Here is a 111,881-nt window from a genome sequence, read left to right as displayed (position 1 = left end):
TGGCTGAGGTCAACCGAACGCCCGTCCCGTGAAACGGTCTCAGCGGCTGCCGGCATCGCCATCACAAGCGCGCTGACGCCCGCAAGGGCAAGAACGATTTTTCGCATTACAGGCTCCCTTTGTGCCGCGACTTTCAAAGCCAGGCCTCAAGCTTCACCGAACATATAATGCATCGCAAAACCGGATCACAAGGCGCGCCAGGCTGCCGAGAGCGCTTCGTGCTGCACATCACACGGAATTGAAGGCGAGTTGCCCGGGCGAATGAAACTTCTTCAGATCGGGGAAATTAAAGTAATTGTATAACATATCGCAATACGTTTATGGAGGGAGCGTGACTGACGCCTCAACATATGCGGCAAGCTCTTGTGTCGCAGGGAGGGTGAAATTTTCTAATGGCCCGTTTATTGCCTCGTCTCTGCCCTTTACTGCTGCCCGCGTAACATTTAACGATGTTACGTAAGGTCTATATATGCGGGTGCAATTGGTATTGTACATCGTATCATTGATTCCGCTTGGGAATGTTGTGTGCGGGGGGATGATGATCGTGCGCTGTTTCGCAGTTTTGTTCGCCGCGCTGTTGATGTCGACGCAAATTCGAGCTGATGAGGTTTTGCCGTCACCGACCGGGCCGATCATTCTCGTGGTGACGGGAAAGATCCGGAACGCCAACGCCCCCGGGCAGGCGCGCTTCGACAAGGCCATGCTCGATCAGCTGGGTCATGCAACCATCACGACGCATTCGTCGTGGTGGGATGGCGCAAAGACCGCCGAAGGGATTCCGCTCAGGAAAATTCTCGAGAGGGTTGGAGCATATGGTGAAAACCTGCGAGCGACGGCCTTGAACGACTATCAGGTCATCATTCCTGTCAGCGATCTCAAGTACGAGCCGATTCTTGCCACGGTTCTCGACGGAAAGGCGTTGAACGTGCGGGACCGCGGACCGCTCTGGGTCGTCTACCCCATCGATCAATATCCCAATGAACTGAAGACGGAGCGCGCGGATTCTCACTGGATCTGGCAACTGAGAAGTCTGAATGTCGAGTAGCGTGCGAGCCAAACTGAGAAGCTATAAATCGGCGATCCTCTCGCTCGTAGCGATTGCGACGCTTACGATTTGCTTTGCCCTGACCGTCGCTCGCCTGTTGCATGTCGAGAGTGATCTGCGGAGTGAGGACACGCATACGAACCTGTGGCAGATCACGCAGACACAATTCGAGGCGACCCTGCTCGCGGAGAGCCTTTCGAGGGCCGCTGGCGGCGAAGTCTTCTATGATCCCGAACAGGCGCCGAAGTTCCGGTTAGCCATTCTTATCAGCCGCCTTTCGGTCCTCCTGGAGGGGCCGCAGGCTGAGTTGGTCGCCCGGCTTGGGGAGCTGGGTGATCTCAAGGCCAGCTATCTTCAGCTGACGCTTGCGGAAACACTTTTTGAGGCCGAGACCAATATCGATCGTGAGGCCGCGCTCCATGTGAGGGGGCAGGCGAGGGAAGTGGCGTACTTTCTGCGCGACATCGCCAATAAAGTGATGCTTTACAATCGCCAGCAGGGCTCCGACACGCGGTCGAAGTATCTGCGTGTCGTCTTTGAAAGCATGCTGTTCATCGTCGGCATCTTTCTAAGTGCCTCGTTCCTCATGCTCAGGCTCTACAAGGGGCTTGGAGAAGCGACGCAGGCCAAGCGCCTTCTGCGGCAGGAGCAGGAGTTCTCCGATCTCGTCATCAACAATATCAGCAATCAGGGCATCGTGATCTTCAACGAGGATCTGAATTGTCTGCTCTGGAACCCCGGCATGGAGATCCTGCTCAATCTCGACGCGACCGATGTTGTGGACCGTCCACTGCGGGAGGCTGTGCCGCTGTTTTCGAGGGAGGAAGTCGGCGCGGCCCTGGCGCAGGCGATCATGGGGACGACCTCCGTGATCGAGGACGAGGGCATCTCTCCTGACGGTCGTGAACGCTGCCTCGAAATTCATTGCTTCCCCCTCGATATGGCTGAGCGCAGTCTCGGCATCGCCTTTCTTCGCGACATCACCGAAAGCTGGCAGGCGCGAAAGCAGGCGGAGCAGCAAAATGTCGACCTCGAGATCAAGGTGCAGCAGCGTACAGCTGCCTTGAGGCAGGCGGAGCGCCGCCTGATCGCGGCAATCGACTCGGCACCGGAAGGCTTCGCCGCGTTCGACAATGCGGGTCGGCTGCTTTACGCCAACGAACGGATACGAGCGGCGGAGCCCGTGAATCTGTGGTGCCGTGAGGAAATAACGCTCACGACATTCCTCAAGTGCTTCTCCATGTGCGAAGGGGCGGACCCGCAGCTTCTGACGGCCGGGGAGGCATTCGCGGAATTCTCGGTGGATTTGCGGATCAACAAGAGTGAATGGGCGCAACTCTCGGTGACGCGTGCCGACGGTGGCACGATCTTCGTCCGCTTGACGGACATCTCAGGCTATAAGCACGCCGCAACGGCTCTGCAGTCGGCGCTTGATCGCGAGCGCGAAACCACGAGCGCCTATCGCAGTTTCGTTTCGATGGTGTCGCACCAGTTTCGCACGCCGCTCGCCATTCTGGATTCGAGCGCGCAACGTCTCATCCGGCGCGGCACGAATGTCACGCACGATGAAATCGTCACGCGTGCGCAGCGTATTCGGAACGCGACAGGCCGGTTGACCAGTCTCGTGGAGAGCGTTCTCAACGCGGCGCGTCTCGACGCGGGCCGCATCGAGCTCAACCTTGCCTGGTGCAGCCTTGTCGATCTGGTGTGGGATATCTGTGAACGCCACAAGGAATTGAGCCCTCACGCCGAGATCGATTTCGAGGTCCCGGAGCAACCCATAAAGGTCCACTGCGACAGCATCCTCATCGAACAGGTCGTCATCAATCTGCTTTCGAACGCGATCAAGTATTCCGGCGAGAAGCCACGCATAAAGATCAAGCTCTGGGTTGATGATGGCCAGGCATTCTGTTCCATCGCCGATTCCGGGATCGGTATTCCTCCCGATGAGCTGTCGAAAATCTTCGAAAGGTTCTACCGCGCCAGAACGGCGTCAGGAATTGCAGGAACAGGAATCGGCCTGAACTTTGCTCAAAAGATCATGCATTTACATGGCGGGCAGATTCAGGTTGAAAGTTACGAGGCAGTCGGGTCCGTGTTTACGTTCGATCTGCCTATCTCAAGCGTCGATCAAGCTCCGAAGGCCGCGTGAATGACCACGATGAATATTCAGCCCACGATCCTGTGCATTGAAGACGAAGAGGATCTGCGCAGCGATATCGCGGAAGAGCTCGTCGCCGCGAATTATGAAGTTCTTGAAGCCTCCAACGGTAAGGAGGCGCTGGCCATTCTCGAGCGTCATCGTCCCGATCTGGTTTTGTGTGACATTACAATGCCGGGTCTTGGTGGGTATGATGTGCTGAAGGTCATGCGTGAGAACGGGGCGCTTGCCGATGTGCCGTTCATTTTTCTCACAGCGCTTGCGGATCGCAACGATGTGCTCGTGGGCAAGCAGGCCGGCGCTGACGACTATCTCGTCAAGCCCATCGATTACGAAATCCTTCTTGCGACCGTTGCGACCCGTCTCGAACAGGTTTCGCGCGTACGTCGTGGCGCTGTGCAGAAGGCGGAGGAGGCCTGGCAGGAGGTCTTGAACTCCTCGCGCGGACGAGCAATCGAAGTCCTCTACAAGGCTACTTTCGCGTTCGACCGTTTTCTTGTCGGCGTCGTGATCCTGGATCGCGAAGGCAATGTGCGCCTCACGAACAAGGAGGCGGATCGCATGCTCGCGGAGGATGACGGGTTGAGCCTTCATCAGGGAAAGCTCAAGGGCTCCGTGCCGAAGCAGAGCTCGAAACTGCAGGAAAGCATTGCCCGCGCCTTCGAGGAGGAACTTCTCGACGAGATCATCTCGTTCCCGCGCCTGTCCGGCGGGCGGCCCTATCTTGCGCTCGTTCCGGGGCAACGTTTCTCACCTGATGAGGAGCCTGACGCTGTCGTGGTCCTGCTCATCGACACCGAGCAGCGCACGAAGGTTTCTGGCGAGACGCTCGTTCGTCTCTACAACCTGACACCCTCTGAGACGCGTGTGGCCCTCATGTTGATCGACGGCAAGCGTCTCGACCAGATCGCCGAGGAATTGGAGGTGGCACAGACCACCGTTGTGTTCCACCTCAAGAACCTGTTTCGGAAAACCGAGACGAACCGTCAGGCCGATCTCATCCGCGTGCTTCTGTCAGTTCCGCTGCGCACAGCCGCAGACTAGGTGGACAAGTCACTCGCGGCCTATGGCTTCGCGCTTGCGTCAGGATTGAGCACGCCGTCGGCAATCGCCTTCTGGCGAATGGCCTCTACCTTGGCGAGCTCTCCTTGAGGATCGGGCGCCGGATTGCGGGTCTGCCAGGCCTTCAGGTTAGCATTGACTTCGGCCTGGTAGACATAGCCGGCGGCCATGCCGCTGAGCCCTGTTGGATCGGTACCTGTGGCGGTTGCCACACCCAGGGCTGCCGATGCAGGGCCGGCGGCCAAGGGGGATAAGCCTCATCTTTCAGACATTCATTGAGCCGGACGCCACTGAAGCCCCTTCGTGCTCATGTGCGAGATCATCGGAGGGGGCTTTAAGCATTTCAACGATTGGCGCGAGCGCCATTCGGATAGCTCTTCAGACCCTTCATCCCAATTTCTGCAACTATAACGAGCATCAAAAAAAAGAAAATAGATCGTTAGCCTGATCTATGAACTCATGGATTTGGGAACAAGCGCGATCTGAGCGCTTGAATTAATCAATTGTGCTTTAGGATTCGCGTTCAAAATCAGAAATTTTTTCAATTCACTCCCGCTGATAGCATTAACAAATAAAGGATTATATTCGCAGGCAAAATGAAGAATTACAACTATGGATTTATTATACTATTTAAACAACTAGGTTCTATTACATTTATTGGTGGCGGGTACTTATTGACATTGGACATTCAATTGCCATACGTGTTGCGTATTCTATGTGCAGTGATGTTCAAAATTTGAGGTTGTCCGCAACGTAACTTCATCCCAAGATCACTCGCTGCCTAAGCCGTTATATCCACTAGCCATATTAGAATTTCATATCACACACATGCTCAGATGGAGCGGGACGCTTCATGTCTGAATGGGGGCTCGCGTGACGTCTTCCTTGCTGGAACATGGTCAATCCAACGTTGACGTGGAGGCCGCTAATGCGCTGCCGGCGCAGTTAACGGACACGCTCAAGCACTCCAATAGCCTAACGGTAGCCGAATACTTCGTAAAAACTCTCGAAAGTGAGCATGTCTCAGCTGTCTTTGGGGTGCCTGGCGGAAATATCGCTGCCTTCCAGCAGGCGCTTCGGGCTCATGGATCTATCAAATTTATCATTTCATCACATGAGGCTGGCGCAGCCTTCATGGCCGACGGTTATGCGCGAGCCACCGGTGGGCTCGGCGTTTGTCTTGTCACAGCGGGACCGGGCCTCACCAATGCGCTGACGGGGATTGCATCTGCTCATCTTGACCAGGTTCCTCTCCTGGCCATTAGCGGACAGGTGCCGACGACACGTTTTGGGATGGGAGCAATACAAGAAAGCACCACGCTTAACGGCGTCGACACCGTCGGACTCATGAAGCATGCGAGTGCTGCTTCGATACCAGTCTCGGATGCAGAGAGCTTTCCTGGCGTCGTAGATCAAGCCTTGCGCAAAGCCTTTGGACTACGCGGAGCGGTGCACCTTAGTATTCCTGCGAATGTTGCCAGGCAATCAACAGGCACGGGCGACTATTCAAGATCATCACCTCGGGCGAAAATGCCATCAGCGGGACCTGGGGATGTCGAGGCTGCAATCAAACTTATCAGCCAGGCCAAGCGACCATTGATTTTCATTGGCGCCGGCGCCCGTGATGCTCTCGTGCAGCATGGCGAGGAATTCAATGCGTTCGTCGCGGCAAGCAAAATACCGGTCGCCTCGAGTGTGCGCGGCAAAGGCCTTTTTCCGGAGGATCACCCCCTGGCTCTTGGAGTCATGGGAATGGCCGCGAACCAGCGTGCCGAGGCCTATCTGAGAGATGGTGTCGACGTCATGCTCGTGCTCGGCAGCAAGTTGGGCGATTGGGCGAGCCGCAGTTTTCACCGGGATTTCAATGCCGTGGGAACGGTCATTCAAGTCGATCTTGATCTCAGTGCGATGGGTCGCTTTCTGCCGGTCGATCTTCCCGTCGTTGGAGATATTGGCACATTTGTGTCAGACCTTTGTACGCAGCGGGCAGCATTCGATACTCCCTCAAGAGATGATCTTCAGGATTGGCTGGCACAACATCCGCATCTGGAGCCTGCGCCAAAAAGCGCAAACAATGGCCTGCATCCTCATCAGGTGATGCTGGAGCTGAACGCGTGCCTCCAACCGGATATGGATCTCTACATCGATATGGGCAACGTAACCGGATGGTCTGCTCACAGCCTGACGATCACACCGCCTACCCGCATTTTTTATCCAACCGGCCTGTCGTCCATGGGATGGACATGTGGGGCCGTAATCGGCGGAAAAATCGGTCGCCCTGAGCGGCAAGCCATCGCTGTGACAGGGGATGGTTCCTTCCTGATGAATGGGACAGAGTTGTTGGTCGCCTCCCGCCATAAGGCTGGAACGGTGACGCTGGTTCTGAACGATAATTTCTTAGGCATGGTCAACCACGGAGAACGCTCGCAGGCTGGACAAGGGCACTATCCGCTCGACGATCAGTTTTTCTGCTTAGGGAATCCGGACCTTGTACGCTTCGCTGAAGCGCTGGGAGCTCGAACACACATCGTCAGACTGCCGGGAGATCTCGCACGCGCGCTGCCGATTGCCATTACGCAGGCAGCAAAAGAGCAAAGGCCTCAAGTAGTCATCATCAAAGTCGATCATGAAGTACCGCCGCCTTATGGTGAGAGGTTTACGGCTGTTGCTGGAGATGCGCATTGAGCTCGGCAGGTATTGGGATCTTGGGAGTAGGCTATGCTGTTCCCAACAAGGTCCGACTGAACGACGATCCAATTTTTGAAGCACTCCGGAGTGAAAATGCAGCTCAGGACGAAGCAGCCCTGTTCTACGGCAATCGGGAGCGACGTGTCTTACAAGAAGGGGAATCGTTATCGGCTTTGACAGTTCAAGCCTGCGAAGCGGCACTGCTACACGCAAGACTTCAGAAAACCGAGATTGACCGCTTGTATGGCTATGTTTCGGTTTCCGAATATGTCGCACCAAACGCTCTTTACGAGGTGCATCAACTCCTTGGTTTGCCGACCTCCGCACTGGTGGTTCCCATCCAATCCGAGTTCACGAACTTCCTGCTTGGAACGATCCTTGCTCGGGAAGCTATCATAGCAGGGAGTGCTCAGCGCATTATCGTTGCTGCCGGCGCAGGCTGGACGCGCAACATTGATTATAAGCAAGGTCACTCCGTCGGCATTGGGGATGGTGCGGGAGCAGCCGTGCTAGGTCTCTCCGACAGAATGGTTATTACCGATTGGGCGATAGACACATTCAGTGATGAATACGGTGCCATGGTGATGAAGCGTTGGCCCGATCGTCCACATGATCATCCAACCTATGGCATTGACCCGGCATTCGGCATCAAGGCCTTCATGTCGAGCGGCATGAACGGCCCACCTCGTCTCGTTCTCTCTTTGTTGGCCAAACATGGCATTCGAGCGAGCGACGTTACACTGATCACGCATCAGGCAACCCGCAAGCTCATGGACCATTGGGCTAATGCCATACAGCCAGGCGCTTATCTTGATACCTTCGAAGCATTCGGCAATCTTGTAATTGCTTCGATCCCCATTTCGCTAGCCTGCTTCTTTGATAAGATCGAGACGCCTTGGCTTGTCATGGCTGGGTTGGGCATCGGTGCTCATCAAGGCGCTATTTTAGTGCGGTGTTAGGTTCGTGGACAAAAGCCTTTCTCCAGAGACAGCCAAGCTGGCTTGCGCGATTGGCGACTTTAAATCTGTCTACCAGCTTTGAAGCATGAGGGCCTGTACCCCAAGGCCATTAACGGATTGGTGACCGTGATCGCAACAAAGTCACTTGCCGTCACATTGCCACGGTTCGTTCAGCTTCCAGCCGGGTTCGGAAGATTATATCTCTCTTCGAAGGTTCGTGGCTGTGTCCTGAATCGATTCTGAGGTGACGATCAATGAAGATCTTCCGTTTCTTTACCGGCGCGATGGCGGCTCTTGCCCTGGTGGGCGGTTTGGCGGCTGCTGAGCCGGCTGTCGCGCGTGATCGCCTGTCGCCGGGCGCTGCCGCTGCTCTCGGTGTTTTGGGCGGTCTTGCCGTTGGCGGAGCGATTGCCGCTTCGCAGGCCCCTGTGTATGCAGCTCCCCCGCCGCGCGTTTACGCGCCGCCTCCGCCGCCCCAGCCAGTGTATTACGCCCCCGCGCCGGAGCCGACCTATTATCCGCCGCCGCCCCCTCCGCCGGTCTATGTGGAGCAGAGCTGCTTCTCGGAGCGCTACAGCGAGTGGGTTCCGGGTTGGGGCTGGCAGCCACGTCGGCGCACGGTTTGCCGGTAACTGAATCAAAAAGGCCCGCCTCGGCGGGCCTTTTCTTTTAAGGGCTTTAGGCCTTGTCCGGCTTTTCCATCCAGCGGATCAGCGGCATGATGGGCAGAACCCAGGCCAAGCCCAGGATGATATAGAACAGCGTCTGCACCAGTTTCGGCGCCTCGATGATGCGGCTTTCGGCAAGCGCCATTGCCAGCGGCGCGTAGATGGCGACGAAGGCGAGCATCAGGATTGTTCCGATCAGCTTGCGGTTTCGTTTGCTCATAAAGACTTTTTACCCTGAATTCCCGGCCAATGTGAAAGATGCGTCACCGGCAGTCGTTGCTTCGCCTCGATTGCGCATCTATGGGACAGGCCGTATCTCGGGTTCAAGCCCAAAGTATGAATGAGGGTCAGCATGGCTGTCGCAGCCGCCAATCGGGTAGGGGATCTGCCCGCTATGTCCAGACAGCCGAATTTGGCTCCTGTCCGAACCTGGCTTTACATTCTGGCTGCGCTCGTCGTGGTCATGGTCGCGGTCGGCGGTGCGACGCGGCTCACCGGCTCCGGCCTGTCGATAACCGAGTGGAAGCCGGTCACGGGAGCCATTCCGCCGCTCTCCGAGCAGGCCTGGATGGCGGAATTCGAGAAATACCGGCAGATCCCGCAATATGAACTCGTCAACAAGGGCATGACGCTCTCCGAGTTCAAGTTCATCTACGCCTGGGAATGGGGACACCGGCAGCTCGGGCGGCTGATCGGGTTTGTGTTCTTCCTGCCGCTGATCTGGTTCTGGGCGCGCGGAACCATCAAGGGCAAACTGGCGCTGACGCTGATCGGTATTGGCGCGCTCGGTGGCCTTCAGGGCGCTATCGGCTGGATCATGGTGGCATCGGGGCTCGAGCCCGGAATGACGGCTGTCGCCCCAATCAAGTTGGCGCTTCACCTCACCGTCGCGAGCGTCATCTTCGCGTGCCTGGTCTCCGTTGCCGCGGGCCTCAAGGGCACCGATGCGCAAGAGCGTCCCGGTGTGAAGAATTCCGCCCGCGTTCTCGTCGCCCTCGTCTTTCTTCAGATCGCTCTTGGCGGTCTCGTCGCGGGGGCGAAGGCGGGGCTGACCTACAACACCTGGCCGCTGATGGACGGCAGCCTGATCCCGCCGACCTCGGCCTTGTTCTCCGTTACGCCGTGGATCGAGAACTTTGTCGACAACGTCCTCCTCGTGCAGTTCAACCACCGCCTCGTCGCCTATGCGATTGTCGCCTTCGCGCTCTGGCACGCATGGAATCTGCAGCGGCATACCGGGGGATCGAAAGCCGCCCGCCGCGCCACCGCTCTTGCCGGGATGACGCTTGCGCAAATGGTGCTCGGCATCGTCACCCTGCTTCTGGTCGTGCCGCTCTGGGCGGGATTGCTGCACCAGGTTTTCGCGATGGTCGTGCTCGGCATGGCGGTCGCTCATGCGCGGGTGAGCGCCCCTTAAGTTCCAGCTTTCTAAGTGCGTTTGGGGAGGAAGAGGCCGGGAACCGCGTGGTAGAGCGCGTTCAGGGCAAACCCCATGAACATCAGGCCGGACACGCGGGTGATCGGCACCTCATAGCGGCGATAGGTACGCCGCACCGCGCTCGCGCCGATGATGGCGACGAGAATCGCGTAAGCGAGCACGCCGCCGAGGCAGCTTGCGAGAACAAGGGCGGGGAGCATCCCCCAGGTGAGCGTGGCAGCTTTTGCCGAGAGCAGCGCCGTCAGCGTTGCGACCGCGACAGGATAGGCCTTCGGATTGGTCATGCCGAAAGTCAGTCCGTGCAGGAGGGGCTTGCGAACGGGAATATCGAGCTTGCCGTCCTCCGAGCGCTTCACACGCACGGCGCGCCAGCCCAGCCAGAACAGGTAAAGCCCGCTCACGGTGCCGAGGATGTCGAACACGAGCGAGCCGAAGGTCGTGACGCCGATGATGGCGATCAGGGCCAGGGCGGACCACAGCACATCGCCTGCCAGATGGCCGATCAGGAAGGCCGCACCGGCTCGCCGCCCGCGATCCGCCCCGATGCCGAGAACGGCAAGAACCCCGGGCCCCGGCGTGATGCCATAGACGAAACCGGCGAAGACAGCGGAAAGAACGAGCGAAAGATCCATGGCGCGAATCCGAAAAACAGGCCGTGGTTTTCTTGTAGCCGCGACGTCCGGCTTTTCGAAAGCGCTGCTTTCTGTGGATAGTCTCGCGTTTGAATGGAACCCGCTGCCCACGTTCGCGCTTAGCTTGTCATGAGCAGAGCATTTACAAAAGAAACCGAAGGTGGAGAGGCGTTCGAGGACTTGCCCGACCGTCCTCTTTCTCCGCACCCGAATTTCGTGACCCCTCAGGGCCTCGAGCAGATCGAGGCGGAGTTGGTTCGCCTGCAGGACGCGCGGGCTGCCGCGCAGAGCGCCAATGACAGCGCGGCTCTCGCGAATGCTACGCGGGATTTGCGCTATTGGACGGCACGGCGCGCCTCGGCGCAGGTCATCGAGCCCCCGGAGAACATTGACGAAGTTCACTTCGGCTCGACTGTGGTTCTCCATAGGAACGATGGCAAAACGCTCACATATCGCATCGTCGGCGAGGATGAGGCCGACCCTGTGAAGGGCACGATCTCCTACGTCTCACCGCTTGCGAAGGCTTTGATGCAGAAGCAGGTCGGCGATGTGGCGCAAACAGGCAACGCCGAGGTGGAGATCGTCGCGATCAAGTAGTGCCTCTCAAGTCGGCTTGGCGACCTGTCGGGACGCCATGATGAGCGGGCTTTTCAAGGTGACGATTTCCCGAACGCCGTCTGCCCCGATGATTTCGAAATTCTGGAGCCCGGCGGCGCTTTCGTCGGCATAGAACTCGGATGGGTTCGTGATGGTGTGGTCGAGCCCTTCGAGGGCAATTTCAATCGTGTCCTTGCGCGGATCGTAAACGAGGCCGAGGAACGGCAGCCACCGCGCTTCGGTCTGGTTCCCAAGCTTGGGTGAAACGATCCGCACCTCGGCGACCTTTCCCTCCACGCTTTTCGAAATTCGGTCACAGAAAGCACGCCACTCGTCGCGATTGAGCTTCTGGATGCCCATGACAACCTCCACCGTTGGCATGACAACGCAGGAGCCGCCCGCATGTTCGCGACGGTCTTAAATGACGGAGCGTCCGGGCTCTTTGAGCGTGTCCGCCAGGAAATCGATGAAGACCCTCAGCCTTGCCGCAAGATGGCGACCAGCCGGATAGACGGCCTGGATCGGCGTTGCCGGCGTACGGCAATTCTCCAGGAGCCTCACGAGTCGCCCGGTGGCGATGTCATCTTCGACGTCGCGGATTGACTTCAGAACGACGCCTGCGCCGGCCAATGCCGCCGCATGGGCCGCCTCGCCATCGTTCGTGGTCAGGTTCCCGCTGACATTCACGGCAATCGGATCGGCATTGTCACACTCGAACCGCCAGGTGGAAATCGGCGGGTCTCCGAACACGATGCAATTGTGGTTGGCGAGATCCTGCGGTGCCGTGGGCGTTCCGTGGCGCGCGAGATATGCAGGGGAGGCGCAAACGACGCGGTTATTCGTGGCGAGCACGCGGACCATCAGGTTCGAATCCGGCAGGACGGCTTGGCGAATGGCAAGGTCGATGCCTTGTTGCACGAGATCGACCTGCGTGTCCGAGACCAGCAACTGCACCCGGATATCCGGGTAAAGCTCCTGAAAACGTGGCAGGCAAGGGGCTATCTGCCGACGGGCGAAGGCCGCCGCCGCGCTTACGCGCAACAGGCCGGAGGGCTTTTTCCCGCGATCCCCGATGCTGGCCTGGGCTTCTTCCACATCGGCCAGAATCTGGACGGCGCGCCTGTGAAACTCCAAACCCTCTTCCGTCAGGCTGAGACGCCGTGTCGTGCGGTTGACGAGGCGTGCACCCAACCGCTCTTCAAGGCGGGCAAGGCGCTTGGAGACGACGGCCAGGGACATGCCGAGTTCCCGCGAGGCCGCCGAAAGGCTTCCTGCCGCAACCACCTGGGTGAAGACGCTCATGTCGGTGAGGCTGTCGAGGGGAATCATTATCTACAAATTAGAAAGAGTTCTTTCGCAAACCATAGCATTCTCTCTCAAAATAGAAATGGCTAGCCTCTGTCGCATCATTTCTCACAAAGGAGACAGGGCGTGGCCGGTCTGAACGGTAAGACTATTCTGGTCGTCGGGGGCACATCCGGCATAGGGCTGGCGGCGGCGCAACGCTTCGCCGAGGATGGCGCGAGGGTGGTCGTGGCCTCCCGTTCAGCCACCAATATCGAAGCGGCTGCAAGGGCTCTCGGAAATGGCACGAAAGGACGCGTTCTCGACACGACGGACGACGCCGCTGTCGAGGCCTTTTTCTCCGATGGAACGGTCTATGACCACATTGTCATTTCTGCTGCCAAGACACCGCGCGGCCCGGTCAGGGATCTCGCGCTTGCGGATGCCCAATCGGCGATGAATTCGAAGTTCTGGGGTTCATACCGCACGGTGCGCGCCGCCGTGCGTGCCAATGCGATCTCAAAGCAGGGCTCCGTGACTTTCGTGAGCGGTTTCCTTTCGGTGCGCCCGTCGAAGACGGCGGCCCTGCAAGGGGCGATCAATGCCGCACTGGAAGCGTTGGGCCGTGGGCTTGCTCTCGAACTCGCGCCGATCCGCGTCAACACGGCGTCCCCCGGATTCGTCGACACGCCGTTGTGGGGAGACCAGACCACGCCTGAGCATCAGGCGCTGTTGGCGAAGATGGCCGGGAGCCTGCCTGCGAGCCTTGCCGGCAAGCCCGAGCATGTCGCCATTCAGATCGAGGCCTTCCTGACAAATCCCTACATCACCGGCACGACCGTTCTGGTGGATGGCGGCGGCGCGATCGCGTGATCGCTCCGTTCGAGAGATCGAGGTATCCATGAAACTCAATCCTGCTCTTTTCGCGCTGTCGCTTGGCGCATTCGGCATCGGCGTGACGGAATTCTCGCCGATGGGCCTTCTGCCGATCATCGCCGCCGATCTCGGCGTGTCGATCCCCTCCGCCGGTCTTCTGGTAAGTGCCTACGCCTTTGGCGTGCTGATCGGCGCGCCGTTGCTCACCCTGACCACCGGGCGCGTACCGAGAAAAACCCTGCTGTTCGCCCTGATGGGCCTTTTCACCATCGGGAACTTCTTTTCGGCTATCGCGCCGGGCTACGGCTCGTTGATGGCCGCGCGGATTGTCACGTCCATGTGCCACGGCACGTTCTTCGGCGTGGGCTCCATCGTCGCCGCGAGCGTGGTTTCGCCGGACCGGAAGGCGAGTGCCATCGCGGCCATGTTCATGGGGCTCACCATCGCGAATGTTGGTGGCGTTCCGCTCGCGACATGGGTGGGGCAGCATATCGGATGGCGCGAGGCCTTTATCGGCATTACGGGCCTTGGCATCCTCGCGCTCGTCGCGCTGCATTGGGCGTTGCCCCGGTCCCGCGACGGTGCGGATGTGGACATTGCTCGCGAGGTCGCCGTGCTGCGTCGTCCCGCTGTGGTGATTGCGCTTCTGACGACCGTTCTGAGCTCTGGCGCGATGTTCACGGTCTTCACCTACATTGCGCCGATCCTGCAAGAGGTGACGAAAGAGTCGCCCGGCTTCGTCACGGCGAATCTCGTCATCTACGGACTCGGCCTGACGGTCGGTAATTATCTCGGTGGGCGCTTCGCGGATCGTTCTCTCAATCTCACGCTGGTCGTCGTCCTGACAGCCTTGACCGGCCTGCTTGTGTTGTTCTCGATCACCATGCAATGGCCCATTCCCGCGACGGTCACCATCTTCGCCTGGGGCGTCGCAACCTTCGCCGTCGTGCCGCCCTTGCAGATGCGCGTGATGAGCGTTGCCGCGAGCGCGCCCAACCTCGCGTCCTCCATCAACATTGGGGCGTTCAATTTGGGCAATGCGGTTGGCGCGGCTCTCGGCGGGCAGGTGATCGCGCTGGAACTCGGCTATCCGGCCGTCGCACTGGCAGGAGCCGTCCTCGCGGCGCTCAGCCTCGTCCTCGTTCTTGCCTCGCTCAAGAAGAGTCCCGGACAAAACCTTCGCGCGGCGCGTTCCGTCGGCTAGGCGTGGCTTTGAAGGGCGTTCGTCGTCAGGGTTCCTTGACTTCGCAAATGCCCTTCAGTGCCGTCCATTCCTCGTTCGACAACAGCGGCTCTCCCTCTTTGGTGGGCGTGCGCTTGCTGAACGTCTCAAGCCGCTCTGTGGTGAGAGGGTGGCTTGAGAGCATGGATGGGATGGGGCCATTCTCACCCTTGTCGATCTCGCTGAGCAACAGCCCCATCGGGCGCGGCGAGCGGCCAAGCGCGAGCATGGCCGCGATGGCGTTCTCGTCCGCCTGGCGTTCGGCGTCGCGGGAGTAGGCGCCGTCCATCATCATCCGGGTCGCGAGAATGATCGCGCCGCTGCCGGTGACATCGCCGAAAAGAAGCCCGAGAAGGAACGACGTGCCGCTCGTCTGCATGAGCCGCCGCAATGAATCGCGATGGCGGACATGGCCTATTTCATGGGCAAGCACGCCGGCAATGGCATCGACATTGTCGGCTTTGTCGAGCAGGCCCTTGAAGAGATAGATCCGCCCGCCGGGGAGGGCGATAGCGTTGGGGATCTTCGACGAAATGACCTGGATCTCGGGCGCGATCTTCGAGGGACTGACGCTGGACAACCGCGACGAGAGTTTCGCGAGAGCCGCCGCGCCTGCGGGCGCGTTGCACGTCTTTTCGCCAAGGATGAACTGGATCTGCTTGTCGACTGCGGCGCCGATCTGCTTCTCAACGGAAACCGGCACGAGCGGCGCAGCCTTTTCGGCAAGGATCGGCACCAGAACATATGCGCTGACGATCAGCGATGCGGTTGCCGCAAGAGACCAGAAAACGATCCTGCCGGTGCTTTCCTTCCTCGCCCCGGTGGTGAGGAAGAGACAGTTTCTGAAAACCTCGGCCTGATCGCCGGCATCGGTCACGTCCAGCCGCGCAAGCGAATTCGGGTTTTCCGGCCCCAGACGCAGCACGCCCGGCGCGGCTGGGTGCTGTCGCACCTGATTGCAGGGCCAGGAGGCGATAGTCTCGCCGTCCTCATAGAGATCGAGGCTCGCGGTCGTGACGACGAGCGAGACGACCCTTCGGCGGGCCGTCTTGCCATCATAGAAGACCGCGAGCCCCATTTTCTAAGCCCTAAAGTCCGCCGCCGAAATCGAGCGCATCGGCAAGTCCCTCACCGAGGCTTCCGGAGGGGCCTCCGGCTGCAACGACCTGCTCAAGCGCGTCGAGATTGGCGGCGGCGATGGAGCCCGTGACCAGCGCCCAGAGCCCCCGTGTCAAGAAGTATCGATGAACAATGCCCAAGGTGATGACGAAGGTCAGATAGCCGATAATCGAAATGACAATAGCGACGAAGCTGGCCCAGCCGAAACCCGCCTGAGCGCCGCTCAGCCCCAGCATCTTCGTCATTGCGAAGATGACGGAGGCGGCGAGGAACACCAGCGCGACGGTTAAGAACCAGAACATCGCCTTCACGTAGAGCCAGACCATGTTCCGCTTGCGAAGGTTTGATGAAAGCGCGACATCCGCGAAACGGATGCCCTCGATCAGCCAACGCGAGCGAACGGCGAGAAACGCGGCCGACAGGAAGCTGACGCAGAGAATGGCGAACAACGTAATGAGGAAGATCATGCCGGCCTGATCTTTCGGGTCCAGATGCGTCACGCCCCAAATCGTCAGGCCGAGGACTGCCGCTCCGGTCACGCCGAGAAGCCACAGCCACCACACGCGCTGGAACAGCGCGGAGCCCGTCCCCGCGAAATCGCCCTGGAGGGAGCCGAAATAGGTGTGCCGCATCTTGTACCGCTCGAGAAAAGCGGCGGTCCAGGGATAGGCGAGGCCGAGGGTCAGGAGGACGGGGATGTCGCAAAGGATCGCGCGGAAGGCATAGCCCCAGCCCGAGCCGGTCATCCAGAAACGGATGCCGCGAAAGATCGTGCGCGAGACCTGATAACGCCGGGCGCGATAGGCCCCGAACCGGGCGAGCACGTACAGAATGCCAAAAAGAGGAATGTTCGCGAAAGGCGTTTTCTCTCCCAATACGATCGAGATCGCGAAGTAGACGATGTAAATCGGCACCAGGATCGCGAGTGCAATCAGAAATCCGATCAGGATCTCTTTCGCCGTTCCCGTGTATTCGAGGCTTTCCCCCTCAATCTGTGTGCCGGCCCAAAGGTGCTGGCGGATCTTGGTGATGAGCCAGAAACGGTAGAAGCCGAAGGTCGGGATGAGGAGTAGGCTGCCCTTAAAGAGCATCCGCAGAAAGTCGTCGTCATTGCCCGAGTAGGAAAGCGGAGTCGAAGGGCGCTCCGGTGCGGCGGCGGCGGTCATGGAAGGTCAACCCGATGGAGATAAAATTCCTTAACCAAATATTGTTTCGTTGTCACTGTTCGACTGAGTAACGCTGGGTGTCTTCAGTCTTGCCCTTTCTTCCCCAGCCGGATAACGCGCTTGTCCTGACCATGCGTTCGGAAGGGCGGGGCTTGAGTTTCTTCGATGTCGTTGTGATTGGCGCAGGAGCCGCCGGGATGATGTGCGCGATCGAGGCAGGCAAGCGCGGACGATCCGTGCTGATCCTCGATCATGCCGCCGCGCCCGGCGAGAAGATCCGCATTTCCGGCGGCGGGCGCTGCAATTTCACGAACCTTCACGCATCCCCGGCCAACTACCTCTCGCAAAATCCGGGTTTCTGCATCTCCGCCCTGCGGCGCTACACGCAGCGCGACTTCATCGCCCTCATCGAGAAGCACGGCATCGCCTATCACGAGAAGACGCTGGGTCAGCTCTTCTGCGATAGTTCTGCAAAGCAGATCATCGATCTTCTGGTCGGCGAAATGAAACGCCACGGTGTCGAGTTGCGGCTAGGTACATCCGTCGAGAAGGTGGATCGCTCCGGCGAGAGTTTTGTCCTGCGGCTGGCGAACGATACCGTGCAATGCCGCTCGCTAGTCGTCGCGTCTGGCGGAAAGTCGATCCCGAAAATGGGGGCGACGGGGTTCGGCTATGACATCGCGGAACAATTCGGCCTTCGCCTGACCGAGACACGCCCGGCGCTGGTCCCTCTGACGCTGGAACCGACCATGTTGGATCGATTGACGCCGCTCGCGGGTGTCGCTGTCGATGCGGTCGCAGCGAAGGGCAAAACGCGCTTTGAAGAGGCGATGTTGTTCACCCATCGCGGCTTGAGCGGCCCAGCCATCCTGCAAATCTCGTCTTATTGGCGTGAAGGGGACGAGATCACCATCGATATGGCGCGAGGCGTTGATGTGTTCGAGGCGTTGCGCGCCGCACGGGCTCAAAACGGACGGCAGGCACTTCAGACAGCGCTCGCCGGCATCCTGCCGAAACGCCTCGCGCAACTGATCGCGGAAGAGGAGGGCGGGACACTGAAGAACCTTGCCGATTATTCGGACAAGGCACTCCAACGCATCGCGGCTTCAGTGAAGGATTGGCGCTTCAAGCCCGCAGGTTCGGAGGGGTATCGCACGGCGGAAGTCACCCTCGGCGGCGTCGACACGCGCGATCTCGATTCACGGACGATGGAGGCCAGGAGCGTTCCCGGCCTCTATTTCATTGGCGAGGTAGTGGACGTCACCGGCTGGCTCGGCGGCTATAATTTCCAATGGGCCTGGTCCTCTGGCTGGTGCGCCGGGCAGGCCGCATGAGGAAATCTACCCTTTAGCGCCCGCTGATCTGAAGCTCGCAGCAACCGTTCCAGCCTTGGCGAAGGCGGCCTTCATGTCGGCGGCGCTCAGAGCCAGGGTGGTTTTCAGATCCGTCACACCGCCCCCGGCACCGGCCACGATAGCCGCGACGGCTGCGCCCTCATGGGGGCCTTCGGAAACGACAAGAAAGTCATATTCGCCAAAGGTCATGTAATAGGCGAGGAGCTTGCCGCCGGATTTCGCGAACAGTTGGCTGACTGCTTCTTCACGGTTTTCAGGGTTTGCCAGCATTCCCCGCAGCGCTTCCGATGTGAACCGACCTTGAGTGATGAACAGGGGCACGGCCGCCTCCTTTTTGCGAGGCCGTCTTGATGCCACGAGGCGCGGCATGCCTTGTTGATCGACATCAAGTTTGGCTGCCGAAATGCACCAGAAGCCCTAACGATTCTCCACCTTCTCACGGGCCCGTTCATGCAGCGCGGCGGCTTCGTCGGAGAGGTTCTCCGCGAAGTCGGACATTTCATAGAGCGGGCGGATTTCGATCTCGCTCGGTCCCGGCATCGGGTTTGGACAGCGCTTCACCCATTCCACCGCCTCGGCAAGATCCTTGACTTGCCATAGCCAAAACCCTGCGACGAGTTCGGAGGTCTCGGGGAAGGGGCCCTCGATGATCGTGCGGCCCGAACCCTCGAAGGCGACGCGCTTCCCCTTGGATGACGGCTTGAGTCCTTCGCCTGCCAGAAGGATGCCCGCTTTGGCCAGCTCCTCGTTGAACCTGCCCATTGCTTCCAGCAGTTCCGTCGAAGGCATGATGCCTGTCTCACTGTCCTTCGTCGCCTTCACCAAAACCATGACGCGCATTGCTGGATCTCCCGTGATCGTTGTTCAAAAGGCGAGCTTCTTATTCCTTCTCAAGCGTAAATCCGGCGCGCAGCATGACCTGATAATGGCTCACCTTGCCGCCTTCGACATGGCCGCGTGTTTGCACCACCTCGAACCAGCGCATGTTCCGCACGGTCTTTCCCGCGCGGGAAATGGCTGCTTCGATGGCGCCCTCGATGCTTTGCTTGGAGGAGCCCACGAGTTCCACGATCTTGTAGACATGATCTTCCATGACGACCCTCCTTTGATCTGCGCGGGGAGGGATCTAGCGTCGGTTCGCGTGTCCGCAAGCAAAAGCCCCGGACAACGCCGGGGCTTTGCCGCAATTCCGTTTTGCTGAGGTCAGGTGGAGGCGAGAGCCTGATCGAGATCCGCGATCAGGTCCTCCTTGTCCTCTAGCCCGACGGAGAGGCGCACCACTTCAGGCCCCGCGCCCGCCTGGCGCTTCTGCTCGTCCGTGAGTTGGCGGTGGGTGGTGGAGGCGGGGTGGATTACCAGCGAGCGCGTGTCGCCGATATTGGCGAGGTGCGAGAACAGCTTGAGGTTCGAGACCAGCTTCACGCCCGCCTCGTAGCCACTCTTCAGGCCGAAGGTGAAAACCGCGCCTGCGCCCTTGGGGCAATATTGCTTGGCGAGGTTGTGATAACGGTCGTTCGCAAGGCCGGGATAGCTGACCCAATCGACCTTCGGGTGCTTGGCGAGATGCTCTGCAACGCCGAGCGCGTTGTCGGAATGGCGCTGCATGCGCAGCGGCAGGGTCTCGATGCCGTTGAGGATGAGGAAGGCGTTGAAGGGCGATAGCGCGGGGCCGAGGTCGCGCAGGCCCAGCACCCGGGCGGCGATGGCGAAAGCGAAATTGCCGAAGGTCTCGCCGAGTACGATGCCATTATATTCCGGCCGGGGCTTGGAGAGCATGGGATAGCGCGCGTCGCCCGCGAAGTTGAACGTACCGCCGTCGACGATCAGCCCGCCGATGGAGTTGCCGTGGCCGCCCAGGAATTTCGTGGCCGAGTGCACGATGATGTCCGCGCCGTGTTCGAAGGGGCGGATGAGATAGGGCGAGGCCATCGTGTTATCGACGATGAGCGGGATCTTGTGCTTCCTCGCGATGGCGGCGATGGCCGCGATATCGACGATCACGCCGCCGGGGTTGGCGATGGATTCGATGAAGATCGCCTTCGTCTTGGGCGTGATGGCCGCCTCGAACGTGGAGGGCTCGTCGGAATCCGCCCAGATTACGTTCCAGCCGAAGTTTTTGTAGGAATGGTTGAACTGGTTGATCGAGCCGCCATAGAGCTTCTTGGCCGCCACGAATTCGTCGCCCGGCTGCAAGAGCGTGTGGAACACCAGGAATTCCGCCGCATGGCCCGAGGCCACGGCGAGCGCCGCCGTGCCGCCCTCAAGCGCCGCGACACGCTCCTCCAGAACGGCGTTGGTCGGGTTGCCGATGCGCGAATAGATATTGCCGAAGGCCTGCAAGCCGAAGAGAGAGGCGGCATGGTCCACATCGTCGAACACGAACGAGGTGGTCTGATAGATCGGCGTCGCCCGCGCACCTGTGGTCGGATCGGGCGCTGCGCCCGCGTGGATGGAAAGTGTGCTGAAACCCGGCGCTCGTTCGGACATGTGCCCCTCCCTTGAAAGTATCGTTCTATATAACGAACGAAACTGTTCGCCAGTCAAGGACGAAGGAAGGCTTTCTTTCCGACTGTGCCGCCTACGAGGCTCAAGCGAGCTCGATTTTCGGGCAACGGTCCATCACAACCTTGACGCCCTTGGCCTCGGCCCGCTTCGCGGCCTCGTCATTGCGAACGCCGAGCTGCATCCAGATGGCTTTCGGCGGGGTCTTCAGCGCCAGCGCTTCGTCAACGACATGGCCAGCCGCTTCCGAGTTGCGGAAGATGTCGACCATGTCGATGGGGGTGGGAATGTCCGCCAGCGCGCCATAGACCTGTTGGTCCAGAAGGGTCTGCCCGGCGAGGCCCGGATTGACCGGGATGACATGGTAGCCGCGCTGGAGCAGGAAATTCATGACTTGCCAACTCGCCCGCTCCGCGTTCTGCGATGCGCCGACGAGCGCGATGGTTTTCACACTGGCGAGGATGCCGGGGATATAGTCGTTGGGGTAATTGTCGTGGTTCATGGAACGAACCTATGAAAGAAGGCCGCGCATTTCAACAAAGCGAGCGTAGATGGCCCACGCCCCCGTCATGACCCGCCAGGAAGTCGAGGACTTTCTCGACCGGGAGTTCCCGCAGCTTCACCATGATGGGCGTAGCTTTCATGTGGAAGAGGTGGGGCCGATGTCCGCGCGCATGAGGCTCGATGCCCACGAGCGTCATCTGCGCCCCGGTGAGACGATCTCCGGGCCTGCGATGATGACCCTGGCCGACGTCGCGCTCTATGCGGCGATCCTCGCCCAGATCGGTCCCGTGGGCCTCGCGGTAACGACGAGCCTCAACTTCAACTTCCTGCGAAAGCCGAAACTCGCCCCGTTGATCGCCGATGTCCGCCTGCTCAAACTCGGCAAGCGGCTCGCGGTCGGGGAGGTGTCGCTTTATTCGCAGGGCGAGGCGGAAGTCGTCTGCCACGCCACAGGGACGTATTCGATTCCGGACCGGCGCTAACAGCCAGTTTGAAAGTACAGACCTCATCCTGAGGGCAGGCTTTTAGCCTGCGTCTCGAAGGATGTTCCGGTGTCCGCTGGAGACGCCTCGCCCTTCGAGACGGCCTGACGGCCTCCTCAGGGTGAGGCTTCGGGATTTATCTGAGAGGATCAGGCCCCTTTCGGCGGAACCAGCGCATCGTCGATCTCCCGCGCGCGGATAGCCGCCGGGCGGGAGGCGATGCGTTTCCAGTAGGTCTCGAAGGCTGGGCGCTTTTCGAGCGTGCCGAACATCATGCCCCAACCGATCTGAGAGCCGACATAGACATCCGCCGCCGTGAAGCTGTCGCCCGCGATGTATTCTGACTGGGATACCGCGTATTCCAATGCGTCGACGGTTTGCTCGACGCTGCCGTATCCGATCATTCCACTCCGTTCGGCGGGAACCTCGAAGCCGAACGCCTTGTTGCTCAGGGCTGCCTCGACAGGGCCTGCCGCGAAGAACATCCAGCGATAATAAGGGCCGCGTCTTGCGCTTCCGTGCGCCGGTGCCAGACCGGCATTGGGGAAGGCGTCCGCGAGATAAGCGCAGATTGCTGCCGCCTCCGTCACCACAGTATCGCCATGCCGTATCGCCGGAACCTTGCCCATCGGGTTCACCGCGAGATAGGCCGGGTCCTTCATCGTCGTCCCGAAATCCAGAAGTTCCGTGCGATAAGGGTGCCCAAGCTCCTCGAGCATCCAGCGGGCGATGCGCCCGCGCGACATCGGATGGGTGTAGAAGACGAGTTCGTCGCTCATGTTTGTTTCCTCTCCTGGCAGCAGGAACGTTATGCGGCCCTGAGATGCGCCGCAACGAGAGACAGAAAGATGATGGTATTAAAATACCGCAATCATGGTATCAAGATACCGCATCATTTCTGTCCCTTAATTTATAAGGGTTTCGCGGCCCAATCGGCAGGTGATTTCATGTTGACTTGTGCCCGTAAACTCACTAATCACCGCCCATCTCCGCCGCATTCCGCGGCGGTTCTTCGTTTTCAACCGGGACTTTCGAGCCCCAACGGGATCTTAGAGCGATGCAGACGACTACTTCGCTGAAGCCCGCCGAAGTCGAAAAGAAGTGGGTTGTGATCGATGCGGAAGGCCTCGTTGTTGGCCGTCTCGCTTCGGTGGTCGCCATGCGCTTGCGCGGCAAGCACAAGGCCAATTACACCCCCCACGTCGATTGCGGCGACAACGTCATCGTTATCAATGCTGACAAGGTGGTCTTCACCGGCCGCAAGCGCGACCAGAAGGTGTACTATCACCACACCGGGTATCCGGGCGGCATCAAGGAGCGTACCGCGAAGTTCATTCTCGACGGCCGCTTCCCTGAGCGTGTGGTCGAGAAGGCTGTGGAGCGCATGCTCCCGCGCGGCCCGCTCTTCCGCCAGATCCTGAGCAATCTTCGTGTCTATAAGGGCACCGAGCATCCGCACACCGCGCAGCAGCCGGAAGTGCTGAACGTCGGCGCTCTCAATGCTAAGAACGTGAGGGGCTAATTATGGCGACTCTTCAGTCTCTCGCCGATCTCGGCCAGAACGCCCAGGCCGCTGCTCCGGAAGCTCCGAAGCACGTCCAGAAGCTCGACTCGCTCGGCCGTGCTTATGCCACCGGCAAGCGCAAGGACGCGGTTGCCCGCGTGTGGATCAAGCCCGGCTCGGGCAAGATCGTGATCAACGACCGTCCGGTCGAGGTCTATTTCGCGCGTCCGGTTCTGCGCATGCTGCTCAAGCAGCCGCTGCAGATCGCCAACCGCATGGATCAGTACGACATCGTCGTGAACGTGAATGGCGGCGGCCTTTCCGGTCAGGCCGGCGCGGTGCGCCACGGCCTCGCCAAGGCTCTCACCTACTATGAGCCCGAGCTGCGCTCGCCGCTCAAGAAGGAAGGCTTCCTCACCCGCGACTCGCGTGTGGTCGAGCGTAAGAAGTACGGTAAGGCCAAGGCCCGCCGCAGCTTCCAGTTCTCGAAGCGCTAAGCGCTATCCCTACCGGGAATTCGAGGGGCGGCTTACGGGCCGCCCCTTTTTCTTTGCGCGGGCGTTATGCAAGCAAGGCGAATGCCCATTGCCTTGACGAGGGCTGGACAAGCCGCTGCAAGGTTGAAATATCCACCACACTGGCTCCTCTTTCGGATTCCGCATCATGACCACCTCCCTGCAAGGCGCCGCGCCGCAATCCCAGGCGCTCAAGACGGTCTTCATCGACGGGGAGGCCGGCACCACCGGCTTGGGAATCCGCGAGCGTCTCAAGGAGGTGCCGGGGATTGAAATTCGCAGCATTGCTCATGAGTTGCGCAAGGATCCTCAAGCGAAACGTGAAATCCTCGGCGAAGTCGATCTAGTTGTCCTGTGCCTTCACGACGATGCCGCGCGGGAGACCGTGGCGCTTGTCGATGCACTTCCCGGCCGCAAGCCGCGCATTCTGGATGCCAGCACCGCACACCGGGTCAGCCCCGGCTGGGTCTACGGCTTCGCAGAGCTTTCCCCCGTGCAGCGGCAGGCCATCGTCATGGCCGACCGGGTCTCCAATCCCGGCTGCTATCCGACAGGGGCCATAGCGCTCATCCGCCCGCTCGTGGATGCGGGGCTCATTCCGACCGATTACCCGATCAGCGTGAATGCGGTCAGCGGCTACAGCGGCGGCGGGCGCTCGATGATTGACGCCTATGAGGCCGGTACCGCACCCGCCTTCGAGCTCTATGGCCTCGGCTTCGAGCACAAGCATGTGCCGGAACTGCAGAAGAACACCGGCCTGACTCTGCGCCCGATCTTCATTCCGTCCGTCGGCAATTTCCGCCAGGGCATGCTGGTCAGCGTTCCGCTGCACCTCGACCTGTTGCCCGGCAGACCCACGGCCCGTGATATGGAAGCCACGCTCATCAAGCATTACGGAGAGGGCGGTCTGGTGAGCGTCGTCCCCACCACAGTCGATGACAAGCGCGCCGAGCGTCTCGAGCCAGAAGCCTTGAACGATACGGACCGTCTCGAGCTTCGCGTCTTCAACAACGAGAAGTACCGCCATGTGGTGCTGGTCGCTCGCCTCGACAATCTCGGCAAGGGAGCTTCGGGCGCGGCGGTCCAGAACATCCGGTTGATGCTCGGATTGGGCTAGTTGTACCCTAACGGAACATCTCGCCGCGCGGTTTCACCGTCAGGTTGTTGCGAAACTGTCACTGTGGCTCGCGAAATGTTTCTGCGGGCCATTTTTGTACCCGCGCTCAAGATCTCACATCCTGCACGGAACTACCTTGGTTTAGGTGTGAACTATTTCCGCTTCTGGCGTTTATACCGTTTAGCTTGAGCTCAAATTAAGTAAATCGAAGTTTACGTTGCGGTATTTGTAGGTTGCTGAGGAGGCTGTGAAAAATGCACCGGCCCAATTGCGGCGAAATTGAAGCAACGGCAGACTGCCCTTCAATGCGGATTGTTCCGCGAGAATCATAATCACCCAGAAGGGCAGGAAAATCATCATGAGCCGCTTCAATCGTTCGCTGACTTTGGCCGCTGTTTCTCTGGCGGCCCTTGTTGCAGCACAGGGCAGTGCCCTTGCCGGCGCGTTCGCTCTTCGTGAGCAAAGCGCCGTTGGCGCGGGCGAGGCCTTTGCTGGCGTCGCCGCCGGTGCCGCAGGCGTGTCGTCCATGTACTGGAATCCGGCCACCATCACGATGGCGCCGGGCTGGCAGTTCGAGGCTCATGGAAGCGCCATCATTCCGCGCTCCGACATCACGCCGACCTACACGGTCCCGAACGGACTGGCCCGTCTCGGCGGCTCTGGTGACATCGGACAGGACGCCTTCCTGCCTGCCACCTATGCCAACTTCCAGATCAACGACAGCCTCTGGTTTGGCCTCTATACCGGCGCACCCTTCGGCCTCACCACGAAGCCGAACCCGATCTGGGCGGGCCAGCTCTATGCCCGCACAACGCAGGTGGTGTCGTTCGAGGCGATGCCGACCATCGGCTACAAGGTCAACGACTGGCTGTCGATTGGTGCCGGCGTCCGCGCCCAGTATTTCCATGTGCGCTATTTCTCGGCCACGGGTCCGACACTGACCTCGCCGTCGCCGCTTGCCGCGAGCGCCGGTCTTGACGGCGACAGCTGGGGTTTCGGTTACTCCCTTGGCGCGACGCTGACGCCCTTCGCGGGCACGACCATCGGTATCGGCTTCCGGTCAGGAATCGAGCAGAAGCTCGACGGACAGTTCGAGCATTTCGGTATTCCGATCAAGGCTAATCTCGTTCTGCCCGAGTCCGTCTCGGTCGGCATCTCGCAGAAGGTCACAGACGCTTTCACCCTGAATGCCACCGCTGAGTGGACGAACTGGAGCCGCCTCGGCTTCCCGCGCGTCACTAACGGCCTCACCGGAACGCTTCTCTCCGCCGCTCCGTATCTGCCGCTGGCCTATGACGACGGCTGGTTCTTCTCGGCGGGTGGTGAATATCGCTTCAACCCGTCCTGGGCCGTCCGCGCCGGTGTCGGTTACGAAATCTCCCCCATCGAAACCAACACGCGCAACCCGCGCCTGCCCGACTCCGACCGCATCTGGCTGTCGCTCGGCGGCACCTATAACTGGAGCGATAACCTCTCGTTCGACCTGGGCTACACCCACATCTTCTCGGTGGGCGATACCGACATCAACATCGCGCCCGGAAACCCCATTTTCCCGACCCGTGGCGTAGTGCTGAAGGCTGACGTGGACTCCAGCGTCGACATCATCTCCGCTTCGCTGAAGTACCGCTGGGACAATCCTGCTAAGACCATCCCGGCTCCGGTCGTCCGCAAGTACTGAGTGCGGGACGCAAAGCTTTTGAAAAGGCCGGCATCCGCCGGCCTTTTTCTTTTTTAGGGGGCTTTGACGGACTTAAGCGCCCGCTTGTGATGTGAGGCGGATCAAGAGCGAGCGAGGACGTAGGTTCCCGGCGCTTCATCGAGGGCAGGGAGCTTGCCCGAGCCGGGAATGCGCGCGGCGACCTCACGGGGAGCCTGGTTCCTGATCCACTCGATCCAGTGCGGCCACCAGCTTCCCGGCGTCTCGGTGGCCTGCGAGATCCATGTTTCCAGCGCTCCCGCCGGAGCGCCCCCGGTCCAATACTGATATTTCTGCTTCGAGACGGGGTTGACCACACCGGCGATGTGTCCCGAACCCGCGAGGACGAATTCCACCGGACCGCCGAAGGCTTGCGAACCGACGAAAACGGACTTCGCCGGGGCGATATGGTCCTCTTTCGTGGCCAGATTGAAGATCGGCACCTTGACCTTCTTGAGCTGGAGCTTCACCCCGCCAAGCTCCATTTCGCCCTTCGCCAGTTTGTTCTCGAGGTAGCAGTTGCGAAGATAGAAGGTGTGGTTCGCGGCGGGCATGCGGGTGGAATCGGAATTCCAGTAAAGCAGATCGAAGGGGAAGGGCGCGTTCCCCTTGAGATAGACATTCACCACATAGGGCCAGATCAGATCGTTCGGGCGCAACATGTTGAAGGCGTGCGCCATCCGCGAGCCCTCCAGATAGCCGCGCTGTTTCATGACCGCTTCGACTGACTTGAGCTGCCCTTCGTCCACGAAAACCTTCAGGTCGCCCGCGAAAGTGAAATCCACCTGCGCGGTGAACAGGGTCGCGCTGTCGATCCGTTTGTCCTTCTTCGCCGCCATGCAGGCGAGGGTTGCCGAAAGGAGCGTGCCGCCGACGCAATAGCCGAGGGCGGTCACCTTCTTCTCGCCGGTCGCCTGTTCGATGGCGTCCAGGGCGGCGAAGATGCCCTCGTGCATGTAATGCTCGAAGCTCTTCTCGGCGTGGCGCTCGTCGGGGTTGACCCAGGAGATGCAGAAGACCGTCAGCCCCTGCGAAACCGCCCAGCGAATGAAGCTCTTCTCGGGGTTCAGGTCGAGGATGTAATATTTGTTGATCCAGGGCGGAACGATCAGGAGAGGGCGCTTCAGCACCTTCTCGGTCGTCGGCGCGTATTGGATCAGCTCCATCAGGTCGTTGCGGAAAACGACCTTGCCGGGCGTGGTGGCGATGTTGACACCGATCTTGAAGCCACTCGGGTCCGATTGGCGGATGCGCAATTCGCCGCCTCCGGCCTCGATGTCCTCCGCCAGCATACTCATGCCGCGCACGAGGTTCGCGCCGCCTTCCCGCAGCGTCTCGCGGATGAGCTCGGGATTGGTCGGCACGAAATTGGAGGGAGAGAGCGCCCCGGAGATCTGCTTGACGTAGAACTGGGCCTTCCGCCGGGTCTGCTCGTCGATGCCTTCGGCGTCGTCCACCATGTTTTCCGCCCAGCGGGAGGTAATCAGGTAAGCTTGTTTCAGAAAGTCGAAGACGGGATTGTCCGACCATTCCGGATCGGCGAACCGGGCATCCTTCGGATCAGGCTGCGCGATGTCGTCGGCGTCCTCGCCTTGCGCGCGCCGGAGGGTCGAGGTCCAGAGCTGCATGAATTGCGTGCCGAGGCGGGACTGCGCTTCCACGCTCTTCTGCGGATTGGTCATCCACGATTCGGCGATATGTCCGAGGGTTCTGACGACTTCGGAGGCCTCCTCCGCGAAGCCGGAATGTTTCTGGCCTGCTTCAATTGGCTTCAGATAGGCTGCGGTCGCCTTGCCCGCCTCCTCGATAAAGAGCGCGATATTGCGGGAAAGAGCCTCGAAATCGGGGCTCGCAGAAGCTTGGTCCTTCTCACCGAGCGGCTTAGTCATTAGGACATATCCTTCCAGAAGCCGTTGCCATTGCTCGTGAAACGTGTTTCCCACATTTTAGAGCATGATCAGAACAAGTGGAAACCGGTTGTTCGCCCGTATCATGCGGCAGTAAGGAATCTGGAGACTGATCGTGTTTCAAGGAGACACGATCAGTCTCTAGCGATCGAAGAGCAATGTACGCCAGATCCTCGCCATCATTTTTGGATGTTATGATGACTTGTGTAGTAGCTACCGTGTCCCGGTTGACGATTTTGAGCGGCATCGGCGCGTTTCTCGCCGGGTGCGGCGGCAATACGGCCGGTGAATTCGTGAGATCCAGCGGGTTGGGCCCCAAGACGGCCGAGCCGCAGACCTTCGTGGTTCAGTCGCGCAAGGGCACAGTGGACTATATCCCGGTCGGGACGGTCGCGGCCGGGCCAGCTAACCCGGCGAAGAACGCGGAGCAGGTCAAGGAGGCCGAACAGGAGATGGATAGTCTGCGTGCGAGGAATGCGAACGCCGGAGCCGCCGCTGCGGCTGCCGGTGGAACGCCGCCTCCCGATCCCGCGCTCACCCCGGCCTCGGCCAATGCGAAAAAGAAAGTTCAGACCACGCCGTCAACGAACCCCTAATGTGTTCCCCGGTATTGTCCGGGCCCTGAACCAGGAACCTCCCATGTCCGATTTTCACCGCATCAAGCGTCTTCCTCCTTACGTCTTCGAGCAGGTCAATCGGATCAAGGCAGCAGCCCGGGCCAACGGCGCGGACATCATCGACCTTGGCATGGGCAACCCGGACCAGCAGGCGCCGCAGCACGTCATCGACAAGTTGATCGAGACGGTCGGCAAGCCGCGCACGGACCGCTATTCCGCCTCCAAGGGCATCGCGGGCCTGCGGCGCGCCCAGGCCGGATATTACGAGCGCCGTTTCGGCGTGAAGCTGAACCCGGATACCCAGGTCGTCACCACGCTCGGCTCGAAGGAAGGCTTCGCCAACATGGCGCAGGCGATCACCGCGCCGGGCGATGTCGTTCTGGTGCCAAACCCGAGCTATCCCATCCACGCTTTCGGCTTCCTGATGGCGGGCGGCGTCATCCGCTCCGTCCCGGCCGAGCCGACCCCGGATTTCTTTCCGGCGGCGGAACGCGCCATCGCGCATTCGATCCCGAAGCCCATCGCCCTCGTGGTCTGCTATCCGTCGAACCCGACGGCTTATGTAGCGTCCCTCGATTTTTATCGCGATCTCGTCGCCTTCGCGAAGAAGCATGAGATCTTCATCCTGTCGGACTTAGCCTATTCCGAGGTCTATTTCGACGAGCGCAACCCGCCGCCGTCGATCCTGCAAGTTCCCGGCGCAATGGATGTCGCCGTGGAGTTCACCTCCATGTCGAAGACCTTCTCGATGGCGGGCTGGCGCATCGGTTTCGCTGTCGGCAATGAGCGTCTGCTGGCGGCTCTTGCCCGCGTGAAGTCCTATCTCGATTACGGCGCGTTCACGCCGATTCAGGTCGCCGCGACTGCTGCCCTGAACGGGCCGGACGACTGCATCAAGGAAATGCGCGCTACCTACAAGCGTCGCCGGGATGTGATGATCGAATCCTTCGCGAACGCCGGTTGGGAAATCCCCACTCCGTCGGCCTCGATGTTCGCGTGGGTGCAAATTCCTGAGAAGTTCCGGTCGCTCGGAAGCCTCGAATTCTCCAAATTACTCGTCGAGAAGGCCGACGTGGCCGTCGCGCCGGGTATCGGCTTCGGGGAGTATGGCGATGACTATGTCCGCATCGCCCTCGTGGAGAACGAGCAGCGCATCCGTCAGGCAGCCCGCAACATCCGCAAGTTCTTCGACACCGCCGACCAGACCCTCCACAACGTCGTTCCGCTCTCGCGGGCGGGCTGAGGGCTGTTAATTCAAGGCTTTGGGCTGGCTCTGCATGGACATGAAACCGTGGCAGTCGTAAAGAGCATCGCGACTATCAACGGAGTGTGTTGTCCGTGACACAGCCTTTTCGGATCGGAATTGCCGGCCTCGGTACGGTTGGCGCATCGGTTATTCAGATTCTCGCCCGCAGGGCAGGGGATCTGACTCAACGGTGCGGCCGCCCCTTGCAGGTGACGGCGGTTTCCGCCCGTAACAAGGCCAAGGATCGCGGCTTCGACCTTTCCGCCTACCGCTGGTTCGACGATCCGGTGACTCTCGCCAAGTCCGACGATATCGACTGTTTCGTGGAACTCGTCGGCGGGGCGGAAGGCTCCGCGCGCAATGCTGTCGAAGCGGCCCTTGCCGCCGGCAAGCATGTAGTGACGGCCAACAAGGCTCTTCTTGCCAAGCATGGTCTTGCGATGGCGCAGGCAGCGGAGGCCAAGGGCGTCGCACTCGCTTTCGAGGCATCGGTGGCGGGCGGCGTCCCCGTTATCAAGACGCTGCGGGAGGCGCTGCCGGGCAACGAGATCGCGCGCCTTTACGGAATTCTCAACGGCACCTGTAATTATATTCTTTCGCGCATGGAGCTTGAGGGGCTGACATTCGCGGAGTGTCTCAAGGACGCCCAGCGCCTGGGTTATGCCGAGGCCGACCCGACCTTCGACGTGGAGGGCTTCGACACGGCCCACAAGCTGGCGCTTCTCACCAGCCTCGCCTTCGGCACGCAGGTCGATGCCGAGGCGGTTTATGTCGAGGGCATTTCCTCCATCACGCCGCTCGATCTGAAGATGGCCGATGAGCTCGGTTTCCGGATCAAGCTGCTTGGCGTCGCCGAGCGCACGAAGGCCGGCATCGAGCAGCGCGTGCATCCGACGATGGTACCCAAGACTTCCGCCATCGCGCAGGTGATGGGCGTCACGAACGCCGTTACCATCGACGCCGATGCGGTGAAGGAACTGACGCTGATCGGGCCGGGGGCGGGCGGCGACGCGACGGCTTCGGCTGTCGTGGCCGATCTCGTGGACGTGGCGTCCGGCTCAATTCATGCGCCCTTCGGGCTGCCGACTGAACAACTCGCCAAGGCATCGCGCACGCCGGTTCAGCGCCATGAGGGCGGCTACTACATCCGCCTGACGGTCCATGACCGCCCGGGCATTGCCGCAGGCGTTGCGACCCGCATGGCGCAGGCGGAAATCTCGCTCGAGAGCATTCTGCAAAAACGGTCCGAGGCAGCCGCCACTCGCGACCCACATGGGCGTTCCGGTGCTCCGGTGTCGCTCGTCCTCATCACATACGCCGCGACGGAAGCCGCCATCCGGTCCGCCGTCGAGAAAATCTCCGGGGATGGTCTCATCGCAGAACCGCCCCAAGTCATCCGCATCGAACGCGAATAAGGCCATTGTGCGGGCGTTCCGCTCGCCGCGCCGTCTTTTCCTAGAGGAGCCGCAACTTCCATGTCGCAAGCCATCACAGTCCAACCAGGGCAGGTCATCGAGCGCATTCTCACCCTGGAGCTTGTACGTGTGACCGAACGCGCCGCCGTCGCCTCGGCGCGCCTTCGTGGTCGCGGCAACGAGAAGGCTGCCGATCAGGCGGCGGTCGACGCTATGCGGCGTGAGTTGAACAAGCTGCCCATCGACGGCACCGTGGTGATCGGCGAAGGTGAGCGCGACGAGGCCCCGATGCTGTTCATCGGCGAGCGCGTCGGCAACAAGAACGGCGCGAAGGTGGACATCGCCGTCGACCCGCTGGAAGGCACCACGCTCTGCGCGAAGGACATGCCGGGCTCCATCGCCGTGATGGCGATGGCGGAAGCGGGCACCTTGCTCGCCGCTCCTGACGTCTACATGCACAAGATCGCCATCGGCCCCGGGTACTCGCAGGGCGTCGTCGATCTCGACGCCTCGCCGGAAGAAAACCTTCATGCGCTTGCCAAGGCCAAGGGCGTGAAGGTCAACGAGCTGAATGCGCTCGTGCTCGACCGTCCGCGCCATGCGGAACTCATTGCCGCCATCCGCAAGACGGGCGCGGGCGTGCGCCTGATCTCCGATGGTGACGTCGCTGGCGTCATCTTCACGACCATGCCCGAGCGCACCGGCATCGACATCTACATGGGCATCGGCGCCGCGCCTGAAGGCGTGCTGGCGGCGGGCGCGCTTCGCTGCATCGGCGGTCAGATGCAGGGCCGCCTGATCCTCGATTCCGACGAGAAGCGCTCGCGCGCGCTGCAGATGGGCGTCACCGATCCGAACCGCAAATACGACATGACGGATCTCGCCCGCGGCGACGTGATCGTCGCCGCGACCGGTGTCACCGACGGTGGCCTGCTCAAGGGCGTGCATTTCGGCAAGGGCGTCATCGAAACCGAGACGGTCGTTTATCGCTCCGCCACCGGCACCGTGCGCCGCATTCATGCGGAGCACCGCGAACTGTCGAAGTTCCACCTCGACTAAGACGAGACTGAAAGCGATCCGGGGGGCTGCCCCTCCGGATCGACCGCAAGGAGAAACCGCTGGAGTGGGCGCATGAGCGTGAATGCCGGAACGCTTGAGATCCGTCTGCTGCTGGCGAAGGATCGGCCAGTCTGGGAAGAGCTCTGGCAAGGTTATCTAGCGTTCTACGAATCCACGTTGGCGCCTGAAGTAACGGCGCTGACCTGGGCGCGCCTCAACGATCCCGCGGAGCCCATGCACTGCCTCGTGGCGGCGCTTGACGGCAAAGTCGTCGGCATCACACATTTTATCTATCACCGCTCCACCTGGACCACCGGCAACTACTGCTATCTCCAGGATCTCTTCACCGCGAAGGAAGCCCGCAACAGGGGCGTCGCCCGCGCGCTCATAGAAGCGGTCTATGACCGCGCGAAGGAGAGTAGCGCGAGCCGCGTCTATTGGCTGACGCACGAAACCAACACGACGGCGCAGGCGCTCTACGACAAGGTCGCCAGCCGCAGCGGGTTCATCCAATATCGCAAGGTGTTTTGAACGCTGCTTGGGGAATTCAATCCAGGCCGTTTGGCGCTAAGCTGTCCGCGTGACCGAATCAGCTTCCATTCTCTCCCCACGACCTTTCCTCGGGGTTTTATCTTCCGCACTGGGCCGCACCTGGATCGAGCGATGCGATCCGGCCCAGAGCACGCTTGCGCTCGCTATCGCGCAGACGCACGGCGTGCCTGACATTCTCGCGCGCGTTCTCGCCGGGCGCGGTGTCGGCGTGCAGGAGGTCGAGAGCTTTCTCAATCCGCGCCTGCGCGACCTGATGCCCGATCCCTATCAACTCACCGATATGGAGGCGGCGGCGGAGCATCTTGCGGAGGCGATCATCGCGCGCAAGACGGTCGCGATCTTCGGCGATTACGATGTGGACGGCGCTTGCAGCGCCGCGCTCATGGCAGAGTATCTGCGCGCCTGCGGTGTTCCCTTCGCCATCCACATTCCCGATCGGATCACGGAAGGTTATGGCCCGAATATCGAAGCGATCCGTGCGCTGAAAGAGCAAGGCGCGGACGTTCTCGTCACGGTCGATTGCGGCACGGCCAGCGTGGATACGCTCGGCGCGGCCAAGGAACTCGGCCTCGATGTTCTGGTGATCGATCACCATCAGGCCCCGAACGAGTTGCCCGCCGTCTCGGCGCTGGTGAACCCAAACCGACAGGACGATCTTTCCGGACTTGGTTATCTCTGCGCCGCGGGCGTCGTCTTTCTCACGCTCGTCGCGGTGAACCGCGCCTTACGGGCGAAGGGCTTCTTCAATGCGAACGCCGAGCCGGATCTACTTGCGAGCCTCGATCTCGTGGGTCTTGCGACGGTGGCCGATGTCGTGCCTCTCGTCGGACTCAACCGCGCCTTCGTGCGGCAGGGGCTCGCCATCATGCGCCGGCGTGGACGGCTGGGGCTTGCGGCCCTGCTCGACACTGCCGGCCTCTCGGGCGCTCCCGAAAGCTGGCATCTCGGTTACCTCATCGGCCCACGCATCAATGCAGGCGGACGCATCGGTGACGCCGCGCTCGGCGCGAAGCTGCTTTTGACGGACGATCCGGTCATCGCAGGACGCCTAGCCGCCGAGCTCGACCAGCTCAATCGCGAGCGGCAAGCCATCGAGCAGGTCGCCATCGCCGAAGCCGAGGCGCAGGCCCTGCTGATGCTCGATAAAGATCCCGGCCTCCCGCTCATTGTCGCTGCGTCGGCGGAGTGGCATGCGGGAATCGTCGGTTTGATCGCGGCCCGCACGAAGGAAAAGACAAATCGCCCTTCGTTCGCCTTCACGCTGAACGGGGAGGCCAACGCGACGGGTTCTGGCCGCTCGATTCCCGGTGTGGATCTCGGCCGTGCGGTGAGAGCCGCTGTCGGTGCGGGCATCGCCATCAAGGGCGGCGGCCATGCAATGGCGGCGGGCGTGACGATTCGGGCGGACGAACTCGATCGGTTCAAGGCGTTCATGGCGGAGCGTCTTCAGGACACCTATGACCGCGCCCGCGAGGCCGACCATTTCGCCATCGATTCGACCCTCACGGCAGGGGCGGCGAAGCCGGAAATCGTTACGGCTATCGAGAGGGCGGGGCCTTTCGGGTCTGGCCAGCCGGAACCCGTTTTCGTGTTCCCCCATCATCGTCTGATGGAGGCCCGCGAGGTCGGCAGCGGCGGCCATATCCGCGTGAAACTGCGCGGAGGAGACGGCTCTTTCATTGGTGGCATTGCATTTCGCGCCGCAGGCCAACCGCTCGGCCAGGCGCTCTCGGATGCGGTCGGAAGCCCGCTTCATGTGGCTGGAACCCTGTCCATCGACCGTTGGGGCGGTGGCGAAAAAGTCGAGCTTCGCGTGATGGATGCGGCAAAGCCGGAATAACTGAACGAAGCGCTTGCCGCCGGGAAAGAACCCATCTATATGTCCGCCCGTTCCGGCAGCAACGCTGCCTCGGCGCCCTTCGTCTAGCGGTCTAGGACGTTGCCCTTTCACGGCAAAAACACGGGTTCGAGTCCCGTAGGGCGCGCCACTTTCCTTTAAAAATTGAGAACAAGCCCCCGAAGTCCTGCAGCGTGTGTTGCGGGGCCTGTTCGGATTGTCGCGTGTGTTCGTCCTGAACCTAAGCGTGCAAACGCCGGACGTCAGGAAACCCCAACGCCCGGCGCGATGCTTGCGGAATTCGTAGACGCTTACAGGTAGAAATCCGAGGTCGTCAGGCCGAGATGGGTGCCCTTCAGCTCGATATGGAACACGAAGTCACCGGTCTTTCCGTAGATATCGGTGACGCCGGCCGCCGTGTCCTCGACCGCCCAGAGGTGGCCGTTCTTGCTGCCGTTCGTGTAGCCATCGAAAACGAAGGCCTGATCGCCCGTCTTGCTGGCGTTGGTGTCGATCTTGCGGAAGTCGAGCTTGTCGACGTTGTGCGCGAAGTCCATGACCTTGTCGCCGTCAGCGCTATAGGCCGAGCTGAAGCGGAAGATGTCCTTCCCGCTGCCGCCGTAGAGCGTATCCTTGCCGCCGAGACCGTTGAGCGAGTCATTCCCGGCGCCGCCCTTGAGAACGTTGGCTGAATCGTTGCCGAGGAAGGTGTTGTTCAACTCGTTACCAGTGCCGTTGATGGCCCCGGTGCCCGTGAGCTGGAGGTTCTCGACATTCGCCGCCAGCGTGTGGGTCACGGAGCTGAAAACCTTGTCGGTGCCCTGGCCCGCGAGTTCGACGACCTTATCGCCCGTGTGGTTGACGGTGTAGGTATCGTTGCCGCGCAGACCCTTCAGCGTGTCGGCGCCAGCGGTGCCGACCAGATTGTCGTTCCCGTTCGTGCCAGTGACCGCACCGGGCGTGGGAGTTGGCGTAGGAGTAGGAGTTGGGTCCGGAGTAGGAGTCGGTGTTGGCGTCGGGCTCGTGGAGCCCGAGACCGGCATCGGCCAGGTGTGACCCAGTTCGACGTTGCCTGAGAGAGTCGGGCTATTGCCCTTGAAGTAGTAATAGCCCCAGTAGCCTTCGCCGAGGTAGTTGTTCGTGAACGATACGCCGGTGATGGCGCTGCCGTTGAAGCTGCCGTCCGAGTAGACGGTGTATCCGCCACCGGCGAGGTAATTGCCGTCGACCTGGATGTTGTTGATGGCTCCGGCGTCGTTGTCGATCATCACGGCTGACGTCTGGCCGTTATCGTTGATGACCGTGTTGTGCTTGACGTAGATGTCACGGCCGCCGTTGATCTCGATGCCGTCATAGTGCGGGCCTCCCCACACCGTGCCGATACGCACGTTGGGGGCGTACATATCGTGGATGTAGTTATCCTGAATGACGCTCGGCCCGTTGATGTTGAAGCCGTTCTCGATGTGAGAGATGTCGTTGCGCAGGAAGGTTCCCGAGCCAACGATACCGTTGGCGCCATCGACACTGCTGCCGATGTTCTGAATCTCGGAATCCTTGATGACGGTACCCGTGACGCCGGGCTTGATCCACACCCCGGTCCAGTCGGTCGCGGTGATGCGGCTGTTTTGAATCGTGACGTTGGGAGCCAGAATCCACACCGTGCCCTTGATGTCGCGGGCGTCGATGACGGTGCCGGGTGTCGTAATGGTTAGATCGCCGGTCGACGGCGTTAAGGTCACTCCTGACGGAACGCCTGTGCTGTTCGCATCCGGGAAGCCCGCAAGAGTCTGCGTCTTGGAAAGCGCCATGAAGAATTTTCCCCTTAGTTGAAACTGGAAAACGCGAAGGTTGGTGAGGACGGAAGGGATGAACATCCGGGGAGCTCGGATGCCATGTTCCAGCTTACGTCAGTGCAGATTTGTGCCGCTCCCGCAGGGCAGGAACGTTCAATGAATGACTGAAAGGTCGTTCAGTTGTATAATTTTTTGGTTGTATTTGTTTGTATGAACATAAAACTTGCCCCTCTTAAAACTATTTATGACAAAAAGTCATTTTTTCGTATTTGTGCTTAAAGTCAGTGCCTTTGCTCGCACTATCAAGACTTGACAATACATTATGTTCAAAATGTGTTTGTGAATATTTGCAGAAATAATCTTCCCATCGAGAAGAATTTGATCCTTTCTCGATTGATCGGGCAATTCTTCTTTTCTTGTAGAAGTAAGGCTAGGCCGTCGCTCGCGAGAGCGGATAGGCGCGCGTGAGGCCCAGATAAATGACCGCGCCACCGACGAGAGTGAGGGCAGCAATCGAGAGCGCCAGGCTGAAGCCGGTGGCGCGACTTACCGCATGGTCGAGGAGAAAAGCCGTGAGGGGCGGGCCTGCGATTTGACCAATGCCGTAAACGGCAGTGAGAAGTCCCGTCAGGCTTGCGGCATGTGCAGGTCGCAAGCGGCGGACCTCATGCAAGGCGAAGAACGTAATCGCCGTGAAGGGAAGGCCAAGGAGGAAGCTTCCCAGTGCGAACCCGGTGAGGCTCGGAAGCCATAAGCTCAAGAGAATTCCCGCCGCCTGTAGGACGTAACAACCCGTCAGCAGATAACGGTAGTCGTAGCGGGCCGGGATACGCGTCACCAGAAGAGCGCCGCTCATGACGCCAAGCCCGAAGATGGGCCAGAACATGTCGAGCCAGAAAGACGGAGGCAAGGCCTCGCGGGCGATCACGGGCAGAAAGGTGGCGGTGATGATGTATCCAAAGCCCGCAAGGCCATACGCAAAAGTCAGGAGAGGGATCTCCAGCGTTGTTCGAGAAGTCCCGATCGCGGGCGTTTCGGTACGGACGGTGGGGCGCGGGTCGCCACCGCTCGCGAAGGTCGTCCAGACAAGGAAGATCAACAGCAGCGCGAGGAGGCCGAAGACGAGCCAGCCGGAGGCTGCGGACCAGTGCAAGGCAACCATGCCACTGGCAAGCAGGCCTGATGAGGCGATGCCTGCGCCGGGGCCGACGAAAATCAGGCCGCCGAGGGGCGACGCATTCACTTTCGCCAGACGCGCCATGCACCAGCTCGAGGTGAACACGAACACGACCGCGCTTACGACACCCGACAGAAAGCGAAGGATTGGCCAGAGCGCGGGAACCGGAGCCGCCATGCCGGCGGTCAGCAAAACCGTCAGAACGAGCCCGATACGTACGAAAGCGGAGGCCGGGATGGTCGGCAAGGCCGGATAGCGGGCCCAGATTCTGGGCTGCACGGTGCAAATCAGAGCGCCCAGGAGATAGCCAATGTAATTGGCTGTCGCCAGCCAACTGCCCGACGGAAGATCGATGACCTGATCGTTCAGCATCATCGGCAGCAGCGGAGTGAATGCGAAGCGGCCTATGCCCATGGCGACCGCAAGGGAGGCCATGCCCGCCACGGCGATGCGCAGGGGCGTTATCGAACCCGCGGGAGCCCCGTGGCGCATGGCCTCCGCATTCATGGACGCCCACCCTCGGCGCAGATGCCGGCGCAGATGCTGGAGCTCTTGGCCGTCGTGGAACAGCTGTCCTGAAACATGGAGCCTCCGCCGCCTGCCGGATGGTCGTTCCGGTATTCAATGGCGGCGGAAGCTACCCGGTGTTCAAGCCCTGTGCATCACCGTCACATCACATGGCTGTCATGCGTTCTCAATCGCTCGCGGGCGAGTTCGACAAGCTTGACGCGTTGCAGCTTTCCGCTCGTCGTCTTTTGCAAGCTGTGCGGCGGAAGTTCGAAAACGTGGTCGACCGAGATGCTGAGCTTTTGCGTCAGGCGTTCGCGGATGGCTTTGCGCGTCGCTTCCACTGTCGACAGGGTTTTGGAGGTCGTCTCGAAGAAGACCACAAGATTTTCCGTCCCCTTCCGATCATCAACGAGGCCGATTGCGCCGACCGCACCGGATCGAACGCCATCGATCTCCGCCGCGACATGCTCGATCTCATAGGGAGAAATGTTCGCGCCCGCGCGAATGATCAGATCCTTGATGCGGCCTGTAACGAAAAGCTGTCCCGCATCGAGATAGCCGAGGTCGCCAGTCTCGAGCCAGCCGTCGTGAACCTTGCTGGGTTTCAGTTCCCCATAATAGCCCGGAACAACGCTGGGGCCGTAGATGGAAATCTGCCCCTGTGTGCGGTCAGGAAGCAGAGCGCCATGCTCGTCGATGATGCGGATGTGATGGCCGTCAAGCGCGGGCCCCGTGCAAACCACCGCGAAAGCGTCGGGGTCGTTTGCATTCGCGGGAAGGGCGACCCCCTTATTCGCAAGCGTCGACCGGGAAATGACATCGAACCGTAACGGGTCCGTCGGCCGCTTGATCGAAGCGGCGACGGTGCATTCGGCAAGCCCATAGGCAGGCGCAAAGACTTCTCGTTTGAAGCCGTGTGGTGCGAAGCGCTCCGTGAACTGGTCGATCGTCTTTTTCTGGACGAATTCAGCGGCGTTGATCCCTTGCCGCCAGTGCGAGAGATCCAGCCCCCTCGTGCGGTGCTCAGGCGCGTGGGAGGCCACGAACTGATACGCGAAGTTCGGAGCCGAGGTGACGGTGCCCTTGAAGGTATGGATGGCCCACATCCATCGCACAGGGTTCATCGTGAAGAGATTGGAGGGCATCAGCACCACAGGTATTCCGGCGGTGAAGCCTGTGAGCATCAGGGCGACGAGGCCCATGTCGTGATAGAGCGGCAGCCAGCTGACGACGGTGTCTCGCACATCCCAACTACCGGCCTGGGCAAGGCCTCTGACGTTGCTGAGAAGCGTCTCGTGGTTCACGAGGAGGGCCTTCGGCTGAGACGTGGTGCCGGACGTGAACTGCAGGAAAACGGCATCTGTGCCTGAAATGAGCTCGGGCTTCGATGGCGCAGCCTCTGGGAGTTCGTCGAGGGTACGGGAGATGCAGCCCGTTGCCGAAAGCGCTTCGCGGCAGTCCTCGCGGCTGATGATCAGTTTGCAATCCACATGACGCGCGCGCACGGCAAGACGCTCGGCCCATTGAGCCTTGTTGCTGTTGACCGGTGGCGCCTCGACGACACAAGGCGTGAATGCGCCGACAAAGCACGCAAAGAGCGCCGTGAGAAGATCGGCCGATGTCTCGAGGGCGAGCAGGACCACATCGCCGCGTTTCAGCCCTTGTCTGGTCAGGCGCGCAGCCAGAATCTGGGCTTGTGCGAGCAAGGCACCGTTGGAAATCTCGACGACGCTTTGCGGTGTTTCAATGACAAAGAAAGCGGTGTTTTCCGGAGCTCTGGACGCGCGCCAGTGCAGTGCGTCCACAACAGTGCTGACCGTCGCCGGAACTTCGATGCCTTTGGAGCGGGAGAGGTCGACCAGTGCGTCCGGCTGTCCGAGCGCAAGGGGATACGAGCGATACATGGGAGTGTCCTCGAAGAAGATGGGCTCAGAAGCGGAGAAGGGCGCCTTCCACGGTGAGGCCGGGGCCAAAGGCGAGCATGACACCGAGATCGCCTGGCGCGGGCGTGTCATGGGCGATGAGGTGTTCGAGCACCAGCAGCACAGTGGCCGATGCGCAATTGCCGTATTCGCTCAGCACATGCCAGGTTGATGCGAGTTTCTCGTCCGGGATGCCGAGTTTCTGCGCCACCATATCAACGATCTTCGGCCCGCCCGGATGGATGGCCCAATGCTTGATATCGGACGGCAATACGCCGGCCTTCGCGCAAAGATCGTCGATGAACGGCGTGATCACGCTGGCGATCACATAGGGAACATAGGGCGACAGGGTCATCTGCACGCCATCATCGAGGACGGACAGCGTCATCAGATCCGATGTCTCGTATGATTGATGCGTGTGCGCGGCCAGAATCTGCGGTCCGTGGCCCGGTTCTTTCATCGCCATCGTGAAGGCGCCGACAGCATCCCCGAAGAGATTGTGCACGATGGCTTGTTCTCGCGTCGCGTCCGGGCGGAAATGCAGGCTGCTGAACTCCGCGCAGACGCCGATCGTGGCTTCTCCCGGTCGCGCGACGACCGAGTCCATTGCGGTCTTGATGACGTTGAACGCGGCAAAGCACCCCATATGACCGATGAAGGTGCGGCGCAGATTCGGCTTGAGGCCGAACTTCTTGGCGAGGAAGTAGTCCGGCGTGGGGCCGTAATAGCCGGTGCTGCTGGCCATTACGATGCTGCCCACATCCTCCTGTCCGACATGTTCGATGAGCGGTGCGCAGGCGCGGCCCGCGACTTCGTCGACGATGCCGACATAGGCTTGCATGCGCTCGCCGATGCCGCGCGTTTTCCGGCCGAGATCCGTTGCCGGGTTCCAGGCCATGTGGCGCTTGCGAACGCGGGTGACGGTCCCGAAATCACGAGCGTTGGGCAGTTCTGCGTACCAGTCTGCAAACACGCCACCCCAAAGCTCCTCCTGCGTGAAGGATTGCTCGGGGACGGCCGAACTCAATTTGACGAATGTGGGAAGCGCGGCTGCGTTGAGCATCGTTCTTACTCCGCCGCGACGCGCAAGGTGTTGCGGTCGATATGGTCCACGACGCTCTGCACCGTGTCCTTGCCGGTGCCGCCTTGCACAAGGAACCATTCCTCTAGGGAAATTTCGGGATAAAGCGCCTCGATACCGGCGAAGAACTGCATGATCTGCAGCGAGTCGAGACCGAGATCCTCGGTCAGGGACGCATTGGAAGCGACTTCAATGTCGCTTTTCTCAAGGATTGAGCGGCAAAGATCCGTGACGTGCTCGTGGATCAATCGATTGGAAAGACTCGTCATAACCACCCCCGTCCGTTCATTGTGAACGTTACGGAAGATGAAATATAATACCGTGTCTTTTTGATCTAGATCCTATATATTGTTTCAGTGAAATGAGAATTTGCAAAAATATGCATAGTTTCAACTTCTGCTGACGCAACGTGGTGCCGTAAGGCAATCCAAGGTATTGACTTTCTACCTTAGGTGATTTCCCGTTCGATGATGGCTATCTGGTTGTGCCGTCACTCGGGTTGGGGGGCGTTTCCCGCAGGCATTGCTGAACGATCCGCGAAATCTGCCTTTGGTCGCCGCTTTCGAGATTATCCGTCAGAACCTTCCGCCACAGGGGCGTCTTGCGAAGGCTCGTCGCGACGCAGGTGCAGGTCGTACGGCAGAGGCCAGCGTCGGAGTTCTGGACCGCACAATCGGCTTCACACTGGGCGATAAAGGGCCGCATCTCGGCGGTCGGGCTAGGGCCTGTCAGTTGCAGCACACCATAGAGCGCCGCAAGCAGCAGGGGTTGATGGAGCAGATAGATCGGCAGGCTTTTGCGTCCCGCCCACAGCAGGGCCCGCGTCGGGCGCGTGCTTGCCTTCCACCGTGCCAGATTGAGAGCCTCAGGCCAGGCGAGCAGCCCGCGTCCTGCCACGAGCCCGAGCAGCACGATGCCGAACCAGGGAAAGATCGGCACATAATCGTTGGCCGAAGGATCGAACGATCCGAGCCCGAGCCAGTCGAGCCAGGGCGCATCGAGGTTGGGGCTCGTGAAGATCGAGGGCGCGACGAAACAGGCGAGGGCGGTCACCACCGTCAACCAGACAGGCGCGCGCAGGAAAGGCAGGGCGAGCACGCTCGATACGGCGATGCAATGCAGGATACCGAAGAAGATGTATGTCTGCGGAAACGCGAAATACGTGGCCACCGTTATCAGCGCGGCGGAACCACCGATGCGGGCGAGCCGCCACAGGAAGCCGACCCGATTGAACCCTTTGGCGTGGGCGAGAGCAAGACCGATGCCGACGAGAAAAAGAAACGATCCGGCAATCGAGCGTGCGAACCAGCGCCACCCGGCATCTTGAAAAATATTCGTCGAAATCAGCTGCAGATAACTGAGATCCCAACTGAAATGATAAATGATCATCGCGCCGATCGCGACGCCGCGGGCGATGTCTATCGCATCCCAACGCTGCGAGGCGATGTCGTGAGATGAGGGCTGAGTTCTCAAAGCCGTCCGATCCTGGTTGCAGACATGGCGTAGGACAGGCGCGCCCCCATATCAATCGCCATGATGGAACCTCTCCAGGACACAATCGCGAAATTGCGGGGCATCATCGCCGGTGCCCGCTCGGCCGTGGGCTTTACGGGGGCGGGGATCTCCACTGAGAGCGGCGTGCCGGATTTCCGCTCTCCGGACAGCCCATGGATGCGCCACAAGCCGATCCCGTTCGACCTGTTCGTGTCGAGCGCCGCCGCACGCCGCGAGGCCTGGCGGCGCAAGTTCGCGATGGACGATCTCTATCGCGATGCCACGCCCAATCGCGGCCATCGCGCGCTGGCCTCTCTCGTCCATGCGGGAAAGATGGCCGCCGTGATCACCCAGAATATCGACGGGCTGCATCAGGCTTCGGGCATACCGGCGGAACAGGTCGTCGAACTCCATGGCAACGGCACCTATGCCCGCTGTCTCGACTGCGGCATGCGCCATGAGCTTCAAGCCATCCGCACTATTTTTGGGCAGAAGGGAGCCGCTCCGGTCTGTGATGACTGCCAGGGCCTGCTCAAATCGGCGACAATCTCCTTCGGTCAGGCGATGCCGGTGGACGAAATGCGAAAAGCGCAAGAACTCGCAATGACTTGCGATCTTTTCTTCGTGATCGGCTCGTCGCTCGTAGTTCATCCGGCGGCTGGATTGCCGGTACTCGCCAAGAGAAATGGCGCTAAAGTCATCATTCTGAATCGGCAGGAAACACCGCTTGATGAGATTGCCGATCTCGTCATTCATGCGGAAATAGGCCCTGTTCTTGAGCCATTCGCTCTCTAGAACAGTAACGATCCAGGCGAGAAAATCACGTTTCGGGCTTTTCCCGATTTTTGACGGTGTTATCTTCTCGTTAAGAATCTTGACCTTGATTCGAGTACGGGTTTCGCATGTCCAACGATTTCGGTTCAAATCCATTCAGTCCGCGAGGGGTGGACGGCTCCTTCGATCAGGATCGCGAAAAGAGCCTGGACACATCCGGCGAAAGCGCCCTCGAACTCGTTCAGGTCAGCGGCCACATCAAGTGGTTCGACGTTGCCAAGGGCTTCGGCTTCATCGTTCCCGATAACGGCATGCCGGATGTTCTTCTCCATGTGACCTGCCTTCGGCGCGACGGCTATCAGGCCGCGAACGAGGGGGCGCGGATCGTTGTGGAGGCGGTGCAGCGCTCGCGCGGGCTTCAGGCCTTCCGGATCGTCTCTCTCGACCAATCGACCGCTGTGCACCCGTCCGAGCTTCCGCTCGCGCGGACCCATGTGCAGGTAACACCGACGAGCGGGCTGGAGCCTGCGGTCGTGAAGTGGTTCAACAGGCTGCGCGGCTTCGGTTTCCTTTCGCAGGGCGAGGGAAGCCCGGATATTTTCGTGCACATGGAAACCCTGCGCCGCTACGGCATCGCGGAACTGAAGCCGGGAGACCGTGTCCTCGTCCGCTTCGGGGATGGGTCAAAGGGGCTCATGGCGGCGGAGGTTCGCCTGGCCGACATGACGCTGCCGCACTCCCACTGATGTCCTCTCCGATGTCTCTTGCAGTAAAGCGTCTCCTCACGCTCTTCATGATCGTCTTCGGAGCGAGCTTCCTCCAGGCGGGCCAGGGGCAGGCCCAGACCTTCGAGGCGCTTTCCATTGTCACCCAAGCCGGTCAACGGCAGGCCTTTCAGGTCGAAGTTGCCCGTAACGACGCCGACCGGGCTCAGGGGCTGATGTTCCGCCGTTCGATGGCAGCGGACCGGGGCATGCTGTTCGACTTCGCCCGCGTCGAGCCGGTTTCCATGTGGATGCAGAACACGTACCTGCCGCTCGACATGCTCTTCATCCGCCCGGACGGAATCATTGCCAGAATCGCGGCCAACACAGAACCGCTCTCCACCCGCACGATTTCCTCCGGCGAGCCGGTCCTTGCCGTTTTGGAGCTGAACGCCGGTACGGCGGCCAAGCTTGGAATCAAGGCCGGTGACAAGGTCGAGCATCCCCTGTTCAAGCGCTGATCGGCGGCTTGCTGAAAGAGGGGCCGCATGGTAGCCAACAACCGCCTTTGATGATCGGCGGGGTGTAGCGCAGTCTGGTAGCGCATCTGCTTTGGGAGCAGAGGGTCGCAGGTTCGAATCCTGCCGCCCCGACCAGTTCATTCAGGTTCCTGACGAGAGATTTTCGGTACGTCCATGCCCGCACGGATCTACAAGCCCGCCAAGTCCGCCACTCAGTCCGGCCTAGCCCGGACCAAGCAATGGCTTCTCGTGTTCGAAGCGGACACCACGCGCCAGATCGAGCCGCTCATGGGCTGGACCAGCTCGGCGGATACCCGCCAGCAGTTGCGCCTGTGGTTCGATACCAAGGAGGAGGCGGTGGCCTACGCCCAGCGCGAGGGCATCGCTTACCGCGTGGAGGAGCCGCAAGAAATGAAGCGGCGCGCCATGTCCTATTCCGATAACTTCAAGTTCAACCGCGTCGGCTCCTGGACCCACTAACCGGCCGCCCGGCGGTTCCGGCCCCGTAGCTCAGCTGGATAGAGCAACTGCCTTCTAAGCAGTAGGTCGCAGGTTCGAGCCCTGCCGGGGTCGCCATTTAAAATCAACAACTTAGCGCTTAGTCTCTGCGCCAAATTGTGTCCCTAAATGAGCTCCGGGTAACATCACGGGTAACGCGCGCTGTGGCTATCCCTCCTGCTCAGGTGCCGTGCCTTGCACGTCCTTAACCGCATTGAGCAGGCCTTTCTCGTGGGCCTTTTCCAGATCCTTGCGGGCGTCCCTGACAACATCCCCTGCGTGGTAGACACAGTGAATCAGGGCTTCCAAATCATCCTGTTTCAGGGCGAACCTGAAGTAGCCGTCGGGATCACGGGTCGCTCCGTCGAAGTGACCCCGGAGGACAGTTTCCAGGATATGACTGGCACAGCAGGCATCATGAAGATGCCGATCGAGATCCTGGACGGCATCTGACATCTGGGCATAGGTGTCCTGTTCACGATCCACGTGCTTCATGGCGTGTTGCTCCGTTGACGGTTTGTTGATAATTTCAGTATCAAGTTAGAGTGAAGCGAAGTCAATACTAAAAATATCAGGTTCCGATGGTCACGGTCCGTCAGGTCAAAGCAGCGCGTGCAATGTTGGGGTGGTCACAGGACCAACTTGCCGCCGCATCCGGCATATCCAAGCCAACCATTGCGCGCCTGGAGACGTCAGATGGAGAAATCGGGGGCTATACGGGCACCCGGGATAAGCTCATTGCGGCCCTTGAGGCCGCCGGCGTGATCTTCATTGCGGAGAATGGGGAGGGGCCGGGCGTACGGCTGCGGAAGCAGCGCGGTGGGGATGCGGGCTTACGGCCCGATCACGTCACCTCAGAGAACGATGGCTGATCGCCGTGAAACGCGAGCGCCCCAGCGACGCCTGCCCACCGCCCGAGAAACGCGGCCTCCAGGAGCCCGAAGCTGCGTCGTACATCGGTGTCGGCCTGACGCTCTTCCGCCAGATGGTGGCGGATGGCCGGATGCCTCATCCGGTACGTATCAACAGGCGGGTCGTTTGGGACCGGCGTAAACTTGACCTCGCATTTGATCGTTTGCCCGACGGCGGCAATGATGAGGTCAGCGCCGAGGACGACCCGTACGGGGAGTTTATTGCCTAGGCGACTAGGCAAAGCGAGGGTGGCGTGGCGATGGTCCGGCGAAGCATCAGAGCGAAAACGAACGGCGACGACTTCGAGGCCTTTCACAAGAAGTCCCGGCGCATGGTGAAGTGGGGTCGCGGGGAGATCAGGCGGATCAAGACCGCGTTCTGGCGCCGGCTGCGGGCGAAGCTCCGAAGCAACAGCAATTCTGAAGTTTGATCTGTGATCAGTTGTGTTTCAAGTTTTTCAGCTTGAAATTTTTATGTCTATTGCACGCTTTGTTGCTTAGAAAATCTCAGCGATTGGAACCAACTATTTTTTTGCTCCCCAATGAAGGACGTCATTTCAGCATCGAGTCGCTGGTCGATCGCGCATATCATTTCGTGGAGAATATTCGCTGCCGCCGCGGGTACTGGGCGAACTTGATCTTCACGACGATTTGGATTGTAGGCTTTGTCCAATGCGTCGAGAAAGCGGTCCTCATATCCCTCGGCCTTTGCGGCCCAGTCATTGCCGGAAGCGTATTTGCTCTGATCTGCCCGTTTCAAGGCACTCTCAAGGCGAAGATACGCCTCCTGTATCTTGTCTTGGCGCGCTTTAACTTGGGGGCGGAGCTCTTCCAGAGATACCGCGCTGGTGGAGAGGCTGCGGAGTGTGTCTCTCTCGCTGCCAAGCTCAGTGAGCACGGTATCAATAGCAGTACGTACGCGCCGAAACTCTTCAAGCCTGACCGTGTCGAAGCGGATCTGCTTCTGCAAGCCAGTTGTGCGACGATAGTTTATGTAGTTCCAGATCAAGCCTGCAAAGCTCAACCCCCAAGGCACTGCTTGGGACAAGTCAGAGGCATTACCCATGCGTGAAGACTTAAGGAAAGTTAGTGCTGCAGAAGGTTACCGCGCCGCATGCTCGCAGACGAGATGCCACGCTGGATTTGGCGCATGATTAAGGCGCTGGCATCAAAACGGTAGTGGATTAGGAACGTTTCGCCGAGTTTGCGCACGCTCTCTGCGAACATACCTTGGAAGAACGAGGGGGTGAGCGTGTAAACGTCATCTGGGACGATCACGCGGACAGGCTCCTCTGCTTCGTCAAGCTTCTCGAGCCCGTAGCGGACGCGCGCCTCCACACCGCGCTCGTGCCCGGTGAGATTGCGGACGGCTCCGTCGCCGGTCAGCTCGAAAAGGTTGATGTCAGTCATTCTGGGCCTCGTTCAGATAGTCCGGATCCAAAGTGAATGCCAAGCTGATGATCGTTCCTGCGAAGCGTTCTTGCAAATCAAAAACATAGGATGCGTCAGGAAGTTTCTCCGCGGTGTTCTCGGGATTGAACCAGAGAACCCTCGGGGAATCCTCCCCAGCCATCTGCATTCCCTTTATATAGGGCGCTCGGACTATAATGCAGGACCGTCCAGAAATTATGACCATCCGGGGGGCCCGCGCGGGCTTATCGGTGTTTCCGAGCTCGTTGACAAGCCCCATCACCTCCTGGAGGCCAAAGCCGCCCCTTCCTTTCCCATCGGCCTTCGGGTCGCACGTGACCCCGTCCTGCAGGGCGTATAGGGTCCGCAGCGTGGCGGCCGACGGCGCTTCCTTCTGTCCCTGAAACTGGTTAACATATTGATCCAGTTCGATTTTGATCCGGTCTGAGGCGAACTCCAGGCTCTCGTCGATGGTCGCGCCGACGCTCAGGATCCCGATGTAACACCGGTAGACCCAGTCCTCGCCCTCCTGGCGGCGGGCCATGAAGCCGGCGATAGACCATCCCCCATCCTTCGTGGCCGGCGCACTATGCCGCACCGCGTTGTCGAGAAGCTCGAGGATGATGGTCGAGATCCAAACCCGACCCTCCGGCGTCAGCTCCTGGCCGATGTCAGGAACCCCGAGCCAACGGTCGACGGCGTCACAGAAGTCGTCGGCCACTTGGTTGTCCCGCTGCGGCTCCAGCAGCTGGTTTATGGAGCGGTTCACTCCCTGAGGTGTGCGCCGATGGACCCGAAACGCCCAGATGTTGCGCAGATCCTTCACGTCCTCGAGCCGCATCTTCATGATGTGGCGCAGCCCGACCGCCTCCATCACCTTCTGGACGGAAGTCCCCATCTCGCCGCCGTTGAAGAACGGAGACAGGCAAGGCCAGAGCTCGCCAAGGACGAGGTAAGGGCCGATGTCGAGGCAATATTGATCCTTGAAGTGCAGGAGGGCGTTGAGACCACCACACTCAACCTCGGCGATCTGCTTCAGCTTCGCCAGCGTCTCGGCGGGGTGGTCGATGAAGGAGAATCCCTCCAGGTAGATCTCGGTCCGGTCAGGACCGGAATCGCGCGCGGTAATCCTAACCCAGCGCTCCTTGCGGCCGGGCATCAGCCCTGCCAGCAGAGGTGATTCCCTGTAACGGATGAGCAGCAGCTTTTTCTCGATGGCCTTTCGCGGCCCCTGCCGCCGGCGAAGGGCCTTGGCGCGCCGTGAAACGACCTTCCGGGCAAACCTCTTCCGGTTCAGATGCTCGGACAAGCTTGTCCCTCTCGTATGCGGCGTCGCCTCCAGCCGTTTGCGTTCCTGGAGCAGATAGGCGCGGATGAGAGCCTTCCTCGTGTCTTTCGGCACCTTGGTGGGCGCTGCCAGCATCCGCTTGAGAGCCGAAAGGAAATGGAATTTCACTGCACGCAATCTCAATGCAACGTAGGATTAAATGCGAGATACCAGTAGTTGGATGAGCCTGTCCACGGTCCCGCGAGCACAATCCATAGTTGCTCACGTCAAAATTCTTTAGCGACCGCCAATTGAGTAATCTCCTCACTTTCAGAGATCGGGCAAAGCATATTCTCTACGCAGCAAATGAACTCTAGAAATCGACTTTTCCCTCAGCTCGGGCTTTGACCAGCAGCCGGCGGGCGCGATCCAAAGCGGCATTCTTGCGTCGAAGATCCGCAAGTTCCTGTTCCAGGCGCTCAAAGATGGGAACGAGCGCGACTCCCTTCTGCTCCATCAGGTAGGCACAAAAGATAAGAGCGCTTTCGAGGCGTTCCTCTGAAATATCAGAGCTCATGACGGGTCAGCTCTTCTTCGCTGATACTTGCGCTTGGGTCGGGCATGGTTTCCGAGGCGCCATCGTACCCGCGCATCCTCTTCTTCGAACAAAGCCGCGACCATGCGGGCGATCATGACTGCCCGCGTGACCTTTGCCACCTCTGCCAACGCTGCGACCCGTTCAACGTGCTTGGCGGGTAGGTCGACGAGAATGCTTCGCCGCCCTCCTGCTCGTGCGAGCGCGATGTTCTTCCTGCGGGCGATCCTGATGGCCCGAGCGCGGGGGATCTCGATGGCCTGGCCGATCTCGTCGGCGGAATAGCCGTCATTGGCGAGCGCGGCGATTGAAGTCACCAAGGCCATTCCATCCTCGAGAGCTTCGGTTGATAGGGGGATCGATGTTCCGGCTTCATTGCAGGAGGGCGCTGGCTCAAGGCCCGCTCTTGCTGCGCTGCCCAGGATTGTCGCCAGCCGGGAGCTTTTCACATATGCTCCCCCAGCCATTAGCCCACCATTGTTGTCTGCGGCGTGGCTAACGACGCGTCGTTGTTTCGCTGTTTCCATGCCGGTCCCGATTTATTGCCCTTTCCTTTTTCACCGCCATAAGTGCGGGGATCTACGAGCTGCAGGGTGGTTATAGAGCCGCTGTCGTCCTGATTGAACCGAACGTCCTCGATGAGCATGTCCTGCATCAAGTTCAAGAAAGGGCTTTCAACCCAAACCAGGTGTCCTGGTGTCCAAATTTTACCTACTTCATCTCGGAAGCCCTGCACGGTGATAGTCGCTCTGAGAGCGGCGCCCGTCGCGCGATCGCGACGGTTCTCAGCTCGCTTCTTGATGCGGCTCTTCGAAGTGTTCTCCTCTTGGATAACGATGACCACTCGGTTGTTCCGATCGACGCCGGCATCGCGCGCAATGGCCTCAAGCTCAAGGCTATCGGGCCCATGCCCGTCTGGCAGCTGACCGCGCACGATGTACTTCGCATGGCGATTTGACCAATCGTGATTGGCAGAACCGTTCTTAAGGTTCTGCCAATCAATGATGCCGCCAACATGACGCCGCGTTCTTTTTCCCGCCTTAGTGATCAGGATCGAGCCGTCGGCCTCACCCATCAGGGTCACGCCCTGTGTGCGGGTCATCTTTTCCAGAGCACGAAAGACAGTCTCACCTGGTGTGACCTGGTAATCGACGGGCTCTAATTCGGCATCGGTTCTGATCTTGACGCCATGAGAAGCCGCGAGCTCGTTGCCGATCTCATCAGGCGTCTTATTTCTGAACGATCCAGTTGGATGATCCGCGCTGCTGTCGATGAGATCAGCCGATTTCGAGCGGCCGCTGATCGTTACTTCGGACTGGCGTTCGGAAAGGCGAGGTTCATATCGATCAACGTATCCCTTCAAGAGCAGATCGTCATTCGAATAGATCTCGAGCGCGGTCCCCGCCTTGAACTTCCATGCCGTCGCGAGTGCCCCGGCCTCGGCGGCAACTTCCAAGGTGAAGGACCGCGCCGCCTCCTTCATCGAGGCGTTGACCTCCGATCGTTTCCACGCGGTAAACCGTTCACCGTCGACAACGACGGTAATAATCTCATTGCTCATACGTACCTCGGAGTTCTTGTCTAGGATCTTTTAAAAGGGGAGCGCGCGCCTGCATCTGCAGGACGGCCGCAGCGGCATCCTCAGGGGGCATTGGAAGGGACACCGCTTGCGACCCACTCATGCGGTCGCCTCAGCCTGCGCTATCTCGGCTCGAAAGCCATCGACAATGCTTTCGAATTCGATGCCGCGCTCCGCTGCTACGATCTCGATGCCTCGGCTCACGATAAGCCCCATGAGCCTGTTCTCACGCTCCTCCCAAACCTGAGAGAATAGTTCACGTTCCGCACCCGTTTTGGATTTAGCAGCGATGTCGAAGCGAATGTCTGAGAAGAGATTTTCGGTGGCTCTGCAAGCCTCGCGCACCTGGTCGATTGTTGATGCCGGGTTCAGCGCCTCATCAACGAGTGCCTGGGTGTGTTCGGCGTCCTCCTTCAATTGCTCCCAGAATGCGAACCAGTCTTCTCTCTGGCCGTGACGGAAGAGCTGATACCGCGCCATGCAGCTGGGGAGATGGAAACGTCCATCTCGGGGCTCGGGTAGGATACGGTCCGCCACCATTTGCCTGATCCGGCGATCCGTCACGCCGAGTTCGTTGGAAAGTGTTTTTTGGGTCACCCAGGTACTGTTTTTTGAGCTGCTTTTCATGAGGCGCTCCGAGGAAATCCAAAGGGTTAGGGTCGAAAAAGCGGAAGCGGAAATGGCAAAAATCGAATCCCGAAAAACACTCAAAACCCGGGGCTAGGTGGTGCCGCACCCCCTGCGCACCCCTGTACGGTCCCTACCGTTGTCGCGGGACCGCCCGGGCCTCTGCAGCGGCGTTGTTCTCATTGACGAGGCGCTTGATCTCCTGCCGCTCTGCAACAGCAGCACTCCACTCCTCCCAGCCACCCGTTCTGCCAATAGGGGGGATGTCGCTGAAGGTTTTCGGGAATGGCTTTCCTTCCAACAGCTTGAAATTCTTCTGAGGCGGGGCCGGGGAGGGGGAGATCAGACTAGCCAGCGTACTCTCAAAGGTGCCGACCTCATCAGCGAGGCCTATCCTCACGGCCTCCTGCCCCATGTATGTGCGAGCTTCGGTGCTGCGCACTGCCTTCTCGGTCATCTGACCCTTGCGGCCCTTGGCAACAGTGCCAACGAACATGTTGTAAAAGGCGTCGATGTCGGCCTGCATGCCCTCGCGAACCCCTTCCGGCAGCGGCTCATACATGTTCCCGTCCACCTTATGAGCGCCTGCATGGATGAACGTCGGCTTGATGCCTTCATCCGCAAGGTGTTGAGAGAAGTCGAGGTGCAGAAGGACGACGCCGATGGAGCCGGAAATGCCCGTGGGAATGGTGACGATCTTGGTAGCTGCCGAAGCGATGGCATAGGCCGCGCTGGCGGCCATGCCGTTCACCAGAGCGACCACTGGCTTGGTCAAACTGATCTGCTGCACGAGCTCAGCGGTTTCGAAACATCCGACGGCTTCGCCGCCCGGGCTCTCGATGTCCAGCAGAATCGAGTTCACCTTTGAGTCCGCCGCCGCCGCTCGGAGCTGATGGTTCAGCCCTTCGTAACTGACCAGGCCAGAATAGGCTCCGATCCAGGCGCCGCGGTTCACAAGTGATCCGATAATCGAGATGATCGCGACATCCTGAGAGACGCGATAGGGGCGCCCCGATCGTGTTCCTTGATCGTAGTTGCGGCCTATAAACTGGTTTGCGTTCGGCCCACGCAGAATCTCGCGACCTGTCTGTGCCAGATCTACGTCGATGGGATCATCGGGCATAGCAGCAATTGGCAGCCGGCCTTGGAGCGCAGCGAGGATGATCGGCACCTTATCCGGATGGACAAGCAATGGCTTGTTGCAAATGCGGTCGGCCAAATGGAAGAGCTGCGTCATAGTAATTCCTCAATTTGGCAGTGTGCCGGCTTCCCAAGGCGATCGGATGAGTGTCGGCTGGATATGGCCCGTCACGAAGGCGACAACCTGATCTGGCGACAGGTCAGGGCTTGTCAGCGCCAGCCGCACGGCCGAGCCTTCGAGGCCCACTACCTGAGGATGAGCGAGAACATTGAGGATTCTCCGCTCAAACGAGGAGCGACCGGCTTCAAAAGCCGAACGCACCATGTAGTGCACGGTGCGTTCAGGGCACTTAACGGATGGATCACCGATGCTTTCTTTCACCGTAAACTCCCGCCGCAATGTCATTGAACGAGCTGTCTGATACCATCGGCGGCTCATGACCGAGTGAAGGTTCGTTCGCCATGCGAGCGGCGATGCTGGAGCCGGAACGCACGTTCTCAGATACGAAGCTGACCACGTCGTCGACCGACATCGCCGGTGACTTGATCGCAAGATCCAGGGCGGCGCGCTCGCGGCCTTTGACTTTGGGATTGCTGAGGATGGCACCGAGACGTTTCCCGGAACTCTTCACCGCCCCTGCGTAAGCGTCATCGAAGGCGAGTTCATACTCGATTGCGTAATCATGTGCCGCATCGCCGTAGAAACCAGCTTCGCGCGCCTTCTCCAAACCTTGATTATAGATCTGCTTCGACATCGTTCTCTTCCACAATTGCCACGCCGAGAATTGCGCGGGGGTCGGCGTCTAGCCGGCGGACGATTGCCGTGCCGGTTGTCTCAATAATCGCTTCTTCCTCGCGCTCGAATGCGAGTATGTCGGCAAGAATTTCTGCCTTTCGTGTCTTTTGCTCTTGTGGCGTGAGGGCGTTCTGATCATCGGCCATGTCATCGATCTCGCGCTCGATGCCAGCGATGAGAGCATCGCCAGAGATCCATGCGAGTAGGCCAACAACATCGACCTGAGGCACGACCACGGATGCGGCATCATCCCTGAGGCGGATCATGTGAAGATTGGCTGACGTGGGCCATTTGACCTTGCCGCCAGTCTCCACAAGTTCGAGGACATCAGGACGCGCCGCTTTGGCGCGCGCTTCGATCTGCTCCCGTGCCAAACGCTTGGCCATCTCGCTGGGAATCGGTGCCGCTTTGACAGTCTTCAGATCTTCGCGGAGATGGCGAATGCGCTGACGGATGCGCTCAACCGCATCGGCCTGAATCTCGCCCTTCTTGAGGGGGGAACTGACTGGTGGCGCTACCTGGAATGAGTTGCCCTTAGCGACTTGACCGCGCACCCATTTTTCGAGCTTGGCGAACAGAGAAGGGAGGTGGGTTGTTGGTCGCACAAGCGCCGCATCGATTCTGGCAATCTCGGCATCGAAGTGAGCAAGGCGGTGCTGAACCTCTTTGATGGTTTGGGAATCTTCGGCCGGCGCCTTATCAGCATTGCGCAAGAAGTAGAGGTTGCGCTCCTCCTGCTCCCTTGCAGCAAAGGCGTTTCTTCGCTCCTCGGTCAGAGCCCAATTGATGGCCTTCTCGTTTTCAGCAAGGCGTTGGAGCTCATGCCACTTCGCATGGGCCTCCATCGGAAGATGGTCGATCGTGCCCATTTTCGGTGGAGTGTAGGGAGGAATATCTCCTCCGTACGGAAGGACAATTGATATCTGGTTCACCGGCAGCTCCATTAATGTTGGACGAACATCGCAGCCGCCGCTGGTCGTTTGAAGCCTCAGCACTCGACCAGCAATTTTCTAAGCCGTTCAACGGATAAGATCTGGTCGCGTGCCTTGAGGATTCTCCAGCAAAACTCGTATATGGTCCCGACTTTGCCATTCGGACACGAACGGAGCGCGCGCTCCCGTTGCCAGGCCGTCGAGTGGTACCGGCGGAGCGTACGGTGCAACTCGACGGCTTGGGCGATCCGTGGGAGATTCGGCCAAAAGCGAGCGGCGGCTTCTCTCAAAAGGGCATCGCGCCTGGATCGAGATGAAATCGTTCCAGGGCGATGCAACCCGGGCGCCGGCACAAAGCCGAGCGCCTTGTCGAGCGTCTCGGCATCGCCTTCCAGGACCTGAGCGAAGGCTTCCACGACAGTTTCGAGATCTGCCGGGTTGATCGCGCCAGCTGCGTGGCCGTCGACAATGCGCTCGAGGAGTTCAGCGGCGCGCAGGGGCGATGAGGTGGACAATCTACGGACATTTGCAGGACATTCTGAGGACATCACGTCAGTTCTTCTTACAGAGAGGCGGACAATTCCCGGACATTCATCATGAGCGTTACCGGGAAGAAGGCCTGCGAGCGGCCCACAAGGGCTGCGAGCGAGCAGGCCGCGGCGCTCGACATGTACAGTGCGCTGAAGGATCGTAGAGCGCGACAGAACCGTTCTTGAGCTCTACTGGAGCGCGGCGGGCTCGGCGGTCGCTTGAGGCGACACGCCCGCCGCTCCTGTTGGCGCATATGAGACGCGACGGTAATCGGTCGAGCGCTATAAGGGGTTCTGTATATGTTTACGCAAACAGCTTGCGTATTTTACGGGTGCAAAAATACGATAGTTTTTTGCGTATTTTATTATCCTGCCCCTAGTCATGGATGACAGGCCAATAACGGTTATCGCGCCCCCTCCCACGACGAACCTCCTTAGCCAAGTGTCGGCACTTGCCGAGCTTGGCTAAGCCGTATTGCGCCGTCCGATCACAAATTTCTAATTCAGTTGCTAGGTCGGTAGCCGAGACCTCAACGTAACCTTTGGCAAGGTCAATACGTGCGCCGATCCAGTGGGCGATCCGATGGGATAGAGCGTTCAGTTCCCGATCCAGAGACAATTGGCGGCGCCACTTACGCATGATAGCTGCGGTGAGGGGCCGATAAGCTGGCGATGAAGCTGCCAGAGGCGACTCAAACTCCGGCAGGTCATCCTCGGTAAGATTGTATTTCCTCAATGCGGTCATGCCCGATCTCCGGGCTGCCGAATGATAAAGTGCCAGAGGGTCGAGCGGATCGCCCGCTCAAGTCTCAGGCGCTCCTCGTCGATGCGCTCCGGCGCGATACCGCGCCGAGCCATCGTCTCGACTTGAACCGCGAGCTGTTGCTGAAGATACCGTTCGCCGGCTTCGTGGCTCATCGCAGCCACATTTCGTGCATGCTTGAGAACGAAGGGCTGATGACGGGCACGAGGGAAGGGGAGAACCGTGCTCATGGCAGTCCCCTCACGCCGCAGCGCTTGTGGACGCGGCTCGCTGGCGCTCCCAGGCCTCGATATCAGTCAACCGATACAGCTTCCGTCGGTTGACGATCATCGGACGCGGGAAGGCGACCTTGGGGTCGCGTTCCCAACGCCAGAGCGTCATTTCGCTGATGGAGTACCGGTCGCGAACCTTCTTCGAAGGGAGATATGTGTCGTTGTTATCCATTGCTCACTCCTGATGTCATCAGATGTGAGCAAAATGATTCAATTCGGTTGGGCGTGCTCAGCCAGCGCGTCCAACTTTTCTTGGAGTGAGTGCCGAGATCTCTTTGCGAATTGTGTCGACCCCCGGAAGCTTGATGTCGGTCAGATAAGAGTACTGAGCGGCATTACTTCTAATTTGCCTTGCTACGTTCATAGCCGAGAACTCAGGGTGTCGCGACCAGATCGTGGTCGCTACCTTCCGAACGGGGTTTTTCCAGGCTTCAGCGGCGCGTGATCGCTGTTGGTTGTTTTGTCGACTTGCAGCAATTAAGGCTGACCTTCGAGCGGCACCGGATAGCGCGACAGCTTCGAACCTAAATTTTAGGTCAACGCCCTTTGTGAGTTTGCCAAGTTCAAATGACAGTCGGCTGGCTAGCGTCGAAAACTCATATTTCAAAGCACGCTGGATTGTGCCTATTAAAGTCAAGATCCTTGCAGCAAACTCAGCTTCACTGTCTTCGCCATATAAAAATACTGCTATATCGCGGATATCGTGGAAGCCACATTCAAGTTGCTGTTGATCGCGGATCTCTATGCGGGTTGGTGCAATGCAACTAATAAGGCTTCCGCGCATAGTATGCCATTCGTCGTATATCCAAGTGCCATCTTCCGACCGGCGGTAAGGACCATAAGCTGTCGGAAGGCCGCATCGTTGAAGGACGCCCTCAGCCCAGGCCCGATCCTCATCCAGCCAAGACATATTAAAGTAATCATTGACGTGATCTTCAAACGTAATGTTTTGAAGCTCCGTAGGAGCCGATGCCTCATCAAACTCGATCTCGAAGCCTTCGGTCATGCCGCTGCCGCGACGAACGCGCTTAACCGACATTCTGCACCTCCCTCAACGCCACTACATTCTTTGGCTTAGCCTTTGTTAGGCTCGTCACATACCCAGCCCACGCTTTCATGGCGTCTCGCCGCTCGGTCGCAAAATCATGGCGCTGATACACGCCGACGATTCCGCCGAACGTTCCGCTGGTATGGTTGAGCGCCTTCTCGATTACGTGGACGGGGATCCCGAGGCGCGCGCAGCCGCTGGCGAACGTCCGCCGCAAATCGTGCAGGCGCCAGGATGGCAACGGCTTCTCGTCCGGCATGTGTTTCTTGGCGGCCGCGTTGAGCCGGTCGAGGACCTTGGTCACGCCAGAGAAGGGCGTTTTGCCGTTGGTGGTGAATAGCAGGCGCGCTTCGGGCTTGCCCTTGGTGCCGGGCTCTGCCGGCGCCGCGACCTTGGGGAGCGCTTCCAGGATCTCAATGACAGGTTCGGAAAGCGGTACGACGTGCGCCACATCGGTTTTCGAGCGTTCCCGTGGGATCGTCCATGTTTTTTGCGAGATGTCGAACTCGCGCCATTCCGCCTCAAGGACCTCGGAGCGCCGCTGGCCCGTCAGGATCAGGAGCTGCATCGCCGAGCCGAAAGGATACCCGGTCTCTTCCGCAGCCTTCCATACCGCGACGAGCTCGGCATCGGTCAGAACGCGGTCCCGGGCTGTCTCCGGCGAGGGTGGGCGCAGCTTCTCAGCTGGCGAGGCGTCGATAATGCCTCGCTCGACCGCCCAGGCGAAGAACGGCTTCAGTCGCGTCAGCAGGCGATTCGCCTGAACCGGGGATTTGCGTTCGACAATGGCATCGAGAACTTCAAGGATCTCTCGCCGGCCGATGGACCGGATGTCCTTGTCCTGCCAAGCCTCCAGATCCTTCTTGGTCAGCAGGCGCTCCGTCTCGGCCCAGGTCCTATGATGGGCTTTGGCAACACGCTTGATGTAATCGGCTGCGACCGTCCCGAAGGTGTTGCGCTTCGCCTCTTCCGTTTGACGGGCACTTTCCTTCTCTGCGGCCGGATCACGACCCTCGGCCACGGCCTGCAGCGCGGCTCTGGCAAGCTCCCGGGCTTTGCCGATCTCGAGTTTGGGATAGGCGCCGATGGTGTGCTTCTTCGGCTTCCCGCCGAACCGGTACCGCACCGCCCAAGATTTCTTGCCGGTGGGCTGGATGACGAGATAGAAGCCGGGCAGGGCCCCGTCGGGAACCTCGCGCCGCTTGTCCGGATCGGGCTTCATGGCCTCGACCGAGATCTTCGTTAAAACTGCCGCCAATGATGCCTCCAGCGACCCATATTCCGAATGGCAGTGAGCCGTTCGGGTAACGCCGGGGTAACAGATGAGGGGTGTTAGTAGGCGTTACCCGATGATATTAACGGCATCGAGCATGAAGCGGCAACCTCATGATTTTTAAGGAATTGTGGATAGGCAGATGTTCTGCCATGTTAGGCACTGAAATGGGCTCGAACTTGCCTTCTAAGCAGTAGGTCGCAGGTTCGAGCCCTGCCGGGGTCGCCATTTACTACAACGGTCTAGAACCCAATCTTACCGGGCGCGTCGTCACCACCGGTTTCTTCATCGGCCATTCGGTGGCGAGCGGCTCCGTCGGGCCACTGGCGGGCCCGGCCAAGGGACACGCCGCCTCGCTCTATCTGCTGTTCTACTATGCGGGATCGAGCATCACCGGCTCGGTCGGCGGCTGGTTCTGGCAGCACGGCGGCTGGAGTTCGATTGTCGCGCTCACAGGTGCGCTGTCGCTGCTCGGTTTGTTTCTCGCGCTGCGAAGCGCTCGCTAAGCCTCTTCCTTCCGTGCGAGGACGAACAAGTGCTCGGTGGGAGGAGTAGCGAGAAATTTCGCTGCAGCATTGGCTATGATGGAGTCGATCCGCTTCATCTTACGCAGAAACGAGGGCAGGGAGCGCCGGGGGCGCAGGCCAAGCAGGCGTCCGAATTTGTTGGGCACGTAGAGGACATCGACAAGGTCGTCGTTGGAGCGTGGACTGAGAAAATCCAGCTTGTAGAAAGGGCTCGCGACGAAGTTGCCGAAAAGCTCCTGCGATCTGTCGGCCTCAAGTCTCTCTACGCGAAAGCCGGATTGGGTCAGCATTTCGGTCATGGCCTGTTCCGTGAACAGGCTGACATGGCTGGGGCCGGTGTAGTGCCCGCAATGGGAAGGAAAATATCGGGCCGGTATGTTCCTGACGGAATCGGTCGTAATGAAAAGTGCGCCTCCGGGCTTGAGGAGGCTAGAGATCGTTCTGAGAACCTCCTTCGGATCCGGAATATGCTCGATGACCTCGATGAGGATCACCAGGTCATATTGCTTTGTGCGCAGCTCCTCGATTTTGGAAGCGATCCGTAAGTCGTAGCTTCTTTGGGCGACCTGTACGCTTGCCGTGTTCAGTTCGAGGCCTTCGACATTTTCGTAGCCAAATTCATCCCTGAGAAGCGCGAGAAAACTGCCGGGGCCACAACCGAAATCGAGTATGGCAGCGGAACGCTCCACGGTGATCCAACGCGATAGGCGGCGCAGATCGTTGAAGCTCACGGTAAAGTAGGGCTGGACGGCAATCCGCGCGGCTTCGAGTTTTCGGTAATTGTTGTAGAATGGCGTGTTGTAGAACTCAGACAACACCTCATCCGGAGGTGGCGGGTTCGCGAATGTAAATCCACAAGAGCGGCAGCGGTCGTAAGCGATGCGTCGCAGGTTTGCGAAACTTTCGATATGGCGAGATTGGCAAGCCAGGCATTCGCTCACTCTTTTCCATGAGCCGTTTTTCAGCTTGGCGTTGAGTTCTCCCAAGCTCGGGGAGGGGGCATAGCCCGTGGAATGGTGAGTCGTCATGGCGTCTTGATGGCGGTGGTCATCATGCCCTCCCGACTGGTGGAAAGGGCAATCCTGCCATTCTCTTGCGCCCGTTGAGAACTTATTCAGAAGTGGTATCGGTGATCCCTGAGCTCTCACCAAGAAGCCCCTAAGGAATTTCCCATGCCCGCTTTGTCCGATTTTCCGATCACGTCTCGCTGGCCCGCGCAGCATCCCGATCGGATCCAGCTTTATTCCCTGCCGACGCCGAACGGGGTCAAGGTTTCCATCATGCTGGAGGAGACGGGGCTGCCCTACGAGGCGCATTTGATCGATATCGGCAAGAACGAAACCTGGACGCCGGAATTCCTCTCGCTCAACCCCAACGGCAAGATCCCCGCCATCATCGACCCCAATGGTCCGGGCGGTGCGCCTTTCGGCCTTTTCGAATCCGGCGCGATCCTCCTGTATCTTGCTGAGAAGACCGGTAAGTTCATACCCGTGGACCCCGTGCGGCGTTACGAGACCATCCAATGGGTCATCTTCCAGATGGCGGCTGTCGGGCCCATGTTCGGGCAGCTTGGCTATTTCCACAAATTCGCGGGCCGGGAGATCGAGGACAAGCGTCCACTCGAGCGTTACCGCGGCGAGTCCAAGCGCCTGCTCGGCGTTCTTGAAAGCCGGCTCGCCGGGCGGGAGTGGATCATGGGCGACGATTACACCATTGCCGACATTTCCCTGCTCGGCTGGGTGCGCAATCTGGTCGGCTTTTATGGCGCCGGTGAGCTCGTCGAGTTCGACAGCCTCAAGCTCGTTCCGGCATGGCTGGAGCGCGGCCTGGCGCGCCCCGCCGTGCAGCGCGGGCTCAACATTCCGAGCCGGCCCGCATAAGCTTTGAAGCTTACGCCGCGGCGCATGTGAGCGCCGCGCGCCTTGAAGCCCCGATGTCGCCCTCGACCCAATGGGGGCGGCAAACCGAAATGTAGCGGCTCTCGCCGCCGATCTCGATGACCTCACCGGTTTTGACGGCCTTCCCGTCGGGATCGTAGCGCAGGATCATCGTTGCCTTGCGGCCACAATGGCAAAGCTGCTTGATCTCCTTGATGTCCTCCGCCAACGCCAGAAGGGTGCAGATGGCGGGGCTGAACAGTTCGCCGAAAACGTTGTTTTTCAGGCCGTAGGTCATCACCGGGACATTGAATTCGTCCACAAGGTGCGCGGCCTGCCAGATATGCTCAGGCGTCAGGAACTGAACCTCGTCGATCAGGACGACGGTCACCGGCGTTTTCCTATGGATTTCCGAGACGATGGCCCGCAGGTCGTCGCTCTTGCGCAGCGGAACGGCTTCCGCCGAGAGCCCGATGCGGGACGAAACCCTGCCGACGCCGGCGCGATCGTCGAGGGCGCTCGTGAACAGCAGGACCAGGCCGCCGTTCTCGATGTAATTGTGCCGCACCTGCAGGAGCTGGGTCGTCTTGCCGGCGTTCATCACCGAATAATGAAAATGCAGTTTAGCCATGAACCAAGCCTCTTCGGCCCCGAATCCGTCAGTTTGAAACGAGGCGAGAATCTCTCTTGAACCGGGATGACTCAAGGGCCGGGTGCGCTTGAGGGCGGCTTGAGTGTGGGAATCCCACAGGACAATTCATGAGGGCCTGACCTCCGGGGAAAGAGCAATGCCCGCCCAAAGCGGAATTTAAACTCCTTCCCGGCTGGGCCCGAGAAGGTTTTCCATTTTCCTTGGTGGCAATGTTACGATTTATCCCTATTATTAGCCGGCTTCGATTGCCTGAACGCTCATGACAGCCTATGCAGCCGAGCCCACCTCATCCGCACCGCTAGGGGAGCTGAATGTCCGCCACCGCCGTCCTTGTTCACCTTCTCGGTGAGATTGCCCTGCTTTTGTGGGGCATCAACATGGTCAATAGCGGGGTGCAGCGCGCGTTCGGCAGCGATCTGCGCTGGATTCTCGGCGTCGGGCTCAGCACCCGCCTCAGGGCGTTCTTCGCGGGGCTGGGCGTGACCACCGTGCTTCAAAGCAGCACGGCAACGGCGCTCATGGTCTCCTCGTTCACGGCGGGCGGGGCGGTGGATCTCGTGCCGGCCCTGGCGGTGATGCTCGGCGCGAATGTGGGCTCCACCCTGATCGTCCAGGTTCTGTCCTTCGATATCTCGCTGATTTTCCCCGTGCTCATCTTCGCCGGGTTCGTTGCATACCGCCAAGGCTCGACGAGCCGGGTACGCGACCTTGGGCGGGTGACCATCGGTCTCGGCCTGATGCTGCTCTCGCTGCATCTGCTCAGCGAAACCATTCACCCCATCGAATCCTCCGCCGTCCTGAAGAGCGTGCTGGCTGCCATCGCGCCGGACCCGATCATCCTCGTTCTTCTCGCCGGCGTTCTCGCGTGGGCCGCGCATTCGAGCGTCGCGGCGATGCTGTTCATCATGTCGCTGGCAACCGCCGGGGTCATCGACAATCATTCTGCCCTGGCGATGGTTCTCGGCGCCAATCTCGGCACGGCTCTCAACCCCTTGCTCGAAGGCACGGGCGGCGATCCGGTCAAGTTGCGGGTGCCGGTCGGCAATCTCGCCATGCGCTTGCTCGGTTGTGCGGTTGCGCTGCCCTTCCTGCCGCAAACCGTGAGCTACCTTGCCAGGTTCGAGGCCGACCCTGCGCGTCTCGCCGCGAATTTCCATACGTTGTTCAACGTGGCTCTGGCGCTCATCTTCATCCTGCCGCTCCCGGCCATCGGGCGGATGCTGCGGCGCGTCCTTCCGGAGCAGGTCAAGGCGTCGGATCCCGGCACGCCGCAATATCTCGATACGGACGCGCTCGATACGCCCTCCGTCGCGCTCTCGAACGCCGCGCGGGAAGTGTTGCGCATGGCGGACGTGGTCGAGACCATGCTGCGTGGATCGCAGGATCTGTTCCAGCACGGCGACATGAGCCAGGTCGAGGCCGTGACGCGGACGGATGACGTCGTTGACAGGCTCTACAGCGCGGTCAGGCGCTATCTCAGCTCGATCAACCACGAGGCGTTGAGCGAGCAGGAGGCAAAGCGTCTCTCTGACATTCTCGCCTTCGCCATCAACCTCGAACATGTGGGCGACATCGTCGACAAGAACCTGATGGAGCTTGCCGCCAAGCGCATCAAGAACCACCTGCGCCTGCCGAAGGAAGCGCTTGCGGATATCACGCGTATGCACGCCAACCTGCTCGAGCACCTTCAGCTCGCCGCGTCCGTGCTGATGTTCCAGGACATCGCCTCCGCACGCCGCCTCGTGGCTGAAAAGGAGCATTTCCGCGAGCTGGAGCGTACCATCACGCAAAGCCACCTTGAGCAACTGCGCGCGGGCAAGGCGGCGGGCGATACCAGCGCCCTCCAGCTCGACATCGTGCGCGACCTCAAGCGCATCGAGGCGCACATCGCCGCAACCGGCCACTCGTTGCTGGAGCAGAGCGGAGAGCTCAAGCCGAGCCGTCTCGCCTCCTGATGCGTCTACGCGGTCTCGCCGGCGAGTTGGCCAGGGCCTGCGCGCTCATTGATCGGTCTTATCGCACTGCGGCCTGCGGTCATCGGGCCAGCAACTTGATCCGTGTCCCTTTGAAATACGTTCTGGCTAATGCGGGCGAATAACCGGCGTTCAATGATGCTCTTATGAGCGAAGCGTAACCCGGTATTGATCTGGCGTTCCGCCGCAAGCTTTGTTTTGAGTTGCCGCTCGCGCGCGGCCGGTAGCTGACGCGGAGGCGATGGGCTTACTCAGCCGCCTGCGTTTCCAACTGCCCTGACTTGAGGGACATCGCCATCGCGAACAGGGCGCGGTCGTGCAACACGACCATGCGCTCCTTGGGCTTCAGCCACGCCAGAGCCTCTTCAATGGTCTGCGCGTCGGCGAGCTTTGCTTCGGCGAGGGCACGATCCGTTTCAATGTCACCGCGCTTGCGATGAGAGGGTGGCGGCAGCATGTCGAGATGTTGCTGGCGGATGGCGGGATCAACGTAGAGCGCCATGAGCGCATCCGCGTCGTCGAGGCCGGAGACTGCATTGATCTGCTGAAGCGCGTTGGCCCGCTGCGCAATGGCCGGAGGCGTACGCTCCTCAGGGGTCATCAGCAGCCCCATCCTCTTCAAGGCCAGGCCGATTCCGAGCTGTCCGCTGAGCCAGGAAAGGGGAATGGCGAGAAGCAGACCGACAATCGTCGGCGACATCCAGAGGAACAGGGAGGTCGCGATGAGGAAGGCGGAAACACCCGTGAACACGCCGAGCACGGTGTGCCAGCGATGCCGACGAACGATGTCTTTGAGCGGGATCGACCCGTCATCACGCCGTTGCGGTTGCCAGCCCGTATCCCGGCCGAGCAGGATCTGGAACACCGATCCGGATTGGATCAGCATGAGGATCGGCGCGAAGAGAGCGGCCAGGATGATTTCGAGAAGCGTCGAGACCACAAGCCTGATCGCCCCACCGCAAGCGCGCCGGTTTTCCGACTGCAGCAGCATCAGGAAGAGACCGAAGATCTTAGGCGCTATCAGGATGCTCATGGTCAGCGCGAAAAGCGCCAGCGCGCGCTCGGGATCGAAACGCGGCCAGATCGGATAGAGGCGGAAGTCCTTCGCGAAATATTCCGGGCGGATGTAGGTCGTCTGAAGAACGAGAGCGATACCGACGATCAACTGGAACAGCCAGAAGGGCGAGGCGAGATAGGACATGATGCCGGTCGCGAAATGCTGTCGCGTCGGCAGCTTGAGGCCTCTCGCCAGCATGACGCGCATGTGCTGCAGGTTGCCCTGGCACCAGCGCCGGTCGCGCGCGGCAAGATCGATCAGCGACGGCGGACTCTCCTCGTAAGAGCCTTCCAGTTCCGGCAGCATGTAGACGGTCCACCCCGCGCGGCGCAGCAGGGCGGCTTCCACGAAGTCGTGGCTGAGGATGTGCCCGCCGAGCGGCGGCTTGCCCTTCAGGTCCGGCAACCCGCCATGCGCTGCGAACGCCTTGGTGCGGATGATGGCGTTGTGCCCCCAGTAATTGCCGTCCCGGCCCATCCATGCGGAAAGGCCTGTGGCGATCACCGGCCCCGTGACGCGGGCAGCGAACTGCTGAAGGCGCGCGAAAAGCGTGTTGCGATTGATGATGAGGGGAAGGCTCTGGATGATGCCGGCGTCCGGGTCGGCCTCCATCGCCCCCGTGAGGCGAACGATGCACTCGCCCGTCATGAGCGAATCCGCGTCAAGAACGAGCATGTGATCGTAGTGTCCGCCCCAACGTGAGACGAAATCCGCGATATTGCCGGCCTTGCGGTGATAGTTCTTGGGGCGGTGACGGTAATAGAGCCGCGCATTCGGCCCCATCCGCTCGCGTAAGCCGAGGAAGGCCCGTTCCTCCGCAACCCACGCGTCCGCGTTCGTGGTGTCGGAGAGGATGAAATAATCGAAATGTTCTCCGAGGCCGGTCGCCTCGACGGATTCGTGAATGGCTTCGAGCGCCGCATATGTCCGCGCGGTCTGCTCGTTATAGACCGGCATCACGATGGCCGTGCGGCTCTTCAAGGCATTCGGGAAGGCGGGCAGTCCCGGGCGGTTGAGCAGGACGAGGAAACCGAGGATCGCGCTCGTGAAGGCCAGTGCGATCCAGGAAAAGTTGACCGTGAACAGCGCGACGAGGACCCACTGGAGGATCGTCGTGCGGCTCACCGACACGACCTGGTACATCTCGTAGGTGCCGTAGACTGTCAGTGCGAGAGCGCCACCGAAGACGAACAGGCGGGCGAGCAGGGGCGTCCGGGGATTGACGAGGAACTTGCGCTCCTGAGAGTCCGACCAGCGCCTGAGCGACTGGGTCGGCATGTCGAGACGGCTCTCAGGTGGCATGGCGGCGCCCAACCGCGCGGAGGCGGAGGAGTCCGCATCGGGACTTACGGTGTCCAACGATAGAGCCATGTCTCGCTAATCTGCTTCCCACCAGCTTCAAGGATGAGGCGCATCTCACACGCGTTTTCGTTGCCTGGGTCAAGCTCAAAAGCGACGCGGACCGCCTTTCTCTCCGGATAAGCCCACAGCTTCAGATTCTGAAACGAGCCTGGTCCGACATTCAAGACGGCCTTGAGATCCCCAACAGGGGTGCCAGCTAGAGTATCGCCTGCAAAATCGACCACAAAACGGCGACGGCGGCCGGAACGTCCCTGGCCGGTGCGGGTCGCGATCACGGTCGCCAGCGGAGGCCGCTCGGGCGGCGTCCAGCACCAATATTGCCGGTAGGCCAGCGAAACCTCCGACCCGCCCGCCATGACGGCCTTGGGGCGCCAGTAGGTCAGAATGTTGTCGTTGATCTCTGAATCGGTTGGAATTTCGAGGAGCTGAACGCTGCCTTGCCCCCAGTCGCCCAGAGGCTCGATCCAGACGCTCGGGCGACGCTCGAACCGTTGGTCGTCGTCCTGAAACGTCTCGTAGGACCGTTCACGCTGGACCAGCCCGAAGCCTTTCGGGGCGTTGTCCACGAACGCGGAAATCTGGAGCGTCTCGGGGTTGTGAAGCGGACGCCAGAGCCATTCGCCCTTGCCGTTGAACATCTGGAGGCCCGTCGATTCGTAAACGGCGGGGCGGATGTCGTCGATGTTCCGACGGTCGTTGGGACCGAAGAAGTATGTCGAGCCAATGCCGCCGAGGCCGACATGCTCGAGATTCACGCGGGGGAAGAGCGTCGTCTCCACATCGACGATGGTCATGTCGCCGGGGCGGAAAGTCATGCGGACGGCGCCGCTGGTCGATTCGGAATCGAGGACGCCGTGAATGGTGATGCTGTTGCCGCCCACCGCCGGACGCTCCAACCAGAACGCGCGGAAGAAGGGGAATTCCTCGCCGCGCACTTCGGCGGGCTTGAGGGTCAAGGCCCTCGCCATCGCCCCGAAGTTCTGCCCCTTGGCCAGGGCGCGGAAGAATGTCGCTCCCTGGATGATCGCGAAATCGTAGGCCGGGCCGTCTCCCGGGCTCGCGAGCAGCCTGAAGCCGGAGAAGCCGATATCCCCGAGATTGTTGGGCGGCGTCACGCCGTTGAAATTGTACAGGGAGGCGTCATAGCCGACGCGGCGGATCGCCTCGTCCTCGACGAGGTAGAGATCGACGGCGTTGGTGAAGACGAAGCCGCGATGGAGCGGCTCGACGAAGATGCCGCGATTCTCGCCCGCCCAGATCTGGAACGGGCTGCGGGTCTTGATGGAAATGTATTGGTCGTAATTGAGATTGGCGAAGGCGTCCGGCAGGTCGTTCGGCTGCGGCACGAACGGCTTCTTGGCCAACTGGCGTGCGATATCGATAACCGCGCTAGGGTCGAACTTCTGCCCATCGCCCATGCGTGCCTGAATGAAGGATTGAGGCGTTTGGGCTAATGCCGGGGACGTAAGGCCAAATCCGGCTACGGAAACGCCCAGATACGCGAGCACGTCGCGGCGGCGCGGAGTCAGCAAGGGGGACAGATCCTGTCGGAGCGGCACGGCAGTGCTCTTGTGTTATTGTGATGCAACTAGAGGAAAGGGCGAACACCTCCTCTTATAGTTTAGGATTCCTTATTGCTAGATAAACGGGCGATTTACCGCCTCAGGCTAATATTCCGCATATATTGCAAGAATGTCTCTATGTGATAGCCGCTGCGACCCCGCTGGAACGAAACCGAAATGACCTCGAACGCCAACTCCCGAAGCTGCCTCGCCGTCGTTCTTGCCGCAGGCGAGGGGTCCCGCATGAAGTCGGACATCCCGAAGGTGATGCATCAGGTGGCGGGGCGCACCCTTCTCGGCCACGCGCTCGCCGCGGTGCGGCAGGCGGGCGCCGACAGTGTCGCAGTGGTTGTCGGTCCGGACCGGGAGGATGTGGCAAAAGAGGCGAGGGCAGCCCTCCCAAACGCCGAAATCTACACGCAGCGGGAGCGCCTAGGCACCGGCCATGCCGTGTTGACCGCCCGTGACGCGCTCGCGCGCCGCCCCAGCGACGTGATCGTCGCCTATGCCGACACGCCCCTCGTTACTGCCGAAACCTTCGTGAAGCTCCGTGCGCCCCTGGCCGAAGGAGCCGCTGTCGTGGCCTTAGGCTTCCAGGCCAAGGACCCGACTGGCTATGGGCGTTTCCTGATGTCAGGCGACGAGCTTCTCGATATCCGCGAGCATCGCGACGCCACGGAGGAGGAGCGCAAGATCACGCTCTGCAATGCCGGGCTGATGGCGATCCGGGGCGATATCGCCCTCACGCTCCTCGAAAAGCTCGATAACAAGAACAGCCAGGGCGAGTACTACCTGACGGATGTCGTCGCCGTAGCCCGCTCCCTTGGTGAGAGGGCTGTCGTCGCTGTGGTTGGCGAAGACGAGGTGCACGGTGTCAACGACCGCGCCCAGTTGGCCATCGCCGAAGCGATGATGCAGAAACGGCTCCGTCATGCGGCCATGGCCTCGGGCGTGACGCTCGTCGCTCCGGAGACCGTGTTTTTCAGTTTCGATACAAAGCTCGGGCGGGACGTCATCGTCGAGCCGAACGTCGTTTTCGGCCGCGGCGTCGTCGTCGAGGATCGGGCGGTCATCCACAGCTTCAGCCACCTTGAGGGCGCGACGATCGGGAAGGATGCCGGTGTCGGTCCTTTCGCGCGCCTGCGTCCCGGTGCCTCGCTCGGCCCCAAGGCGAAGGTCGGCAACTTCGTCGAGATCAAGAACGCGGAACTCGGGCAGGGCGCGAAGGTCGGCCATCTGACCTATCTCGGAGACGCGACCATTGGAGCCGACGTGAATGTCGGCGCGGGGACGATCACCTGCAACTACGACGGTTTCGGCAAGTACCGCACCGTGGTGGGCGAAGGGGCGTTCATCGGGTCGAACTCGTCCCTCGTCGCACCCGTCACCATCGGCAAGGGCGCCTATGTGGGCTCAGGCTCCGTCATCACGCAGGATGTGCCCGCCGACGCCTTGGCGCTCGGCCGGGGACGGCAGGCCGTGAAGGAGGGCTGGGCGCAGGCTTTTCGCGCGAAGTCCCTCGCCATGAAGCGCAAGTGATCCAATTCAAGTGATCCAGCTTCGAAACAATCCGTCACGCAAGTTGATTTGAGGTGACGGGGCAACCTGAGTAGCAAGGCCGCATCTGGGCTTTGATCAAAAGTCTCAAAGGATAGGGCTAACTATGTGCGGCATCGTCGGAATCGTCGGGAACAACCCGGTCGCGCCTCAAATTGTCGACGCTCTCAAGCGTCTTGAATATCGCGGCTATGATTCCGCCGGTGTGGCGACGCTCGAGAATGACAACAAGATCGAGCGCCGCAGGGCCGAAGGCAAGCTTCGCAATCTGGAGCAGAAGCTCTCCCAAACCCCGCTTTCCGGCACCATCGGCATCGGCCACACCCGCTGGGCGACCCACGGAAAACCCAACGAGACGAATGCCCATCCGCATGCGACGGACAAGGTTGCCGTCGTGCACAACGGCATCATCGAAAACTTCCGCGAGCTGAAGACCGGCCTCGAAGCCAAAGGCATCACGTTCGAGACCGAAACCGACACTGAGGTTGTCGCTCAACTCGTGACCTATGAGATGCGTCAGGGGCGTGGGCCGATCGAGGCCGTCTCCGTCACCTTGCCGCGCCTGCGCGGGGCATTCGCTCTCGGCTTCCTCTTCAGCGGCGAGGACGATCTTCTGATCGGCGCACGGCACGGCGCGCCCCTTGCCGTCGGGCACGGCGCGGGCGAGTCGTTCCTTGGTTCCGATGCGCTCGCGCTCGCGCCCTTCACCGATGAGGTCACGTATCTGGAAGATGGCGATTGGGCGATCCTCAACCGCCACAGCGTGGAAGTGCATGACGCTTCCGGCCAGCGCGTGCAGCGCCCGCGCAACAAGATCGTCACCAGCGCGTTCGTCGCTGAGAAGGGCAACTACCGCCATTTCATGGCGAAAGAGATTCACGAGCAGCCGGAGGTCGTCGGGCGCACCTTGGCGCATTACGTGAACTTCGCCGCTGGAAAGATAGATCTTCCCTTCGCGCTTCCGTTCGATTTCAAAGATCTGCGCCGCATCTCGATTTCAGCCTGCGGCACGGCCTATCTGGCAGGTCTCGTCGCCAAGTACTGGTTCGAGCGTCTGGCGCGTATTCCGGTCGAGATCGATGTCGCGTCTGAGTTCCGCTATCGCGAAGCGCCGCTCGAGGCTGGCGGACTGGCGCTGTTCGTCTCGCAATCCGGTGAGACGGCGGACACCCTCGCATCCCTGCGCTACGCCAAGGAGCAGGGGCAGCACGTCCTTTCCGTGGTGAACGTGCCGACTTCCACGATGGCGCGGGAAAGCTCCGTCGTCGCGCCCACACTGGCGGGAGTCGAAGTCGGCGTGGCCTCGACGAAGGCATTCACTTGCCAGTTGTCGGTGCTTTTGTGCCTCGCCATCGCCGCCGGACGGGCGCGCGGAACGATTACCGCCGAGGAGGAACGTGAACTGATCGACGCCCTCATCGGCGTTCCCGGCCTCATGAGCGAGGCGATCAAGCGCGAGCCGCAGATTGAGGTTCTCACGCGCGATCTCGCCAAGGCCAAGGACGTTCTCTACCTCGGGCGCGGCACGTCCTATCCGCTGGCACTCGAAGGCGCGCTGAAGCTGAAGGAAATCTCGTACATCCACGCCGAAGGTTATGCGGCGGGCGAACTCAAGCACGGCCCCATCGCCCTGATCGACGAAACGCTGCCCGTAATCGTCATCGCCCCGCACGACGCGGTCTTCGAGAAAACCGTCTCGAATATGCAGGAGGTCGCTGCGCGCGGCGGGCGTATCGTTCTCATCACCGATGAGAAGGGCGCGCTGGAAACGGGCCTCGATACGCTGGCGACCATCGTCATGCCGATGGCGCACCCGCTCGTCGCGCCGCTCGTGCACTCGATCCCGATCCAGCTTCTCGCCTATCACACGGCGGTCTTCATGGGCAAAGACGTGGACCAGCCGCGCAATCTGGCGAAATCGGTCACGGTGGAATAACGCGGCTCACCCAGCCCTGAGTAACCTGATCGCGGCGTCACGCTCGAACAGGTAGAGCAGCACACGCAGGGCCTCGCCGCGCTCGGAAGTCAGTTCCGGGTCGCGGTCCACCACAAGACGGGCATCGTCCCGTGCGGCGACGAGGAGTTCGCTGTCGATGTCGGGACGCGCCATCTTGAAGCCGGGAAGGCCGGATTGGCGCGTGCCGAGGATTTCGCCTTCGCCCCGCAGGCGTAAGTCCTCTTCCGCGATTTTGAACCCGTCCTCGGTCTGGCGCATCATTTCAAGGCGCGCCTGCGCGGTCTGGCCGAGCGGGCCTTTGTAGACGAGGAGGCATGTGGAGGGGCGGGAGCCCCGGCCGATGCGGCCCCGCAACTGGTGGAGTTGCGCGAGGCCGAAGCGCTCCGCATGCTCGACCACCATCACGGTGGCCTCCGGCACATCGACGCCGACTTCGATCACCGTGGTCGAAACCAGAACCCTCGTCTTGCCCGAAGCGAAGGCCTCCATCGCCGCGTCCTTGTCGCGCCCCGCCATCTTGCCGTGAACGAGCCCGACCTGATCGCCGAAGATCTGCTGCAACTGCTCGAAGCGCTCTTCGGCGGCGGCGAGATCGACGGTTTCGGATTCCCCCACCAGCGGGCAAACCCAATAAACACGGTCGTCCTGCGCGATGGCGCGCCCGATCCCGCCGATCACCTCGTCCAGGCGCTCGATGGAAATGAGCTTGGTCGAGATGGGCTTGCGGCCCGCAGGCTTCTCGTCAAGCACGGAAACATCCATGTCGCCGAAGCAGGTCAGCGCCAAAGTGCGCGGGATCGGCGTTGCCGTCATGACCAGAATATCGACCGCCGCGCCCTTCGCGCCCAAGGCGAGGCGCTGATGCACGCCGAAGCGATGCTGCTCGTCCACCACGGCGACCCCGAGATCGTGGAAGGCGACATCGTCTTGAAACAGGGCATGCGTGCCGACCGCAATGTGAATGCTGCCATCCGCAAGGCCGGCAAGAACGCGCTTTCGCTCCGCGCCCTTGTCGCGGCCGGTGAGGAGCGCGATGGACAGGCCCGCATCCTGCGCGAGCGGCAGCAGGCGCTCGTAGTGCTGGCGGGCCAGAATTTCGGTCGGCGCCATCATGGCGGCCTGCCGCCCGGCCTCGATGGCGCTCGCCATCGTGAGAAGCCCCACCACGGTCTTGCCCGAGCCGACATCGCCCTGCAGCAGGCGCAGCATGCGCTTGTCGGAGACGAGGTCGCGGCGGATGTCGGCGACGGCTTTCTCCTGAGATTTCGTGAGCCCGAAGGGCAGGGCCTTTTCAATCTTGGTAACGAGGCTGCCGTCGCCCGCATTCACACGGCCCGGCAGGCGGCGCATCCGGCTTCGAACAAGAGCGAGCGCGAGCTGCGAGGCGAGGAGTTCGTCATACGCCAGACGGCGGCGGAAAGGGGATTTCGCGAGGGCTTCTTCGGTGACCTGCCCGGCATGGTCGGGGCGATGAAGGGTGCTCATGGCTTCGTGGAAGGGCGGAAAGCCGTTCTTTCCGAGCCAGGCGGCATCCTGCCACTCGGGCAGGGTCGGCACCCGTTCGAGGGCGCTGCCCATGTAGCGCCCGATCATCCGGGAGGTCACGCCCTCGGTCTGGCCGTAGACCGTCTCGACGGCGGGAAGCGTGGCGATGCTGCGCTCGTCGAGAACGCGGTCGGGATGGACCATCTGGCGCATGCCATCCCAGGTCTCGATCTTGCCTGAAACGAATCGGCGCTCGCCGACGGGGAGAAGCTTTTCCAGCCGCGCCCTCTGACCGTTGAAGAAGATGAGCGCGACATCGCCAGTCTCGTCCTCGACAATGACGCGATAGGGCGCGCGGCGGCCCGGAGGGGCGGGGCGGTGGGCGGCGACCGTTACGGCAAGAGTCACCGGCTCACCCACCGGAGCATCCGCGATCGACCCCTTGATTTCCCGGGAAATTCCGCCGCTCGGCACATGGAACAGCAGATCCAGCACCCGCGCCGGACGGCCGGGCTCGCCCAGAAGCCTGTCGAGGAGAGGGGCTATCTTGGGGCCGACGCCCGGCAGTGTTGTCGCGGGCGCAAAAAGCGGATCGAGAAGGGAGGGACGCAGGGACATTCGACCGGGGTGGCAAGAAGGGTTCAGCCGTTTATATAGCGGCGAACCCATTGTGAAGCGATGCCCACTTCAACCGGAGGAAAGCCCCATGAGCGGAACGACACGCAGCAGCGCCGATCTCGATGTGCGCCGTCGGCAGATCCTGTTCCGCGCCTGGCACCGGGGCATGCGGGAGATGGACCTCATCATGGGCCGTTTCGCCGACGCGGAAATCGGAAATCTTTCCGAGGACGAGGTGACCGAGTTCGAGCGGCTGATCGAGGTGCTGGACCGGGATCTTCTCGGCTGGGTCACGGGGGAGATCGCGATTCCCACCAATTACGACACGCCCCTGTTCCGCCGCCTGAAAGGGTTCCATACCCATACTTCGCCGATCCATAACTGATGCCTGTGCGGCAAACCTGCCGCGCCTCCTGTTGCCGCTTATCCGTTTGAGCCGATGAAATCCCTTCTGACCCGCGCCCTCGACACCCTCAAGAAAGGGCAAAGCCTGACGCTTTCGAGCGTGCCCGACGGCTTCGACGCACTCGTCGTCGGCGATCTCGCGCGCGGATTGTCCGGCGTGATCGATGGTCCGGCGGTCCTCGTGCACGTCTCCCGGGACGGGCTGCGGCAGCAGAACTTCATAAACGGACTGGGCTTCGTCGCCCCCGAGATCGAAGTGCTGACGTTCCCCGCCTGGGACTGCCAGCCCTATGACCGGGTGTCGCCCAACACGGCGATCACCGCGCAGCGGATGACGACGCTCGCCCGGCTGACCCGCTCAAAATCCTCCGAGGAGAAGCCACGCATTCTCTCGACCACGGTCAACGCCCTGGTCCAGCGTGTACCGCCGCGCGCACGGATCGCTGTCGAGACCTTCTCCGCCGCTCCCGGCAACGTGGTCGACACCAAGCTTCTGATCGAGTGGCTGGAGATCAACGGCTTCATGCGCACCGGCACCGTGCGGGACGCGGGCGAATATGCGGTGCGCGGCGGCATCATCGATCTCTACCCGGCGGGACTTCCCAACCCCGTCCGCCTCGATTTCTTCGGCGACGCGCTGGAATCGATCCGCTCCTTCGACCCTGAAACACAGCGCACCGTCGGCACCCTGCGCGCCCTTGATCTTGTGCCGATGAGCGAGGTGCAGCTCACCACCGAGAGCATCAGGCGCTTCCGGCAGACCTATGCGGCGACATTCGGCGCGCCGACACGCGACGACCGGCTTTATGAAGCCATCAGCGAAGGCCGCCGCTATCCGGGCGTGGAACACTGGCTGCCGCTCTTCCACGACCACCTCGACACACTGCTCGATTATGTGCCGGATGCGCCAATCGTGTTCGATGCGCTTGTCGATGACGCGGTGGGCGAGCGGCTGGCGCAAGTGAAGGATTACTACGACGCGCGCCATTCGGCGCTTGGCGAAAGCCAACCCGGCGTCGCGCCTTATCGCCCACTGTCGCCGGAATTGCTCTACTGGAAGCCGGAGGAATGGGCCGAACGCACCGCGAGCCTGCCGCTGGCGCGTCTGACACCATTCGCGATCCCCGAAAGCGAGGGGCGCGTCATTGTGGATTGCGCGGCGCGGCGGGGGCGCAACTTCATCGCCGAACGGGCGGACGAAAACGCCAACGTCTTCGCGGCGGTGGTGCAGCACATCCGCGATCTGCAGAAGTCGGACCATCGCGTCATCCTCGGAGCGTGGTCGGAGGGCTCGCGCGAGCGTCTGGGCCATGTGCTGCAGGATCACGACCTGCGCCAGACGAAGCCCGTTTCGCGCCTGACCGACGCGATGGCCTTGCCTAAGACGGAAATTCCCATCGCGGTCTGGAATCTGGAAGCTGGATTCGAGGCTGCCGGTCTCGCCGTTATCAGCGAGCAGGACATTCTGGGCGACAGGCTCGTGCGCCAGAAGCGCAAGTCCAGGCGTCCGCAGGATTTCCTCACCGAGGTCGCGGCGCTCACGCCGGGCGATCTCGTCGTCCACGTCGATCACGGCATCGGGCGTTTCGAGGGCCTGAAAACCATCGAAGCGGCCGGCGCGCCGCACGATTGCCTTGAGCTGCACTACGCGGGCGGCGACCGTCTCTTCCTGCCTGTCGAGAACATCGAGCTTCTGACGCGCTACGGCTCCGAGGAAACAGAAGTCCAGCTCGACAAGCTCGGTGGCGGCAACTGGCAGGCGCGCAAGGCGCGCATGAAGCAGCGTATCCGCGAGATGGCGGGCGAGCTCATGAAGATTGCCGCCGCGCGCATTCTTAAAGAAGCGCCGCGCCTCATTCCGCCGGAAGGGCTCTACGACGAATTCGCCGCGCGCTTCTCGTATGACGAGACGGAGGACCAGCTCAACGCCATCGAGGCGGTGCTGGACGATCTCGCCAGCGGGCGGCCGATGGATCGTCTGATTTGCGGCGATGTCGGCTTCGGTAAGACGGAAGTGGCGCTGCGCGCAGCCTTCGTCGCCGCCATGAACGGCAAACAGGTCGCCGTGGTAGTGCCGACGACGCTTCTCGCGCGCCAGCATTTCAAGACCTTCTCCGAACGCTTCCGTGGCCTGCCGCTCACCATCGGCCATGCCTCGCGCTTCGTGCCCGCCGCCGAGTTGAAGAAGACCAAGGAGGGGTTGAAGGACGGATCCGTTGATATCGTGGTTGGCACCCACGCGGTGCTTGGTAAGTCCATCGAGTTCAAGGATCTCGGCCTCATTATCATCGATGAGGAGCAGCATTTCGGCGTCTCGCACAAAGAGCGCCTGAAGGCGCTTCGCGCGGAAGTGCATGTGCTGACGCTCTCCGCAACGCCCATTCCGCGCACCCTGCAGCTGGCTTTGACGGGCGTGCGCGAACTCTCGCTCATCACGACGCCGCCGGTGGACCGCCTGGCCGTGCGCACTTTCGTCACGCCGTTTGACCCGCTTTTGACCCGCGAGGCGCTGTTGCGCGAGCGCTATCGTGGCGGGCAGGCTTTCTATGTGGTGCCGCGCCTCGACGATCTCGCGGACGTCAAGAGTTTCCTCGACAAGGAAGTGCCGGAGGCGAAGGTCGCCATCGCCCACGGACAGATGGCGGCAGGACAGCTGGAAGATGTCATGACGGCCTTCTACGAGGGCAAGTATGATATCCTTCTCTCAACGACCATCGTAGAATCGGGCCTGGACATTCCGACCGCCAACACGCTCATCGTCCACCGAGCTGACATGTTCGGCCTCTCGCAGCTGTATCAGTTGCGCGGGCGCGTCGGGCGCTCGAAGACCCGCGCCTACGCGCTCTTCACCGTGCCCGCCAACCGCACATTGACCGTGCAGGCCGAGCGTCGCCTGAAGGTGCTGCAGACCCTCGATACTCTTGGCGCAGGTTTCCAGCTCGCCTCGCACGATCTCGACATTCGCGGCGCGGGCAATCTGTTGGGCGAGGAGCAGTCGGGCCACATCAAGGAAGTGGGCTACGAACTCTACCAGCAGATGCTGGAAGAGGCCGTCGCCCAACTGAAGGCGGGCATCGAGGAGCCGACTGAGGATCAATGGTCGCCGACCATCTCCGTCGGCGCGCCTGTCATGATCCCGGAGAGCTACATCTCCGATCTGCAACTGCGCCTCGGCCTCTATCGCCGCCTCTCGACCTTGGAGACGGATGCGGAAATCGACGCCTTCGGCGCGGAGATGATCGACCGCTTCGGCCCGCTGCCGACGGAAGTCGACCAGCTTCTCAAGATCATGGCGATCAAGGTTCTGTGTCGCCGCGCCAATGTCGAAAAGGTGGATGGCGGGCCGAAGGGCATCATCGTCTCGTTCCGCGACAACTCCTTTGCGAACCCAAACGGCCTTATCGCCTACGTGACGGAGCAAGCCTCCTTCGCGAAGGTGCGCCCGGACATGAAGATCGTCTTCATCCGCGACATCGAGGACCCGAACGACCGCATCAAGTCCGCGACGATCATCCTGCGCAATCTCGCGCGCATCGCGGAGAAGAAGGCCGCCTGAGATGCACGCTCATATCGTCATCACGGGCGGCGAGATCGGACGGGCTGACAACGCGGAGATAGTCGTGCCGTGGTGGAGCGTCACCAAGACGGTCATCGCCGCCGCGTGTCTCACTCTTGTGCGGGATGGCGCTCTGCAACTCGATGAGATGATGGCGGATCGGCCTTATACGCTTCGGCAATTGCTGCAGCACCGGGCGGGCCTCGTCGACTACGGCGGCTATCAAGCCTATCACGATGCTGTTGCGGCCGGTGACGAGCCTTGGCCCTTGAACGAACTTCTCACGCGCATCGATGCCGACCGGCTGCGCTATCGCCCCGGCGAGGGATGGGGTTATTCCAATATCGGCTATGCGCTGGTAGGCCGGATCCTCGAGGAAGCCACGGGAGCCGATCTCGCGGAGGCATTGAGGCGTCTTGTTCTCGACCCGCTCGGCGTCTTGTCCGCGCGGCTCGCGAAGGACCGAAGCGATCTTGCGCAGGTCGCAATGGGCGAGGCGCAGAACTATCATCCCGGTTGGGTCTATCACGGCCTCCTGGTCGGCTCGGTGAAGGATGCCGCGCTCCTGATGGATCGCCTTTTCAAGGGGAGTTTCCTGCCCGCGTCGCTTCTTGCCGAAGCGACAGAGCCTTTTGTTCTCGGAGGCCCCATCGAAGGTCGTCCCTGGCGCAAAGCCGGTTATGGCCTCGGGCTTATGAGCGGAACGTTCAACGATGGGAGCCGGGTCGTCGGCCATACGGGTGGAGGACCGGGAAGCCGGGTCGCCGTCTATCACTTCCCCGAACTGTCGCCGCACCGCACGGTGGCCGCTTTCAGCGTCGGGATTGACGATGCCATTGCCGAAAATGAGGTTATGAGGCTCGCGTCTCAATGATGCGGAACGCGCCGGGCTCGCACTGCAGAAGCCTCGGCGAGATATGGGCATTGTCGCCGGTCAGCAGGATTACCGGCACGCCGCTATCGCCGAGCATGTGCTGAAAGCGCTGGGCAAGCGCGAGGAACTTGGACCGCTCTGCGGCGGGCGCATCCTCAGCGATCTGGAGAACGACCGCGACCGGGCTCGGAATGAGCGCGAGAACATCGTCCGCAGCCTCGAAGGGAGTGGTGATGCTGGCATAACCCATGCCGGCGAGTTCCGCCGAAAGGGCGCTGTCCGGCGCACGTTCGCCGCTGTCGACCACAAGAACCTTTTTCAAACCGTTCATGTCGAGCCCCGTCGCATGAGCGTCCTTGGAACCAAGGTCGCTTTCAAACGCTCTCAGGACCCCTTTGTTTCACGGTGCAAATGAACGGGAGAGTAACGGCCCATTCAGGGGGCGGCGAGCCACCACGAATCGATGCTGGTGCCCAAAAGTGGCGTGGAGGAGGGCCGCTTCAGGTTGGATTTATGGGCAATCCACTGATCGGGCACATAAAACAGCGGCACGACATAGAATCCGGAGAGAAGAACCCTGTCGAGCGCGCGGACGGCGGCAACAAAGTCCTCCCGGCTCCGCGCCTCCAGTATTGCATCGATCATGCGATCGATGGCGGGCGAGGAGGCTCCCGCGTAGTTCAGCGAACCTGATCTCGACGCCGCAACAGCCCCCCAGCGATTGCGCTGTTCATTGCCGGGGGAAGCCGTCGCGGACCACGCCGTCTGGATCATGTCGAATTCAAACCGCGAGATCCGCCGCCAGTACTGTACATCGTCCACGAGGCGCACCCGTGCCTGAATGCCGACCCGGGAGAGGGATTGGGCGAAGTTGAGGGCGAGCCTCTCCTGAGCCTGCGATCTCACCAGCAATTCGAACGTAAAGGGCTCACCAGTGTCCTTGCGGCGCAGCGTGCCGCCTTGAATGACCCATCCGGCCTCATGCAGGAGGGAGAGGGCGCGTTGCGCCGCCTCCCGGTCACGTCCCGAACCGTCGTTGGAGGGAAGCCGCCAGCTCCCTTCAAGAATGTCGCTGCGAACAGCGTCAGAGAAAGGCGCGAGAAGGCGACGCTCCTCCTGCGTGGGCGCGCGGCCGTAAGAGGAAAGATCGGAGTCGGAAAAGTAGCCCGTGCATCGTTGGAGCTGGCCGAAGAACAGGTTGCGGTTGATCCAGTCGAAATCGATGAGATAGCCGAGCGCCTCCCGCACTCTCGCATCCGCGAAGATGGCCTTGCGAGTGTTGAAGGCAAATCCGTTCATGCCTTTCGGCATCTTGATCGACAGCGCCTCGCGAATGATACGGCCATCACGGACGGCGGGAATGTCATAGCCGGTTGCCCATCGACCGGCGTCGGTCTCAAGGCGATAGTCATAAAGTCCAGCCTTAAAAGACTCAAACAACGTACTGTCATCGCGATAAAAATCGTATTCGATTTGATCGAAGTTGTAGACGCCGGAAAGGATCGGAAGATCAGCGCCCCAGAAGTCCTTGCGCCGCTCCAGCAGAACGCGCTCGCCCGGCTTCACGTCCTTGATTGTGTACGGCCCCGAGCCGATGGGCGGGGTCAGAGACGTATTCGCGAAAGTTTCTGCATTGGTCGCATGGGCCGCGAAAATCGGCATCGTCGTAGCGATGATGAGAGGCAGCTCCCGGTCGCTCGATCCCGACAGATCGAACCTGATCCTGTGAGGGTCCACGATCTCGACCGCCTTGACCTGACCGAAACTGGAGCGGTGAAACGGCTTTCCGTTCTTCTTCAATAACTCGAAGGTAAAGCGCACGTCCTCGGCGGTGAGAGGATGGCCGTCGGAGAAATGGGCGCGGGGATCGAGATTGAATACGATCCAGCTTCTGTCCTCGGGCATCTCATAGGAGCGGGCGACAAGGCTATAGGCGCTGAAAGGCTCGTCGAGCGAGCGCATCATAAGGGTCTGCAGGACATAGCGCGGCACGACATCCGGCGCGACACCGAGTACGATCAGCGGATTGAGGCTGTCGAAGGTGCCTTGAAGGGCGAGTGTGATTCGCCCGCCTTTTGGGACATCGGGATTCGCGTAGGGCAGTCGCGTGAAGCCATCTGCAAGGGCAGGGGCTCCATGCATCGCAAGGCTCTGCCGCTCCGGCAAGGCCTGTGCGGCAGAGATCGAGGCGGCCGCGGAAAGAATCGCGGCAAAGGCCGCCCGCAGGCAATTCCCGACTCTCCAGCGCATTGGCTCCACTCGCGATTCGTGTATTTTGCCAAGGATATTACGGACAAAGGTGCTGTTTGCGACTGGAATCCTCCTCTGCGAGAGGATAAAGGAACGCTGCACGTCATGCCTTCGCCTTAATCGGCAAAGATTCACTGTCCCATTGAAGGTTATCGAGTTACTCAATAATACGGCTCGCTCCACCGCAGCCAGCCTTCCGACTGAAGAGGAATAACGACATGTCATTCGCGACTCGCATCGCGAGCCTGAGGGGCAATCGCGGCCTGGTTACCGCTTTGGCGCTGGTGCTGAGCGCCTCGCCCGTTCTGGCGCAGACGGCACCGGCCCCTGCGAGGCCTCAGGCCCAGCCCGCCCAGGCTCCGCGCCCCGCAGCTCCACCGGCTGGCGCTCCCGGCGCCGCTCCCGCTCCGCAGGGCACCGGCCCGATGGTCGTCCAGGTCAAGCCCGAGCCGTCCCAGCCGGAATGGACGAAGGTTTGCGGCAAGGATCAGGGCACGAACTCCGAGATCTGCTACACCACCCGCGACTTCGTTTCGGATCAGGGCCAGCCGGTCCTCGCCGTGGCGCTCTATGACATCAAGGGCGCGCAGCCGCAGAAAATCCTGCGTTTCCTGATGCCCCTCGGCCTGCTTCTGCAGCCGGGCGTCCGCTTCACGGTCGATCAGGGCGCGCCGGTTGACGGCAGGTACGCCGTTTGCTTCCCGAACGGCTGCTTCGCCGAGTCCCCTGTCAAGGACGAGTTCATCGCAGCACTCAAGAAGGGCACCAGCCTGAACGTCAGCGTTCAGAACCAGGCTGGCCGCATGGTCACCTTCGCGGTTCCGGCCACTGGCTTCGGCAAGGCCTTCGACGGCCCGGCCATCGACCCGAAGGTTCTGGAAGAGCAGCAGAAGAAGTTGCAGGAAGAGCTCGAGAAGAAGAGCGACGAAATGCGCAAGAAGCTCGAAAGCGGCGGCGCGGCCGCTCCGGCGGCTCCCAAGCCGTAAAGCTCTCGACGATCCAAAGAAAACGCCGGGCCAGTGCCCGGCGTTTTTCGTTTTGGGAGCACAAACTGGAAAGGGGTTTCCGGTCCTTGCGTTCTAATGGCTGACGGTCGGGAGAGCCCGGTACGCGCCGCCTTCGTCGCGCACGAACATCTGTCCGATCATCGGGTTGCGCAAAGGCTCCTCCGAGTCGTCCAGAACCAGATTTTGCTCGGAAACATAGGCGATGTATTCGCTTTCCGCGTTCTCGGCGAAGAGGTGATAGAAGGGCTGATCCTTGCGTGGGCGCACGTCCTCGGGGATCGAGAGCCACCATTCTTCCGTGTTGCCGAACTCAGGGTCGACATCATAAATCAGGCCCCGAAAAGCATAGACCCGGTGTTTCACCACTTGGCCTATGCCGAACTTCGCGAAAAGCGCCTTCATCGGTTCTGTTCCTTCGCCCGAAGTATTGTGTTGTTGCGCGTACCCGGAAAATTTGATCATAAAATGGCTTACTTACCAGTCGTAATTCACGATTGAGCCTTGCGTTTTTCTTCTGACGCCCCTTCGTTCATGTCATTGCGACGCTTTCGCGAGCCTGCGAGAAGAAGCTTCCCAGCCACATGAGAGTAACCCCGGCCAAGGCCGATTCTCATCCTTGTCGAGGAGCCCGCGATGTCCGACCTGATCGGGCTTTTCCACCTGCTTGCGCCGTTTTTCGGCCTGATAGGCCTCGGTTTCTTTTGCGGTAAGGTCGTCAGGCAACCGGAGGGCGGTCTGGCATGGATGCAGTTCTTCCTGATCTACGTGGCGCTGCCCTGCCTGTTCTTCCGCCTCATCGCGGATAAGCCCCTGGCCGAGCTGACGAACTGGCCCTTTGTCACTGCGACCACAATCGCCACCTTCTGCGCCTTCACGCTCTCTTTCGGGGCGGGGTGGAAGCATACGAGAGACGTTCCGCAATCGGTCATGCAGGGTGTCGCGGGATCGTACTCGAACATCGGCTATATGGGCCCGCCGCTGGTTCTCTCCGCCATCGGTGCGGAGGCCAGCCCGCCGGTGGTCCTGATCTTCGTTTTCGACAACCTGCTGCTGTTCTCCCTCGTGCCGCTCCTGATGACCGTCGCTGGCGTGGAGAAGCGGAGCCTGGCGGCCACGGCAGGGCGCATCGTCTGGCGCGTCATAACCCACCCGTTCAATGTGGCAACGGCCTTGGGACTAGGCGCGAGCTACTGGCAGCTTCAGGTGCCGGTCGCCATCGACAAGATGGTTGGCTGGCTCTCGGGTGCGGCGGCGCCCTGCGCGTTGTTCATTCTCGGCGTCACGGTTGCTCTCAGGCCCTTGGACCGCATTCCGGGCGAGGTTCCGGCGCTGGTATTCATCAAGCTTATCCTGCACCCCTTCGCCGTCTGGCTCCTGCTCTCGGCTATCGGTGATTTCGGGCCTGTCTGGACCTATGCGGCCCTCATCATGGCGGCTCTGCCTCCCGCGCTGAACATCTTCGTCATCTCGACGCAGTACAACGTGGGTGTCGAACGGGCTTCGGCCTGCGTGCTGATCGGGACACTGGCCTCGATGGTGACGCTGACGGGGCTTCTCTACCTCATCAAGATCGGCGCACTGCCCTACGATCTGTTTCCTTAAGTTGACCTTTGCATCAGGCGCGGCGCGCCGATGCGCGGCAGAACGCCTTCCCGCATCACGGCGCGGCGAAGCGGCCCGATTCCGTTGATCGCGAGAAGCCCCGCGCCACGCAGAAAATCGGCGGGCATCAGCTCGGACAAAAGTGTCCGGTTGAGGCTGTCCACGGCAGTCGTGCGGGAGCGGACGTCGATATCCCGCCCACGCTGATATTGGCGAAGGGCCATATCGTCTCCGGGAGACAACCCTTCCTCCCGCGCATCGACGATGGCATCCCTCAGCGCGGCGACATCCCGCAAGCCGAGATTGAGGCCCTGCGCGCCGATGGGCGGGAAGACGTGTGCCGTTTCGCCCACAAGCGCGAGGCGCGGGGCGTAGTAATGGCTGACGGATAGCCCGCTCATAGGCACCACGCCTCTTGGCCCATCGATCCGCATGGCTCCGAGGAGGGACTGCGCCTGCCGTTCGATCTCGAGGGCGAGGTGGGCATCGTCGAGGCCGGCGAGACGCTCGGCGTTCTCCGTGCTCGTGACCCAGACGAGGCTGGAGCGCCGGCCGGGCAGGGGGACCAGCGTGAACGGTCCATGCCGGGTGTGAAATTCCGTCGAGGTATCCCGGTGGTCGCGGTCGTGGGCGAGAATGACCGTCAGAGCCGATTGAGGATAGGACCAGGTCTTGGCCTCGATCCCGGCCTGCTGGCGCAGCTTGGAGTGCCGCCCGTCCGCCGCGACGACGAGATCGGCATTGAGCACCTCCCCGTCGGCAAGGCCAATCCAGGCAGCGTCCCCAACGCCTTCGAAGCCTGCGGCCATCCCCGGGATCAGGGTCAGCCCTTCCTGCTTGCGGGCGGCTGCCGCGAGTTCTTCGAGGAGCGTGGCGTTTTCGATGTTCCAGCCGAAAGCGTCGAGGTCGATCTCGGAGGCATGAAATTCAGCTGGTGGGGGCCGGAACAGGCTGCCTGTATCGTCGATCAGGCGCATGGTCGCCAGAGGGGCGGAATGCTTCTCCAGCGTCGGCCAAAGCCCCAAGGCTTCGAGAAACCGCACGGACCCGTCGAACAGGGCGACCGTGCGTCCGTCGCGGCGGGTTTCCAGGCTGCCGACCAGGGCGGTTCGGAACCCCTCCTGCGCAAACGATAGTGCAGCCGTGAGCCCGACGGCTCCCGCTCCGACGATGACGATATCGAAATTACGCTTGGTCACGAGTTTTCCTCATCGACTTCGACCGCAGGGTGATTGCAATGCACGCGAATGAGTGCTTTTGCCATTGCCGACCGGAGAAGCCTATCCCTATGATCGCTGACGGGGGAGACAAAAGAATGTCTATCGCGACGGATTTTAGGTTACGCGTTGCCGTGACATGTCTGTCCGTGTGTCTTCGCGTCTGAACCGGGATCGGGGCCTATGAATTCGACAACGCCGGCTCTTGTTGAACTGAGGAAGATTTCCAAGCGCTACGGCGAGCTTCTGGCGAACGACGGCATCGATCTTGCCATCGCGCCGGGTGAGATCCACGCCCTTCTCGGCGAAAACGGCGCGGGCAAGTCCACCCTGGTCAAGATTCTCTATGGGGTCATCGAGCCGACCGAGGGGCAGATTCTCTGGCAGGGCCGCCCTGTGACGATCTCCTCTCCCGTCGAGGCACGGGAGCTGGGCATCGGCATGGTGTTCCAGCATTTCTCTCTCTTCGATGAGCTGACGGTCGCGGAGAACATCGCGGTCGCCTTGCCCGCCACCTGGACGCTTTCCGCAGTACGGGCGCGCCTTGGCGACATCAGCCGCGCCTATGGCCTCTCGCTGGAGCCGGACCGGGCGGTCTGGACGCTTTCGGCCGGGGAGCGGCAGCGCATCGAAATCGTGCGCTGCCTGTTGCAGAACCCGAATCTGCTGATCCTCGATGAACCGACTTCGGTTCTCACCCCGCAGGAATCCGAGCATCTGTTCATCACGCTCGAGAAACTGGCCGCAGACGGGTGCGCCATCCTCTACATTTCCCACAAGCTGGAAGAGGTTCGCCGCCTCTGCCGCAATGCGACGATCCTGAGGGCAGGGCGGGTCACGGCGACCCTCGATCCGCGCGAGCGCAGCGCCCGCGAAATCGCCGCCCTGATGGTCGGCAACGAGATCGGCGAGGTCAAATCCTCCGGAGTGCATGAAGGGCAGGCCGAGATCCTGTCCGTTCAAAATCTCTCCGTCCCGCCCGCAGGATTGCACGGGCAGGCCCTGATCGACATCAATCTCAACGCCCGTGCCGGAGAGGTGATCGGCATCGCGGGTGTTGCGGGGAATGGTCAGAGCGAATTGTTCGCCGCCCTTTCCGGCGAAACGACGGTTGAGAGCGCGAGCGCGGTCATCATCAATGGAAAGCCCTGCGGCTCCTTTGAGATCGACCAGCGCCGCAAACTTGGAGCGGCTTTCGTTCCGGAGGAACGTCTGGGCCACGCCGCCGCGCCGACCCATCGCTTGAGCGAGAACATCCTCGTCTCGCACCATGCCGTGGGCGCGGTGAGCAAATCGGGATTTGTCGTTCTTGGCGCGGCGCGAAAACTCGCTCGGACGATCATCAAGGGCTTCGATGTCCGCTCGCCGGGAGAGGACGCGCAGGCACGTAAGCTGTCGGGCGGGAACCTCCAGAAATTCGTGATCGGCCGTGAGATCATCCGCAAGCCGAAGCTCTTGATCGTCAACCAGCCTACATGGGGCGTCGATGCCGGAGCGGCGCGCCTCATCCGTCAGGCGCTCGTGGACCTTGCAAGAGCCGGCAGCGCCATCGTTGTGATTAGTCAGGACCTCGACGAATTGTTTGAGATCGCCGACCGTCTCGCCGTGATCCATCATGGCCGCTTAAGCCCCGTGAAACCGACGCCGGAATGGACGAAGGAGGCCATCGGCCTCGAAATGCTCGGCGTCGGCCACGACCGGGAGGCCGGACATGCGGCTTGAGCTGATCCCGCGTCCCAACGTGTCGCCCGTCATGCGGGCGATAGCGCCCGTCATCGCTTTCGCCGTTGCGTTCCTGATCGCCGGCTTCGTGATCTGGCTGATGGGTCGCTCGCCGGTCTCGGCGTTTCAGGTCTATGTGCTGCATCCGCTCGCCGACACCTGGGCACTCCAGGAACTTCTGGTGAAGGCGACGCCGCTGGCGCTGATCGCCATCGGCCTGTCCTACTGCTTCCGCGCCAATCTCTGGAACATCGGAGCGGAGGGGCAGTTCGTGATGGGAGCCATCCTCGGCTCATGGCTCGCGCTCGCGACGCACGGCACGGACGCAGGGCCGTGGGTCATTCCGGCGATGCTGGTGCTCGGCGTGCTCGGCGGCATGCTCTACGGGCTCATCCCGGCCTTCCTCAAAACCCGCTTCGGCGTGAACGAGATTCTGACGAGCCTCATGCTCGTCTACATCGCGCAGTTGACCCTCGATTATCTCGCACGCGGCCCCTGGCGCGATCCGAAAGGATTCAACTTCCCGCAATCGGTGACGTTCGATCCCGCAGCGACCTTGCCCGCCATTATCGAGGGAAGCCGCGTTCACTATGGCGCGCTGTTCGCGCTCATTGCCGTTATCGTCACGGCCTTCGTCATGAATCGCTCGCTCTTCGGCTATCGCCTGCGATTGACGGGCGATGCGCCCCGCGCGGCGCGGTTCGCGGGCTTTGATCCGAACAGGACGACTCTCGCGGTCTTCGCCATTTCCGGCGGACTCGCGGGCCTTGCGGGCATCGCTGAAGTCTCTGGCCAGATCGGCCAGATCCAGCCGTCGATCTCGCCGGGATACGGCTTTACCGCAATCACGGTCGCATTCCTCGGTCGTCTGAACCCGTTCGGCATTCTCGCGGCGGCGCTTGTCATCGCGCTGACGGTGATCGGCGGCGAGAGCGCGCAGATCATGCTGAAACTCCCGCTCGATCTCACGCTGGCCTTTCAGGGCATCCTGCTGCTGTGCGTGCTTTCCGCCGATGCGTTGGTCAGCTATCGGGTTCGCTTGGTGGGTCGGGGAGCGCACGCATGACCACGTTTGAGGCCATCCTCCTTACCATCGTCACGGCTTCCACGCCGTTCCTGATCGCGGCTCTTGGCGAATTGGTGGCCGAGCGCTCCGGCGTGCTCAATCTCGGCCTCGAAGGCATGATGGCGATGGGGGCCGCTTGCAGCTTCGCAGCGGCCGTCACGTTCGATTCATCGCTTATCGGTGCGGGAGCAGGGGCGCTTGCCGGCGCGTTGATGGCGGCTCTGTTCGCCCTTGTCGTCCTGGGCTTTGCCGCAAACCAGGTGGGCTCGGGGCTTGCCCTGACAATCCTTGGGCTTGGCCTGTCCGGATTGATCGGCGCGCCCTTCGTCGGGGCCAAGCGTGATCCCATCGGCCACATCACCATTCCCGGCCTCAGCGAACTGCCTGTCGTCGGTCGCCTGTTTTTTGCGCAGGATCTTTTCGTCTATGGCTCGCTGGTTCTCACGCTGGCCGTTGCCTTTTTCCTCCACCGGACTCGGGCGGGCCTGATGCTGCGCTCCATCGGTGAGAACCACACCTCGGCCCATGCGCTGGGCCTGCCGGTTCTTCGCGTCCGCTTGCTTGCCGTCCTTTTCGGCGGCGCCTGTGCCGGGTTGGCGGGAGCCTATCTCTCCCTGGTCTATACCCGGTTCTGGTCGCCGGGCATGATCGCGGGGCGTGGGTGGATCGCGCTTGCACTCGTGGTCTTCGCGGCCTGGCGGCCTGGCTGGGCACTTGTCGGGGCCTATATTTTCGGTGCGGCGTCGGTGCTCCAGCTGCATGCGCAGGCGGCGCAGTTCGGACTGCCTTCGCAAGTGCTCTCGGCGGTGCCCTATGCGGCGACGATTTTGGTGCTTCTGCTTCTCTCGCTCCGTCACGGCCGCGCCATCGGCGCTCCGGGGTCGCTTGGCAGCCCCTTCGTGCCTGAGAGATGAGCAGGACGACTATAAAGGATGCATGGGTTCGGTCTTGCAGGGCCACAACGGACCTGCGACGAATAGGAAAACCTCACGTTCAAGGGAACAGCGATGAACATTAGGGTGACTTTGGGTGCTTTGGCCGGGGCCGCCGCTCTGGCTCTGTCCGCCGGTGGCGCTTCGGCGCAGGAGAAGCTGAAGATCGGCTTCATCTATGTCGGCCCGGTCGGCGACCACGGCTGGAGCTACCAGCACGATGTGGGCCGCAAGGCCATCGAAAAGGCGTTCGGCGACAAGGTCGAGACGACCTATGTCGAGAGCGTACCGGAGGCGGATTCCGAGCGCGCCATCGAGCAACTGGCCCGCACCGGTCACAAGCTTGTCTTCACGACATCGTTCGGCTTCATGGAGCCGACCCTCAAGGTCGCCAAGAAGTACCCGAACGTGAAGTTCGAGCACGCGACGGGCTTCAAGCGCGCCCCGAACGTTTCGACCTACGCCGCGAAGTTCCACGAAGGCCGCTATATCATCGGCCAGATCGCCGGAAAGATGTCGAAGACCGGTACCATCGGCTATGTCGGCGCGTTCCCGATCCCGGAAGTGGTCGCCGGCATCAACTCCTACTTCCTCGGCGCGCAGTCGGTTAATCCGAACATCAAGATCAAGGTCGTGTGGGCCAACTCCTGGTACGACCCGGCGAAGGAAGCTGACGCGGGCAAGGCGCTGCTCGATCAAGGCGTCGACATCATCGCCCAGCACACGGACAGCCCCGCGCCACTGCAGGCCGCCGAGGCCCGCGGCAAGTTTGGCTTCGGCCAGGCCTCCGACATGGAACGCTTCGCGCCGAAGGCTCAGCTCACTGCGATCATCGACAACTGGGCCGACTATTATGTCGCCCGCACCAAGGCCGTTCTCGACGGCACCTGGAAGTCGGAGGACACCTGGGGCGGCCTGAACGCCCACATGGTGGTGATGGCTCCCTACAAGAACATGCCCGACGACGTGAAGAAGATGGCGGAAGAGACGGAAACCGCGATCAAGTCCGGCAAGCTCAACCCGTTCAAGTGCCCGATCGTGAAGCAGGACGGCTCCACGGTCGAGTGCAAGGGCGGCGCAGCGCTCTCCGACGAGCAGATCCTCGGCATGAACTTCTATGTGAAGGGCATCGACGACAAGCTGCCGCAATAAGGCATTGCTTGCATGAATCGAGGGGGGCAGCTGTGTTCGGCTGCCCCTTTTTCTTTTTGCCGATGAGGATGCGATGCGAGACCCGGAACTCATTCACCCTACAGAATCCGACGTCCTGATCGTCACGGATGTGCAGTACGATTTTCTCCCCGGCGGGGCATTGGCGGTCGCGAAGGGGGATGAGGTGATCGCGCCCATCAACAAGCTCGCGAAGCTGTTCCGGCATGTCGTGTTCACGCAGGATTGGCATCCGGCGGGGCATGCCTCATTCGCATCGAGCCATGAGGGCAAGGCTCCGTTTGAAACCACGGCGTTGGCATACGGAACACAGATCCTCTGGCCGGATCATTGCGTGCAGGGAACGCATGGTGCCGAGATCGCGAAAGAACTCGACATTCCCCACGCCGCACTCGTCATCCGCAAAGGCGGCAACCCGCAAATCGACAGCTATTCGGCTTTTGTGGAGGGTGACCGCAAGACGAAGACAGGGCTCGCGGGCTATCTCAAGGAGCGCGGGTTCAAGCGCGTTTTCTGCACCGGTCTCGCCACCGATTTCTGCGTGGCCTGGACGGCGCTGGATGCGAAGGCGGCAGGTTTCGAGACGTACGTGATCGAGGATGCCGCCCGGGCTATCGACACGGGCGGCTCACTGGAAAAGGCCCGTCGCGACCTGGATGCGGCGAAAGTCCGTCGCATCACGACAAAGCAGATTGCTGGCTTCTAACGGTCGTGCGGAAAAGGGGGCGCTTAGATGGCGACCCCGTGCAGATCATACTCGTCCGAGCGCTCGATCTTGACGCTGACGATTTCTCCCGCGCGCAAAGGACGGCGAGAGGCGACATAGACCGTGCCGTCGATTTCCGGCGCGTCATACTTCGTGCGGCCCTTGGCGACGGTCGCGCCGGGTTCGTCGATGATGACGGGGAGGTGCTTGCCGACCTTCGTCTTGAGGAGCCGCGTGCTCACATCCATCTGCGTCTGCATGAAACGGTGCCAGCGCTCGTCCTGGACCTCGGGCGGAACGGCTCCGGCAAGCTCGTTGGCAGGCGCTCCAGCGACAGGCTCGTAGCGGAAGCAGCCGACACGGTCGAGTTTGGCTTCGCGCAGCCAGTCCATCAGGAAGTCCACATCCTCTTCGGTCTCGCCGGGGAAGCCGACGATGAAGGTCGAGCGGATGGCGAGATCCGGACAGATCTCACGCCACTTATGGATGCGCTCCAGCGTCTTTTCCTGGTTTCCGGGGCGGCGCATGGCCTTCAGGACGGAAGGCGAAGCGTGCTGGAAGGGAATGTCGAGGTAGGGAAGAATCTTGCCCTCGGCCATCAGCGGGATGACTTCGTCAACATGCGGGTAGGGGTAGACGTAGTGCATACGCACCCACATGCCGAGCTCGCCCAGTTCCTTCGCCAGATCGAAGAAGCGCGTGCGGACCTCGCGATCCTTCCAGAGGCTCGGCTGGTACTTGATATCGAGGCCGTAGGCGCTCGTGTCCTGCGAGATGACGAGAAGCTCTTTCACGCCGGCCTTGGCGAGGCGTTCGGCCTCGCGCAGCACGTCCCCGATAGGACGGCTCACCAGATCGCCACGCAGCTTCGGAATGATGCAGAAAGAGCAGCGGTTGTTGCAGCCTTCCGAGATCTTCAAATAGGCGTAGTGGCGCGGCGTGAGCTTCACACCCTGCGGTGGCACGAGATCGACGAACGGATCGTGCGCCGGCGGAGAGGCCTCGTGAACAGCCGAGACGACCGTTTCGTATTGCTGCGGGCCGGTGATGGCGAGGACGTTCGGAAACCGGTCGCGGATCTGCTCGGGCTCGGCGCCCATGCAGCCGGTGACGATCACCTTGCCGTTCTCGGACATGGCCTGACCGATGGCATCGAGAGACTCGGCCTTGGCGCTGTCGAGAAACCCGCAGGTGTTCACGATCACCACATCAGCCCCGTCATGCTTATTGGTCAGTTCGTACCCCTGAGCGCGAAGCTGCGTGATGATGCGCTCTGAATCGACCAGCGCTTTCGGGCAGCCGAGGGAAACAAACGATACTTTAGGCGCGGGAGCATTCATCCGCCGGGTCCAGTCCTGGAAAATCTGAGGCTTGCGAGGCAGCCCCTTAGAGCTTTTTCGGTGCGAAATCATGGCGGAACAAAGCGTCCGCCCAAACACACCGCAAACTCCTACATTGTAAGGGTTCTACGCCAACTCGCGCGGCTCGTAACACGGCGGCGGCGGTGGATGCAAGAATATCCGAGGGGATCAGCGGGTAACCTTGGCTTGATCGAGATCGAGGCAGGCCCTACGCCTTGTCTGACCACATCCAAGGAAAACGCCGAGGGAAAGCCATGAAACGTCTTCTTGCCTCCTGCCTGTTGCTGCTGCCATTGGCCCAGCCGGCAACCGCTCAGGAGGGGCGTATCCAACGCGGGCAGGTCTTTGTTCAGACGAATTGCGCTCTCTGCCATGCCATTGGGCGTTATGGGGACAGCCCGCTCAAGGAGGCGCCGCCTTTCCGCACCCTCCATACCCGCTATCCGATCGATAACCTTGCCGAGGCCCTGGCGGAGGGGATCGTCACCGGCCATCCCTCCATGCCGGAATTCCAGCTCGATCCCGCACAAATCAACGACGTGATCGCCTATCTCAAATCAATTCAGGAATAACGCGGGCGGCGGTCAGCGCACCACGAGAACCGGGATCTTCGAGTGCGTGAGGACCTTGGTGGTTTCGCTGCCTAGCAGGAGGGCCGAGACGCCACTGCGGCCATGCGAGGCCATAACGATGAGATCGCATCCCTGCCGTTCCGCCGTGCTCAGAATACCGAGATAAGGTTCGTCCTCCTCGAGGTGAACCTTCGTGAAGGGCACGCCCTGCGCCTCCGCAATCCGGACGGCATCGGTAAACCGGCGCACGGCCTGCTCTCTCATTTCCTTGCGAAACGTGCCGCGCGTGGCTTCCAATTGCTCCGTTTCGAACGAGAAGATGTGGAACCGGTCGGTGACCGTCACGAAGCAAACGCTGGCGCCGACGGCCTTGGCCAGGGCTACGCCGTGTTCAACCGCGCGTACCGACAGTGGAGAGCCGTCCGTTGCGATGAGGATTTTCGTGTACATCGGGGACGCCTTTACCGGTGAGCCGACAGGATATTAGTCCCGTGTGCCGGGCCCAGCTTTGACTTTTCGCAAATGGCCTTATCGCCTTAAGGCACCAGCACCGCCGCACCTGTTGTCAGGAGGCGAGGGACGGGGTGGCGTAGAGACCGAGGTCATCTCCTGCAAAGTGCGCGAGAGCGCGGACGGAATGAATGATGGCGTGGTTACGGCCAGTGAACGAGACGAGGTTCATTCGCTTCAGCTTGGCAACGACACGGCAAACGGTTTCGATGGTGAGGCCAAGGCAATCAGCCATGTCGAGGCGCGTCATGGGGACACCGATCTCGACCGTGTCGGCGAGCAGGTTTGTCGTCTTGCGAGCGATCATCAGGAACAGGCTCGCAACCCGCTCTTCGGCGCTCTTGCATCCCAGCATCACGATCTGCTCCTGCGCCTGGGACATTTCGTTTGAAATAGCGCCGAAAATTTCCTGTCTCAGAATGAGATCCTCAGCGGCGCTGTTGTGAAGGTGGCGGCATGACAGCCGGCGTACCGCAGCCTCCGTCACAGCTTCAGCGGTGTAGAGGTAGGATCCATGAAACGCGACGCCCCTCACATCACCCTGAAAAGCGAAGCCGACGATCGCGCGGCGACCATCATGGAGAATGCGGTAAAGCCGCAGTACCCCATGAACCACCTGCACAGCGTTGGACGCCTCATCTCCCTCCCAAAAGACAGCCTGTCCCGCATGAATATTTTCCAGAGGCTTTGTCTGAAAAAAGCCACTGAGTGTTCCATTTCCGCGTGGCTGTTTGAGATAAGTCACGGACGGGCAAGCGTCCGGCCATGCAAGATAGGCCATCATCGCCTCCTTGATTGCCTTCGGCACCGCAACGAAGGTGAGGCCGAGGCATGCGGAGAGGTGATTTTAGGGCGCGGAGCCGCATAGTGAATTGCCGGACGGCCATCATTCCGGCAATTCCTGCTTGCCGTTTTCCAGAGCGGCATAGACAAGCTCGTACTTCACCTGCGTCATCTTGAGATCGCGGAACCAGTTCACGAGATCCCCCCACGGATCGTTGATCCGGGCCAGCCCCGAGACGAACGCCACGACGGTCCCGATTTCGGTTTGTCCCTTCACGACGAAATAACCGCCGAGCGCCAGGATGGCCGTAATTCCCAGGTGGTTCAGGAGGTTCATGAAAAAATTCATGGAAAATTTGAGCCTGTATACGCTCACGTTGAGTGAAAACACGCTCTTCAGCCTCCGGTGTTGCAAGGCTTCGGCTTTCTCGCTGGTGATCATCGAGCCGCTCACATCTCTGAGTGTGGCTATTCGAGCCTGGACCCTTTTGTTGATCGCCTCCTGCATGACGGGGATGAAGAGTATCTGCGGACACAGCACACCGAACGAGATGATCGCCATGAGAGGCTGGAGATAGGTTAGGTACACAAGCGTACTGACGAGGATTCCGCCTTGGAGAACAGGTTCGGAGAGGCTCGAGCCGATGAACCCGCCTATAGGATCGGCTTCGGCCAGCACCATCGACATCTCGATCCCGCGCAGCTCCGCCGAGCGCTCCGTCGAGCCGCGCCTAAGGATCGTCGTGCGCAGCCATCGCACGGCCCGCTCGCCCACGCGCCCGCGATAGACATTCAGAACAAGCTTCAGCAGCCCCTCTGTAAGGGCAAAACAGAGATAGGCGGCGCACATCACCGCTATCGGGCCGTAACGCCCACCAGAAAAAGCATCGTTGATGATGCGCCGTTGCAGCTCCAGCGGCATGACACCGACGAGAAAGACGAGGACCGACAGAAGAACCAGCCAGATCTGGTCTCTCCGGCTAACGCGGGCGACAAGTCCGAGAAGGGTTTTAGGGAGAACGTGACGACGGTGAGGCCCTGCCAGATCCGCCGCCATAGTGACACTCCACGTCGACATCCCCCGTAATCCCGGGAAATGCGGCCTGTCCCGTTAACCCGTTCTTGAGCGGCTGCGGGAGGAATCCTGTGTGACGACGCTCCCCCAGGTCTGGAAGAGGTAGAATCCCAAACGGTCCGCCGCATCGCGGGCGGCGACAACGTCGAACCCCGGCATGCGTCTTGTGCCAGTGCCTGTTTTGCCGGCGAAAGACCAGCCGCTCCCTCTGATGAAGCTGGGCACCTGTCTGTCTTCCGGCACAGCGCATACGACATCCACTGCGCGCACTTGCCTGAAGAGATTGAACGCTGGAACCGGTTCGAACTCCAATCCGGCGCGCCGTCTATTGAGCCGTCGGCCCGTTGCAGAGGCTTTCATGACCGGCCCCATCGATTGCGCAGTTTCGTCATTCATCGTGACACACCTCCGCTTACAATGGGTCTAACCTAACGGAATGATGCTGCCGAGGCTTTGATCTCCATCAAATTCGCACGTGTTATTTGGAATTGCTACGGTTACCCCTCAGGGCGCTTTGACGTAGCAGCCCGGCGCATCGGCCAGAACGGGCAGGCCGGGAGGAAGTCCCATTGGGGGAGGGGGGACGGGATCGCCGGAACGCTCGGACAGCCAGCCCACCCATTCCGGCCACCATGAGCCCTCGTAGTGCGGGGCCAGAGCGTGCCAGGTCTCAGAATCGAGGTGCCGGTCCCGCTCGGTCTTGGTCAGCACCTGATAGCGCCGGCCCGGTCTGCCGGGTTCTGAAACGATGCCGGCATTGTGGCCGCCGCTCGTCAGGAGAAAAGTCACATCCGTGTCGGTCATGAGATGAATCTTGAAGACTGACCGCCAGGGCGCGACGTGATCGCGCTCGGTTCCGACTGCAAAAATCGGAATACGAATATCACCCAGCGCCACGGGCCTGCCTTCAACCTTGAAGCGCCCCTCGGCCAGATCATTATGAAGAAAGAGCTGGCGCAGGTACTCGGAGTGCATGGCGTATGGCATTCGCGTCCCGTCCGCATTCCAGGCCATCAGATCGCTCATGGGCTCGCGCTCACCCATCAGATAATTGCGGACCATGTAAGACCAGACGAGATCGTTCGACCGCAGAAGCTGGAACGCGCCTGCCATCTGGCGGGAGTCGAGATAGCCCTCCTGCCACATGAGATCTTCGAGGAAGTGGACCTGGCTTTCATTGATGAACAAAGCCAGCTCGCCCGCCTCGGTGAAGTCGACCTGCGCGGCGAGAAGCGTGATCGATGCCAGGCGCTCGTCGCCCTCGCGCGCCATTGCAGCCGCTGTGATGGCGAGGAGGGTTCCGCCAAGGCAATATCCGGTCGCGTGGACCTTTTCGTCGGGAACGATTGCATTGATTGCGTCGAGCGCCGCGAGCACGCCCAGTCGCCGATAGTCATCCATGTCGAGGTCCCGGTCCTCCTCGGTCGGGTTCTTCCAGGAGATCATGAAAACAGTGAAGCCCTGGCCGACCAGATGACGGACCAGGGAATTCCCCGGCGAAAGGTCAAGAATGTAGTACTTCATGATCCAGGCCGGCACGATGAGAACGGGCTCAGGCCGAACCTTGCCACTGGCGGGTTCGTATTGGATCAGCTCGATCAGGCGGTTGCGGTAGATAACCCGCCCCGGTGTGACCGCAACGTTTTCTCCCACCTGAAAGGCCTCGGTCCCGACGGGCGGCTCTTTTCGAACGGTCCGTTCCAAATCCTCCAGAAAGTTTCTGAACCCATCAAAAAGGTTTCCGCCTCCTGTCTCCAAGGTACGGTGCAATGCGACCGGATTGGTGAGGAGGAAGTTCGATGGCGATACAACATCGAGGAGCTGCCGGGAGGCGAACTCAACGACGTTCTCATGTTGCTGGGTCACGCCATCGACGCCGGTCGTGGCGTTGTGCCACCATTGTTGCTGGAGCAGGAACGACTGATAGATCAGATTATAGGGATAACGGCTCCACTCGGGTGCGGCGAAGCGGCGGTCCTGCGGTAATGGCGTGATGCACGGATCGCAGGGTTTGTTTGAGACAGTTGTGCGATAGGTCTGCTCCCCGAGCCGGGCCAGCTTGCGAAACGCTTTGACAGCAAGCTCCATTTGCTTGCCGGGGGAGAAGGCTAGATGCGCAGTCCAGTCGAGATAAGCTCCTATCAAAGCGGCCGGCGATAATCCGAATGTCGTGCGCGCTAGCGTTGCGTGGGTTGTGCGATCGAGGGCGTTGGCCAAGTCCCTGGCCCAGGCATCGGCTTCGGGTCTCTTTTTGAGATCTCCGTCCGTCACCCCTGCGCGAACAGCAAAGGGCGTGCTTGCATGTTGCTTTCGTAGAGCCGGCAAATTTGTAGCCGTCTCGGATCGTAGAGCCCTTTTCCCACTGGTCATGGCCAATCCTCTGCGCGGTTCGCGCTTTGGGTTACTCTACGGCAGGAATGTTGCGCCGCGGCATGATCCAAGTCAATGTGGTGCGGCAATCACTGCGCTACCGAAGCGTTGATGTCGTGGCCCGCGAGACGGGACGCGCCTTAAAGAGATGAGGAGGATCGGATGGCGACCAAGAGCCGTGCTCGAAGCGTCGGTGTCGCTCTCGCTCTCTGCCTCGCGGTAACCTGGATTTCCGGCGGCTCGAACAAGGCGGCGAGCGCGCCGGAGGCATTTGAAGCGCTTCTTCGCAAACTCCAAGGCGAGAAATTGCCCGAGGGCATCGCCAAGGCTAACGGGCGCCTCGAGGCGGAACAGGTCGATGTGGCGACCAAGATCGCGGGGCGCTTAGACGAGGTCCTTGTCGAAGAGGGCCAGATGGTCGACGCCGGCGAAGTCGTCGCGCGCATCGATTCACGGGAGATCGAAGCGCAGGTCCAGGGAGCGGAGGCCCAGCTCAGGCGCGCCCAACAGCTCAAGGTACAGGCCGAGGAAGCCGTCACGCAGCGCGATAGCGCACGCGCTCTCGCCCGTCAGGAACTCGAGCGCACCGAGGCCTTGCATCAAAAAGGGTTTGCCGCGACCGAAGTGCTCGACAGGCGGCGCAACGAGTCGATTTCTGCAGAAGCGGGCTATCGTCTGGCAGTTGCCGCCCTCGATGAGTCCAATAGCATGATCGAAGTCGCCCGGGCCGATCTCGTGCGGCTCAGGTCGCTTCTCAACGATACCATCCTGACAGCGCCCCGGCGGGGCCGGGTACAATACAAGCTGGCTCAGTCCGGAGAGGTCGTATCGCAAGGCACGCGTATCGTGACCTTGCTCGACATTTCGGACGTGTACATGACGGTCTTCGTTCCGGCATCGGTCGCAGGAAGGCTCATTCTTGGCGACGATGCGCGTCTTATCCTCGATGCGATCCCGCAATACATCGTTCCGGCGAAGGTGACGTTCGTCGCGGCCGAGGCTCAGTTCACGCCAAAGTCCGTCGAAACGGCGGATGAGCGCGATAAACTCATGTTCCGCGTCAAGCTGAAGATCCCGCCAGATCTTCTCAGGCGCTATGAGAGCCAGGTCAAAACAGGCCTGCGAGGCATCGCCTACATGCGCACCAGCCGGAATACCTCATGGCCAGCGACGCTCCAGACGAAACTTCCCCAATAGGCCAGCCGCCCGTCATCGAGGTTCGCGCGGTCCAGCATCGTTACGGCAAGACCGCCGCCCTTGATGACATGACGCTGTCGATCCCCGCCGGCTGCATGGCGGGGATCATCGGCCCTGACGGCGTCGGGAAGTCGACGTTGCTCGCGCTTGTCTCCGGCGTCAGGCGACTGCAAGAGGGCGAGATCACCACCCTCGGCGGCGACATCCGCGATGCGCGGCATCGTCGTGAGACGTGCTCCCGCATCGCCTACATGCCTCAAGGGTTGGGCAAAAATCTCTATCCGACCTTGAGCGTTTTCGAGAACCTGGATTTCTTCGGGCGGCTGTTCGGACAGCCCGAAGCCGAGCGCCGAGAGCGCATCGCGGAACTTCTCAAGGCGACAGGGCTCGACCCTTTTCCGGATCGTCCTGCGGGCAAGCTTTCCGGCGGAATGAAGCAGAAGCTATCTCTCTGCTGCGCATTGATCCACGACCCTGACCTTCTGGTGCTGGACGAGCCGACGACAGGCGTCGATCCATTGTCGCGGCGTCAGTTCTGGAAGCTGATCGAACGCATCCGCGCCCGGCGGCCCGGGATGAGCGTTCTCGTATCGACGGCCTACATGGAGGAGGCAGAGCGCTTCGATTGGCTCGCAGCCCTCTACGACGGCCGGCTGATCGCGACCGGCTCCCCGGCGGATGTCATGAAGCAAGCGGGCGAAAGCACGCTCGAAGCCGCCTTCATAAAGCTCCTTCCCACCGAGTCCCGGGCAGGGCACGAGCCGGTCGTCGTCCGTCCGCGCTCGACCCATGACGAGACACTGGCCATCGAGGCCGAGGGCCTGACATGCCGGTTCGGGACATTCACGGCGGTCGATCATGTGAGCTTTCGCATCCAGCGCGGCGAGATCTTCGGCTTTCTCGGCTCCAACGGCTGCGGCAAGACCACAACGATGAAGATGCTCACCGGCCTTCAGCCGGCGACGGAAGGGGAGGCGAAGCTCTTCGGGCAGAAGCTCGATGCCCATGACATGAACACGCGGCGACGTGTCGGCTACATGTCCCAATCCTTCTCCCTCTATGGGGAATTGACGGTCCGCCAGAACCTCGTGCTTCATGCCGAACTCTACCGCATTCCCGCGGATCGCACTCAGGCGCGCGTGTCTGAAATGCTGTCCAACTTCGATCTTGCCGACGTCGCCGATGAAAGGCCGGAAAGCCTGCCTCTCGGCATCAGGCAGCGGTTGCAGCTTGCCGTCGCTGTCATTCACTCGCCGGAGCTCCTGATACTCGACGAGCCGACCTCGGGTGTCGATCCGATAGCTCGGGACAATTTCTGGCGATACCTCATCAACCTTTCGCGCAATGACGGCGTCACGATCTTCCTGTCCACGCACTTCATGAACGAAGCCGAGCGCTGCGACCGCATTTCTCTCATGCACGCCGGCAAGGTTCTCGCGGTCGGGGAGCCGCTCGTGCTCGCGAAAGAGCGTCACGCGGCAACGCTGGAGGATGCGTTCGTCTCCTATCTGGAGGAGGCCTCCGGCGCTTCGCAGGAAGCAGAGGCCGAAGAGCAGTGGAGCGATGAAGGCATCGACACGCGCAAGGCACAAACGCAAACGCGCCTGTTTCAATTCGGCCGCCTGTGGGCCTATGCGCGGCGCGAGACGATGGAGATCCTGCGAGATCCTATCCGCCTCGCCTTTGCCTTGGCCGGGCCGCTTATCCTGCTGCTGACATTCGGCTACGGCATATCCTTCGATGTCGAAAATCTCTCCTATGCCGTGTTCGATCAGGACCGGACCTATGAGAGCCGTCAGCTCACGGAGAACTTTCGCGGCTCTCGCTACTTCTCTGAAAAACCTGAAATATCTTCCAGCGCGGAGATGGATCAACGCCTGAAGACAGGGCAGATTACGCTCGCCATCGAGATCCCGCCGGGGTTCGGGAAGGATCTGGTTTCGAACAAGCGGCCGGAGGTCGGTGTCTGGCTCGACGGAGCCATGCCGTTCCGGGCGGAGACAGCGCGCGGCTATGTCACGGGCCTCATATCCGAGACCGCCGCCGAGGCCGCGCGGTCCCGGTTGGGTCGCGATGCAACGCTTGTGCCGATCAATGTCGAAACCCGCTTTCGATACAACCAGGCCTTCAAGAGCATCTACGCCATCGTCCCGGGCGTCATCATGCTCATGCTGGTTCTCATCCCCGCCATCATGGCGGCGATCGGCGTCGTCCGCGAGAAGGAAACAGGTTCGATCGCCAATTTCCGCTCGACGCCGGTGAGCCGTCTCGAATTCCTGCTCGGCAAGCAGCTCCCTTATGTGGCGATTGCGCTCGTGAGCTTTGTCACGCTCCTCTTCGTGGCGCTTGTCGTGTTCGGGATCCCTGTCAAAGGATCGTTCATGGTGCTCGCCTGCGGCACGGTGCTCTATGTCATCGCGACCACCGGCTTCGGGCTTTTCGTCTCGTCGTTCACCAGCACGCAAGTCGCCGCTGTTTTCGCGACGGCAATCATCTCGATCATTCCCGCCGTCAACTTCTCCGGCCTGCTGGTCCCGGTGTCGTCGCTGTCAGGGGCAGGGCGGTTTCTCGGATTGGCCTTCCCGGCAGCCTGGTATCAACCGATCAGCATCGGCACCTTCACGAAGGGTTTGGGCTTCAGGGATCTATGGCTCGATCTCGTCGTGCTCCTCATCTTTGGCGTGGTGTTCCTGGCCGCCGCCCAGATAGCCCTGCGAAAGCAGGAGCCCTGACATGCGCTATCACCTGATGAACATCTTTCGGCTTGGCATCAAGGAGCTGCGCAGCCTGAAGGCGGACCCGGTTCTCCTGGTTCTCATCGTCTACACCTTCACGTTCGCGATTTATGCCGTTGCGACCGGCGCGCGTTTCGAGGTGGATCACGCTGCTGTCGCCATCGTGGACGAGGACAGGTCGGGCTTGTCCCGCCGGATTCAGGACGCGTTGCTCGAGCCGCTTTTCAAGCGGCCTGTCGAGATCGCGAGTTCCGAGATCGATCCGGCCATGAATGCGGGACAGTATGTCTTCGTCATCGAAATCCCACCCCGTTTCGAACAGGACCTGATTTCCGGGCGGACCCCGTCCATCCAGATCAATGTCGACGCCACGGCAATGACGCAGGCGGGGAACGGCGCGGTTTATCTGAACAGCATCATCCTGCAGGAAGTGGCGACCTATCTGCAGCAACGGCAGCTCGAGGCATCCCTGCCGATCAATGTCGTCCTGCATGCCAAGTTCAATCCGAACCTGAAGTCCGAATGGTTCACCTCGGTCATGCAGGTCATCAACAACATCACGATCCTCTCCATCATCCTGAGCGGCGCGGCCCTGATCCGGGAACGGGAGCACGGCACGATCGAGCATCTCCTGGTCATGCCCGTGACGCCGCTTGAGATCATGCTTTCCAAGATCTTGGCCAACGGCCTTGTCATCGTCACGGCGGCCAGCCTGTCTCTTCTGGTCATCGTCGAGCGGCTTCTTGGCGTCCCTATCGCCGGGTCGATCCCCTTGTTCATTGCGGGTGCGATCATCTACCAGTTCTCCGTTGCCGCCCTTGGAATTCTTTTGGCGACTTATACGAACTCGATGGCCCAGTTCGGGCTTCTGGCGATCCCGGTTCTTGTCGTGATGAACCTTCTGTCCGGCAGCACGACGCCGATGGAAAGCATGCCTGTCTGGCTCCAGAACGTAATGCAGCTCACGCCGTCACCCCATTTCGTGAGCTTTGCCCAGGCTGTTCTCTATCGCGGGGCCGGTGTTCCGATTGTCTGGCCGGACATGGCCGCACTCGTGATTATTGGCGTCGCTTATTTCGCTGTGGCGGCTTTGCGCTTCAGGCGCGTCATGACAAGTTTTCATTGATACGGAAGGGTTGAAGCGTAACCGTTTGCTTCCATCTCCCTTCAGTGCCCGTTCGAAGGGGCGCATAGAGGAGGGGGCGGTTATGAATTGTCTGTTCCATCGGTTGTCCTATGCCGCGCTGACAACCCTTCTTACCGCCAGCCTGGGCGGAGCGGCGCTTGGCGCCGATCTCGGACGGCCGGTCGATCCCAGCGCGGCCCCTGCCTCCGCCCCGCTTGAATGGACCTTCCGCTTCATTCCCTATGGCTGGCTCACCGCCATGACAGGGAGCCAGACCGTTCGCGGACGCACGGTAAAGGTCAATGCAAGCTTCGCCGACATCGTCGAGAAGAGCGACACGCTTGTCGCTCTCATGGGTGACTTCGAAGCCCGCCGTGGGCCATTGGCGATTTATGGGAATCTCGTCTGGAGCAACATTGGAGCCGGTGAAAGCAGTCTGCGGACCCGCTCCCTGGCACCCGGCGTGACGGGCACGCTCGGCACAAGCTCCGATATCAACATCGATATGGCGATCTTCGAATTCGGCGTGACATACGAAGTTCTGCGCTCCGGGGCGTTGGGGGTCGATCTTCTTGCCGGCGGGCGATACTGGCATCAGAAGGCCGATCTTTCCTTCAATCTCGCAAGCTCCCTCGACATTGTCGATCTGGACCTCGTCGGCTATCGCGCCATTGCCCGGTCGGGCTCCGTGGACTGGGTCGATCCGATCATCGGCGCGAGGCTGCGCTACGACTTGGCCCCGGGCCAGAACCTTTTTCTCCAGGGTGACATCGGCGGGTTCGGTGCCGGCAGCAAGTTCTCCTGGCAAGCCCTCGGTGGGTACGGCTTCGATTTCGGCAGCTACAACGGAATCACGTTCTCAGGCATCATCGGCTATCGCGCTCTTTACGTGGACTACGAACAGGGCGAGGGCCGCAGGCGCTATGAATTCGACACGCTGCAGCACGGGCCTGTGGTGGGGTTGAGCATGCGGTTCTAAGGCCGCCTCGCCGAAACGGCCATCGCCAACATCAACGCCTTCGAGGCAACGGGCCGTTCCACTCATGACGTCGGAGGGGAGCGGCTGCACTCGCTGACCGTCGAAGTCCGATGACCGACGTGTCTCGCTCCGAATACTTGCGTTTGACAGTCTTCATAAGTTTTGATCGTATGGTCAAATCATGAGCCTGCCCCTTGAGAGGCGGGCCGAGGAGAACGGTTCGATAGGCCTGAACGACCCGCCTTGAGCGGGCAGGAGGACTCATGACTTCAGCACCGGATATTCGTTCCGGGCGGCTCGCATCAGGCGAGTACGCGGAGGCGTTTTGCGATCTTCATGCGCCCCTCGATCCGCATGAGGCGCGGGTGGCGGCAGAGCGCTGCCTGTTCTGTTACGACGCTCCCTGCGTCACGGCCTGCCCGACGAGCATCGACATCCCGCTGTTCATCAAGCAGATCGCGACGGGGAATGCGCGCGGAGCCGGCAAGACGATCCTCGACTCCAACATCCTTGGCGGCATGTGCGCTCGCGTATGCCCCACCGAAACCCTTTGCGAGCAGGCCTGCGTCCGCAACGAGGCGGAAGGCGAGCCCGTGATTATCGGGCAGTTGCAGCGCCACGCGACCGATGCCGTCATGGCGTCGGGACGACAGCTCTACAAGCATGGAGCGCCGACAGGAAAGCGTGTCGCCGTGGTCGGCGCCGGCCCTGCCGGCCTTTCCTGCGCCCACAAACTCGCGACATTGGGCCACGAGGTAGTTGTTTTCGAAGCCCGTCAGAAGCCGGGCGGGCTCAATGAGCACGGCATCGCGTCCTACAAGTCCACGAATGACTTCGCGCAAAAGGAAGTGGACTGGATTCTCGGCGTCGGCGGCATCGAGTTGCGTTGCGGCCAAGCGCTCGGACGCGATTTCACGCTGGCCGATCTGCGCCGGGACTTCGATGCGGTTTTCCTCGGCCTCGGCCTGCAGGCTGTGAATGCCCTCGGCATCGACGATGCGGGATTAAGCGGTATCGAGGATGCCGTGTCCTTCATCGAAGATTTGCGCCAGTCGAAAAACCTCTCCACTCTGCCCATCGGTCGTCGTGTCGTCGTGGTCGGTGGCGGCATGACCGCTGTCGATGCCGCCGTGCAGGCCAAGAAACTCGGCGCCGAAGAGGTGACCATCGTCTATCGCCGTGGCGCTGAGCAGATGGGCGCAAGCCGTTACGAGCAGGAACTTGCTCTGACCGAAGGCGTCGTGGTTCGCCACTGGGCGCGTCCGCTCGCCGTGAAGGGGGAAAGTGGCGCTTTGCGCTCCGTCACCTTCGCGACGACCGCAGAGAAAGACGGGCGGCTTGTCGATACCGGCGAGACTTTCGACTTGCCGGCGGATCAGCTGTTCAAGGCCATCGGCCAGCTCTTCGTACCGCAGGTTCTCGAAGGGTCGAGCGACATGCTCGATCTCGAAGCGGGGCGCATCGCCGTGGACGACGAACGTCGGACTTCACTCTCGGGCGTTTGGGCTGGCGGCGACTGCGTGGCCGCCGGGCGCGATCTTACGGTGGTCGCGGTCGAAGACGGCAAGCAGGCTGCCTTGTCCATCAACAGCACCCTCCAAGGCCTCGTGCCGATGGCGGCGGAATAAGGGGAAGTCACGATGGCCGATCTCAGCGTCAATTTCTGCGGCATCAAATCGCCGAACCCCTTCTGGCTCGCCTCTGCGCCACCGACCGACAAGGCCTACAACATCGAGCGCGCTTTTCGCGCGGGGTGGGGCGGTGTCGTCTGGAAAACCCTCGGCGAGGAGGGGCCGCCTGTCGTCAACGTCTCGGGCCCGCGCTACGGGGTGGTGCACGGCCCCGACCGGCGGATCTCCGCTTTCAACAATATCGAGCTCATCACCGATCGGCCTCTTGAAGTGAACCTTCAGGAGATCACCGAGATGAAGCGCCGCTGGCCGGACCGGGCCATCGTCGTGTCCCTCATGGTTCCTTGTGAGGAAGAGGCGTGGAAGCGGATTCTCCCGCGTGTCGAGGCAACGGGAGCGGACGGGATCGAACTCAATTTCGGCTGCCCGCACGGCATGTCGGAGCGCGGCATGGGTGCGGCGGTCGGGCAGGTGCCCGAGTATGTCGAGATGGTGACGCGCTGGTGCAAGATCCATTCGCGCATGCCGGTCATCGTGAAGTTGACCCCCAACATTTCCGACATCCGCAAGCCTGCGGAAGCCGCGAAACGGGGTGGCGCGGATGCGGTTTCCCTCATCAACACCATCAACTCGATTGTCGGCGTCGATCTCGAGCGCATGATTCCAAGCCCGCATACGGATGGGAAGGCCACTCACGGCGGCATGTGCGGCCCGGCGGTGAAGCCCATCGCCCTCAACATGGTGGCGGAAATTGCCCGCTCGCCTGCAACGCGTGGCCTGCCGATCTCCGGCATCGGCGGCATCGAGACATGGCGGGACGCGGCGGAGTTCATTGCGCTCGGCTCCGGCACGGTGCAGGTCTGCACGGCGGCGATGGTCTACGGCTTCAAGATCGTCCAGGAAATGATTACGGGACTTGAAGCCTTCATGGACGAGCGCGGCTACGCGAAGGTTTCGGACTTCGTCGGTGCGGCGGTGCCGAACGTCACCGACTGGCAGTATCTCAACCTCAACTACGCGGTGAAAGCGAAGATCGACCAGGATCTGTGCATCAAGTGCGGCCGCTGCCATGTCGCCTGCGAAGACACCTCGCACCAGGCCATCACCCACCTCGTCAACGGCGTCCGTCACTTCGAGGTCATCGACGAGGAATGCGTCGGGTGCAATCTCTGCGCCAGCGTCTGCCCCATCGAGAACTGCATCACGATGGAGCCGTTGGTGAACGAGGTCGACCTGAGGACCGGTCGTCTGGTCGACGGGTCCTATCTCAACTGGACCCAGCACCCCAACAACCCGCAATCGGCGAAACGTCTCCAGCCGGTTGAACCTGCGGAATAAGCTGCATCGGCGTCGGGCCCATCCCCGGCGCCGTTTTCATTTTCACTCTCACGCGGATGAGAAGAGCGGTATGACGATCTCAAAGCTCTTGCGATGCGCCTTCAGGCGGCAACACGCCGTCGAGAAGGATGCGCGACAGCGCCGCCAGGGTGGAGGCATAGAAATCGCCCTCCTCGATCCCCTTGCCCGTCAGCGTGCGGATCTGGGCTCCGAAATCGGCATAGTGCTGTGTCGTCGCCCAGATCGCGAAAATGAGGTGCTTGGGGTCAACGGGCCGCAACTGCCCGGCGCGGATCCATCCTTCGATGATCCGGCATTTGACCTCCACGAGATCGAGAAGCGTTCCCGACAGGGCAGGGCTCAGATGCGGAGCGCCCTGCAAAATTTCCATCGCGAACAGCCGCGAGGCCGTCGGTTGGCTGTGGGAGTATTCGAGCTTGCGCGCGATGTACGCTTCAAGAGCCGTTCGCGGATCGCTCGTCGCGTCGAGTTCGCGGAGAGGCTCCAGCCACATGTCGAGCGTTCGACGCAGGACAGCGGTGTAGAGCTCTTCCTTCGTGCGGAAATAGTAAAGCAGGTTCGGTTTCGACAAGCCGGCGGCAGCGGCAATCTGGTCGATGCGGGCGCCGCGGTAGCCATAAGCGGCAAACACATCGAGGGCGGCATCGAGGATACGTTCCGCATTCGCCTCGCCCATCCGTGTTTTGCGCATCGGCGCGGGCACTCCCGATCCAACCTCGTCAGCCACCGGATATCCCTTCGCGTTGCCTCCGTCACGAACTTTACGTTGCGGAGGATCGCTCCCGCAAGAGCGATGCACCAGCGCTCAATCATCAACCATGCTCTACGGCGCACAAACAAGGCGTCCGATCTCAGGAGGATAGAATTATGAACGTCATGCCAGCGAGGCGTCCGCTTCCCAACGATCTTGCCGCGTTCTGGATGCCGTTCACGGCGAACCGGCAATTCAAGAAGACGCCGCGTCTCCTCGCGGGCGCGCAGGACATGCACTACTACACCGACGATGGCCGTCCGATCCTCGACGGCACCGCCGGGCTCTGGTGCGTGAATGCCGGTCACGGGCGGCCCAAGATTGTGGAAGCCGTGCAGCGCCAGGTCGCCGAGCTCGACTACGCACCGGCGTTCCAGATGAGCCATCCGAAGGCCTTCGAGTTCGCCTCGCGCCTTGTGCAACTCACGCCGGAAGGGCTCGACCACGTCTTTTTCACCAATTCCGGATCGGAATCCGTTGAGACCGCCCTCAAGATCGCACTCGCTTATCATCGCGTGAGAGGCGAGGGCTCCCGCACACGGCTGATCGGCCGCGAACGTGGCTATCACGGCGTGAATTTCGGCGGCATCTCGGTCGGCGGCATTGTTTCGAACCGCAAGATGTTCGGAACGCTGCTCTCGGGCGTCGATCACCTGCGCCACACTCACGATCCCGCCCGCAACGCCTTCACCAAGGGCGAGCCGACACATGGACTTGAGCTTGCGGAGGATCTGGAGCGCCTCGTGACCCTTCATGATGCCTCCACCATCGCGGCGGTTATCGTCGAGCCGGTGGCGGGTTCCACAGGAGTTCTCATTCCGCCGAAGGGCTATCTCAAGCGCTTGCGCGAGATCTGCGACAAGCACGGCATTCTCTTGATCTTCGATGAGGTCATCACCGGCTTCGGCCGCCTCGGAACGAACTTCGCCGCCGATTATTTCGGTGTCATTCCCGACATCATGATCACCGCGAAAGGCGTGACGAACGGCGTCATTCCAATGGGGGCGGTCTTCGTGAAGTCGGAGATCCACGACGCCTTCATGACGGGCCCTGAGCATCTCATCGAGTTCTTCCACGGCTATACCTACTCGGCCCACCCGATGGCCTGCGCCGCCGGCATTGCGACACTCGATACTTATGCGGACGAAGGGCTTCTCACGCGCGGGGCGGAACTCGCGTCATATTGGGAACAAGCGATCCACTCGCTGAAGGACACGAAGCATGTGATCGACGTCCGCAATATCGGCCTTGTCGGCGCCATCGAGCTTGCATCGATCCCCGGCGAACCGACGAAACGCGCCTTCTCGGTGTTCCTGGAATGCTTCGAGCGCGGCGTCCTCATCCGCACGACAGGCGACATCATCGCTCTGTCGCCGCCTCTCATCGTCTCGAAGGCGCAGATCGACGAAATCATCGGCACCATCGGGGATGTGCTGAAAGCGACGGCATGATGCTCAGGAACGGAGCAGACTTCCGTTCCGTCCGGTTCGCAGATCCCGCAAATCTCAACTGGCATGATCCTTGCGAGAGGGAGTGTAACTGGTGAAGCCGAAGGGAGAGACAGTGCTGAAGCGCGTAACGGAGGACTTTATGGGCGATAGCGGAGCACAGCCTGGACTTAGCGCGGAACCCGGGCTTGCCAGCCGTGCGCCCGTGGTCGACATCCAGGGGCTGTCTCTTACCTACGAGGCCGCCGACGGCCCGGTCTATGCTCTTTCCAATGTCGACCTGCAGATTGAGGAAGGGGAGTTCGTCTCCTTCATCGGTCCCTCCGGTTGCGGTAAGACAACGTTGCTTCGCGTCATCGCGGATCTCGAACAGCCGAACGGCGGCCATATCCATGTGAACGGCGTGAGCCCCAGCGAGGCCCGTGTCAGGCGGGACTACGGCTTCATCTTTCAGGCTCCGGCGCTCTATCCGTGGCGGACCATTCAGAAGAACGTGGAGCTTCCGCTCGAGATTTTCGGCATTCCCAAGGCGGAGCGGAACGAGCGCTCGCGCCGTCAACTCGAACTAGTGAACCTGAAAGGCTTCGAGAAGAAGTTTCCCTGGCAACTCTCCGGCGGCATGCAACAGCGCGCCTCCATCGCCCGCGCGCTCTCCTTCGATCCGAAGCTCTTGCTGATGGACGAACCCTTCGGGGCTCTCGACGAGATCGTGCGCGACCACCTCAACGAGCAGCTTCTCAAGCTTTGGGACAAGACCCGCAAGACGGTCCTGTTCGTCACCCATTCCATTCCGGAGGCGGTGTTTCTTTCATCCAAGATCGTGGTGATGTCACCGCGTCCCGGGCGGATCATCGACGTGATCGACGCCAGTCATCTTGGCCGCGAGCGCAAGCTCGAAATCCGCGAAACGCCCGAGTTTCTTAAGATCGCACACCGGGTCCGTGAGGGCCTGAGGGCAGGGCACTCCTATGACGACTGAGGCATTGAGCCTTCCCGCGCGCCCATCGCCACGCAAGGCAGCCCGCCGCAAGGAAGGAAATGCCGGGCCGGTGTTCGTGGTCGTTCTGGCGATTGTGGCGCTCTGGTACACCGGCACGATCCTGATGAACTGGCAGGGTACCGCGGATGCCTTTGCGCGGGCGGGGGAGGCCCGTTCCACGAGCGAAATCCTTCTCGCCACGATGGAGCAGGAACGCCCGATGCTGCCCGCGCCGCATCAGGTGTTCGCCGAGTTGAAGAAAACCACCATCGACACGCCGGTCACGTCCCGCCGCAGCCTTCTGTACCATGCCTGGGTCACGCTCTCGTCCACGCTGCTGGGCTTTGGCCTCGGCGTACTGCTGGGGAGTGTTCTCGCGGTCTCGATTGTCCATGTGAAGACGTTGGAACGCAGCCTCATGCCGTGGATCATCTCTTCGCAGACCATCCCGATCCTCGCCATCGCGCCTATCATCATCGTGGTCCTCGGCTCCATCGGCATCACGGGCCTTTTCCCGAAAGCGATCATTTCCGCCTACCTTTGCTTTTTCCCCATCACGATCAGCATGGTGAAGGGGCTGACATCGCCCGATCCGATGCAGCGCGATCTCATGCGCACCTATTCGGCTTCGCTCGCGCAGACATTCTGGAAACTGCGGCTGCCCGCTTCGTTGCCGTATCTTTTCACCGGCCTGAAAATCGCCGTCGCCATCAGCCTTGTCGGAGCCATCGTGGGCGAGCTGCCGACAGGGGCGCAGGCAGGTCTCGGCGCGAGGCTTCTCGCGGGCTCCTATTATGGCCAGACCATCCAGATCTGGGCGGCGCTATTCGGCGCGGCGCTCCTCGCCTCCCTGCTCGTCGCCCTTGTTGGCCTCGCAGAGCGCTTTCTGAGCCGCAGCATGGGAGCGCGCCCCGCATGAACGCCTCTTCCCGCGCCATCGTTCTGACACCGCTCGTTTTCCTTGGTTGCCTCTATGCACTCAACTTGGTGCATAGTCCCGCCGTGACAGGGCAGGCCGGACTAGGCTTCTGGTGCTTCATTGCGTTCCTTTGGCTTGCCTCCATCGTCGCGTTGAGCGGGCTCTCGCACCTGAGCCCCAAGAGCGCCACGTTGCGGCGTCTCGTCGGCCTCTCTGTCCCGGTCCTCTTCGGCGCTTTCCTGTTCTTCCTCTGGGAGGTCATCGTCGTCGGGGCAGGGGTTCCCTCCGTTCTGATGCCTGCGCCATCGGCCATCGGCAGCCGCTTCGCCGCCTCGCTGCCGGTGCTGCGTGACGACTTCGTGCAGACATTCGTGAAGTCCGTGCTGTCCGGCTACGTGATCGGATGTCTCTCGGGCTTCGTCGTCGCCATCATCGCTGACCGCGTTCCATTTCTGCGGCGAGGCCTTCTGCCGCTCGGCAATTTCGTGGCGGCCCTTCCGGTCATCGGCATCGCGCCGATCATGGTCATGTGGTTCGGGTTCGACTGGCCGTCCAAGGCCGCAGTCGTCGTGGTGATGACATTCTTCCCGATGCTGGTGAACACCGTGACGGGACTTTCCGCCGCCGGTCGGCTGGAGCGCGACCTCATGCACTCCTACGCGGCGGGCTACTGGACGACCCTTGTGAAGCTCCGGCTTCCCGCCGCACTGCCCTTCATCTTCAATGCGTTGAAGATCAATTCGACGCTCGCCCTCATCGGCGCGATCGTCGCCGAGTTCTTCGGCACGCCCATCGTGGGCATGGGGTTCAGAATCTCGATCGAGGTCGCGCGCATGTCGCTCGACATGGTGTGGGCCGAGATCGCGCTCGCCGCCATCGCCGGATCGATTTTCTACGGCTTTGTCGCACTCGTCGAGCGCGGCGCAACCTTTTGGCATCCGTCGTACCGCACATGAGGGAACATCGGACGACGTAGGAGGAGAGAAGAATGATGAGAAGCGTTCTATTGGCCGGGGCTCTCGCCGTTGGCTTCACGACGTCGGCCTTCGCTCAGGCCGACAAGGTGACGATCCAGCTCAAATGGGTCACCCAAGCGCAGTTCGCGGGATACTACGTCGCGAAGGACAAAGGGTTCTACAAGGAAGCCGGCCTCGATGTAACCATCAAGCCGGGCGGCCCCGATATCGCACCGCCCCAGGTCATCGCCGGCGGCGGCGCGGACGTCATCGTGGACTGGATGCCCTCGGCTCTCGCCGCGCGTGAAAAAGGCGTGCCGCTCGTCAACATCGCCCAGCCTTTCAAGAAGTCGGGCATGATGCTGACCTGCCGCGCGGAAACCGGCATCAAGGCTCCGGCGGACCTGAAGGGCCGCACGCTCGGCGTCTGGTTTTCGGGCAACGAGTACCCGTTCCTCGCCTGGATGGCCAAACTGGGCTTCAAGACCGATGGATCGGCAGGCGGCGTGAAGGTTCTCAAACAGGGCTTCAACGTCGATCCGCTCATTCAGAAGCAGGCCGACTGCATCTCGACCATGACCTACAACGAGTATTGGCAGGTCATCGATGCCGGCTTCAAGCCCGAACAGCTTGTCGTCTTCAAGTACGAGGACCAGGGCGTCGCGACGCTCGAGGACGGTCTCTATGTCATTCAGGACAAGCTGAAGGACCCGGCCTTCGTCGCCAAGATGGCGAAGTTCGTAGCGGCCTCCCAGAAGGGTTGGGACTACATGCGCCAGAACCCCGACGAGGCGGCCAAGATCGTCCTCGACAACGACGCCTCCGGCGCTCAGACCGAAAAGCACCAGAAGCGCATGGCAGGCGAGATCGCGAAGCTTCTCGACACGTCCGGCAAGGGCAAGCTCGATCCGGCGGATTACGACCGCACGGTTGCGACGCTGCTCGCTTCAGGCGGCGATTCTCCGGTCATTACCAAGAAGCCGGAAGGTGCCTGGAGCCACGCGGTCGTCGACGCGAAGTGATGCCATCAACCAAAAGCGCTCCTCCCCATCATGGGGAGGAGTTCTGTTCCGGCGGGAACAATCCGCCCTTAACAAGAAACGACCAGAGGAGACATCCACTATGGCCCTACTCATCCGCGGCGGCACCGTTGT

At 61.0% G+C, this 111,881-nt stretch carries 112 protein-coding genes and 3 tRNA genes (2 of these 115 cut by a window edge); 60 read left to right on the top strand and 55 right to left on the bottom strand.

Features of this window, described 5'->3' with window-relative positions:
- Positions 1-107, bottom strand: the beginning of a protein-coding gene (locus DQW91_RS10350; protein WP_112663563.1) for a BA14K family protein. Its footprint begins 316 nt before the window's first position; only the first 107 of its 423 coding nucleotides appear in the window; it begins with the start codon at positions 105-107; its stop codon lies beyond the left edge, outside the window.
- Between the two features lie 362 nt (positions 108-469).
- On the opposite strand from DQW91_RS10350, the gene DQW91_RS10345 reads away from it, so the two are divergent.
- From DQW91_RS10345 to DQW91_RS10335, 3 genes are read left to right on the top strand one after another with little or no spacing between them, the layout of a single operon-like run.
- Entirely contained in the window at positions 470-1,045 is a 576-nt protein-coding gene (locus DQW91_RS10345) for a putative pterin-binding protein (RefSeq protein WP_157961412.1), read from the top strand.
- Positions 1,035-3,197 (top strand): sensor histidine kinase, encoded by a 2,163-nt coding sequence (locus DQW91_RS10340; protein ID WP_112663561.1) that lies wholly within the window; start codon positions 1,035-1,037, stop codon positions 3,195-3,197. The genes DQW91_RS10345 and DQW91_RS10340 overlap by 11 nt, the downstream gene beginning before the upstream one ends.
- Positions 3,198-4,250, top strand: coding sequence for a response regulator (locus tag DQW91_RS10335; RefSeq protein ID WP_112663560.1), 1,053 nt, complete (start codon positions 3,198-3,200; stop codon positions 4,248-4,250).
- 20 nt (positions 4,251-4,270) lie between these two features.
- Here the strand turns inward: DQW91_RS10335 and DQW91_RS16600 are convergent, their stop codons facing one another.
- On the bottom strand, positions 4,271-4,438 hold the full coding sequence (locus DQW91_RS16600; protein WP_157961411.1) for a hypothetical protein: 168 nt from the start codon (positions 4,436-4,438) through the stop codon (positions 4,271-4,273).
- Between the two features lie 703 nt (positions 4,439-5,141).
- On the opposite strand from DQW91_RS16600, the gene DQW91_RS10330 reads away from it, so the two are divergent.
- From DQW91_RS10330 to DQW91_RS10320, 3 genes are all read left to right on the top strand, one after another.
- Entirely contained in the window at positions 5,142-6,953 is a 1,812-nt protein-coding gene (locus tag DQW91_RS10330) for a thiamine pyrophosphate-binding protein (protein ID WP_198411839.1), read from the top strand.
- On the top strand, positions 6,950-7,915 hold the full coding sequence (locus DQW91_RS10325) for a 3-oxoacyl-[acyl-carrier-protein] synthase III C-terminal domain-containing protein (RefSeq protein WP_112663558.1): 966 nt from the start codon (positions 6,950-6,952) through the stop codon (positions 7,913-7,915). The genes DQW91_RS10330 and DQW91_RS10325 overlap by 4 nt, the downstream gene beginning before the upstream one ends.
- 254 nt (positions 7,916-8,169) lie before the next feature.
- The gene (locus DQW91_RS10320; protein WP_112663557.1) at positions 8,170-8,547 is read left to right on the top strand and encodes a hypothetical protein; all 378 of its coding nucleotides are present in this window, start codon (positions 8,170-8,172) and stop codon (positions 8,545-8,547) included.
- 46 nt (positions 8,548-8,593) lie between these two features.
- Here DQW91_RS10320 and DQW91_RS10315 read toward each other — a convergent pair whose 3' ends face one another.
- Positions 8,594-8,803, bottom strand: a complete 210-nt coding sequence (locus DQW91_RS10315; protein ID WP_112663556.1) for a DUF2842 domain-containing protein — start codon at positions 8,801-8,803, stop codon at positions 8,594-8,596.
- Positions 8,804-8,935: 132 nt separating this feature from the next.
- On the opposite strand from DQW91_RS10315, the gene DQW91_RS10310 reads away from it, so the two are divergent.
- The gene (locus DQW91_RS10310) at positions 8,936-10,000 is read left to right on the top strand and encodes a COX15/CtaA family protein (RefSeq protein ID WP_112663555.1); all 1,065 of its coding nucleotides are present in this window, start codon (positions 8,936-8,938) and stop codon (positions 9,998-10,000) included.
- Between the two features lie 11 nt (positions 10,001-10,011).
- Here DQW91_RS10310 and DQW91_RS10305 read toward each other — a convergent pair whose 3' ends face one another.
- A complete protein-coding gene (locus DQW91_RS10305) occupies positions 10,012-10,653 on the bottom strand; it encodes a LysE family translocator (RefSeq protein ID WP_112663554.1) in 642 nt (213 codons plus the stop codon).
- 129 nt (positions 10,654-10,782) lie between these two features.
- Between DQW91_RS10305 and greA the strand changes: the two genes are divergently transcribed.
- The gene (gene greA, locus DQW91_RS10300; RefSeq protein WP_112663553.1) at positions 10,783-11,250 is read left to right on the top strand and encodes a transcription elongation factor GreA; all 468 of its coding nucleotides are present in this window, start codon (positions 10,783-10,785) and stop codon (positions 11,248-11,250) included.
- Between the two features lie 6 nt (positions 11,251-11,256).
- Here greA and DQW91_RS10295 read toward each other — a convergent pair whose 3' ends face one another.
- Positions 11,257-11,610: a DUF5335 family protein gene (locus DQW91_RS10295; protein WP_112663552.1), complete on the bottom strand. Its 354-nt coding sequence runs from the start codon at positions 11,608-11,610 to the stop codon at positions 11,257-11,259.
- 57 nt (positions 11,611-11,667) lie between these two features.
- Complete coding sequence (locus DQW91_RS10290; RefSeq protein WP_198411838.1) at positions 11,668-12,579, bottom strand: LysR family transcriptional regulator; 912 nt, start codon at positions 12,577-12,579, stop codon at positions 11,668-11,670.
- Between the two features lie 102 nt (positions 12,580-12,681).
- On the opposite strand from DQW91_RS10290, the gene DQW91_RS10285 reads away from it, so the two are divergent.
- Complete coding sequence (locus DQW91_RS10285; RefSeq protein ID WP_112663551.1) at positions 12,682-13,407, top strand: SDR family oxidoreductase; 726 nt, start codon at positions 12,682-12,684, stop codon at positions 13,405-13,407.
- Between the two features lie 28 nt (positions 13,408-13,435).
- Entirely contained in the window at positions 13,436-14,614 is a 1,179-nt protein-coding gene (locus tag DQW91_RS10280) for an MFS transporter (protein ID WP_112663550.1), read from the top strand.
- Between the two features lie 25 nt (positions 14,615-14,639).
- Here DQW91_RS10280 and DQW91_RS10275 read toward each other — a convergent pair whose 3' ends face one another.
- Positions 14,640-15,710 (bottom strand): M48 family metallopeptidase, encoded by a 1,071-nt coding sequence (locus DQW91_RS10275; protein WP_112663549.1) that lies wholly within the window; start codon positions 15,708-15,710, stop codon positions 14,640-14,642.
- 10 nt (positions 15,711-15,720) lie between these two features.
- Positions 15,721-16,917 (bottom strand): YjgN family protein, encoded by a 1,197-nt coding sequence (locus tag DQW91_RS10270; RefSeq protein ID WP_112663548.1) that lies wholly within the window; start codon positions 16,915-16,917, stop codon positions 15,721-15,723.
- A gap of 152 nt (positions 16,918-17,069) precedes the next feature.
- On the opposite strand from DQW91_RS10270, the gene DQW91_RS10265 reads away from it, so the two are divergent.
- Positions 17,070-18,251, top strand: a complete 1,182-nt coding sequence (locus DQW91_RS10265; RefSeq protein WP_112663547.1) for a BaiN/RdsA family NAD(P)/FAD-dependent oxidoreductase — start codon at positions 17,070-17,072, stop codon at positions 18,249-18,251.
- Positions 18,252-18,257: 6 nt separating this feature from the next.
- On the opposite strand, the gene DQW91_RS10260 is transcribed toward DQW91_RS10265, so the two are convergent.
- From DQW91_RS10260 to DQW91_RS10240, 5 genes are all read right to left on the bottom strand, one after another.
- A complete protein-coding gene (locus tag DQW91_RS10260; RefSeq protein ID WP_157961410.1) occupies positions 18,258-18,593 on the bottom strand; it encodes a GYD domain-containing protein in 336 nt (111 codons plus the stop codon).
- Positions 18,594-18,689: 96 nt separating this feature from the next.
- Positions 18,690-19,112: a YciI family protein gene (locus tag DQW91_RS10255; protein WP_112663543.1), complete on the bottom strand. Its 423-nt coding sequence runs from the start codon at positions 19,110-19,112 to the stop codon at positions 18,690-18,692.
- Between the two features lie 40 nt (positions 19,113-19,152).
- Positions 19,153-19,365, bottom strand: a complete 213-nt coding sequence (locus DQW91_RS10250; protein WP_112663541.1) for a dodecin — start codon at positions 19,363-19,365, stop codon at positions 19,153-19,155.
- A 110-nt stretch (positions 19,366-19,475) separates the two neighbouring features.
- Positions 19,476-20,759 (bottom strand): O-acetylhomoserine aminocarboxypropyltransferase, encoded by a 1,284-nt coding sequence (locus DQW91_RS10245; protein WP_112663539.1) that lies wholly within the window; start codon positions 20,757-20,759, stop codon positions 19,476-19,478.
- A 100-nt stretch (positions 20,760-20,859) separates the two neighbouring features.
- Positions 20,860-21,276: a CoA-binding protein gene (locus DQW91_RS10240; protein ID WP_112663537.1), complete on the bottom strand. Its 417-nt coding sequence runs from the start codon at positions 21,274-21,276 to the stop codon at positions 20,860-20,862.
- 49 nt (positions 21,277-21,325) lie between these two features.
- Between DQW91_RS10240 and DQW91_RS10235 the strand changes: the two genes are divergently transcribed.
- Entirely contained in the window at positions 21,326-21,760 is a 435-nt protein-coding gene (locus DQW91_RS10235; RefSeq protein ID WP_112663536.1) for a PaaI family thioesterase, read from the top strand.
- A gap of 149 nt (positions 21,761-21,909) precedes the next feature.
- Here DQW91_RS10235 and DQW91_RS10230 read toward each other — a convergent pair whose 3' ends face one another.
- The gene (locus DQW91_RS10230; protein WP_112663534.1) at positions 21,910-22,539 is read right to left on the bottom strand and encodes a glutathione S-transferase family protein; all 630 of its coding nucleotides are present in this window, start codon (positions 22,537-22,539) and stop codon (positions 21,910-21,912) included.
- Between the two features lie 278 nt (positions 22,540-22,817).
- On the opposite strand from DQW91_RS10230, the gene rplM reads away from it, so the two are divergent.
- From rplM to argC, 3 genes are all read left to right on the top strand, one after another.
- Entirely contained in the window at positions 22,818-23,282 is a 465-nt protein-coding gene (rplM, locus tag DQW91_RS10225) for a 50S ribosomal protein L13 (RefSeq protein WP_112663532.1), read from the top strand.
- 2 nt (positions 23,283-23,284) lie between these two features.
- Complete coding sequence (gene rpsI, locus DQW91_RS10220; protein ID WP_112663531.1) at positions 23,285-23,761, top strand: 30S ribosomal protein S9; 477 nt, start codon at positions 23,285-23,287, stop codon at positions 23,759-23,761.
- A gap of 166 nt (positions 23,762-23,927) precedes the next feature.
- A complete protein-coding gene (gene argC, locus DQW91_RS10215; RefSeq protein WP_112663529.1) occupies positions 23,928-24,896 on the top strand; it encodes an N-acetyl-gamma-glutamyl-phosphate reductase in 969 nt (322 codons plus the stop codon).
- A 180-nt stretch (positions 24,897-25,076) separates the two neighbouring features.
- Here argC and DQW91_RS10210 read toward each other — a convergent pair whose 3' ends face one another.
- Positions 25,077-25,256: a hypothetical protein gene (locus tag DQW91_RS10210; RefSeq protein ID WP_112663528.1), complete on the bottom strand. Its 180-nt coding sequence runs from the start codon at positions 25,254-25,256 to the stop codon at positions 25,077-25,079.
- On the opposite strand from DQW91_RS10210, the gene DQW91_RS10205 reads away from it, so the two are divergent.
- Positions 25,255-26,574, top strand: coding sequence for an OmpP1/FadL family transporter (locus DQW91_RS10205; protein ID WP_112663526.1), 1,320 nt, complete (start codon positions 25,255-25,257; stop codon positions 26,572-26,574). The genes DQW91_RS10210 and DQW91_RS10205 overlap by 2 nt on opposite strands.
- Before the next feature lie 101 nt (positions 26,575-26,675).
- Here the strand turns inward: DQW91_RS10205 and DQW91_RS10200 are convergent, their stop codons facing one another.
- On the bottom strand, positions 26,676-28,481 hold the full coding sequence (locus tag DQW91_RS10200; protein ID WP_112663525.1) for a PHA/PHB synthase family protein: 1,806 nt from the start codon (positions 28,479-28,481) through the stop codon (positions 26,676-26,678).
- 236 nt (positions 28,482-28,717) lie between these two features.
- Between DQW91_RS10200 and DQW91_RS10195 the strand changes: the two genes are divergently transcribed.
- From DQW91_RS10195 to DQW91_RS10165, 7 genes are all read left to right on the top strand, one after another.
- Entirely contained in the window at positions 28,718-29,095 is a 378-nt protein-coding gene (locus DQW91_RS10195; RefSeq protein WP_157961409.1) for a hypothetical protein, read from the top strand.
- Positions 29,096-29,138: 43 nt separating this feature from the next.
- The gene (locus tag DQW91_RS10190; RefSeq protein ID WP_112663522.1) at positions 29,139-30,359 is read left to right on the top strand and encodes an LL-diaminopimelate aminotransferase; all 1,221 of its coding nucleotides are present in this window, start codon (positions 29,139-29,141) and stop codon (positions 30,357-30,359) included.
- Between the two features lie 95 nt (positions 30,360-30,454).
- Positions 30,455-31,777 carry a homoserine dehydrogenase gene (locus DQW91_RS10185; RefSeq protein WP_112663658.1) on the top strand — a complete coding sequence of 441 codons (1,323 nt, stop codon included), beginning with the start codon at positions 30,455-30,457 and terminating at the stop codon, positions 31,775-31,777.
- Positions 31,778-31,837: 60 nt separating this feature from the next.
- On the top strand, positions 31,838-32,836 hold the full coding sequence (glpX, locus tag DQW91_RS10180; protein WP_112663520.1) for a class II fructose-bisphosphatase: 999 nt from the start codon (positions 31,838-31,840) through the stop codon (positions 32,834-32,836).
- A gap of 72 nt (positions 32,837-32,908) precedes the next feature.
- Positions 32,909-33,367, top strand: coding sequence for a GNAT family N-acetyltransferase (locus DQW91_RS10175; protein ID WP_112663518.1), 459 nt, complete (start codon positions 32,909-32,911; stop codon positions 33,365-33,367).
- A 49-nt stretch (positions 33,368-33,416) separates the two neighbouring features.
- Positions 33,417-35,228: a single-stranded-DNA-specific exonuclease RecJ gene (gene recJ, locus DQW91_RS10170; RefSeq protein WP_112663517.1), complete on the top strand. Its 1,812-nt coding sequence runs from the start codon at positions 33,417-33,419 to the stop codon at positions 35,226-35,228.
- A 72-nt stretch (positions 35,229-35,300) separates the two neighbouring features.
- A tRNA-Glu gene (locus tag DQW91_RS10165) sits at positions 35,301-35,376 on the top strand.
- 160 nt (positions 35,377-35,536) lie between these two features.
- Here DQW91_RS10165 and DQW91_RS10160 read toward each other — a convergent pair.
- The 6 genes from DQW91_RS10160 to DQW91_RS10135 all read right to left on the bottom strand — a co-directional run bounded on the left by DQW91_RS10160 (position 35,537) and on the right by DQW91_RS10135 (position 43,181).
- Positions 35,537-37,033, bottom strand: a complete 1,497-nt coding sequence (locus DQW91_RS10160; protein WP_157961408.1) for a calcium-binding protein — start codon at positions 37,031-37,033, stop codon at positions 35,537-35,539.
- Positions 37,034-37,448: 415 nt separating this feature from the next.
- Positions 37,449-38,702, bottom strand: coding sequence for a YbfB/YjiJ family MFS transporter (locus DQW91_RS10155; RefSeq protein WP_198411837.1), 1,254 nt, complete (start codon positions 38,700-38,702; stop codon positions 37,449-37,451).
- Positions 38,703-38,863: 161 nt separating this feature from the next.
- On the bottom strand, positions 38,864-40,609 hold the full coding sequence (locus tag DQW91_RS10150; protein ID WP_157961407.1) for an AMP-binding protein: 1,746 nt from the start codon (positions 40,607-40,609) through the stop codon (positions 38,864-38,866).
- Between the two features lie 25 nt (positions 40,610-40,634).
- Positions 40,635-41,690 carry a type III polyketide synthase gene (locus tag DQW91_RS10145; protein ID WP_198411836.1) on the bottom strand — a complete coding sequence of 352 codons (1,056 nt, stop codon included), beginning with the start codon at positions 41,688-41,690 and terminating at the stop codon, positions 40,635-40,637.
- A gap of 5 nt (positions 41,691-41,695) precedes the next feature.
- On the bottom strand, positions 41,696-41,977 hold the full coding sequence (locus tag DQW91_RS10140; protein WP_112663512.1) for an acyl carrier protein: 282 nt from the start codon (positions 41,975-41,977) through the stop codon (positions 41,696-41,698).
- Between the two features lie 205 nt (positions 41,978-42,182).
- Positions 42,183-43,181, bottom strand: coding sequence for an acetyltransferase domain-containing protein (locus DQW91_RS10135; protein ID WP_112663510.1), 999 nt, complete (start codon positions 43,179-43,181; stop codon positions 42,183-42,185).
- A 60-nt stretch (positions 43,182-43,241) separates the two neighbouring features.
- Between DQW91_RS10135 and DQW91_RS10130 the strand changes: the two genes are divergently transcribed.
- The 6 genes from DQW91_RS10130 (at position 43,242) to DQW91_RS10105 (ending at position 45,777) form a co-directional block, all read left to right on the top strand.
- Positions 43,242-43,997 (top strand): SIR2 family NAD-dependent protein deacylase, encoded by a 756-nt coding sequence (locus tag DQW91_RS10130; RefSeq protein WP_112663508.1) that lies wholly within the window; start codon positions 43,242-43,244, stop codon positions 43,995-43,997.
- Positions 43,998-44,104: 107 nt separating this feature from the next.
- A complete protein-coding gene (locus DQW91_RS10125; protein WP_112663507.1) occupies positions 44,105-44,722 on the top strand; it encodes a cold-shock protein in 618 nt (205 codons plus the stop codon).
- Positions 44,723-44,769: 47 nt separating this feature from the next.
- The gene (locus tag DQW91_RS10120; RefSeq protein ID WP_245410987.1) at positions 44,770-45,201 is read left to right on the top strand and encodes a DUF192 domain-containing protein; all 432 of its coding nucleotides are present in this window, start codon (positions 44,770-44,772) and stop codon (positions 45,199-45,201) included.
- A gap of 58 nt (positions 45,202-45,259) precedes the next feature.
- Positions 45,260-45,336, top strand: a tRNA-Pro gene (locus DQW91_RS10115).
- A 39-nt stretch (positions 45,337-45,375) separates the two neighbouring features.
- Positions 45,376-45,681 carry an ETC complex I subunit gene (locus DQW91_RS10110; RefSeq protein ID WP_112663505.1) on the top strand — a complete coding sequence of 102 codons (306 nt, stop codon included), beginning with the start codon at positions 45,376-45,378 and terminating at the stop codon, positions 45,679-45,681.
- A gap of 19 nt (positions 45,682-45,700) precedes the next feature.
- Positions 45,701-45,777, top strand: a tRNA-Arg gene (locus DQW91_RS10105).
- 90 nt (positions 45,778-45,867) lie between these two features.
- Here the strand turns inward: DQW91_RS10105 and DQW91_RS10100 are convergent.
- Positions 45,868-46,194 (bottom strand): hypothetical protein, encoded by a 327-nt coding sequence (locus tag DQW91_RS10100; protein ID WP_112663504.1) that lies wholly within the window; start codon positions 46,192-46,194, stop codon positions 45,868-45,870.
- An 86-nt stretch (positions 46,195-46,280) separates the two neighbouring features.
- Between DQW91_RS10100 and DQW91_RS10095 the strand changes: the two genes are divergently transcribed.
- Positions 46,281-46,571 (top strand): helix-turn-helix transcriptional regulator, encoded by a 291-nt coding sequence (locus DQW91_RS10095; RefSeq protein WP_112663503.1) that lies wholly within the window; start codon positions 46,281-46,283, stop codon positions 46,569-46,571.
- A gap of 5 nt (positions 46,572-46,576) precedes the next feature.
- Positions 46,577-46,840, top strand: a complete 264-nt coding sequence (locus tag DQW91_RS10090; protein WP_112663501.1) for a helix-turn-helix transcriptional regulator — start codon at positions 46,577-46,579, stop codon at positions 46,838-46,840.
- Between the two features lie 248 nt (positions 46,841-47,088).
- Here the strand turns inward: DQW91_RS10090 and DQW91_RS10085 are convergent, their stop codons facing one another.
- From DQW91_RS10085 to DQW91_RS10040, 11 genes are all read right to left on the bottom strand, one after another.
- Complete coding sequence (locus DQW91_RS10085) at positions 47,089-47,676, bottom strand: hypothetical protein (RefSeq protein WP_157961406.1); 588 nt, start codon at positions 47,674-47,676, stop codon at positions 47,089-47,091.
- Between the two features lie 20 nt (positions 47,677-47,696).
- Positions 47,697-48,020 carry a hypothetical protein gene (locus DQW91_RS10080; protein WP_112663498.1) on the bottom strand — a complete coding sequence of 108 codons (324 nt, stop codon included), beginning with the start codon at positions 48,018-48,020 and terminating at the stop codon, positions 47,697-47,699.
- On the bottom strand, positions 48,013-49,476 hold the full coding sequence (locus tag DQW91_RS10075) for a hypothetical protein (RefSeq protein ID WP_157961405.1): 1,464 nt from the start codon (positions 49,474-49,476) through the stop codon (positions 48,013-48,015). The genes DQW91_RS10080 and DQW91_RS10075 overlap by 8 nt, the downstream gene beginning before the upstream one ends.
- Before the next feature lie 184 nt (positions 49,477-49,660).
- Positions 49,661-49,864, bottom strand: coding sequence for a hypothetical protein (locus DQW91_RS10070; RefSeq protein WP_112663496.1), 204 nt, complete (start codon positions 49,862-49,864; stop codon positions 49,661-49,663).
- Positions 49,861-50,199 (bottom strand): hypothetical protein, encoded by a 339-nt coding sequence (locus DQW91_RS10065; protein ID WP_157961404.1) that lies wholly within the window; start codon positions 50,197-50,199, stop codon positions 49,861-49,863. The genes DQW91_RS10070 and DQW91_RS10065 overlap by 4 nt, the downstream gene beginning before the upstream one ends.
- Before the next feature lie 149 nt (positions 50,200-50,348).
- Positions 50,349-51,443: a phage baseplate assembly protein gene (locus tag DQW91_RS10060; protein ID WP_112663492.1), complete on the bottom strand. Its 1,095-nt coding sequence runs from the start codon at positions 51,441-51,443 to the stop codon at positions 50,349-50,351.
- A gap of 117 nt (positions 51,444-51,560) precedes the next feature.
- The gene (locus tag DQW91_RS10055) at positions 51,561-52,088 is read right to left on the bottom strand and encodes a hypothetical protein (protein WP_157961403.1); all 528 of its coding nucleotides are present in this window, start codon (positions 52,086-52,088) and stop codon (positions 51,561-51,563) included.
- A gap of 133 nt (positions 52,089-52,221) precedes the next feature.
- Positions 52,222-53,325, bottom strand: coding sequence for a S49 family peptidase (locus DQW91_RS10050; RefSeq protein ID WP_112663490.1), 1,104 nt, complete (start codon positions 53,323-53,325; stop codon positions 52,222-52,224).
- 9 nt (positions 53,326-53,334) lie between these two features.
- Positions 53,335-53,610, bottom strand: a complete 276-nt coding sequence (locus tag DQW91_RS16595; protein WP_157961402.1) for a hypothetical protein — start codon at positions 53,608-53,610, stop codon at positions 53,335-53,337.
- Positions 53,591-53,983, bottom strand: a complete 393-nt coding sequence (locus tag DQW91_RS10045) for a hypothetical protein (protein WP_112663489.1) — start codon at positions 53,981-53,983, stop codon at positions 53,591-53,593. Before DQW91_RS10045 ends, DQW91_RS16595 begins: the two co-directional genes overlap by 20 nt.
- On the bottom strand, positions 53,964-54,956 hold the full coding sequence (locus DQW91_RS10040) for a hypothetical protein (protein ID WP_157961401.1): 993 nt from the start codon (positions 54,954-54,956) through the stop codon (positions 53,964-53,966). Before DQW91_RS10040 ends, DQW91_RS10045 begins: the two co-directional genes overlap by 20 nt.
- Before the next feature lie 332 nt (positions 54,957-55,288).
- Between DQW91_RS10040 and DQW91_RS16590 the strand changes: the two genes are divergently transcribed.
- Positions 55,289-55,462, top strand: a complete 174-nt coding sequence (locus DQW91_RS16590) for a hypothetical protein (RefSeq protein WP_157961400.1) — start codon at positions 55,289-55,291, stop codon at positions 55,460-55,462.
- 400 nt (positions 55,463-55,862) lie between these two features.
- On the opposite strand, the gene DQW91_RS16585 is transcribed toward DQW91_RS16590, so the two are convergent.
- The 5 genes from DQW91_RS16585 to DQW91_RS10020 are packed head-to-tail and all read right to left on the bottom strand — an operon-like array spanning position 55,863 to position 58,827.
- Entirely contained in the window at positions 55,863-56,231 is a 369-nt protein-coding gene (locus DQW91_RS16585; protein WP_157961399.1) for a hypothetical protein, read from the bottom strand.
- Positions 56,228-56,479, bottom strand: a complete 252-nt coding sequence (locus tag DQW91_RS10035; RefSeq protein ID WP_112663487.1) for a DUF6074 family protein — start codon at positions 56,477-56,479, stop codon at positions 56,228-56,230. The genes DQW91_RS16585 and DQW91_RS10035 overlap by 4 nt, the downstream gene beginning before the upstream one ends.
- 10 nt (positions 56,480-56,489) lie before the next feature.
- Positions 56,490-56,693 (bottom strand): helix-turn-helix transcriptional regulator, encoded by a 204-nt coding sequence (locus tag DQW91_RS10030; RefSeq protein ID WP_112663486.1) that lies wholly within the window; start codon positions 56,691-56,693, stop codon positions 56,490-56,492.
- A 57-nt stretch (positions 56,694-56,750) separates the two neighbouring features.
- On the bottom strand, positions 56,751-57,560 hold the full coding sequence (locus tag DQW91_RS10025) for a hypothetical protein (protein ID WP_112663485.1): 810 nt from the start codon (positions 57,558-57,560) through the stop codon (positions 56,751-56,753).
- On the bottom strand, positions 57,550-58,827 hold the full coding sequence (locus DQW91_RS10020; protein ID WP_157961398.1) for a tyrosine-type recombinase/integrase: 1,278 nt from the start codon (positions 58,825-58,827) through the stop codon (positions 57,550-57,552). Before DQW91_RS10020 ends, DQW91_RS10025 begins: the two co-directional genes overlap by 11 nt.
- 314 nt (positions 58,828-59,141) lie before the next feature.
- On the opposite strand from DQW91_RS10020, the gene DQW91_RS10015 reads away from it, so the two are divergent.
- Positions 59,142-59,348, top strand: coding sequence for a hypothetical protein (locus DQW91_RS10015; protein WP_198411834.1), 207 nt, complete (start codon positions 59,142-59,144; stop codon positions 59,346-59,348).
- Here the strand turns inward: DQW91_RS10015 and DQW91_RS10010 are convergent.
- Entirely contained in the window at positions 59,345-60,517 is a 1,173-nt protein-coding gene (locus tag DQW91_RS10010) for a class I SAM-dependent methyltransferase (RefSeq protein ID WP_245410986.1), read from the bottom strand. The two genes, DQW91_RS10015 and DQW91_RS10010, sit on opposite strands and share 4 nt — an antisense overlap.
- A gap of 24 nt (positions 60,518-60,541) precedes the next feature.
- Between DQW91_RS10010 and DQW91_RS10005 the strand changes: the two genes are divergently transcribed.
- Positions 60,542-61,249, top strand: a complete 708-nt coding sequence (locus DQW91_RS10005) for a glutathione S-transferase N-terminal domain-containing protein (RefSeq protein ID WP_112663482.1) — start codon at positions 60,542-60,544, stop codon at positions 61,247-61,249.
- Positions 61,250-61,259: 10 nt separating this feature from the next.
- Here DQW91_RS10005 and DQW91_RS10000 read toward each other — a convergent pair whose 3' ends face one another.
- Positions 61,260-61,877 carry a thymidine kinase gene (locus tag DQW91_RS10000; RefSeq protein ID WP_112663481.1) on the bottom strand — a complete coding sequence of 206 codons (618 nt, stop codon included), beginning with the start codon at positions 61,875-61,877 and terminating at the stop codon, positions 61,260-61,262.
- A gap of 332 nt (positions 61,878-62,209) precedes the next feature.
- Here DQW91_RS10000 and DQW91_RS09995 point away from each other — a divergent pair, with 332 nt between their 5' ends.
- On the top strand, positions 62,210-63,853 hold the full coding sequence (locus DQW91_RS09995; RefSeq protein ID WP_112663480.1) for a Na/Pi cotransporter family protein: 1,644 nt from the start codon (positions 62,210-62,212) through the stop codon (positions 63,851-63,853).
- A 265-nt stretch (positions 63,854-64,118) separates the two neighbouring features.
- Here DQW91_RS09995 and mdoH read toward each other — a convergent pair whose 3' ends face one another.
- Both mdoH and DQW91_RS09985 read right to left on the bottom strand, forming a co-directional pair.
- The gene (gene mdoH, locus DQW91_RS09990; protein WP_112663479.1) at positions 64,119-66,299 is read right to left on the bottom strand and encodes a glucans biosynthesis glucosyltransferase MdoH; all 2,181 of its coding nucleotides are present in this window, start codon (positions 66,297-66,299) and stop codon (positions 64,119-64,121) included.
- The gene (locus DQW91_RS09985; protein WP_245410978.1) at positions 66,275-67,849 is read right to left on the bottom strand and encodes an OpgD/OpgG family glucan biosynthesis protein; all 1,575 of its coding nucleotides are present in this window, start codon (positions 67,847-67,849) and stop codon (positions 66,275-66,277) included. The genes mdoH and DQW91_RS09985 overlap by 25 nt, the downstream gene beginning before the upstream one ends.
- Positions 67,850-68,029: 180 nt before the next feature.
- Between DQW91_RS09985 and glmU the strand changes: the two genes are divergently transcribed.
- Positions 68,030-69,391 (top strand): bifunctional UDP-N-acetylglucosamine diphosphorylase/glucosamine-1-phosphate N-acetyltransferase GlmU, encoded by a 1,362-nt coding sequence (gene glmU, locus DQW91_RS09980; protein WP_112663477.1) that lies wholly within the window; start codon positions 68,030-68,032, stop codon positions 69,389-69,391.
- A 124-nt stretch (positions 69,392-69,515) separates the two neighbouring features.
- Positions 69,516-71,345 carry a glutamine--fructose-6-phosphate transaminase (isomerizing) gene (glmS, locus tag DQW91_RS09975; RefSeq protein ID WP_112663476.1) on the top strand — a complete coding sequence of 610 codons (1,830 nt, stop codon included), beginning with the start codon at positions 69,516-69,518 and terminating at the stop codon, positions 71,343-71,345.
- Between the two features lie 6 nt (positions 71,346-71,351).
- Here glmS and recG read toward each other — a convergent pair whose 3' ends face one another.
- Positions 71,352-73,469 (bottom strand): ATP-dependent DNA helicase RecG, encoded by a 2,118-nt coding sequence (recG, locus tag DQW91_RS09970; RefSeq protein ID WP_112663475.1) that lies wholly within the window; start codon positions 73,467-73,469, stop codon positions 71,352-71,354.
- Positions 73,470-73,557: 88 nt separating this feature from the next.
- On the opposite strand from recG, the gene DQW91_RS09965 reads away from it, so the two are divergent.
- From DQW91_RS09965 to DQW91_RS09955, 3 genes are read left to right on the top strand one after another with little or no spacing between them, the layout of a single operon-like run.
- On the top strand, positions 73,558-73,854 hold the full coding sequence (locus DQW91_RS09965) for an FAD assembly factor SdhE (protein ID WP_112663474.1): 297 nt from the start codon (positions 73,558-73,560) through the stop codon (positions 73,852-73,854).
- A 54-nt stretch (positions 73,855-73,908) separates the two neighbouring features.
- Complete coding sequence (gene mfd, locus DQW91_RS09960) at positions 73,909-77,430, top strand: transcription-repair coupling factor (protein WP_112663473.1); 3,522 nt, start codon at positions 73,909-73,911, stop codon at positions 77,428-77,430.
- Position 77,431: 1 nt separating this feature from the next.
- Complete coding sequence (locus DQW91_RS09955; protein WP_112663472.1) at positions 77,432-78,304, top strand: serine hydrolase domain-containing protein; 873 nt, start codon at positions 77,432-77,434, stop codon at positions 78,302-78,304.
- Here the strand turns inward: DQW91_RS09955 and DQW91_RS09950 are convergent.
- Positions 78,282-78,635, bottom strand: a complete 354-nt coding sequence (locus tag DQW91_RS09950) for a hypothetical protein (protein WP_112663471.1) — start codon at positions 78,633-78,635, stop codon at positions 78,282-78,284. The genes DQW91_RS09955 and DQW91_RS09950 overlap by 23 nt on opposite strands.
- A gap of 104 nt (positions 78,636-78,739) precedes the next feature.
- Entirely contained in the window at positions 78,740-80,554 is a 1,815-nt protein-coding gene (locus DQW91_RS09945; protein WP_112663470.1) for an extracellular solute-binding protein, read from the bottom strand.
- Positions 80,555-80,772: 218 nt separating this feature from the next.
- On the opposite strand from DQW91_RS09945, the gene DQW91_RS09940 reads away from it, so the two are divergent.
- Positions 80,773-81,540, top strand: coding sequence for an invasion associated locus B family protein (locus DQW91_RS09940; RefSeq protein WP_112663469.1), 768 nt, complete (start codon positions 80,773-80,775; stop codon positions 81,538-81,540).
- 93 nt (positions 81,541-81,633) lie between these two features.
- Here DQW91_RS09940 and hspQ read toward each other — a convergent pair whose 3' ends face one another.
- Entirely contained in the window at positions 81,634-81,963 is a 330-nt protein-coding gene (gene hspQ, locus DQW91_RS09935; RefSeq protein WP_112663468.1) for a heat shock protein HspQ, read from the bottom strand.
- Positions 81,964-82,194: 231 nt separating this feature from the next.
- Between hspQ and DQW91_RS09930 the strand changes: the two genes are divergently transcribed.
- Complete coding sequence (locus DQW91_RS09930; RefSeq protein WP_112663467.1) at positions 82,195-83,163, top strand: AEC family transporter; 969 nt, start codon at positions 82,195-82,197, stop codon at positions 83,161-83,163.
- On the opposite strand, the gene DQW91_RS09925 is transcribed toward DQW91_RS09930, so the two are convergent.
- Positions 83,160-84,362: a UbiH/UbiF family hydroxylase gene (locus tag DQW91_RS09925; RefSeq protein WP_112663466.1), complete on the bottom strand. Its 1,203-nt coding sequence runs from the start codon at positions 84,360-84,362 to the stop codon at positions 83,160-83,162. The genes DQW91_RS09930 and DQW91_RS09925 overlap by 4 nt on opposite strands.
- Positions 84,363-84,563: 201 nt before the next feature.
- On the opposite strand from DQW91_RS09925, the gene DQW91_RS09920 reads away from it, so the two are divergent.
- The 5 genes from DQW91_RS09920 (at position 84,564) to pncA (ending at position 89,976) form a co-directional block, all read left to right on the top strand.
- Complete coding sequence (locus DQW91_RS09920) at positions 84,564-86,102, top strand: ABC transporter ATP-binding protein (RefSeq protein ID WP_112663465.1); 1,539 nt, start codon at positions 84,564-84,566, stop codon at positions 86,100-86,102.
- Positions 86,092-87,168, top strand: a complete 1,077-nt coding sequence (locus tag DQW91_RS09915) for an ABC transporter permease (protein WP_112663464.1) — start codon at positions 86,092-86,094, stop codon at positions 87,166-87,168. Before DQW91_RS09920 ends, DQW91_RS09915 begins: the two co-directional genes overlap by 11 nt.
- Positions 87,165-88,082, top strand: a complete 918-nt coding sequence (locus DQW91_RS09910; protein ID WP_112663463.1) for an ABC transporter permease — start codon at positions 87,165-87,167, stop codon at positions 88,080-88,082. Before DQW91_RS09915 ends, DQW91_RS09910 begins: the two co-directional genes overlap by 4 nt.
- 93 nt (positions 88,083-88,175) lie before the next feature.
- Positions 88,176-89,252 (top strand): BMP family ABC transporter substrate-binding protein, encoded by a 1,077-nt coding sequence (locus tag DQW91_RS09905; RefSeq protein WP_112663462.1) that lies wholly within the window; start codon positions 88,176-88,178, stop codon positions 89,250-89,252.
- A gap of 73 nt (positions 89,253-89,325) precedes the next feature.
- A complete protein-coding gene (gene pncA / locus DQW91_RS09900; protein WP_112663461.1) occupies positions 89,326-89,976 on the top strand; it encodes a bifunctional nicotinamidase/pyrazinamidase in 651 nt (216 codons plus the stop codon).
- 23 nt (positions 89,977-89,999) lie between these two features.
- Here pncA and rimO read toward each other — a convergent pair whose 3' ends face one another.
- Entirely contained in the window at positions 90,000-91,316 is a 1,317-nt protein-coding gene (rimO, locus tag DQW91_RS09895) for a 30S ribosomal protein S12 methylthiotransferase RimO (RefSeq protein WP_112663460.1), read from the bottom strand.
- Between the two features lie 275 nt (positions 91,317-91,591).
- On the opposite strand from rimO, the gene DQW91_RS09890 reads away from it, so the two are divergent.
- Complete coding sequence (locus tag DQW91_RS09890; RefSeq protein WP_112663459.1) at positions 91,592-91,909, top strand: c-type cytochrome; 318 nt, start codon at positions 91,592-91,594, stop codon at positions 91,907-91,909.
- A 12-nt stretch (positions 91,910-91,921) separates the two neighbouring features.
- Here DQW91_RS09890 and DQW91_RS09885 read toward each other — a convergent pair whose 3' ends face one another.
- The 5 genes from DQW91_RS09885 to DQW91_RS09865 all read right to left on the bottom strand — a co-directional run bounded on the left by DQW91_RS09885 (position 91,922) and on the right by DQW91_RS09865 (position 96,647).
- The gene (locus tag DQW91_RS09885) at positions 91,922-92,359 is read right to left on the bottom strand and encodes a universal stress protein (protein WP_112663458.1); all 438 of its coding nucleotides are present in this window, start codon (positions 92,357-92,359) and stop codon (positions 91,922-91,924) included.
- 115 nt (positions 92,360-92,474) lie between these two features.
- A complete protein-coding gene (locus DQW91_RS09880; RefSeq protein ID WP_112663457.1) occupies positions 92,475-93,203 on the bottom strand; it encodes a helix-turn-helix domain-containing protein in 729 nt (242 codons plus the stop codon).
- Positions 93,204-93,305: 102 nt separating this feature from the next.
- Positions 93,306-94,124 carry an ABC transporter ATP-binding protein gene (locus DQW91_RS09875; RefSeq protein WP_157961397.1) on the bottom strand — a complete coding sequence of 273 codons (819 nt, stop codon included), beginning with the start codon at positions 94,122-94,124 and terminating at the stop codon, positions 93,306-93,308.
- Between the two features lie 189 nt (positions 94,125-94,313).
- Entirely contained in the window at positions 94,314-94,436 is a 123-nt protein-coding gene (locus DQW91_RS17215) for a hypothetical protein (protein WP_281024024.1), read from the bottom strand.
- A 345-nt stretch (positions 94,437-94,781) separates the two neighbouring features.
- The gene (locus tag DQW91_RS09865; RefSeq protein WP_112663454.1) at positions 94,782-96,647 is read right to left on the bottom strand and encodes a PHA/PHB synthase family protein; all 1,866 of its coding nucleotides are present in this window, start codon (positions 96,645-96,647) and stop codon (positions 94,782-94,784) included.
- A 162-nt stretch (positions 96,648-96,809) separates the two neighbouring features.
- Between DQW91_RS09865 and DQW91_RS09860 the strand changes: the two genes are divergently transcribed.
- The 6 genes from DQW91_RS09860 to preA all read left to right on the top strand — a co-directional run bounded on the left by DQW91_RS09860 (position 96,810) and on the right by preA (position 105,653).
- The gene (locus tag DQW91_RS09860) at positions 96,810-97,844 is read left to right on the top strand and encodes an HlyD family secretion protein (RefSeq protein WP_112663453.1); all 1,035 of its coding nucleotides are present in this window, start codon (positions 96,810-96,812) and stop codon (positions 97,842-97,844) included.
- A complete protein-coding gene (gene rbbA / locus DQW91_RS09855; RefSeq protein WP_112663452.1) occupies positions 97,808-100,576 on the top strand; it encodes a ribosome-associated ATPase/putative transporter RbbA in 2,769 nt (922 codons plus the stop codon). The genes DQW91_RS09860 and rbbA overlap by 37 nt, the downstream gene beginning before the upstream one ends.
- A 1-nt stretch (position 100,577) precedes the next feature.
- Entirely contained in the window at positions 100,578-101,705 is a 1,128-nt protein-coding gene (locus DQW91_RS09850) for an ABC transporter permease (RefSeq protein WP_112663451.1), read from the top strand.
- Between the two features lie 82 nt (positions 101,706-101,787).
- The gene (locus tag DQW91_RS09845; protein WP_112663450.1) at positions 101,788-102,684 is read left to right on the top strand and encodes a hypothetical protein; all 897 of its coding nucleotides are present in this window, start codon (positions 101,788-101,790) and stop codon (positions 102,682-102,684) included.
- A 263-nt stretch (positions 102,685-102,947) separates the two neighbouring features.
- Positions 102,948-104,312: an NAD(P)-dependent oxidoreductase gene (locus DQW91_RS09840; protein ID WP_112663449.1), complete on the top strand. Its 1,365-nt coding sequence runs from the start codon at positions 102,948-102,950 to the stop codon at positions 104,310-104,312.
- 12 nt (positions 104,313-104,324) lie between these two features.
- Positions 104,325-105,653: an NAD-dependent dihydropyrimidine dehydrogenase subunit PreA gene (gene preA, locus DQW91_RS09835; RefSeq protein ID WP_112663448.1), complete on the top strand. Its 1,329-nt coding sequence runs from the start codon at positions 104,325-104,327 to the stop codon at positions 105,651-105,653.
- Positions 105,654-105,732: 79 nt separating this feature from the next.
- Here preA and DQW91_RS09830 read toward each other — a convergent pair whose 3' ends face one another.
- On the bottom strand, positions 105,733-106,365 hold the full coding sequence (locus DQW91_RS09830; protein ID WP_112663655.1) for a TetR family transcriptional regulator C-terminal domain-containing protein: 633 nt from the start codon (positions 106,363-106,365) through the stop codon (positions 105,733-105,735).
- A gap of 185 nt (positions 106,366-106,550) precedes the next feature.
- Between DQW91_RS09830 and aptA the strand changes: the two genes are divergently transcribed.
- From aptA to hydA, 6 genes are all read left to right on the top strand, one after another.
- Positions 106,551-107,876, top strand: a complete 1,326-nt coding sequence (gene aptA / locus DQW91_RS09825; protein WP_112663654.1) for an omega-aminotransferase AptA — start codon at positions 106,551-106,553, stop codon at positions 107,874-107,876.
- 139 nt (positions 107,877-108,015) lie between these two features.
- Positions 108,016-108,852: an ABC transporter ATP-binding protein gene (locus DQW91_RS09820; RefSeq protein ID WP_112663447.1), complete on the top strand. Its 837-nt coding sequence runs from the start codon at positions 108,016-108,018 to the stop codon at positions 108,850-108,852.
- Positions 108,842-109,771: an ABC transporter permease gene (locus DQW91_RS09815; protein ID WP_112663446.1), complete on the top strand. Its 930-nt coding sequence runs from the start codon at positions 108,842-108,844 to the stop codon at positions 109,769-109,771. The genes DQW91_RS09820 and DQW91_RS09815 overlap by 11 nt, the downstream gene beginning before the upstream one ends.
- On the top strand, positions 109,768-110,727 hold the full coding sequence (locus DQW91_RS09810; protein ID WP_112663445.1) for an ABC transporter permease: 960 nt from the start codon (positions 109,768-109,770) through the stop codon (positions 110,725-110,727). The genes DQW91_RS09815 and DQW91_RS09810 overlap by 4 nt, the downstream gene beginning before the upstream one ends.
- Positions 110,728-110,762: 35 nt before the next feature.
- On the top strand, positions 110,763-111,749 hold the full coding sequence (locus DQW91_RS09805; protein WP_198411844.1) for an ABC transporter substrate-binding protein: 987 nt from the start codon (positions 110,763-110,765) through the stop codon (positions 111,747-111,749).
- A gap of 100 nt (positions 111,750-111,849) precedes the next feature.
- Positions 111,850-111,881, top strand: the beginning of a protein-coding gene (gene hydA / locus DQW91_RS09800; protein ID WP_112663443.1) for a dihydropyrimidinase. It continues 1,408 nt past the right edge of the window; 32 of the gene's 1,440 nt are visible here — the first part of the coding sequence; it begins with the start codon at positions 111,850-111,852; the stop codon falls past the right edge of the window.

Origin of the sequence: Microvirga flavescens (assembly GCF_003290125.1) — a bacterium.
GTDB classification, from domain to species: domain Bacteria; phylum Pseudomonadota; class Alphaproteobacteria; order Rhizobiales; family Beijerinckiaceae; genus Microvirga; species Microvirga flavescens.
The sequence above is the reverse complement of the archived record's forward strand: the minus strand, read 5'-3'. Positions and strand labels throughout refer to the sequence as shown.

Excerpts from the sequence above, each read along its gene's own strand:
- DQW91_RS09850 (WP_112663451.1), top strand. The coding sequence starts at position 100,578 with ATGCGCTATCACCTGATGAACATCTTTCGGCTTGGCATCAAGGAGCTG.
- DQW91_RS09875 (WP_157961397.1), bottom strand. The coding sequence starts at position 94,124 with ATGCCGCTGGAGCTGCAACGGCGCATCATCAACGATGCTTTTTCTGGT.
- DQW91_RS10085 (WP_157961406.1), bottom strand. The coding sequence starts at position 47,676 with ATGGGTAATGCCTCTGACTTGTCCCAAGCAGTGCCTTGGGGGTTGAGC.
- DQW91_RS17215 (WP_281024024.1), bottom strand. The coding sequence starts at position 94,436 with ATGCCGGGGTTCGACGTTGTCGCCGCCCGCGATGCGGCGGACCGTTTG.
- DQW91_RS09805 (WP_198411844.1), top strand. The coding sequence starts at position 110,763 with ATGAGAAGCGTTCTATTGGCCGGGGCTCTCGCCGTTGGCTTCACGACG.
- DQW91_RS09945 (WP_112663470.1), bottom strand. The coding sequence starts at position 80,554 with ATGCGCTGGAGAGTCGGGAATTGCCTGCGGGCGGCCTTTGCCGCGATT.
- DQW91_RS10240 (WP_112663537.1), bottom strand. The coding sequence starts at position 21,276 with ATGAACCACGACAATTACCCCAACGACTATATCCCCGGCATCCTCGCC.
- DQW91_RS09815 (WP_112663446.1), top strand. The coding sequence starts at position 108,842 with ATGACGACTGAGGCATTGAGCCTTCCCGCGCGCCCATCGCCACGCAAG.
- DQW91_RS09840 (WP_112663449.1), top strand. The coding sequence starts at position 102,948 with ATGACTTCAGCACCGGATATTCGTTCCGGGCGGCTCGCATCAGGCGAG.
- DQW91_RS09910 (WP_112663463.1), top strand. The coding sequence starts at position 87,165 with ATGACCACGTTTGAGGCCATCCTCCTTACCATCGTCACGGCTTCCACG.
- preA (WP_112663448.1), top strand. The coding sequence starts at position 104,325 with ATGGCCGATCTCAGCGTCAATTTCTGCGGCATCAAATCGCCGAACCCC.
- DQW91_RS10140 (WP_112663512.1), bottom strand. The coding sequence starts at position 41,977 with ATGACGAGTCTTTCCAATCGATTGATCCACGAGCACGTCACGGATCTT.
- DQW91_RS10055 (WP_157961403.1), bottom strand. The coding sequence starts at position 52,088 with ATGAAAAGCAGCTCAAAAAACAGTACCTGGGTGACCCAAAAAACACTT.
- DQW91_RS09905 (WP_112663462.1), top strand. The coding sequence starts at position 88,176 with ATGAACATTAGGGTGACTTTGGGTGCTTTGGCCGGGGCCGCCGCTCTG.
- DQW91_RS10070 (WP_112663496.1), bottom strand. The coding sequence starts at position 49,864 with ATGAGCTCTGATATTTCAGAGGAACGCCTCGAAAGCGCTCTTATCTTT.
- DQW91_RS09950 (WP_112663471.1), bottom strand. The coding sequence starts at position 78,635 with ATGAACGGTTTGAAAAAGGTTCTTGTGGTCGACAGCGGCGAACGTGCG.
- hspQ (WP_112663468.1), bottom strand. The coding sequence starts at position 81,963 with ATGAAGGCGCTTTTCGCGAAGTTCGGCATAGGCCAAGTGGTGAAACAC.
- DQW91_RS16590 (WP_157961400.1), top strand. The coding sequence starts at position 55,289 with ATGCAACCCGGGCGCCGGCACAAAGCCGAGCGCCTTGTCGAGCGTCTC.
- DQW91_RS10095 (WP_112663503.1), top strand. The coding sequence starts at position 46,281 with ATGGTCACGGTCCGTCAGGTCAAAGCAGCGCGTGCAATGTTGGGGTGG.
- DQW91_RS09865 (WP_112663454.1), bottom strand. The coding sequence starts at position 96,647 with ATGACCAGTGGGAAAAGGGCTCTACGATCCGAGACGGCTACAAATTTG.
- DQW91_RS10160 (WP_157961408.1), bottom strand. The coding sequence starts at position 37,033 with ATGGCGCTTTCCAAGACGCAGACTCTTGCGGGCTTCCCGGATGCGAAC.
- DQW91_RS10060 (WP_112663492.1), bottom strand. The coding sequence starts at position 51,443 with ATGAGCAATGAGATTATTACCGTCGTTGTCGACGGTGAACGGTTTACC.
- DQW91_RS10110 (WP_112663505.1), top strand. The coding sequence starts at position 45,376 with ATGCCCGCACGGATCTACAAGCCCGCCAAGTCCGCCACTCAGTCCGGC.
- DQW91_RS10320 (WP_112663557.1), top strand. The coding sequence starts at position 8,170 with ATGAAGATCTTCCGTTTCTTTACCGGCGCGATGGCGGCTCTTGCCCTG.
- rplM (WP_112663532.1), top strand. The coding sequence starts at position 22,818 with ATGCAGACGACTACTTCGCTGAAGCCCGCCGAAGTCGAAAAGAAGTGG.
- DQW91_RS10000 (WP_112663481.1), bottom strand. The coding sequence starts at position 61,877 with ATGGCTAAACTGCATTTTCATTATTCGGTGATGAACGCCGGCAAGACG.
- DQW91_RS10035 (WP_112663487.1), bottom strand. The coding sequence starts at position 56,479 with ATGAGCACGGTTCTCCCCTTCCCTCGTGCCCGTCATCAGCCCTTCGTT.
- rbbA (WP_112663452.1), top strand. The coding sequence starts at position 97,808 with ATGGCCAGCGACGCTCCAGACGAAACTTCCCCAATAGGCCAGCCGCCC.
- DQW91_RS10250 (WP_112663541.1), bottom strand. The coding sequence starts at position 19,365 with ATGGAAGATCATGTCTACAAGATCGTGGAACTCGTGGGCTCCTCCAAG.
- DQW91_RS10155 (WP_198411837.1), bottom strand. The coding sequence starts at position 38,702 with ATGAATGCGGAGGCCATGCGCCACGGGGCTCCCGCGGGTTCGATAACG.
- aptA (WP_112663654.1), top strand. The coding sequence starts at position 106,551 with ATGCCAGCGAGGCGTCCGCTTCCCAACGATCTTGCCGCGTTCTGGATG.
- DQW91_RS09890 (WP_112663459.1), top strand. The coding sequence starts at position 91,592 with ATGAAACGTCTTCTTGCCTCCTGCCTGTTGCTGCTGCCATTGGCCCAG.
- DQW91_RS10130 (WP_112663508.1), top strand. The coding sequence starts at position 43,242 with ATGATGGAACCTCTCCAGGACACAATCGCGAAATTGCGGGGCATCATC.
- DQW91_RS10050 (WP_112663490.1), bottom strand. The coding sequence starts at position 53,325 with ATGACGCAGCTCTTCCATTTGGCCGACCGCATTTGCAACAAGCCATTG.
- DQW91_RS10200 (WP_112663525.1), bottom strand. The coding sequence starts at position 28,481 with ATGACTAAGCCGCTCGGTGAGAAGGACCAAGCTTCTGCGAGCCCCGAT.
- DQW91_RS10175 (WP_112663518.1), top strand. The coding sequence starts at position 32,909 with ATGAGCGTGAATGCCGGAACGCTTGAGATCCGTCTGCTGCTGGCGAAG.
- glpX (WP_112663520.1), top strand. The coding sequence starts at position 31,838 with ATGTCGCAAGCCATCACAGTCCAACCAGGGCAGGTCATCGAGCGCATT.
- DQW91_RS10255 (WP_112663543.1), bottom strand. The coding sequence starts at position 19,112 with ATGCGCGTCATGGTTTTGGTGAAGGCGACGAAGGACAGTGAGACAGGC.
- DQW91_RS10345 (WP_157961412.1), top strand. The coding sequence starts at position 470 with ATGCGGGTGCAATTGGTATTGTACATCGTATCATTGATTCCGCTTGGG.
- rimO (WP_112663460.1), bottom strand. The coding sequence starts at position 91,316 with ATGAATGCTCCCGCGCCTAAAGTATCGTTTGTTTCCCTCGGCTGCCCG.
- DQW91_RS10275 (WP_112663549.1), bottom strand. The coding sequence starts at position 15,710 with ATGGGGCTCGCGGTCTTCTATGATGGCAAGACGGCCCGCCGAAGGGTC.
- DQW91_RS10100 (WP_112663504.1), bottom strand. The coding sequence starts at position 46,194 with ATGAAGCACGTGGATCGTGAACAGGACACCTATGCCCAGATGTCAGAT.
- DQW91_RS10120 (WP_245410987.1), top strand. The coding sequence starts at position 44,770 with ATGATCGTCTTCGGAGCGAGCTTCCTCCAGGCGGGCCAGGGGCAGGCC.
- glmU (WP_112663477.1), top strand. The coding sequence starts at position 68,030 with ATGACCTCGAACGCCAACTCCCGAAGCTGCCTCGCCGTCGTTCTTGCC.
- DQW91_RS10295 (WP_112663552.1), bottom strand. The coding sequence starts at position 11,610 with ATGGGCATCCAGAAGCTCAATCGCGACGAGTGGCGTGCTTTCTGTGAC.
- mdoH (WP_112663479.1), bottom strand. The coding sequence starts at position 66,299 with ATGGCTCTATCGTTGGACACCGTAAGTCCCGATGCGGACTCCTCCGCC.
- argC (WP_112663529.1), top strand. The coding sequence starts at position 23,928 with ATGACCACCTCCCTGCAAGGCGCCGCGCCGCAATCCCAGGCGCTCAAG.
- DQW91_RS10235 (WP_112663536.1), top strand. The coding sequence starts at position 21,326 with ATGGCCCACGCCCCCGTCATGACCCGCCAGGAAGTCGAGGACTTTCTC.
- DQW91_RS10340 (WP_112663561.1), top strand. The coding sequence starts at position 1,035 with ATGTCGAGTAGCGTGCGAGCCAAACTGAGAAGCTATAAATCGGCGATC.
- DQW91_RS09940 (WP_112663469.1), top strand. The coding sequence starts at position 80,773 with ATGTCATTCGCGACTCGCATCGCGAGCCTGAGGGGCAATCGCGGCCTG.
- recG (WP_112663475.1), bottom strand. The coding sequence starts at position 73,469 with ATGTCCCTGCGTCCCTCCCTTCTCGATCCGCTTTTTGCGCCCGCGACA.
- DQW91_RS10025 (WP_112663485.1), bottom strand. The coding sequence starts at position 57,560 with ATGTCGGTTAAGCGCGTTCGTCGCGGCAGCGGCATGACCGAAGGCTTC.
- DQW91_RS09820 (WP_112663447.1), top strand. The coding sequence starts at position 108,016 with ATGGGCGATAGCGGAGCACAGCCTGGACTTAGCGCGGAACCCGGGCTT.
- DQW91_RS10270 (WP_112663548.1), bottom strand. The coding sequence starts at position 16,917 with ATGACCGCCGCCGCCGCACCGGAGCGCCCTTCGACTCCGCTTTCCTAC.
- DQW91_RS10190 (WP_112663522.1), top strand. The coding sequence starts at position 29,139 with ATGTCCGATTTTCACCGCATCAAGCGTCTTCCTCCTTACGTCTTCGAG.
- DQW91_RS09915 (WP_112663464.1), top strand. The coding sequence starts at position 86,092 with ATGCGGCTTGAGCTGATCCCGCGTCCCAACGTGTCGCCCGTCATGCGG.
- DQW91_RS10125 (WP_112663507.1), top strand. The coding sequence starts at position 44,105 with ATGTCCAACGATTTCGGTTCAAATCCATTCAGTCCGCGAGGGGTGGAC.
- DQW91_RS09955 (WP_112663472.1), top strand. The coding sequence starts at position 77,432 with ATGCACGCTCATATCGTCATCACGGGCGGCGAGATCGGACGGGCTGAC.
- DQW91_RS10245 (WP_112663539.1), bottom strand. The coding sequence starts at position 20,759 with ATGTCCGAACGAGCGCCGGGTTTCAGCACACTTTCCATCCACGCGGGC.
- DQW91_RS10210 (WP_112663528.1), bottom strand. The coding sequence starts at position 25,256 with ATGATGATTTTCCTGCCCTTCTGGGTGATTATGATTCTCGCGGAACAA.
- pncA (WP_112663461.1), top strand. The coding sequence starts at position 89,326 with ATGCGAGACCCGGAACTCATTCACCCTACAGAATCCGACGTCCTGATC.
- DQW91_RS09995 (WP_112663480.1), top strand. The coding sequence starts at position 62,210 with ATGTCCGCCACCGCCGTCCTTGTTCACCTTCTCGGTGAGATTGCCCTG.
- DQW91_RS10335 (WP_112663560.1), top strand. The coding sequence starts at position 3,198 with ATGACCACGATGAATATTCAGCCCACGATCCTGTGCATTGAAGACGAA.
- DQW91_RS10305 (WP_112663554.1), bottom strand. The coding sequence starts at position 10,653 with ATGGATCTTTCGCTCGTTCTTTCCGCTGTCTTCGCCGGTTTCGTCTAT.
- DQW91_RS10150 (WP_157961407.1), bottom strand. The coding sequence starts at position 40,609 with ATGTATCGCTCGTATCCCCTTGCGCTCGGACAGCCGGACGCACTGGTC.
- DQW91_RS09845 (WP_112663450.1), top strand. The coding sequence starts at position 101,788 with ATGAATTGTCTGTTCCATCGGTTGTCCTATGCCGCGCTGACAACCCTT.
- DQW91_RS10030 (WP_112663486.1), bottom strand. The coding sequence starts at position 56,693 with ATGGATAACAACGACACATATCTCCCTTCGAAGAAGGTTCGCGACCGG.
- mfd (WP_112663473.1), top strand. The coding sequence starts at position 73,909 with ATGAAATCCCTTCTGACCCGCGCCCTCGACACCCTCAAGAAAGGGCAA.
- DQW91_RS09860 (WP_112663453.1), top strand. The coding sequence starts at position 96,810 with ATGGCGACCAAGAGCCGTGCTCGAAGCGTCGGTGTCGCTCTCGCTCTC.
- DQW91_RS09885 (WP_112663458.1), bottom strand. The coding sequence starts at position 92,359 with ATGTACACGAAAATCCTCATCGCAACGGACGGCTCTCCACTGTCGGTA.
- DQW91_RS10080 (WP_112663498.1), bottom strand. The coding sequence starts at position 48,020 with ATGACTGACATCAACCTTTTCGAGCTGACCGGCGACGGAGCCGTCCGC.
- greA (WP_112663553.1), top strand. The coding sequence starts at position 10,783 with ATGAGCAGAGCATTTACAAAAGAAACCGAAGGTGGAGAGGCGTTCGAG.
- DQW91_RS10205 (WP_112663526.1), top strand. The coding sequence starts at position 25,255 with ATGAGCCGCTTCAATCGTTCGCTGACTTTGGCCGCTGTTTCTCTGGCG.
- DQW91_RS10145 (WP_198411836.1), bottom strand. The coding sequence starts at position 41,690 with ATGCTCAACGCAGCCGCGCTTCCCACATTCGTCAAATTGAGTTCGGCC.
- DQW91_RS10315 (WP_112663556.1), bottom strand. The coding sequence starts at position 8,803 with ATGAGCAAACGAAACCGCAAGCTGATCGGAACAATCCTGATGCTCGCC.
- DQW91_RS10280 (WP_112663550.1), top strand. The coding sequence starts at position 13,436 with ATGAAACTCAATCCTGCTCTTTTCGCGCTGTCGCTTGGCGCATTCGGC.
- DQW91_RS09930 (WP_112663467.1), top strand. The coding sequence starts at position 82,195 with ATGTCCGACCTGATCGGGCTTTTCCACCTGCTTGCGCCGTTTTTCGGC.
- DQW91_RS09830 (WP_112663655.1), bottom strand. The coding sequence starts at position 106,365 with ATGCGCAAAACACGGATGGGCGAGGCGAATGCGGAACGTATCCTCGAT.
- DQW91_RS10230 (WP_112663534.1), bottom strand. The coding sequence starts at position 22,539 with ATGAGCGACGAACTCGTCTTCTACACCCATCCGATGTCGCGCGGGCGC.
- DQW91_RS16585 (WP_157961399.1), bottom strand. The coding sequence starts at position 56,231 with ATGACCGCATTGAGGAAATACAATCTTACCGAGGATGACCTGCCGGAG.
- DQW91_RS10290 (WP_198411838.1), bottom strand. The coding sequence starts at position 12,579 with ATGATTCCCCTCGACAGCCTCACCGACATGAGCGTCTTCACCCAGGTG.
- DQW91_RS09880 (WP_112663457.1), bottom strand. The coding sequence starts at position 93,203 with ATGATGGCCTATCTTGCATGGCCGGACGCTTGCCCGTCCGTGACTTAT.
- DQW91_RS09920 (WP_112663465.1), top strand. The coding sequence starts at position 84,564 with ATGAATTCGACAACGCCGGCTCTTGTTGAACTGAGGAAGATTTCCAAG.
- DQW91_RS09810 (WP_112663445.1), top strand. The coding sequence starts at position 109,768 with ATGAACGCCTCTTCCCGCGCCATCGTTCTGACACCGCTCGTTTTCCTT.
- DQW91_RS10310 (WP_112663555.1), top strand. The coding sequence starts at position 8,936 with ATGGCTGTCGCAGCCGCCAATCGGGTAGGGGATCTGCCCGCTATGTCC.
- glmS (WP_112663476.1), top strand. The coding sequence starts at position 69,516 with ATGTGCGGCATCGTCGGAATCGTCGGGAACAACCCGGTCGCGCCTCAA.
- rpsI (WP_112663531.1), top strand. The coding sequence starts at position 23,285 with ATGGCGACTCTTCAGTCTCTCGCCGATCTCGGCCAGAACGCCCAGGCC.
- DQW91_RS09965 (WP_112663474.1), top strand. The coding sequence starts at position 73,558 with ATGAGCGGAACGACACGCAGCAGCGCCGATCTCGATGTGCGCCGTCGG.
- DQW91_RS10045 (WP_112663489.1), bottom strand. The coding sequence starts at position 53,983 with ATGTCGAAGCAGATCTATAATCAAGGTTTGGAGAAGGCGCGCGAAGCT.
- DQW91_RS16600 (WP_157961411.1), bottom strand. The coding sequence starts at position 4,438 with ATGGCCGCCGGCTATGTCTACCAGGCCGAAGTCAATGCTAACCTGAAG.
- DQW91_RS10005 (WP_112663482.1), top strand. The coding sequence starts at position 60,542 with ATGCCCGCTTTGTCCGATTTTCCGATCACGTCTCGCTGGCCCGCGCAG.